103 protein-coding genes, 1 tRNA gene, 2 rRNA genes and 3 pseudogenes (1 of these 109 cut by a window edge) are annotated in these 115,343 nt (G+C 53.5%); 9 read left to right on the top strand and 100 right to left on the bottom strand.

Translation table 11 applies throughout. From position 1 onward, the window contains the following. From BCS37_RS05280 to cobO, 5 genes are all read right to left on the bottom strand, one after another. On the bottom strand, positions 1-627 hold the 5' portion of the coding sequence (locus BCS37_RS05280) for a bifunctional riboflavin kinase/FAD synthetase (protein ID WP_069180487.1). It extends 333 nt beyond the left edge of the window; the window shows 627 of its 960 coding nt (coding positions 1-627); the start codon lies at positions 625-627; its stop codon lies off the left edge, out of view. 40 nt (positions 628-667) lie between these two features. Further along, positions 668-1,579: a UDP-N-acetylmuramate dehydrogenase gene (gene murB / locus BCS37_RS05275; RefSeq protein ID WP_069180486.1), complete on the bottom strand. Its 912-nt coding sequence runs from the start codon at positions 1,577-1,579 to the stop codon at positions 668-670. Continuing rightward, complete coding sequence (locus tag BCS37_RS05270; RefSeq protein WP_069180485.1) at positions 1,576-2,073, bottom strand: tRNA (cytidine(34)-2'-O)-methyltransferase; 498 nt, start codon at positions 2,071-2,073, stop codon at positions 1,576-1,578. The genes murB and BCS37_RS05270 overlap by 4 nt, the downstream gene beginning before the upstream one ends. A gap of 106 nt (positions 2,074-2,179) precedes the next feature. Beyond that, entirely contained in the window at positions 2,180-3,832 is a 1,653-nt protein-coding gene (ilvD, locus tag BCS37_RS05265) for a dihydroxy-acid dehydratase (protein WP_069180484.1), read from the bottom strand. Positions 3,833-4,024: 192 nt separating this feature from the next. Further along, positions 4,025-4,561, bottom strand: a complete 537-nt coding sequence (gene cobO / locus BCS37_RS05260) for a cob(I)yrinic acid a,c-diamide adenosyltransferase (RefSeq protein ID WP_069180483.1) — start codon at positions 4,559-4,561, stop codon at positions 4,025-4,027. 48 nt (positions 4,562-4,609) lie between these two features. Between cobO and BCS37_RS05255 the strand changes: the two genes are divergently transcribed. After that, the gene (locus BCS37_RS05255; RefSeq protein ID WP_069180482.1) at positions 4,610-6,232 is read left to right on the top strand and encodes an SGNH/GDSL hydrolase family protein; all 1,623 of its coding nucleotides are present in this window, start codon (positions 4,610-4,612) and stop codon (positions 6,230-6,232) included. A 33-nt stretch (positions 6,233-6,265) separates the two neighbouring features. On the opposite strand, the gene queA is transcribed toward BCS37_RS05255, so the two are convergent. The 17 genes from queA to smc all read right to left on the bottom strand — a co-directional run bounded on the left by queA (position 6,266) and on the right by smc (position 27,515). Continuing rightward, a complete protein-coding gene (queA, locus tag BCS37_RS05250) occupies positions 6,266-7,297 on the bottom strand; it encodes a tRNA preQ1(34) S-adenosylmethionine ribosyltransferase-isomerase QueA (RefSeq protein ID WP_069180481.1) in 1,032 nt (343 codons plus the stop codon). A gap of 17 nt (positions 7,298-7,314) precedes the next feature. Beyond that, on the bottom strand, positions 7,315-8,463 hold the full coding sequence (locus tag BCS37_RS05245; RefSeq protein ID WP_069180480.1) for a SpoIID/LytB domain-containing protein: 1,149 nt from the start codon (positions 8,461-8,463) through the stop codon (positions 7,315-7,317). A 21-nt stretch (positions 8,464-8,484) separates the two neighbouring features. Next, positions 8,485-9,081 (bottom strand): epoxyqueuosine reductase QueH, encoded by a 597-nt coding sequence (locus tag BCS37_RS05240; RefSeq protein WP_069180479.1) that lies wholly within the window; start codon positions 9,079-9,081, stop codon positions 8,485-8,487. A gap of 1 nt (position 9,082) precedes the next feature. Further along, entirely contained in the window at positions 9,083-10,120 is a 1,038-nt protein-coding gene (gene ruvB, locus BCS37_RS05235; protein WP_069180478.1) for a Holliday junction branch migration DNA helicase RuvB, read from the bottom strand. A gap of 11 nt (positions 10,121-10,131) precedes the next feature. Continuing rightward, a complete protein-coding gene (ruvA, locus tag BCS37_RS05230; protein ID WP_069180477.1) occupies positions 10,132-10,734 on the bottom strand; it encodes a Holliday junction branch migration protein RuvA in 603 nt (200 codons plus the stop codon). A gap of 18 nt (positions 10,735-10,752) precedes the next feature. Next, positions 10,753-11,247 (bottom strand): crossover junction endodeoxyribonuclease RuvC, encoded by a 495-nt coding sequence (gene ruvC, locus BCS37_RS05225; RefSeq protein WP_069181550.1) that lies wholly within the window; start codon positions 11,245-11,247, stop codon positions 10,753-10,755. Between the two features lie 59 nt (positions 11,248-11,306). After that, positions 11,307-12,035 (bottom strand): YebC/PmpR family DNA-binding transcriptional regulator, encoded by a 729-nt coding sequence (locus BCS37_RS05220; protein WP_069180476.1) that lies wholly within the window; start codon positions 12,033-12,035, stop codon positions 11,307-11,309. A gap of 41 nt (positions 12,036-12,076) precedes the next feature. Beyond that, on the bottom strand, positions 12,077-13,279 hold the full coding sequence (gene tyrS / locus BCS37_RS05215) for a tyrosine--tRNA ligase (protein ID WP_069180475.1): 1,203 nt from the start codon (positions 13,277-13,279) through the stop codon (positions 12,077-12,079). A gap of 15 nt (positions 13,280-13,294) precedes the next feature. After that, complete coding sequence (locus BCS37_RS05210; protein ID WP_069180474.1) at positions 13,295-15,385, bottom strand: transglycosylase domain-containing protein; 2,091 nt, start codon at positions 15,383-15,385, stop codon at positions 13,295-13,297. A gap of 130 nt (positions 15,386-15,515) precedes the next feature. Continuing rightward, positions 15,516-17,873, bottom strand: a complete 2,358-nt coding sequence (locus BCS37_RS05205) for an endonuclease MutS2 (protein WP_069180473.1) — start codon at positions 17,871-17,873, stop codon at positions 15,516-15,518. 9 nt (positions 17,874-17,882) lie between these two features. Beyond that, positions 17,883-20,387: a DUF3656 domain-containing U32 family peptidase gene (locus BCS37_RS05200; protein WP_069180472.1), complete on the bottom strand. Its 2,505-nt coding sequence runs from the start codon at positions 20,385-20,387 to the stop codon at positions 17,883-17,885. 5 nt (positions 20,388-20,392) lie between these two features. Then, positions 20,393-21,052, bottom strand: coding sequence for an SMC-Scp complex subunit ScpB (scpB, locus tag BCS37_RS05195; RefSeq protein ID WP_069180471.1), 660 nt, complete (start codon positions 21,050-21,052; stop codon positions 20,393-20,395). Beyond that, positions 21,039-21,767, bottom strand: coding sequence for a segregation and condensation protein A (locus BCS37_RS05190; RefSeq protein WP_069180470.1), 729 nt, complete (start codon positions 21,765-21,767; stop codon positions 21,039-21,041). The genes scpB and BCS37_RS05190 overlap by 14 nt, the downstream gene beginning before the upstream one ends. A gap of 8 nt (positions 21,768-21,775) precedes the next feature. After that, positions 21,776-22,405: a site-2 protease family protein gene (locus tag BCS37_RS05185; protein ID WP_006691987.1), complete on the bottom strand. Its 630-nt coding sequence runs from the start codon at positions 22,403-22,405 to the stop codon at positions 21,776-21,778. Between the two features lie 16 nt (positions 22,406-22,421). Further along, positions 22,422-22,967, bottom strand: coding sequence for an NUDIX domain-containing protein (locus tag BCS37_RS05180; RefSeq protein WP_069180469.1), 546 nt, complete (start codon positions 22,965-22,967; stop codon positions 22,422-22,424). A gap of 28 nt (positions 22,968-22,995) precedes the next feature. After that, a complete protein-coding gene (ftsY, locus tag BCS37_RS05175) occupies positions 22,996-23,931 on the bottom strand; it encodes a signal recognition particle-docking protein FtsY (protein WP_069180468.1) in 936 nt (311 codons plus the stop codon). 17 nt (positions 23,932-23,948) lie between these two features. Next, entirely contained in the window at positions 23,949-27,515 is a 3,567-nt protein-coding gene (gene smc, locus BCS37_RS05170) for a chromosome segregation protein SMC (protein ID WP_069180467.1), read from the bottom strand. Between the two features lie 143 nt (positions 27,516-27,658). Here smc and fba point away from each other — a divergent pair, with 143 nt between their 5' ends. The 7 genes and pseudogenes from fba (at position 27,659) to BCS37_RS05140 (ending at position 33,197) form a co-directional block, all read left to right on the top strand. Then, on the top strand, positions 27,659-28,657 hold the full coding sequence (gene fba, locus BCS37_RS05165; RefSeq protein ID WP_069180466.1) for a class II fructose-1,6-bisphosphate aldolase: 999 nt from the start codon (positions 27,659-27,661) through the stop codon (positions 28,655-28,657). Between the two features lie 118 nt (positions 28,658-28,775). Further along, positions 28,776-28,923 (top strand): annotated as a pseudogene (locus BCS37_RS12230) (secretion protein HlyD); the annotation flags it as partial. A gap of 86 nt (positions 28,924-29,009) precedes the next feature. Beyond that, positions 29,010-30,239 carry an aspartate kinase gene (locus BCS37_RS05160; RefSeq protein WP_069180465.1) on the top strand — a complete coding sequence of 410 codons (1,230 nt, stop codon included), beginning with the start codon at positions 29,010-29,012 and terminating at the stop codon, positions 30,237-30,239. A gap of 160 nt (positions 30,240-30,399) precedes the next feature. Continuing rightward, complete coding sequence (locus BCS37_RS05155) at positions 30,400-31,641, top strand: pyridoxal phosphate-dependent aminotransferase (protein ID WP_069180464.1); 1,242 nt, start codon at positions 30,400-30,402, stop codon at positions 31,639-31,641. Between the two features lie 145 nt (positions 31,642-31,786). Continuing rightward, complete coding sequence (gene rplM / locus BCS37_RS05150) at positions 31,787-32,212, top strand: 50S ribosomal protein L13 (RefSeq protein ID WP_216818873.1); 426 nt, start codon at positions 31,787-31,789, stop codon at positions 32,210-32,212. Between the two features lie 26 nt (positions 32,213-32,238). Beyond that, a complete protein-coding gene (gene rpsI / locus BCS37_RS05145; RefSeq protein ID WP_006691995.1) occupies positions 32,239-32,631 on the top strand; it encodes a 30S ribosomal protein S9 in 393 nt (130 codons plus the stop codon). 122 nt (positions 32,632-32,753) lie between these two features. Then, positions 32,754-33,197, top strand: a complete 444-nt coding sequence (locus tag BCS37_RS05140) for an RrF2 family transcriptional regulator (RefSeq protein ID WP_069180462.1) — start codon at positions 32,754-32,756, stop codon at positions 33,195-33,197. Here the strand turns inward: BCS37_RS05140 and BCS37_RS05135 are convergent, their stop codons facing one another. The 62 genes and pseudogenes from BCS37_RS05135 to ychF all read right to left on the bottom strand — a co-directional run bounded on the left by BCS37_RS05135 (position 33,198) and on the right by ychF (position 95,335). Further along, positions 33,198-34,487, bottom strand: coding sequence for a DUF445 domain-containing protein (locus tag BCS37_RS05135; protein WP_069180461.1), 1,290 nt, complete (start codon positions 34,485-34,487; stop codon positions 33,198-33,200). It lies immediately after the preceding gene. After that, positions 34,484-35,713: a DUF445 domain-containing protein gene (locus BCS37_RS05130; protein ID WP_069180460.1), complete on the bottom strand. Its 1,230-nt coding sequence runs from the start codon at positions 35,711-35,713 to the stop codon at positions 34,484-34,486. Before BCS37_RS05130 ends, BCS37_RS05135 begins: the two co-directional genes overlap by 4 nt. Positions 35,714-35,723: 10 nt before the next feature. Then, positions 35,724-36,608 (bottom strand): UTP--glucose-1-phosphate uridylyltransferase GalU, encoded by an 885-nt coding sequence (gene galU / locus BCS37_RS05125; protein ID WP_069180459.1) that lies wholly within the window; start codon positions 36,606-36,608, stop codon positions 35,724-35,726. 75 nt (positions 36,609-36,683) lie between these two features. After that, complete coding sequence (locus BCS37_RS05120; RefSeq protein WP_069180458.1) at positions 36,684-37,748, bottom strand: tartrate dehydrogenase; 1,065 nt, start codon at positions 37,746-37,748, stop codon at positions 36,684-36,686. A 199-nt stretch (positions 37,749-37,947) separates the two neighbouring features. Further along, the gene (locus BCS37_RS05115; RefSeq protein ID WP_069180457.1) at positions 37,948-39,234 is read right to left on the bottom strand and encodes a hypothetical protein; all 1,287 of its coding nucleotides are present in this window, start codon (positions 39,232-39,234) and stop codon (positions 37,948-37,950) included. A gap of 66 nt (positions 39,235-39,300) precedes the next feature. Next, on the bottom strand, positions 39,301-39,759 hold the full coding sequence (locus BCS37_RS05110) for a CinA family protein (RefSeq protein ID WP_442984027.1): 459 nt from the start codon (positions 39,757-39,759) through the stop codon (positions 39,301-39,303). Positions 39,760-39,791: 32 nt separating this feature from the next. Then, positions 39,792-41,120, bottom strand: coding sequence for a 30S ribosomal protein S12 methylthiotransferase RimO (gene rimO / locus BCS37_RS05105; RefSeq protein WP_069180455.1), 1,329 nt, complete (start codon positions 41,118-41,120; stop codon positions 39,792-39,794). Between the two features lie 24 nt (positions 41,121-41,144). Continuing rightward, a complete protein-coding gene (locus BCS37_RS05100) occupies positions 41,145-42,197 on the bottom strand; it encodes an ABC transporter substrate-binding protein (protein ID WP_069180454.1) in 1,053 nt (350 codons plus the stop codon). Positions 42,198-42,355: 158 nt separating this feature from the next. Beyond that, positions 42,356-43,297, bottom strand: a complete 942-nt coding sequence (locus tag BCS37_RS05095) for a transketolase family protein (protein ID WP_069180453.1) — start codon at positions 43,295-43,297, stop codon at positions 42,356-42,358. A 2-nt stretch (positions 43,298-43,299) separates the two neighbouring features. Further along, positions 43,300-44,151, bottom strand: a complete 852-nt coding sequence (locus tag BCS37_RS05090) for a transketolase (protein ID WP_069180452.1) — start codon at positions 44,149-44,151, stop codon at positions 43,300-43,302. Positions 44,152-44,304: 153 nt separating this feature from the next. Next, a complete protein-coding gene (locus BCS37_RS05085) occupies positions 44,305-46,008 on the bottom strand; it encodes a ribonuclease J (protein ID WP_069180451.1) in 1,704 nt (567 codons plus the stop codon). Positions 46,009-46,327: 319 nt separating this feature from the next. Next, on the bottom strand, positions 46,328-46,831 hold the full coding sequence (locus BCS37_RS05080; protein ID WP_069180450.1) for a hypothetical protein: 504 nt from the start codon (positions 46,829-46,831) through the stop codon (positions 46,328-46,330). 111 nt (positions 46,832-46,942) lie between these two features. Then, a complete protein-coding gene (gene argH / locus BCS37_RS05075) occupies positions 46,943-48,367 on the bottom strand; it encodes an argininosuccinate lyase (RefSeq protein WP_069180449.1) in 1,425 nt (474 codons plus the stop codon). Beyond that, a complete protein-coding gene (locus BCS37_RS05070) occupies positions 48,364-49,578 on the bottom strand; it encodes an argininosuccinate synthase (RefSeq protein ID WP_069180448.1) in 1,215 nt (404 codons plus the stop codon). The genes argH and BCS37_RS05070 overlap by 4 nt, the downstream gene beginning before the upstream one ends. Positions 49,579-49,606: 28 nt before the next feature. After that, a complete protein-coding gene (gene argF / locus BCS37_RS05065) occupies positions 49,607-50,542 on the bottom strand; it encodes an ornithine carbamoyltransferase (protein ID WP_069180447.1) in 936 nt (311 codons plus the stop codon). Continuing rightward, entirely contained in the window at positions 50,542-51,759 is a 1,218-nt protein-coding gene (locus BCS37_RS05060) for an acetylornithine transaminase (protein ID WP_069180446.1), read from the bottom strand. Before BCS37_RS05060 ends, argF begins: the two co-directional genes overlap by 1 nt. Before the next feature lie 12 nt (positions 51,760-51,771). Next, on the bottom strand, positions 51,772-52,656 hold the full coding sequence (argB, locus tag BCS37_RS05055; protein ID WP_069180445.1) for an acetylglutamate kinase: 885 nt from the start codon (positions 52,654-52,656) through the stop codon (positions 51,772-51,774). A gap of 13 nt (positions 52,657-52,669) precedes the next feature. Beyond that, positions 52,670-53,881: a bifunctional glutamate N-acetyltransferase/amino-acid acetyltransferase ArgJ gene (gene argJ / locus BCS37_RS05050; RefSeq protein ID WP_069180444.1), complete on the bottom strand. Its 1,212-nt coding sequence runs from the start codon at positions 53,879-53,881 to the stop codon at positions 52,670-52,672. Between the two features lie 31 nt (positions 53,882-53,912). Then, positions 53,913-54,947 (bottom strand): N-acetyl-gamma-glutamyl-phosphate reductase, encoded by a 1,035-nt coding sequence (gene argC, locus BCS37_RS05045; protein WP_069180443.1) that lies wholly within the window; start codon positions 54,945-54,947, stop codon positions 53,913-53,915. A 132-nt stretch (positions 54,948-55,079) separates the two neighbouring features. Further along, positions 55,080-56,030, bottom strand: a complete 951-nt coding sequence (gene thrB / locus BCS37_RS05040) for a homoserine kinase (protein ID WP_069180442.1) — start codon at positions 56,028-56,030, stop codon at positions 55,080-55,082. Then, positions 56,027-57,327, bottom strand: a pseudogene (locus BCS37_RS05035) (homoserine dehydrogenase). Before BCS37_RS05035 ends, thrB begins: the two are co-directional and overlap by 4 nt. A gap of 17 nt (positions 57,328-57,344) precedes the next feature. Continuing rightward, positions 57,345-57,781: pseudogene (locus BCS37_RS12225) on the bottom strand (ACT domain-containing protein). An 88-nt stretch (positions 57,782-57,869) separates the two neighbouring features. Further along, on the bottom strand, positions 57,870-58,451 hold the full coding sequence (gene plsY / locus BCS37_RS05025; RefSeq protein WP_069180441.1) for a glycerol-3-phosphate 1-O-acyltransferase PlsY: 582 nt from the start codon (positions 58,449-58,451) through the stop codon (positions 57,870-57,872). Then, the gene (gene der, locus BCS37_RS05020) at positions 58,451-59,776 is read right to left on the bottom strand and encodes a ribosome biogenesis GTPase Der (protein ID WP_069180440.1); all 1,326 of its coding nucleotides are present in this window, start codon (positions 59,774-59,776) and stop codon (positions 58,451-58,453) included. Before der ends, plsY begins: the two co-directional genes overlap by 1 nt. Before the next feature lie 25 nt (positions 59,777-59,801). Further along, positions 59,802-61,193 (bottom strand): DUF512 domain-containing protein, encoded by a 1,392-nt coding sequence (locus BCS37_RS05015; RefSeq protein WP_069180439.1) that lies wholly within the window; start codon positions 61,191-61,193, stop codon positions 59,802-59,804. A 76-nt stretch (positions 61,194-61,269) separates the two neighbouring features. Further along, on the bottom strand, positions 61,270-62,424 hold the full coding sequence (gene rpsA, locus BCS37_RS05010) for a 30S ribosomal protein S1 (RefSeq protein ID WP_069180438.1): 1,155 nt from the start codon (positions 62,422-62,424) through the stop codon (positions 61,270-61,272). Then, the gene (gene ispH / locus BCS37_RS05005) at positions 62,421-63,251 is read right to left on the bottom strand and encodes a 4-hydroxy-3-methylbut-2-enyl diphosphate reductase (RefSeq protein ID WP_069180437.1); all 831 of its coding nucleotides are present in this window, start codon (positions 63,249-63,251) and stop codon (positions 62,421-62,423) included. The genes rpsA and ispH overlap by 4 nt, the downstream gene beginning before the upstream one ends. Before the next feature lie 121 nt (positions 63,252-63,372). Next, positions 63,373-63,747 (bottom strand): fluoride efflux transporter CrcB, encoded by a 375-nt coding sequence (gene crcB / locus BCS37_RS05000; RefSeq protein WP_069180436.1) that lies wholly within the window; start codon positions 63,745-63,747, stop codon positions 63,373-63,375. After that, positions 63,744-64,367, bottom strand: a complete 624-nt coding sequence (locus BCS37_RS04995; RefSeq protein ID WP_069180435.1) for a histidine phosphatase family protein — start codon at positions 64,365-64,367, stop codon at positions 63,744-63,746. The genes crcB and BCS37_RS04995 overlap by 4 nt, the downstream gene beginning before the upstream one ends. Before the next feature lie 22 nt (positions 64,368-64,389). After that, entirely contained in the window at positions 64,390-65,268 is an 879-nt protein-coding gene (locus BCS37_RS04990) for a GHMP family kinase ATP-binding protein (protein ID WP_069180434.1), read from the bottom strand. Continuing rightward, on the bottom strand, positions 65,259-66,026 hold the full coding sequence (cobS, locus tag BCS37_RS04985) for an adenosylcobinamide-GDP ribazoletransferase (protein WP_069180433.1): 768 nt from the start codon (positions 66,024-66,026) through the stop codon (positions 65,259-65,261). The genes BCS37_RS04990 and cobS overlap by 10 nt, the downstream gene beginning before the upstream one ends. A 9-nt stretch (positions 66,027-66,035) precedes the next feature. Further along, on the bottom strand, positions 66,036-66,995 hold the full coding sequence (gene cbiB / locus BCS37_RS04980) for an adenosylcobinamide-phosphate synthase CbiB (RefSeq protein WP_069180432.1): 960 nt from the start codon (positions 66,993-66,995) through the stop codon (positions 66,036-66,038). Next, positions 66,992-68,515 (bottom strand): cobyric acid synthase, encoded by a 1,524-nt coding sequence (locus BCS37_RS04975; RefSeq protein WP_069180431.1) that lies wholly within the window; start codon positions 68,513-68,515, stop codon positions 66,992-66,994. The genes cbiB and BCS37_RS04975 overlap by 4 nt, the downstream gene beginning before the upstream one ends. Next, positions 68,515-69,087: a bifunctional adenosylcobinamide kinase/adenosylcobinamide-phosphate guanylyltransferase gene (gene cobU / locus BCS37_RS04970; RefSeq protein ID WP_069180430.1), complete on the bottom strand. Its 573-nt coding sequence runs from the start codon at positions 69,085-69,087 to the stop codon at positions 68,515-68,517. The genes BCS37_RS04975 and cobU overlap by 1 nt, the downstream gene beginning before the upstream one ends. Further along, positions 69,075-70,442 (bottom strand): cobyrinate a,c-diamide synthase, encoded by a 1,368-nt coding sequence (locus BCS37_RS04965; RefSeq protein ID WP_069180429.1) that lies wholly within the window; start codon positions 70,440-70,442, stop codon positions 69,075-69,077. Before BCS37_RS04965 ends, cobU begins: the two co-directional genes overlap by 13 nt. Positions 70,443-70,456: 14 nt before the next feature. Further along, complete coding sequence (locus tag BCS37_RS04960) at positions 70,457-71,092, bottom strand: precorrin-8X methylmutase (RefSeq protein WP_069180428.1); 636 nt, start codon at positions 71,090-71,092, stop codon at positions 70,457-70,459. A 14-nt stretch (positions 71,093-71,106) separates the two neighbouring features. Beyond that, positions 71,107-71,889 carry a precorrin-6A reductase gene (cobK, locus tag BCS37_RS04955; protein ID WP_069180427.1) on the bottom strand — a complete coding sequence of 261 codons (783 nt, stop codon included), beginning with the start codon at positions 71,887-71,889 and terminating at the stop codon, positions 71,107-71,109. Then, a complete protein-coding gene (gene cobJ / locus BCS37_RS04950) occupies positions 71,886-72,641 on the bottom strand; it encodes a precorrin-3B C(17)-methyltransferase (protein ID WP_069180426.1) in 756 nt (251 codons plus the stop codon). The genes cobK and cobJ overlap by 4 nt, the downstream gene beginning before the upstream one ends. Next, positions 72,629-73,717: a cobalt-precorrin 5A hydrolase gene (locus tag BCS37_RS04945; RefSeq protein ID WP_069180425.1), complete on the bottom strand. Its 1,089-nt coding sequence runs from the start codon at positions 73,715-73,717 to the stop codon at positions 72,629-72,631. The genes cobJ and BCS37_RS04945 overlap by 13 nt, the downstream gene beginning before the upstream one ends. Then, positions 73,714-74,469 (bottom strand): precorrin-4 C(11)-methyltransferase, encoded by a 756-nt coding sequence (gene cobM, locus BCS37_RS04940; protein WP_069180424.1) that lies wholly within the window; start codon positions 74,467-74,469, stop codon positions 73,714-73,716. The genes BCS37_RS04945 and cobM overlap by 4 nt, the downstream gene beginning before the upstream one ends. A gap of 9 nt (positions 74,470-74,478) precedes the next feature. Then, entirely contained in the window at positions 74,479-75,054 is a 576-nt protein-coding gene (cbiT, locus tag BCS37_RS04935) for a precorrin-6Y C5,15-methyltransferase (decarboxylating) subunit CbiT (protein ID WP_069180423.1), read from the bottom strand. Then, the gene (gene cbiE / locus BCS37_RS04930) at positions 75,051-75,707 is read right to left on the bottom strand and encodes a precorrin-6y C5,15-methyltransferase (decarboxylating) subunit CbiE (protein WP_069180422.1); all 657 of its coding nucleotides are present in this window, start codon (positions 75,705-75,707) and stop codon (positions 75,051-75,053) included. Before cbiE ends, cbiT begins: the two co-directional genes overlap by 4 nt. After that, positions 75,689-76,798, bottom strand: coding sequence for a cobalt-precorrin-5B (C(1))-methyltransferase CbiD (cbiD, locus tag BCS37_RS04925; protein ID WP_069180421.1), 1,110 nt, complete (start codon positions 76,796-76,798; stop codon positions 75,689-75,691). The genes cbiE and cbiD overlap by 19 nt, the downstream gene beginning before the upstream one ends. Before the next feature lie 8 nt (positions 76,799-76,806). Continuing rightward, entirely contained in the window at positions 76,807-77,169 is a 363-nt protein-coding gene (locus tag BCS37_RS12220) for a hypothetical protein (RefSeq protein ID WP_069180420.1), read from the bottom strand. Between the two features lie 602 nt (positions 77,170-77,771). Next, the gene (lexA, locus tag BCS37_RS04915; RefSeq protein ID WP_069180419.1) at positions 77,772-78,386 is read right to left on the bottom strand and encodes a transcriptional repressor LexA; all 615 of its coding nucleotides are present in this window, start codon (positions 78,384-78,386) and stop codon (positions 77,772-77,774) included. A 96-nt stretch (positions 78,387-78,482) separates the two neighbouring features. Then, positions 78,483-79,373 carry a prephenate dehydrogenase gene (locus BCS37_RS04910; RefSeq protein ID WP_069180418.1) on the bottom strand — a complete coding sequence of 297 codons (891 nt, stop codon included), beginning with the start codon at positions 79,371-79,373 and terminating at the stop codon, positions 78,483-78,485. Further along, entirely contained in the window at positions 79,370-80,383 is a 1,014-nt protein-coding gene (aroF, locus tag BCS37_RS04905) for a 3-deoxy-7-phosphoheptulonate synthase (RefSeq protein WP_069180417.1), read from the bottom strand. Before aroF ends, BCS37_RS04910 begins: the two co-directional genes overlap by 4 nt. Positions 80,384-80,395: 12 nt before the next feature. Next, complete coding sequence (locus tag BCS37_RS04900; protein WP_069180416.1) at positions 80,396-80,845, bottom strand: N-acetyltransferase; 450 nt, start codon at positions 80,843-80,845, stop codon at positions 80,396-80,398. Between the two features lie 20 nt (positions 80,846-80,865). Beyond that, a complete protein-coding gene (nth, locus tag BCS37_RS04895; RefSeq protein WP_069180415.1) occupies positions 80,866-81,495 on the bottom strand; it encodes an endonuclease III in 630 nt (209 codons plus the stop codon). Positions 81,496-81,497: 2 nt separating this feature from the next. Further along, positions 81,498-82,859, bottom strand: a complete 1,362-nt coding sequence (locus BCS37_RS04890; RefSeq protein ID WP_069180414.1) for a PFL family protein — start codon at positions 82,857-82,859, stop codon at positions 81,498-81,500. A 15-nt stretch (positions 82,860-82,874) separates the two neighbouring features. Continuing rightward, a complete protein-coding gene (locus BCS37_RS04885; RefSeq protein WP_069180413.1) occupies positions 82,875-83,147 on the bottom strand; it encodes an ACT domain-containing protein in 273 nt (90 codons plus the stop codon). Positions 83,148-83,345: 198 nt separating this feature from the next. Beyond that, the gene (locus BCS37_RS04880; RefSeq protein ID WP_069180412.1) at positions 83,346-83,969 is read right to left on the bottom strand and encodes a hypothetical protein; all 624 of its coding nucleotides are present in this window, start codon (positions 83,967-83,969) and stop codon (positions 83,346-83,348) included. Beyond that, positions 83,966-84,163 carry a 4Fe-4S binding protein gene (locus tag BCS37_RS11730; protein ID WP_237142745.1) on the bottom strand — a complete coding sequence of 66 codons (198 nt, stop codon included), beginning with the start codon at positions 84,161-84,163 and terminating at the stop codon, positions 83,966-83,968. The genes BCS37_RS04880 and BCS37_RS11730 overlap by 4 nt, the downstream gene beginning before the upstream one ends. Next, entirely contained in the window at positions 84,135-84,473 is a 339-nt protein-coding gene (locus BCS37_RS04875) for an ArsR/SmtB family transcription factor (protein WP_083205769.1), read from the bottom strand. The genes BCS37_RS11730 and BCS37_RS04875 overlap by 29 nt, the downstream gene beginning before the upstream one ends. Continuing rightward, positions 84,463-86,133: an FAD-dependent oxidoreductase gene (locus tag BCS37_RS04870; RefSeq protein WP_069180411.1), complete on the bottom strand. Its 1,671-nt coding sequence runs from the start codon at positions 86,131-86,133 to the stop codon at positions 84,463-84,465. Before BCS37_RS04870 ends, BCS37_RS04875 begins: the two co-directional genes overlap by 11 nt. A gap of 142 nt (positions 86,134-86,275) precedes the next feature. Continuing rightward, positions 86,276-86,905: a hypothetical protein gene (locus BCS37_RS04865; protein WP_083205768.1), complete on the bottom strand. Its 630-nt coding sequence runs from the start codon at positions 86,903-86,905 to the stop codon at positions 86,276-86,278. 88 nt (positions 86,906-86,993) lie between these two features. Then, a complete protein-coding gene (locus tag BCS37_RS04860; RefSeq protein ID WP_069180409.1) occupies positions 86,994-87,473 on the bottom strand; it encodes a hypothetical protein in 480 nt (159 codons plus the stop codon). 132 nt (positions 87,474-87,605) lie between these two features. Continuing rightward, entirely contained in the window at positions 87,606-88,928 is a 1,323-nt protein-coding gene (locus BCS37_RS04855) for a dicarboxylate/amino acid:cation symporter (RefSeq protein WP_069180408.1), read from the bottom strand. Between the two features lie 124 nt (positions 88,929-89,052). After that, the gene (gene nifJ / locus BCS37_RS04850; RefSeq protein WP_069180407.1) at positions 89,053-92,580 is read right to left on the bottom strand and encodes a pyruvate:ferredoxin (flavodoxin) oxidoreductase; all 3,528 of its coding nucleotides are present in this window, start codon (positions 92,578-92,580) and stop codon (positions 89,053-89,055) included. A 275-nt stretch (positions 92,581-92,855) separates the two neighbouring features. Continuing rightward, on the bottom strand, positions 92,856-93,080 hold the full coding sequence (locus tag BCS37_RS04845) for a hypothetical protein (protein ID WP_069180406.1): 225 nt from the start codon (positions 93,078-93,080) through the stop codon (positions 92,856-92,858). Beyond that, positions 93,077-94,030: a magnesium transporter CorA family protein gene (locus BCS37_RS04840; protein ID WP_069180405.1), complete on the bottom strand. Its 954-nt coding sequence runs from the start codon at positions 94,028-94,030 to the stop codon at positions 93,077-93,079. Before BCS37_RS04840 ends, BCS37_RS04845 begins: the two co-directional genes overlap by 4 nt. Positions 94,031-94,228: 198 nt before the next feature. Next, positions 94,229-95,335 (bottom strand): redox-regulated ATPase YchF, encoded by a 1,107-nt coding sequence (gene ychF / locus BCS37_RS04835; protein ID WP_069181548.1) that lies wholly within the window; start codon positions 95,333-95,335, stop codon positions 94,229-94,231. A gap of 252 nt (positions 95,336-95,587) precedes the next feature. On the opposite strand from ychF, the gene BCS37_RS04830 reads away from it, so the two are divergent. Beyond that, positions 95,588-95,803, top strand: coding sequence for a DUF1858 domain-containing protein (locus BCS37_RS04830; protein ID WP_009655728.1), 216 nt, complete (start codon positions 95,588-95,590; stop codon positions 95,801-95,803). A 57-nt stretch (positions 95,804-95,860) separates the two neighbouring features. On the opposite strand, the gene amrA is transcribed toward BCS37_RS04830, so the two are convergent. From amrA to BCS37_RS04750, 16 genes are all read right to left on the bottom strand, one after another. Beyond that, positions 95,861-97,258, bottom strand: coding sequence for an AmmeMemoRadiSam system protein A (gene amrA, locus BCS37_RS04825; RefSeq protein WP_069180404.1), 1,398 nt, complete (start codon positions 97,256-97,258; stop codon positions 95,861-95,863). A gap of 67 nt (positions 97,259-97,325) precedes the next feature. Then, positions 97,326-97,410 (bottom strand) — tRNA-Leu (locus tag BCS37_RS04820). A 27-nt stretch (positions 97,411-97,437) separates the two neighbouring features. Continuing rightward, a complete protein-coding gene (locus tag BCS37_RS04815; protein WP_069180403.1) occupies positions 97,438-99,693 on the bottom strand; it encodes a DEAD/DEAH box helicase in 2,256 nt (751 codons plus the stop codon). Then, complete coding sequence (locus BCS37_RS04810; protein WP_069180402.1) at positions 99,690-101,021, bottom strand: ATP-binding protein; 1,332 nt, start codon at positions 101,019-101,021, stop codon at positions 99,690-99,692. The genes BCS37_RS04815 and BCS37_RS04810 overlap by 4 nt, the downstream gene beginning before the upstream one ends. Beyond that, positions 101,008-102,528 (bottom strand): TerB N-terminal domain-containing protein, encoded by a 1,521-nt coding sequence (locus tag BCS37_RS04805; RefSeq protein ID WP_069180401.1) that lies wholly within the window; start codon positions 102,526-102,528, stop codon positions 101,008-101,010. The genes BCS37_RS04810 and BCS37_RS04805 overlap by 14 nt, the downstream gene beginning before the upstream one ends. Before the next feature lie 292 nt (positions 102,529-102,820). Next, positions 102,821-103,615, bottom strand: a complete 795-nt coding sequence (locus tag BCS37_RS04800) for an ABC transporter ATP-binding protein (RefSeq protein WP_069180400.1) — start codon at positions 103,613-103,615, stop codon at positions 102,821-102,823. Beyond that, entirely contained in the window at positions 103,615-104,496 is an 882-nt protein-coding gene (locus BCS37_RS04795) for an ABC transporter permease (protein WP_069180399.1), read from the bottom strand. The genes BCS37_RS04800 and BCS37_RS04795 overlap by 1 nt, the downstream gene beginning before the upstream one ends. Before the next feature lie 70 nt (positions 104,497-104,566). Continuing rightward, entirely contained in the window at positions 104,567-105,559 is a 993-nt protein-coding gene (locus tag BCS37_RS04790; protein WP_069180398.1) for an ABC transporter substrate-binding protein, read from the bottom strand. Between the two features lie 27 nt (positions 105,560-105,586). After that, on the bottom strand, positions 105,587-106,582 hold the full coding sequence (locus BCS37_RS04785) for an ABC transporter substrate-binding protein (protein WP_069180397.1): 996 nt from the start codon (positions 106,580-106,582) through the stop codon (positions 105,587-105,589). A gap of 144 nt (positions 106,583-106,726) precedes the next feature. Then, the gene (gene sufU, locus BCS37_RS04780) at positions 106,727-107,179 is read right to left on the bottom strand and encodes a Fe-S cluster assembly sulfur transfer protein SufU (protein ID WP_069180396.1); all 453 of its coding nucleotides are present in this window, start codon (positions 107,177-107,179) and stop codon (positions 106,727-106,729) included. Then, positions 107,169-108,353: a cysteine desulfurase gene (locus BCS37_RS04775; protein ID WP_237142744.1), complete on the bottom strand. Its 1,185-nt coding sequence runs from the start codon at positions 108,351-108,353 to the stop codon at positions 107,169-107,171. The genes sufU and BCS37_RS04775 overlap by 11 nt, the downstream gene beginning before the upstream one ends. A gap of 37 nt (positions 108,354-108,390) precedes the next feature. Further along, a complete protein-coding gene (locus tag BCS37_RS04770; RefSeq protein ID WP_069180394.1) occupies positions 108,391-109,236 on the bottom strand; it encodes a SufB/SufD family protein in 846 nt (281 codons plus the stop codon). Continuing rightward, positions 109,236-110,654 (bottom strand): Fe-S cluster assembly protein SufB, encoded by a 1,419-nt coding sequence (sufB, locus tag BCS37_RS04765; RefSeq protein ID WP_006692071.1) that lies wholly within the window; start codon positions 110,652-110,654, stop codon positions 109,236-109,238. Before sufB ends, BCS37_RS04770 begins: the two co-directional genes overlap by 1 nt. A gap of 5 nt (positions 110,655-110,659) precedes the next feature. Next, positions 110,660-111,418: a Fe-S cluster assembly ATPase SufC gene (gene sufC / locus BCS37_RS04760; protein WP_069180393.1), complete on the bottom strand. Its 759-nt coding sequence runs from the start codon at positions 111,416-111,418 to the stop codon at positions 110,660-110,662. Between the two features lie 198 nt (positions 111,419-111,616). After that, positions 111,617-111,733 (bottom strand): 5S ribosomal RNA (gene rrf, locus BCS37_RS04755). A 415-nt stretch (positions 111,734-112,148) separates the two neighbouring features. Further along, a 23S ribosomal RNA gene (locus BCS37_RS04750) occupies positions 112,149-115,079 on the bottom strand. Positions 115,080-115,343: the final 264 nt, after the last annotated feature.

The following is a 115,343-nucleotide window of genomic DNA, read 5'->3' as shown; positions in this document are numbered from 1 at the left end:
GTTTGCAGTTGGGAATCCAAGTTTATGCCCTCGCGCCTGCCCATGTATCACTGTGCCGATTATCGTAAATGGGTACCCCAGATACTCCCTGACACGTTTCAAATCCCCCTTCGCTATCAGCGCGCGGATCCGTGTGCTGCTCACAGGAGCACCCTCACGCATGACTGAGGAACATACCATGAGTTGAAAAGCATAGTGCTCGGCCTGTTCGTTCAGGAGTTTTGGCGACCCCCTGCCTCCTCGTCCAAATGTGTAATTTTCCCCCACAACAATATACTTGGGTGCAAAATATTGACGTAGCAAACGAACGAAATCGTCAGCCGTTGTTTCGGCAAAAGCAACAGTAAACGGAACTTCTACCAAGGCATCTACACCGAGATTTTTTAGGATGCGGAGTCGTATTGCCTCGCTGCCAATACGATGCGGCGTACATTCCGGCGCAATAACAGAGCGAGGATGATTTGAAAATGAAAAAACAAGCGCAGTTCCATTGATTTCCTGCGCTTTCATGACGGCAGTTCGAATGATCTCCTGATGACCAATATGCAGACCATCAAACATACCGAGTGCAATGACAATATTGTGATATTTTGACGAGAAATCAGTAAGCTGCGTATATTTTTCCATGTAGAAGAAAGATACTCCTCAGTAGTCTTTGTGATTTTACTCAGGCTTCACCGATGATGCGCAGTTCCGGAAAAAGTTGTACTGCATGCTTTGCATAGACTCGCTTCTGCACGATCGAGATCAGCTGCTGTACATCATTTGCTGTAGCATTCCCGATGTTGATCACAAATCCTGCATGTTTTTGCGAGACTTGTGCTCCGCCGACGGTAAGCCCTTTTAATCCCGTTTGGTCGATCAGTGTCCCGGCAAAATATCCGGATGGACGCTTGAACGTACTTCCTGCACTTGGATAAGCAAGAGGCTGTTTGCTTTCACGGCGATGATTCAAATCCGCCATACGCTCCAAGATCAACGCACTGTCCTCTTCATGCAGATGCAGCCGTGTCTCACAAATGGCCTCGGCAGAGTTTTGAAAAATGCTGTGACGATAGCTGAAATCAAGTTCCTCCATAGAGTATTCACGGACAGCGCCACTGAGGGAAACGGTTTTTACCGAAACGACAACAGACTTCATCTCATCATCGTAGGCACCGGCATTCATAAAAATTGCCCCACCTATGCTCCCTGGAATACCACAGGCAAATTCGAAACCAGAAAGTCCACTTTTTTGTGCGAAAGCAGCAACATCCCGCAGCAGAGCCCCCGCTCCAACAATGAGATCTGTGTCCTCGCGCGAAATGAACGCCATTTTTTTACTAAATTGTATCACCAGCCCGCGAATACCACCATCGCGAATCAAAATATTGGAGCCATTCCCAAGGAATGTAATCTGTTCGTCATACTCCCTTGCTATACAGATAATCTTCTGCACTTCTTCTATATTCTTAGGATAGAAGAGCAAATCGGCCGCTCCACCAATCCGAAACGTCGTATGAAAACGCATGGGGGCATCTGCAAAAAGGCGTACAGTATCGAATTCTTTGTAACAGGCACGCACAAAATCCTTATTCATCTACAATCCGATCCCCCATGGCATCCCGTTCCGCTAAGACATAAATCGGCAAAATAGTTCTGACGCAGCGCTTCATATGCAACAACAGCAACAGCATTGGACAGATTCAAAGAGCGCGCCCCTTCGTGCATCGGAATACGAATGGTATGTGCCTCATTAGCAGCCAGCAGGGGCTCCGGTAATCCCGCCGTCTCCTTGCCAAAGACAAGAACGTCATCGGGTGTATAAGAAATATCAGAGTAGAGATGCGCTGCCTTGGTCGTACAGAAGTAGAATGGATGCCCCTCATACTGCTTTTGCACATCGGAAAAAGAATCATGATAATGCACATTGACGAGATGCCAGTAGTCCAGCCCCGCCCGCTTCAAATGTCTGTCGTCTGTTGAAAATCCGAGCGGCCGCACGAGATGAAGCGCCATCCCTGTCCCGGCACAAAGGCGTGCAATATTCCCCGTATTTCCGGGAATCTCCGGCTCGACAAGGACAATATGCATCTGATATGAGCCCCCACTCTCCCAAAATAATGTAACGCCATTATAGCGAATAACGTCCATAAAAACAACCCACAGGAATACAAACTCCTGTGGGCTACAAAATGTTTTACTGCAAAACAGCACCTGCATTTGCAGATGTTGTCAGCTTCGCATAGCGGGCAAGATAGCCCGTTTTGATCTTAGGTTCGGGCTGTACCCAGTTTGCACGTCGCTTTGCAAGTTCTTCGTCACTGATTTCGAGTTCAAGTTTACGATTCGGAATATCAATTGTAATCATGTCGCCGTCTTCGATCAGTGCAATCGGCCCGCCCGACATAGCCTCCGGCGATACATGACCAACACAAGCCCCCTGACTTGCCCCGCTGAAACGCCCGTCTGTAATCAGTCCAACCCTGAGCCCCATTCCCGTAATGACCGCCGTCGGATTGAGCATTTCCTGCATACCAGGACCGCCCTTCGGTCCTTCGTAGCGGATGACAACCACATCCCCATCGTGAATCTTTCCCTCCATAATGGCGTTGACACCGTCTTCCTCAGAGTTAAAGCACCGTGCTGTACCGCGATACACGAGCATATCATCTGCAACCGCCGATGCCTTGACAACGGCGCAGTCGGGAGCAAGGTTTCCGCGCAGGATGGCAAGTCCCCCCTCAGGACGATACGGATGATCCACACTGTGAATCACCGTAGAGTCCAGAACCTCTGCGTGTGCAATGCGCTCACGTACCGTTCCCGTAACGGTCAGCGCATCCAGATGCAACAGATTCTTCTTGGACAATTCCTTCATCACCGCAGTAATGCCGCCTGCCTCATTCAAATCCTGCATATGATGCGTACCCGCTGGGCTCAGCTTCGTAATATACGGTGTACGTCTGCTGATCTCATCGAACAGCGGCGGTGGAAGTTCGATTCCCGCCTCGTGTGCAATCGCCGTAAGATGCAGAACCGTATTCGACGAGCCGCCGATCCCCATATCAACCGTGATCGCATTCTCAAATGCCTCACGCGTCATGATGTCACGCGGACAGATATTTTTTTCAACAAGATCAAGGATAACCGCTCCCGCATGCTTTGCCAGCAAGCGACGCTCGCCTGTGTATGGAGCTGGAATCGTGCCATTGCCGGGAAGCCCCATACCGAGCACCTCGGTCAGAGAGTTCATCGTATTTGCTGTAAACAGACCGGAGCAGGAGCCGCAGCTCGGGCAAGCATGTTCCTCAATCGCCGTCATTTCACGCTCGTCCATCTTTCCCGCCGCAAACATACCTGCAGCCTCAAACGCCTGACTGACACTGATATCGCGTCCGCGATGACGGCCAGCGAGCATGGGGCCACCACTGACAAGAATCGCAGGAATATTGAGACGTGCCGCCGCCATGAGCATCCCTGGTACAACCTTATCGCAGTTTGGAATGAGGACAAGTCCGTCAAATCCCGATGCCATAGCAACAGCCTCGATGGAATCTGCAATCAACTCACGGCTTGCGAGGGAGTATTTCATCCCTGTATGCCCCATAGCAATACCATCACAGACACCGATCGATGGAAACTCAATCGGCGTTCCGCCTGCGGCCGCCACGCCAAGTTTCACGGCTTCCGCAATTGTATTCAGATGGAAGTGCCCCGGGATAATCTCGTTAAACGAGTTACAGACACCGATGAGCGGCTTTCTGAGATCCTCAGAGCCGTACCCATTTGCATGAAAAAGTGAGCGATGTGCACAGCGTGTCGCTCCCTTTTTTACAACATCACTTCTCATAAAAACTCTCCCAATCTACAAAATCATTTATGGAAATACACATATCCATAAATCAAAGCAACCTAAAATACATGACAGAGATTTTAACGCATTCCATGTTTTTTTTCAATAGCATATGCCAAAGAGAGCTCATCTTTCATAGCATACAGTGAATGAATATGTTATAATCTGATTGCTTCTCTCATCCCTATATTAAAATTCGATTCCCTTCTGCGCCTTTATTCCCTTCTGAAAAGGGTGCTTGATCAGGCGCATTTCGGTGACAAGATCCGCTCGATCGATAAGTTCTGGTGCAGCATTTCGCCCTGTGAAAATCAGATGTGTTCGCTCAGAGCGCGCAGAGAGCAACTTCTCTAGATCCTCCAGTTGAAAAAAACCAAACGAATAAGCATAGTTGAACTCATCAAGAATGACCATGTCCCATTCATCACGCTGAAGTTCATCGTATGCAAGAGCGAGAAGTTCGACTGCGGCATGTTGATGTTCTGCCTCTTCCCCATCCCCTCTCTGGGAAAAGCCAAGTCCTCCTTGACGAATTTCAATCCGACCGTTTTCAGAGGCAAGAGCTTTGATGCCTTCCAATTCTCCGTAGCTCCAACTCCCCTTGATGAATTGCAGGATGAGAACACGTAGATGATTGCCCCATGCGCGCAGAGCCATTCCAAGAGCTGCCGTCGTCTTCCCCTTTCCGTCACCTGTGTGAACAATGACAAGGCCTTTGTTTTCCATATTGACTCCTCACTTTCTGAAGAACTGACAATAAATTTGGGTGAACGTATGAAGTATTACTTTTTTTTCACGGGTATCATTTTTCTTGCTGTCCTCGGGTGCATTTTCCTCATTGAGAAAATGGACTTTCTAAACTTAAAGCAAATCGACATCATCGCCGAAGTTCACGAAACGGGCGGTATCTCGACACTGACGTGGGAGCGCCTCCCCTATCCCTGCTATTATCGAATCGATACATATATCAAGACAACCGGCACAATCTCCGGTGAGTCCGTCTACGAATACATAAAGACAGAATTCAGCACCACGCCAACCTGCAAGATCTCCTCCGCACCGATTCCATTTTATTATCGCATTACTGCTTATGGAATGTTCGGTGCTGTAACATCACCATCGACGCCCATTTCCACACCATATTTTATGGCAAAATCCCCCATTTCCATCTATCATTATACGGAAGAACATCCCGCCAGCCTCATGCCATTCCTCATATGGCACAGTATCCCAGATGCCGTTCTCTATGAGATTGAACTCCTCTCCGAACCACCGGCACAGGAGGGTGGGACAGCCCCGTCCCCGACGAACCATTTAACAAGTACGCGTAATATTTTTACGAATGGGTGGCAGGCGGATCTTCGTGCCTATGCATCCTATGAAAAGATCTATTGGAGAGTGCGCGCTCTTGGTCTAAAAAACGAACCGATTGGAGAATTTTCGATCGCAGAACCTCTGTATCTGGATAAATCCGCAGAGTACCCAAATCGACCGATCCCCAATACATATGATCAAGTGCTAAATTTCCGTCAACCGCTCTATCCTGTATATCAATGGATTCCGCTCAACGGAGTAACACGTTATGAGGTCGAATTGCTGACAGAACTTCCCGCAGAGGAACATGGAACGCAACCAGATCCAAACCGTGCATGGGCACAAAAAATCACCGCCACCAACTCCATTTACGACGAGTATGCACGCCCCTATGCCGGTACATATTACTGGCGTGTGCGTGGTCTGGACACCGAGGACAACACAATTGGTACATGGTCGGATCTCGCCTCATTCACCGTTGATGCCACGGACAAGAATCGCGTCTATGCGGCGGCACTCGGGGACAGCATTACACACGGAGGCGGAGCCATATCGAGTTCACCTGCATTCCTCGAATACAGCTATACAACCTATCTCCCATTTGAATGTATCAATCTTGGGCGAAGCGGCGATACCTCTCATACAACATTGGAGCGCTTCGACCAAGATGTGCTTCCACTCCATCCGGCAAACCTTCTGATTTTAACCGGTTCGAACAGTCTGCGAGCGAACGGCATAACTGCACAGGATATCATCCAAGATTTGGAAGAATTGCAAAAGAAATGTCTTGCACATGGCATCCGTCCGATTTTCCTGACGCTCCTTCCGCTCAACCCGGAACGCATTACACTGGCCTTCCATTCAGAGACAGATCTCTCATGGAAATGGAAAATGACCGCCGTCAATACATGGATTCGATCACAGGAATTCTATGTGGACATGGAGCCATATTTCTACGATTCACAAAGACTCATCCTTGATCCTCGTCTTTCTACGGACGGACTGCACCCAGACATTAATGGGAAGCGCATGATGGCGGAAATCATCAGTGAACATTGCAATCTGTTCCGTGAACTGCCGTAGCAAAAAATAACGCGATGAAAGATCGCGTTATTTTTATGCTCTTGATTGAATGAACATAGCGTCGCCAAAGGAAAAGAAACGATATTGTTCTTTGACAGCAGTCTGATATGCCGCAAGTGTAAACTCCCGCCCGGCAAAGGCACTGATCAACATGATCAAGGTAGACTTTGGCAAATGAAAGTTCGTAATCACAGCATCTACAATTTTGAATTCATATCCAGGATAGATAAAGATATCCGTCCATCCATCACCTGTTTCAACAGTCCCCATATCCACGGCTGCGGATTCAAGTGTGCGAATCGACGTTGTCCCAACGGCAACAATCCGCCGCCCTTCCTTCTTCGCCGCATGGATGAGTTCTGCTGTCTCCATTGGAACAGAATAGAATTCCCGGTGCATAACATGTTCCTCAATGGTATCGACATGAACCGGTCGAAACGTTCCAAGACCAACATGAAGCGTAACAAAGCCAAATTGAACGCCTTTATCCCGAAGCTCATCCATCAGTGATTCTGTAAAGTGAAGCCCTGCCGTTGGGGCTGCAGCTGAGCCTTTTACGCGGCTGTATATTGTCTGGTAGCGCTCCTGATCCGCGAGCGACTCATGAATATACGGCGGCAGAGGCATATTTCCCATGCGATCCAGAATTTCCTCAAAGACACCATCATACATAAACCGCACAATGCGTCCGCCGAACTCTGTATGCGCGATAATCTCACAGGATAATTCTTCACCAAACTGAATAATAGAACCAACACGAATCTTTTTTCCTGGTTTAACGAGAGTTTCCCATTGATCTTTATCAATCTGGCGAAGAAGAAATATCTCAACCTTCCCCCCTGTCTGACTGCGTGCACCAATGAGGCGTGCAGGGATGACACGCGTATCATTAAAGATCAGGACGTCGCCCTTGTCTAGGAAATCTCCGAGCTGAAAGAAGCGTTTATGCTCGATTATACACTCTTGGGGGTTTAGCACCATAAGACGAGAACTGTCCCTTGGCTCTGCGGGAGTCTGGGCAATACGCTCCTCTGGCAGATTGTAATCGAAATCAGAAATATCCATGCAGATATACACCTTGCCTAGTATAATTTTTCAAGCGTTACACCAGAATAATAGTGGAGAAGGATATCCTTGTAGTTTTTTCCCTTCTCTGCAAGTTCTTTTGCCCCCCATTGGGACAGCCCAAGTCCATGACCAGAACCATAGCCACTGAATATGACTTCCCCACCACGGAAACGTATATCGAACAACGTGCTTGGCAGAGAAAATATGGAGCGCAAATCATTTCCTGAAAGAACAACGCTCCCCGTCGTACCGATAAACAATACTGATCGAACGCGTCCAGATAGGCTGCGATCGCCGCTTCCCTTCCCAATACTCAGTGGCGAAAGGCGAATTTCTTTCAGTGTTCCAAGAGGTTTTCCACTCTTTTCCATTTTTTGCATCAATGCATCCAGGGAAACTGAACGCTCCCAAGGCTGTGTCTGCATTTGAGATTCGATGACAGCGCACAGGTATGGAACGGAACTCCCCCACACATTTTCACTAGACTCGGTCATTCCACCGGAATCTGTGTGAAAGAGCGCGTCGATAACCTCACCTTTGTAGAAGAGCACCTCCCCATGTGTCCTATTGACTGCCTCTGTCGTCGTCCACATTTCAGCAGACATCCCTTCATATACTTGACAATGTGAGGTGCTGCAAAGATCGAAGCCCTCTGAGGCGTGTCTCTTGCGATTTTTCAGGGCAAAGGTACGTGCTGCCACGCTCTGTGCCCGCAGAGCCTCTGCAGACCAACTCGGAGGCATCTCTTTCGGGACTACGCCGCAGAGATAGTCCTCTACAAGAACATGGTTAACGACGGTGAGCCCCTTCCTTTTCAAGAGTGTGATATATCCGCGATATGGCGCATGATTCACACGGATGAATCCGTCAGCACCGGGCTGGATAATCAATTGATCTCCTTTGATTTCCTGCCCATTTGCCATGATCTGATCTCGCAGGATACGAACATTTAGTTCGCTGCCCTGTGGAAGCTCAAGAATCGGTTTGCTTTCAAGATCTTCATATACATAAAGGACACCGCTTGTAGATGACAGGTGAACTCCAGATAGTCCCTGACTCAGTCCAATAGTGATTTCAGGCTGCCATGAAGCAGATGTCTGCGATGGCAGTGCGGTGATTACCGCAAAGAAAAAGAAAATACAAAGGCGAAAATAACGATTCATTGTAAGCCTCGCTTTCGCTGATTACGCCATGAGGCGCAGACGTTTTTTCTCTTTATTTTCCTTGCGCTGCAACTTTCGGAGGGAGCGGCTGTAACGCTCCTCTTCACTGAACACACAGCCACAATAAGACTGTCGATAGAGGTCCATCTCCTTACTGAGATCAATTCCATCCTGCCAGCCAATGCGAAAATCCTCGTAGTAGAATGACACCCCATACGACGCCGCAAAGTCTTCCGCAACTGCACGCATAAGCTCGTGCTGCTGATAGATACTGTAAAACAGCGTCGAGGTAAATGCATCAAAGGCATGCTCCGAGGCATACTTCGCAGTCTGTTCCAATCTCCAAGCGTAGCACATCTGGCAGCGCCCCTTCCGCATCCCCTCTGCCGGAAGTGCTTTTTTGAGGAAGTCACGCAGAGAGTACGCTTCATCTGCAATGAAATCCATCTCGGAAAGTTCCGCAAATTTCCTTGCATTTTGGAGACGTTCCTCCCATTCCTTGTAAGGATGGATGTTGGGGTTGAAGAAATACCCCGTAGGCTCGATTCCATCGGTGCGGAGTTTTTTCAAAGGATAGCAGGAACATGGCCCGCAGCACATATGCATGAGCAATTTCATCTCAGAGCAGTTCTCCTTGTCTGTCATCATATTGTGGATATGGAATCCCCATATGCTCGTACCCAATGCGCGTAACAATCCGCCCACGTGCCGTACGTGCAATGAAGCCTAACTGAATCAGATAGGGTTCATAGACGTCCTCTATTGTTTCCACCATTTCACTAAGTGCTGCCGCCAAGGTCTTTAATCCGACAGGTCCGCCGGAAAATTTTTGAATCATGACCTCAAGCATGTAGCGATCCTTGTTCTCGAGACCATTCTCATCAACCTCGAGCGCTGTCAATGCCTCGACTGTCACAGCCTTTGATATAATGCTCTCACCTGCCACTTGTGCAATGTCACGCACACGCTTTAGGATACGATTTGCAACACGCGGAGTTCCACGTGAGCGCCGCGCAATCTCCAACGCCCCCTCCCGATCAATATGGACAGAGAGAATTTCTGCCGTACGTTCAATGATGAGCAGCAAGGCCTCCGGCGTATAGTACTCCAAACGTAACTGAATACCGAAGCGATCACGCAGTGGAGCCGAAAGAGCCCCTGTCTTGGTCGTTGCTCCAACAAGGGTAAACGGCGCAAGATCGAGGCGCAGGGAGCGAGCACTAGGCCCTTTTCCAATGATGATGTCGATGGCGTGATCCTCCATTGCCGAGTAGAGAATCTCCTCAACATGATGAGAAAGCCGATGAATCTCATCAATAAATAGAACATCATGCTCCTGCAAATTTGTAAGCAGGGAGGCAAGATCTCCCTGCCGTTCAATCGCAGGGGCTGATGTTTGACGAAAGTTAGCCCCCATCTCATTCGCAATAATAGCTGCAAGCGTTGTTTTTCCGAGTCCTGGCGGGCCATAGAGGAGCACATGATCGAGCGCTTCGTTTCGCGAGAGCGCCGCCTGTATGAATTTGGACAAGTTTGACTTCACTTTGTCCTGTCCGATGTATTCACTCAAACGTCGCGGGCGCAGACTGTACTGCCAGCCGTCTGTCGTCTGCTCCTCGAAGGAAACAAGTTCCCCGTCCTCATACATATCCGTCATCAAATCCCCCCTCAAAAGCGCTGCAGCTCTGCCAACGCATAGCGAATAATCTCTTCCGTACTTTCCCAATCGTTCCTTTTCTTCAGCACAGACTGGATTTCACTCTGCCCAAAGCCTAGACTTAGAAGTGCTTCCGCTGCTTCAGAGAGTTTATCTCCCATAACGTCAGAAGAATCAGGCGTTTGTCCTGGAAAAGAAGCATCGTCAAAAGAGGTGGACGCAAGTTTATCCTTCAGTTCCAAGATAATCCGTTCGGCGGTCTTTTTGCCGATCCCAGGAAGTTTCGTAATTGCCTTGACATCCTTCTGATGAATCAAACCGTAAAATTCGTTTGCCGTCGTTGCCGAGAGAATCCCCTGCGCTACCTTCGGACCAATACCAGAAATGCCAATTAAATGTTGAAAGAGATCGTACTCATCCTGCGCAAAGAATCCGTAGAGGAGGATGGCATCCTCCCGCACATGTGTATGAATATAGAGCATGACTTCTTCGCCAACATTGATATGATTACGCGTCTGATGAGAAACAAACACACGATAGCCAACATCACGGACATCTAAAAAACAATAATCTGGAAATGTATAGGCAACTCTTCCGCGTAAAAATCCAATCATTGATTCTATGCCCCCCATCTACAGTCGATTGCGCCAGGCAATGTTGTCCACGCAGTACGCGGCACTGATGGCAACGGCAAGGGCATCAGCCGTGTCATCAGGATGTGGCGGAGACGGGAGATTCAAGAGTTTTGTCACCATGTATATGACTTGTTCCTTCGTCGCCTTCCCATAGCCCGTAACAGACTGCTTGACCTGCAGCGGTGTCCGTTCCACAACCCTAATATTATTCTGCGCGGCTGCAAGAAGTACGACACCGCGTGCCTGCCCGACCGGAATTGCCGTTGTCACGTTCCGATTGAAGAAAAGCTGCTCTACCCCCATCGCATCAGGCGCATACTTCTGAATCAGCATTTCGAGTTCTGTATAGATTTTCAACAGGCGCCCCTCCACCGCCATTTTCGACGGCGTTGTAATCGCACCATAAGCGTGTGGGCGCAGACGCGAGCCTACCAGCTCCACGAGGCCATAACCGCAAATAGCGGTTCCTGGATCGATCCCGAGTACTAACATCTTCTCATTCTTAAAAAAGTGCAGACAGCTCGTCTGCACTTTAATAAGCACCCCTCCGCTTATTCATCCATCTCATAGTTGCTGTAGACATTCTGGACATCATCATTGTCCTCGAGCGCGTCGATGAGCGTCTGCATCTTCTCGGCATCCTTGTCGGCAAGACGAACCGTTGTATCCGGAACCATTGTTACCTCGGCAGATGCCGTCTCGATACCCTTTTCTCCAAGAACTTCCTCTATCGCTTCGAAGGCTTCCGGCTCGGCAACAATCTCAAAGACATCGTCCTCTGCACGCATATCCTCTGCACCTGCCTCTAGAACGATCTCAAGGAGGGCATCCTCATCGTCAAACGCCTCGCGCTCCACGATAAAAACCGCCTTCTTCTTGAACATCCATGCAACACAGCCATCCTGCCCGAGGTTACCGCCGTACTTCGAGAAGAGATGGCGGACATCCGCCGCCGTACGATTGCGGTTGTCGGTCAGGATATCGAGCATGACGGCAGTACCGCCAGGACCATACCCCTCGTAAAAGAGCTCCTCATAATTGCTTCCCTCAGTTGCACCAAGCCCCTTCTGAATAGCACGATTAATATTGTCCTTTGGTATGTTGTTTGCCTTTGCTTTGGAAAGTGCGAGTTTCAGGCGCATATTCCCCGTAGGATCTCCGCCGCCCATGCGCACAGCAATCGTAATCTCGCGTCCGATCTTCGTTGTGATCTTGCCGCGAATAGCGTCATTTGCGCCCTTTTTACGCTTGATATTCGCCCATTTTGAATGTCCCGACATCGTTCAATCTCCTTTCTGTCCTGCTCTCAAAAAGCATTCCCTCAATATACAAGCTGATAGTGTTTTTTCTTTCCTTTTTTGACCAATGCAGTACCCGCAGAGAAATCTGTTTCCTGCAGAATGTAATGTTCGTCTGCAACGCGCACATCATTCAGTGTGAGCCCACCTTGCTGAATCAGACGACGCGCTTCACTCTTTGACACGAAGACCTTGCCTCTTGTGAGGGCATCCACAAGTTTTTCGCCCACGGCAACAGAAATTTGCGGAAGCTCTGCCGCTACACCACCACTAAAAAGGGCTTTTGCCGTCTTCTGTGCCTTCTTTGCCTCCTCATCACCGTGAACAATCTTCGTTACCTCATAGGCAAGAATTTCTTTCGATTTGTTGATCCCCTGCTCCTCAGCGGCTGCAAGATGACGGACTTCATCCATCGGAAGGTATGTTAGGAGAGAGAGGCAGATCTCGACATCTGCATCATCAATATTGCGCCAATACTGGTAGAAATCATAGGGCGATGTTTTTTCGGCATCGAGCCAAAGCGCACCCCCTGCCGTCTTGCCCATTTTCGTACCGTCACTCTTTGTCAGCAGTTTGTTCGTAAGACCAAATACCGTGGTATTTTTTTTGCGGCGGCAAAGTTCTACCCCTGCAATGATATTCGACCACTGATCATCGCCGCCCATCTCCAGCTTGCAGCTGTAGCGTTTGTTGAGCTCCATGAAGTCATACGCCTGCATGATCATGTAGTTGAACTCAAGGAAGGTCAGCCCCTTCTCCCAACGCTGCTTATAGCTCTCGGCAGCAAGCATGCGATTGACAGTAAAATGCGCTCCGATATCCCGAAGCAGATCGATGTAGTTGAGCTTTCGGAGCCAGTCCCCATTGTCCACCATGATTGCCCGATCTTCTGAAAAATCAATGAAGTGGGAAATCTGCCTGCGAAAACAGTCACAATTATGACGAATGGTCTCATCGGTCATCACCTGACGCATATCCGTCCGTCCCGAAGGATCACCGACCGTTCCCGTACCTCCGCCAACAAGACAAATGGGACGGTGTCCTGCTCGCTGCATATGCGACATTGCCATGAGTGCAATCAAATGCCCTGCATGGAGGCTGTCTGCTGTGGGATCAAAACCGGTATAAAATGTGACCTGCTCTTGTCCGAGAAGCTCACGCAGACCTTCTTCATCGGTGCATTGTGCAAGAAATCCACGATCTTTCAGTGTATCAATGACATTCAACGTACAACCTCTTTCTTAGTTCTTCCCTTTTTCTACACCCATGCCCGGCTCAGGGGCTTCTTCTGCAGAGGAAGATGTGGAATGGGACGGGGGGGATGGAGCGGTATCAGCACCACTCTTTCCAGCATCAGAAGTAGTTGTCTTCCCTGTTTCTTTACCCTTATCGTCCGTTTTTTTCTTTGCATCCTTATCCTTTTCAGGATTTTCAAGTGAGAGTCCTGTATCGGACGAGGCGGCAAAGGATGGTGAGTTCTCAAAATGGCGCACAGGGAGTCCTGCATGGGCTTTCAGCATGAACGCCTGCCAGATGACGGCAGGCGTAGTCCCGCCCGCCATGCCATGCAGGTCACTGACGCTGTCATTTCCAACCCAGACACCCGCCACCAGATCCGGCGTATAGCCGACAAACCATGCGTCATGATAATCGCTGGTCGTTCCTGTCTTTCCTGCAGCAGGTCTGCCGATGTTGGCACGTGTGCCCGTACCGCGTCGAATGACATCCTCCATCATCGCCGTCATCGTGGCAGCATTGGCTGCCGAAATTACACTTTTTTCCTTTCGCTGGGTTTCTTCCAGAACCTTTCCCGTGCGGGAAACGACGCGGACAATTGCGACTGGATCCACATGAATGCCCCGATTTGCAAAGGTTCCATATGCGCTCGTGAGTTCGAGTGGTGTAACCCCACGCGTCATGCCGCCAAGTGCGATGGCAAGATTACGGTCATTCGTTGCTCCATCGAGGACGAATGTTGATATCCCCATCTCCTGCGCATAATAAATTGCCTTGTCGATGCCGATATCCTGTGCAATTCGAACCGTAGGAACATTCAGCGACCAACGTACAACATCGCGCAGCCGTACTTTACCGGAAAAGTTACGGCTATAGTTCTGCGGCTCCCACCCGCCGACTTTTAGCGGTTTGTCGTCGATAATGGAGTCCGGCGTATATTTATTCTCGAGTGCCGCGACAAAGACAAAAGGCTTAAATGCAGATCCTGGCTGACGCACAGCCTGCACAGCACGGTTGAACTGATCTGTGCCGCGTCCGCCAACCATTGCGCGGATATATCCTGTATGCGGGTCGATAGCCACCAATGCCCCCTGCGGCTGAACAATTCCATTTGCATCGGTAAAGTATGTCGGAAGGTTCTGCATCGCATTCTCTGCTGCCGCTTGAAGATCCATATCAATGGTGGTATAGATCTTCAAACCATCCTTATAAATTGCATCGTCCCCATATTTCTCAGCAAGGATCTGAAGTACATAATCAATAAAATAGGAGGGCCCTCTGACTCCATCATTGCTTGGTTTTACAATGGACAGCGCTTCCTTCTTCGCGACATTTGCCTCACTCTCACTGATATAGCCGTATTTGACCATCTGATCGAGAACAACACTTTTACGCTGGGTTGCTGCCTCCATATTGTTGAGCGGAGAGTAGTAGTTTGGACTCTTTGGGATACCGGCAAGCATTGCACATTCATTCAGCGTCAGATCTTTGGCATCCTTGCCAAAATAGGTGCGTGCTGCCGCTTGAACGCCATAAGCCCCCTGACCAAAATAGATTTGGTTCATGTAAAGTTCCAGAATTTCATCTTTCGTGTACTGGCGTTCGAGCTGAAGTGCAAGAAATACTTCCTGTACCTTTCGTTTCAGCGTTTGATCCTGCGTCAGATAAGCATTCTTAGCAAGCTGCTGTGTGATGGTAGAACCGCCCTCGGTGACCGTACGTCCGCGAACATTCGCCCAAATGGCACGTATGATTCCGCGCGGATCAATGCCGATATGTTCGTAAAATCGATTGTCTTCGACTGCAATGAAGGCATTTTGAAGATCTTTTGGAATCTCGTTGATCCCAATAGGTCGGCGATTCTCTGCCGCATGAATATTGGCAATCTCATTGCCGTGAATATCATAGATCTGTGACGATGCCGGCGGAACAATATCCTCCGCCAGATTTGGTCTGGTATTCAAACTGGCAGTAAGGAAGCCGCATCCTACGCCAATAATCATGACGAACAGAATCAGTCCTATGACAAGAATTGCTTTTCCAAGAACGGAGCCGTTATTTGACTTCTTTGTTGCTTTTTTTTCGCTTTTCTGCATAGATACCTTCCTGTCTGGATGTTTCTCCAATGTGCATGATCTGTATGTCTAATTCTCCTTATTCTAACACAAACTGGAAAATTTGTAAGGATATTTTGTCAAAAATGAACCCACATACTGACAGAAGTAGTCATCTCAGCTCCACAACCGTCGCTCCTGTGCCCCCCTCAGAAGCATCTGCATACGAGAATTTCAGGACGGAGCGATGGCGTTTCAAATACTCCTGCAAGCCTTGCCGTAGAGCCCCTGTTCCCTTTCCATGAATCAGCAATACTTTAGAAAGGCCGGTAAAAACAGCATCGTCAATAAATTTTCCGAGCACAGATTCTGCTTCGGATACCGTCATGCCGCGCACATCAATCTGCGGTCTGATTTCTGCCGACTTTCTGGAAATGGATGCCGCAATATGCACCTTTTCTGTACTCTTTTTCTGTTTTTTTCGGGCGACAAACCTGCACGCACTCATTTTGACAATTGTACGCAGTCCGCCTACCTGCACGGTTATTTCCTTGCCCTGAACAAAGAGTACTGTTCCCTCCTGTGCAAGGCTTTCTATATAGACGGTATCGCCACTCTGGATTTCATCAGGACGGACTGGTTTTCCGACCGATGCCTTTCCCTCAATACGCGAGGACACATACGCCTCATCCAGTCTATTTCTAGCTTCCTGAATAGCCTTGCGGCGTTCCTTTACACCATGATCGTCAAATTGGTCTTTGAGTGATTTGATGGTTTCCTCGGCACTGCGCCGCGCCTCACGGACAATATTGTTTGCCTCCTCACGCGCTTTGTGTAGGAGTTCCTGCCGCGATGCGGCAAATGTTTCCCGTTCGGTACACAGGCGTTCCTCAATAGCCGTTATTTCGCGCTCTTTATTGCGTAGTATGCGGTTCTTCGCTTCATAATCCTTCTTCTCCCGTTCGAGTTCATTGACGACACGTTCAAAATACGTATGTTCTTCGTTGATATAGCTTTCCGCACGCGCGACAATACCCTGCAGCAGACCAAGCTGTCGGCTGATCGAAAAGGCATTGCTCGCCCCCGGAATCCCAATCAGAAGCCGATAGGTAGGGCGCAGGGTTGTTAAATCAAATTCGACAGACGCATTCTCAACACCTATCTGTGTGTAGGCATACGTCTTGAGTGCTGCGTAATGCGTTGTAGCGAGAACCGCAATGTTCCGCATCAGAAAATGCTCAACAATACTGCGTGCCAAAGCTGCACCTTCATCCGGATCCGTCCCTGCCCCGACTTCATCCAGCAAAACCAGATCCCCCTGTTCCGCCTTGTTGATGATGCGAACGATATTCCGCGTATGCGCCGAAAAGGTCGAAAGACTCTGCTCTATGCTCTGTTCGTCTCCTATGTCCGCATAGATATTGCGGTAGACAGGGAGCTCCGAATCCGGCGCTGTCGGCAGAAAGCAGCCAGATTGAGCGAGAAGCACCAAGAGCCCCAGTGTCTTCATGCTCACAGTCTTGCCGCCAGTATTCGGTCCCGTAATCAGTAAAATTGAGAACGTCTTCCCAAGCTCCATATCGATCGGGACAACTTGATCCATTGGGAGCAGAGGATGTCGTGCCCTCTTCAGATGAACAACACCGCTTTGGTTCAATGTGGGTGGATATGCCTGCATTTCACGCGCAAGCCCCGCACGGGCAAAGATAAGATCCATCTCCGAGAGAATCGTGCAGTTCTCCGAAAGGATGTCTGCATTCTGTGCAATCTCAGTCGAAAGCCTCTGCAGGATCCGTTGGATTTCCTGCTCGCGTGCAAGCTCCATCTGCCGCACGGTATTGTTCAGCTCCACGGTCGCGAGCGGCTCCACAAAGAGTGTCGCCCCACTGGCAGACTGATCGTGAATCACGCCCGGAAAATAATTGCGGTATTCCTGCTTGACCGGAATGACATAGCGCTCATCGCGTACGGTAACAATGGCTTCCTGAAAGTATTTCTGATTTGCTGCATCGTGCAGAATCGCAGAGAGGCGATCCTTGACACGCGCCTGCGCCGTTTGGAGTTCGCGTGTGATCCTGCACAGTTCGGGACTGGCATCGTCACGGAAATTGCCATGTTCATCAATGGTATCTTTGAGATGACGCTCCACCATACCGAGAATTTCAATTAATTTTGCCATCGCCTTCAGATGCGGGACATCCAATGCGAGATCGCGAAAGAAGTATTTCACATTCCGCATCCCGCACATCGTACTCATCACGGAGCGCAGTTCATCGATCTCAAGGACAGCACCCATCGACGCTTTTTTCAGCAGTATACGCAGATCATAGATCCCCCCGAACGGCGGCGACTGCATCTGCTGAACCTGCACCGCCTCCGCCGTCTCATGATGGAGGCGCACGACTTCGTCATAATCTCCGCTTGGTATGACACTGCGGCAAAGTTCCTTGCCGCACATGGTGGAGGCAAACGAAGCAAGCCAATTTGTGATTTTCCCGTATTCCAAAACCTTAAATGACTCAGTGTCCATGTGTACCTCTTATAAAATGCCACGGAAATAATGCCCGCGCGTAATGTCTTTGCCCTCCTGCATACGCAGGTATTCCTCATCTTCCTCGCTGCGCGGGGCTTTGCGCCCGAGTGCATCCCGATACATCCGAACGATGCTCTGCAATTCGCCGTAGGAAAGACCACGCCCCTCGATCCGCAGGGTTGCGGCCCCCATGCGCCGAATCTGATGCACATAGGGCAGCAGGGACAGCTTTTTGCTGTTGAGTATGTGCATACGGCAGAACTGATCCGTCATCACAGGGAAATCCACATTCTTGCGGTCACGGAGAAAAAATTCCTGTCTGCGGCATGGCATGGAGCATTTTCCCGTATCAAGCCCCCCGAGGAAGCTTCCCAAGACACAGTATTCCGAAATCATGAGCGGGAGACGCCCGCTGACAACCACAGTGAGCGGAATGGGACTATCCTTGACAAGACGTTCCATCTGTCTGCCGTTGAGCTCCAGTGACAGCGTTGCCTCGCCGAATCCATGTGCATGCAGAAAGCGAAGTGCAGACGGATTATAGGAGATCATCGAATAATCCGCATGGAGTGTCACGGGCACACGATCCCGCGCAAGATATGCCGTTCCAATGTGATGAACGTGCAGGGCTGCGGGCTGTTTTTCTCCAAAGCTCTCAAACAGGCGGATCAGAGCCGCCTGCTCGTCCCCTCGTACAATGCGCGGCGTATTGTAGTCGATGCGGATTCCGCAGTCCTTCGCATAATCCCAAGCAGCCGCATAATCCCTCGGTTGGAGTGCCACTCCACGAAATGATTCCCCGCCGTAGAGAATGCCGTCCGCACCTGCAGCAACAGCAGTCTTCATCGCCTCCATATCATCAACGGCAACCATGAGTGTCGCCGGCTGCAGCGCTCCAAAACCCAAGGATGGCAGGAGCGAATCCACTGCGATCTGTTCTACAAAACGCACGCTAGAGGTACGTTTTTCCTCAAAGTGCTGTATGCGCAGTTCTTCCAGTGCGGAAATGGCAGAGCGACGCAGATTGTTCAGCTCACTGACCGGCACCATTACCGCATCATCCCTATCACAGGAAAGCTCTGCAAGGGAAAACAATGTCGTACCAAGACGCCCCATCTGCTTTTCAGCGGTCTCGATCGTGAGCGGCCGATTGTTCGCCGAAACAACAATGTAGTCGCTCTCTGCCGTCGCTGTGTTCCCCTCATCGTCCGTAAATGATAGGCGCAGCCGTTCTCCAAGTCGCGCATGAAGAACGGCGCGCAGCGGAATGCGGTCACAGGAGTCGGCATCATAGGAGTGCCTTGCCGCATTCATGAGTTTTGCGTCATAGACCTTGAATACACGGTCATGAACGTGCACTTTTCCCCGTATGGGAAATGAAACAATATCCCCCGCAGCAGCCTCCGCACATTCCTTTCTGCACTTATCATACAGGTGCTCGATCTCAGCACTGACACGCCCGCCGACCTTGACCCAGAAATCCACCTGATCGTGTACGGCGAGTGCTCTGGTAAGCTTCACGGAAACCATCTGCGCAGCGTGGTCATATACCGTGACGCGTCCAATCAGAAGTCCGCGATTGTTCGGACGGCGGTCGCTCATCATATACCGACCCTGTCGCTTTTCCATATATGCCGTTGTAAAATCACGATTGAACACCTGCGCCAGATGATCGCGATCTGTATCATCGACAGCATCCCTTTTAGGGTTGAGGTGGTGATCGATCGCCTTGCGATAGGTATGCACAATCGTCGCAACATACTCCGGACGCTTCATGCGCCCTTCGATTTTGAGGGAATCAATGCCCGCATCAAGCAGCTGAGGAATGAGTTCGACTGCATTCAGATCGCGCGGTGAGAGAAGGAAGTTGCCGGCAGATTCACCGAGCACGTCACTTCCCTTTGCATCAACCAGCGTATAGGGCAGACGGCAGGGCTGTGCACAGCGCCCACGATTTCCGCTGCGGCCGCCAATCATGCTGCTCATCAGGCACTGTCCCGAATAGCAGACGCAAAGTGCACCGTGCACAAAGCTCTCGATCTCAACGCGGCTCTTCCTGCAGATATCCCGAATCTCGGCAATGGAGAGCTCACGCGCCAACACCACACGCGAGAAACCGAGTTCCTCAAGTGCCTGAACACCTGCAATATTATGTACTGTCATCTGCGTGCTCGCGTGAAGCGGCATCTGCGGCACAATCTCCTTTGCCAGCCGCACGGCACCGAGATCCTGCAAGAGAATCGCATCCGCTCCCGCATCGTAGAGAAAGGAGAGGTACTCTTTTAATTGCGAGAGTTCTTCACTGTCGACAATCGTATTGACCGCAACATGAACCTGCACATTTTTCAGATGCGCATGACGAATGACCTCTGCCATCGCATCTTCATCGAAGTTGGAGGCGTAGGCTCGTGCACCGAACATTTTTCCCGCCAGATAGACAGCATTCGCACCGTTTTCAACCGCCGCAAGAAACGCTTCCTTTGTCCCCGCAGGAGCGAGTAGTTCAACCAATCCATTCAATCCTTTGCAGTATGCGAAAGTACAGAGACGTTCTGTTCCCCCATGTCAATATCGTCATGCGTCGCATCGTGTTCCACTATGTCCGCAGCAGCACGCATCTCCTCGAAAAGACGCAGCTGGTCGTCGTCCAGCGTATCCTTTACATCATCCATATCGGGCAATGCAGGAAGATCCGCAATCTGCTCCAATCCAAATGCACGCAGAAACAGATCGGTCGTCCCGTAGAGAATCGGACGTCCGATCACCTGCTTGCGCCCCATTTCGCAGATCAGCTCAAGTTCAAGCAGACGCCCGATCGAACGCTCCGCACGAACACCGCGGATGTGCTCTATTTCCTGCTTCGTAATCGGCTGCTTGTAGGCAATGATGGAAAGCGTCTCCATCGCCGAGGACGACAGCGTCGGCTGCACTGTTTCCGACAGTTTTTTCACCCATGGAAAGGCATTCGGATGCGTCACAAGCTGATAGCCACCTGCTGATCTGCGTAAAAATATGCCGCTCCCCCGATCCGACAGGATGTGTTCTAACTGTGTCAGGGTCTCCTGTACCTCCCATTCGGGAGCTTCGATGATTTCAGCCAGTTTCGGCAGTGAGAGTGGAAGTCCGGCAGCAAACAGCACGGCTTCCAAAATGGCTGCCCGACTAAGAGACTGCACGGCTTCCCTCCTTTTCCGAAATCACGATTTCATAGTAAAGATGCTCCTGCGAGAGATATACCATCTGCATCTTGGCAAGCTCCAAAAGTGCCAAAAATGCAGACAACAGCTCCTCACGCGTCCCCGTGGGAAAGGCATCGCTCAGCTTGATCCTGCCGTTCCTGCGGCGCAGCAGCGTGAGGATGTCCGCCATCTTGTCCTGCACACGGTATTCCTCCGCAGATACGACGATTGCCGGAATCACAGGCTCCTCACGAATGCGCTGCACATCGGCAAAGATCCGCATCAGGGACTCCGCCGACAGCCCCGTAATCGGAAGACGATGTGCGGGAAGCGGCATCGGTGCACGCTCCACATAGGGGCTCTGCGCATCGCTCAGAGAAAAGAGAATGGATGACACCTCTTTGAAGCATCGGTATTCAAGCAAACGCTCCACGAGCTCCATGCGTGGATCTTCTTCCGTCTCCTCCTCTGCATTAGTCTTTGGCAGCAGCATACGCGATTTGATCCGCAGAAGGGTCGCCGCCATCACCAAAAACTCACTCGCATATTCAATATCAAACTGGTACAGCGTATCAATGTAGTCAAGATACTGACGTGTCAGGTCTGCAATAGGAATGTCATAGAGATCGATCTTATTCTTTTCAATCAGATGCATGAGGAGATCCATTGGCCCCTCAAATGTATCCAATTTCACAAGGTAATCTGTCGCCATAGAGGATCCTAGAACAGAAGAATGCTGCCGACGATCTTATAGACACTGTATACCAACTGAAAAAGAGGCATCAGGACAACACTTAGCAGGGGTGTTGCAATGAACACAATCATAATGAGCAGACTGTATCGTTCGATCGACTGATAGCGATAGGCGAGATCCGGCGGAAGCAGGTTGCGCAGAATATGCGAACCATCGAGCGGCGGAATCGGGAGCATGTTAAAAATTGCAAAGTTGACATTGTAGACGAAAATCATCTGAATGATCCCATAGGTAATGGAAGAAACGTCAACATTGTGCGTGCGGATGAACAGGATGATGTAGAATGCAATAAACCCAAGGAGCAGATTCATCGCAGGACCTGCGACGGACACGAGAATATCATCCCGTTTCGGCTGACGAAAATTACTGGGATTGACCATCACGGGTTTCGCCCAACCAAAGCGCACGAGAAACAGCATAATCAGCCCGATTGGGTCAATGTGCGCACGCGGGTCAAGCGTCAGACGGCCCATAAGGCGCGGCGTAAAATCCCCGAGCGATACAGCAGCGCGTGCGTGTGCGTACTCGTGAAACGTCATGGCAATGATGAGCCCGGGGATCCCGAGCAGCATCTCTTCAAAGTTAAATCCGAACATACACTTCTCCCACTCATTAGCCACGCAGGCGTTCTTCTGCCATCATCAGCGAGATGATCGTCTTCGAGTCTATAATCTCCCCCGACTTTACCATTGCCAGCGCATCGGAGAAGGGCATTTGAACGACGTTGACAAATTCATCCTCGTCGGTGTGCTGTGCACCGACCGAAAGCTCCCGCGCGAGGTAGAGATGGATATACTCATTGGAAAAGCCGACCGTTGTCGCGATCACGGTCAGTTTATCATAGCTCTCCGCCGTGTAACCGGTCTCCTCCGACAGCTCACGTCGCGCACAATGCAGAGGGTCTTCGCCCACCATATCGAGCTTCCCCGCCGGAACCTCGAGGGTCACCTTCCCGATGGGATAGCGAAACTGACGCACCAAGATGACGTTGCCGTTGGGTAGGACAGGCAGCACTGCCGCCGCCCCCGGATGGTGGATCCACTCGCGGACAGATTCTTTCCCATTCGGCAGACGCACCACATCGCGGCGCACATGGAGCAGCGTCCCGTCAAAAATATTCTCACTGCTGCATTTTACTTCTACAAGATCCTCATACATGGCGGATCCCCCTTCCCATCAAATGCCCTTATTCCTGTGTTTCGTCGACACGTTTTACAAACAGGGCGCTCACAAAATCCTCTGCATGGAAGGGACGAAGATCATCCATCCCCTCACCAACGCCAATCCATTTAATCGGAATCGAGAGCTGTGACTTGATTCCGATCGTCACACCGCCCTTTGCCGTTCCGTCCAGTTTCGTGAGAACAACCCCCGACACAGGTGCTGCCTGTGTAAAGAGCTCCGCCTGACTGATCGCATTCTGCCCCGTACCTGCATCGAGAACCAGCAGTGTCTCATGAGGTGCCGCAGGAATCTCGCGCCCAATCACGCGATAGATCTTCTCAAGCTCCTGCATCAGGTTCGACTTAGTCTGAAGCCGCCCTGCCGTATCGACAATAACAATGTCGATATTGCGCGCCTTTGCTGCCTGCAGTGCATCAAAGACAACGGCAGCAGGGTCTGAGCCCTCACCGTGCTTGATGACCTGTGCGTCGGCACGCTTGCCCCAGATCTCCAGCTGGTCGATGGCAGCCGCACGGAAGGTGTCCGCCGCCGCGAGCAGCACGGATTTCCCCTGTCTGCGATAATAGGCACTCAGCTTCCCGATCGTCGTCGTCTTGCCGACACCGTTCGTACCGACCACGAGCAGCACTGTTGGTCCTTGTTCCGCCATGTGAAATGTGTTCTCGCCTTCTGCAAGGATGCGAACAATTTCCTTTTCTAAAAACGGAATCAGATCCTCGGGGGTGCGGATCTCCTTCTGCTTGATCCCCTTTCGTACCGCTGCGATAAGCGTCTCCGTGGTCTTTACACCCACATCCGCCATCAACAGGGTCTCCTCGAGATCATCGATGAGGTCATCGTCAATGTCGGCATATCCGATGATAAGCCGTTCAATATTATGCGTGAAGTTCTCGCGTGTTTTCGTCAGGCCTTTTTTGAGCCGATCAAAGAATCCCACAATAACTCCTTTCTGTGCTATGCGGTCTGTTCCGCTTCATAATCCTTCAGCCGTATGGAGAGAACCTTGGAAACACCCGCATCTTCAACCGTAACGCCATACATTGTATCCGCTGCACGCATCGTGCCCTTGCGGTGTGTCACCACGATAAACTGCGTATGCTTTGCAAACTCCTGCAGGAACTCACCAAAACGGGAGACGTTCGCCTCATCCAGCGGCGCATCAATCTCGTCCAAAATGGAAAACGGCGAAGGACGGTACCGCAGGAATGAAAAGAGGAGTGCAATGACGGTGAGTGCTCGCTCACCGCCCGAAAGAGCCGATAAGTTCTGTCGTTTCTTATCGGGCAGGGTCACAAGGATCTCAACCCCGCTGCTCAGTATATCGTCTTTATCGGTCAGACGCAATTCCGCAATGCCGCCGCCAAAGAGACGCACGAAAATCTCGTTAAAATACTCCTGAATCTGGCGGAACGCCTCACGAAACGTACGCGTCATATCCTGATCGATCTTTTGGATGATCTGCTCAATGTCCTGTTTTGCGGCTCTCAAATCCGCGATCTGCTTCTCTTCCTCTTCGTACCGCGCCTTCTTCTCCGCATACTCCTCAACGGCATTGGGATTCACCGCACCGAGCGCACGAATGGCGGTATCAAGAGCGCGCAGACGCTCTTTCAAGACATCCGGATCTGCATCCTGCATAATCTCTGCAGCTGCAGTCTCGGGTGTCCATCCAAAATCCGAAAGGAGCGTTCCACGGCAATCTCCCAGACGTATGCGAATGACCTCCAGACTGTTGTCGCATTTATGCTGCTTGATACGGATATCCTCAATCCGTGCAACAGCACTCTTGATGGCACTGTCCAACATCCGGCTCTCAGCCTCATGCGCCAATCTCTGATCCTTCAGCTCTTCGCCGCGTCTCTCACGTTTTTGGAACACCGCATCATGACGCTCAATCTCGCTTGTCAGTTCAGCAAGGCGATCCTTGTCCCTTTGCAGCTCATCGGCAAGCAGTGCATCCTGTGTGGTAATTTCCTTCAGCGCGCGTTCCGCTTCTGCAAGGTCGAATGTACGGGATTTGCGGTTGCGCGTGCGCGTCTCGATCTCCGCCGAAAGAGCTGCAATTGAAACATCTAGGCCGTGTAAACGCTCCTCATATCCCTGCTGCTCATTCCGCAGCTCCACACACCGATGACCGCTCTGCTCGGCTGCCTGTGCAAAGCGTTCCTCATGCGCCTCACAGCAGGAAATGTGACGTTCCATACGCATCTGTATCTGCATGAGCTTCGCGCCGCTTGCCAGACGCTCCTCTTCCGCACGCTCCATCTCATGAAGGGCATTCTCCTGATCTGCAATGCGGTCCTTTAGAATATCGCATTTTCCACGCAGTTCCATGAGTTCCTGTGCCAAACGCTCCGCCGCAGTCCGTTGGGTCGCAGACTCTCCGCTCTTTTCCTTGAACAGCTGCCTTTGCTGCACCAGCGAGGAATACAGCTTTTGATGCGCGGCCTCCTGCTCCTGCAAACGGCTGTGCAGTGCCTCGATGTCCGTGCGGCGGTTCAGCAGAGTGGATCGCTCCTTCTTGCGTCCGCCGCCCGCGAGCGAACCGCCCGGATTCAGGAGCTCGCCCGTGAGCGTCACAATGCGGAGTCGATAGCCCTCCTGTTTTGCCGCAATCAGAGCATCATCCAAGGTCTCCATCACAAGCGTCTGAGAGAGTAGATGATCCGCGACCCGCTGAAACTTTCCCTCTGCCTGAACCAGCGTATTCGCCCATCCGATGACACCGTGATAGCGTCCGAGGTTGATCCCACGGGGCGAGCGCACGGTAATCGTCGTCAGAGGAAGGAAGGTGACGCGTCCGCCGTTCTTTCGCTTCAAATACGATATGGCAGACTTTGCCGTATCCGTATCCTCCGTGACGACATTCCGCACACTCCCGCCGAGAGCCACGTCAATTGCCGTGAGATAACGCTCCGGGATGCGAATGAGATCGGCGACCGTTCCCGCGATGCCGCGCCGCCACCCCTCCGTCGCCTGCAGGACGGTCTGCACATCCCGCCCGAAGCCCTCATAGCTGTCCTGTATCCGCCGCTGAAAGTCAAGATTCTGTCGGAGGCGAAGGAGCTCCGCATCCGACTTTCGAAGCTGTGCCTCGCCATGCTCAATCACACTGCGCAGTTTCTCAATGTCTTCATAAAGACGACGCTGTTCCTGCGATATGCTCTGCAAATTCTTTTCGGACTGTGCGAGCGTGTAATTTTTGCGCTCACATTCTGTCTGTGCCTCCGCAAGGGCCGTGCGACGACGCTCGATTTCCTCCTGCCGACGCTCCTTGCTCTCATCCCCCTGCTCCGCAGCATTCCGCGCAACTGCAAGCCGCTCCCTCAGGCGTGCCAGTACACGCTGTACGGCTGTGCGCGATGATGCGTGCTGCGCCATCGTCCGTTCCTCATTGGAAAGCACCGCCTGCACACGTGCGATTTCCTGCTGCACGTCCGTCTGCTCCGCTTTTTTTTCCTGTATCGCAGCGTTCTGCTGTGCCAAGATCGCATCGATTTGGGCAATTTCCTGCTCCGTTGCCTGCTTTTTTGCAACGGCAGATTGACGCATCCCCTCAACGTCCGTTTTGCGCTTGGATCCTTGATCCTGCCGACCCTTGATGTGGGACTCCTCCTGCCGGAGTACGTCCAGTTTCTCCTGCTGTCTGCGGAGCTTTCGGGTGTTCTCCTGCATACGCCCGTCAATCAGCGCAATGTCCGCCTCGAGCGCATTCTTTTTCTCCTCAGCCTCCCTGCGCGCACGCATCTCGCGCGCCTCCTCATCACGATGCTCGTTCAGTGTCTGCATGAGAGATTCCTGCTCCTGCAAGAGTCTCTCATGCTGCTGCACAAGCGAGGTAAGCTGATATTTCCGCCGCTCCTCATCGAGCTGGCGAAACCGCATCGTTTTTTCCGACTGCACGGCAAGCGGCTCAAGCTCCGCTGCCTGGGCATACATGATATCGTTCAGGCGAACGAGATCGCCCTCGTTCTCACGCAGTTTACGAAGCGCCTCCTGCTTTCGCGTCCGATATTTTGTGATGCCTGCCGTTTCCTCAAAGAACACGCGGCGATCCTCGGGGCGGCTGTCCAGGATGTCGTTCAATCGGTTCTGTCCGATGATGCTCATGCCATCGTGCCCGATGCCCGTATCCGCAAAGAGCTGGTAGATGTCCTTGATGCGGCAGCGCGAATCATTGAGGTACACCTCGCTGTCGCCGCTCCGATAGAGACGACGCTTGACAACGACCTCATCGTAATCGATCGGCAATTTCTTATCCGTATTGTCGAAAACCAGTACAACCTCTGCCACACTGAGTGCACGGCGTGCAGCAGATCCCGCGAAGATGATATCCTCGGAGCGCAGCCCGCGCAGCATACGAATATTCTGTTCACCGAGAACCCAGCGAACGGCGTCCGTGATATTGCTTTTGCCGCTCCCGTTTGGTCCCACGACGGCAGTAATCCCCTGATCGAATTGGACGACAATCCGTTCGGCGAATGACTTGAATCCGTACGCTTCCAAGCGCTTTAACTGCACGCAACGCACCTGCCTTTGCAAATTAGTTCACTCATTATAACAGAACACATGGGAAATTTCAAAAAACTGTATCTTACGCAAATAAACTATGTTATAATGAAATCGTTCGTGAGATTCTTTTAGCTTTAATAGGGGGTAATCACATGCCACTTGTCGGAACAAAAGAAATGTTTAAGAAAGCCTACGAGGGCGGCTACGCCATCGGTGCTTTCAACGTCAACAACATGGAGATCGTTCAGGGCATTACAGATGCTGCGGGAGAGCTCAAGTCCCCTCTGATTCTGCAGGTTTCTGCAGGTGCGCGCAAATATGCTCGTCATGAGTATCTTGTCCATCTCGTCAAGGCTGCACTCGAAATCAACGACATCCCCATCGCTCTGCACCTCGACCATGGTGCAGACTTCGATATCTGCAAGTCCTGCATCGACGGCGGGTTCACATCCGTCATGATCGATGGCTCCCACCTCCCGTACGCCGAGAACGTTGCGCTTGCAAAGCGCGTTGCCGAGTACGCACACGCACACGGCGTTGTCGTTGAGGCCGAGCTCGGTCAGCTTGCAGGCATTGAGGACGATGTCAACGTCTCCGCCGAGGACGCCTCCTATACGAAACCCGAGGAAGTACAGGACTTCGTTGAGAAGACAGGCGTTGACTCCCTTGCCATCGCGATCGGCACCTCACACGGCGCATTTAAGTTCACGCCGGATCAGTGCACGCGCAATGCAGACGGCGTTCTCGTACCGCCCCCACTTCGCTTCGATATTCTTGAGGAGATTGAGAAGCGCATTCCTGGTTTCCCCATCGTGCTCCACGGCGCTTCCTCCGTCATTCCGAAGTATGTAAAGATCATCAACGAGAATGGCGGACATATGCCGGATGCCGTCGGCATCCCCGAGGATCAGCTGCGCCGTGCGGCAAAGTCCTCCGTCTGCAAGATCAACATCGACTCCGACCTCCGTCTCGCGATGACCGCAGGTATTCGCGAGCACTTCAAGAAGGAGCCGGCACACTTCGACCCGCGTCAGTATCTGACCGATGGCCGCAGCTATATCAAGGAACTTGTTTCCCACAAGATCAAAGAGGTACTCGGCTCCGATGGCAAGGCTGCCGAAGTTCAGGCACTCATTGACCAGAACAAGTAATTTCTCGTTGCCTTAACAAAATCTTTATATGACCTTACTCTGTGCACTGCATGGAGTAAGGTCATATTTTTATCCCTGTCCCTGCACATTTGCATTCTGTTTAGGAATCGCTGATAAAATGAAGTCCATCAGATTGGCGTAGATTTTTTCGTCCGAACAAGGAGACAAACCGGACGCATAGCAAGGGCTATGTGGAGGATTTGTCGACACAGTGCGGGCAAAAAAGATACGTCAAGATGGCGTGGCTGAATTTATCAGTGCTTCCTTTACTAGACAGTCCTCTGTTTTCATTGTATAATGCGTTAAGCATTCACCATTATGGGAATCATATCAATCCATAGGGGGACATTATATGGCACTAATTGTAAAGAAGTTCGGCGGAAGCTCGGTGGCTACGCCTGAAAAAATCAAAAATGTAGCAAAGCGAATTCTGAGTGAGAAAGCCCCCGATGATCGTATTGTCATGGTTGTTTCGGCCATGGGCGACACGACGGATGATCTCATCGCCCTCGCGGGCGAGGTTGTAGAGAGCCCCTATCATTATGCACGCGAGATGGATATGCTCATGACGACGGGCGAACAGGTCTCCATCGCACTCCTTGCGATGGCATTCCGCTCCTTGGGACAACCTGCTATCTCCCTTACGGGCGCAATGGCAGGCATGAGGACCGACAGCGCACATACGAAGGGGCGTATTCTAGGTCTTGAGCCAAAGCGTGTGCACGAGGAGCTGGACAAGGGCAATATCGTTGTCATTGCGGGATTCCAAGGAACGGATGCGGAAGGCAATCCCGTGACACTCGGGCGTGGCGGCTCAGACACGTCCGCTGTCGCGATAGCGGGCGCAATCGGTGCGGATACTTGCGAGATCTTCACAGATGTCGACGGGATCTATTCTGCAGATCCGCGCATTGCAAAGGGTGCACGTCGTATGCGTGAAATTACCTACAACGAAATGCTTGAGATGGCGCGTCTTGGTGCAGGTGTCATGCAGCTACGCTCCGTGGAGATGGGACAACTCTATGGTATCCCCATTCACGTCCGTTCAACCTTCACGTCAGAACCGGGAACTATCATTAGGGAGGAATACACAGTGGAAGAAAAATCCTTTATCATTCGCGGCGTTACCCATGACGAACACGTCTCCAAGATCACCGTTCTCGGTGTCTCCAACGTCCCCGGGGTTGCACACAAGATCTTCTCCGCACTTGCAGATGCCAACATTGACGTGGATATGATCGTGCAGAGCATTCGCAGTGCCGAATCCAATATGACCGATATGGTCTTTACCGTCGCTACCATCGATGCGGAGGAAGCAAAACAGGTCGTCGAGGGCATCTCTGCAGAAATCAAGGCCTCCGCTGTCGCCATCGACAACGATGTCGCAAAGATCTCGATTGTCGGTGCGGGAATGCTCGGCAGCCCCGGAATCGCCTCGCGTATGTTCGGCGCACTCTCAAACGCCGAAATCAATATTGAGATCATCAGTACGTCGGAGATCAGCATCTCCTGTCTCATCAAGGGCGGCAGTGTGAAGGACGCAGTCAACCGCATTCACGATGAGTTCTTCCCGAACTCATAAGAATACTTGTATACACCTATATATCCTGTGGACATAAACAGAACAACGCGCTATCATCATAGTGCATTTTAGGGAAAGCACGGATTATTGAACCCCTGTCGCTCTGTCGGAGGGTTTCACTCGATCCGTGCTTTCAAAACGAAAAGGAGAGCGTATACACATGGCTATTCAGATGGCGGCATCACACGCAGCATCAAGGAGACTGAAGGACGCAATTTTCGGTGCTGCTGCGGCATGCCGCGCCGCAGTCGCCGAACACGGCGAGGAATGCGTTGTGAACGCAACCATTGGCGCGGTGATGGACGATGCCGGAAAACTCGCCCATCTCCCCACGGTCGAGCGCGTCTTCCGCTCCCTGCCCGTGGAGGATTATATTGCCTACGCACCGATCTCGGGGCTTCCGGAATATCTGGAGGCAGCGATCGACATCACATTTGCCGGAAACCGTCCCACAGGATATCTTGGTGCGATTGCAACTGCAGGCGGAACGGGCGCACTGCGTACTGCTGTCGACAACTATGTGGAAAAGGGCGATCAGGTGCTCACCTCAGATTGGTTCTGGGGAACGTACAATGTCATCTGTCAGGAACTTGGCTCCTCTGTGACAAACTTCCAACTCTTTGATGAGGCAAACAACTTCAACCATACGGCATTTGCAGCCTCGGTTGACGCACTCCTCAAGAAGCAGGAAAGTCTGCTCATCATCCTCAATACACCGGCACACAATCCAACAGGGTACAGCCTCTCCTCCGAGGACTGGGATCATGTGCTGGACTGCGTGAAGAAACATGCCGCTGCAGGAAAGAAAATCCATCTGCTCGTCGACATCGCCTACATCGACTTTGCGGGAGAAAAGCACGAAGCACGCGCCTTTATGCAGAAGTTCTCCAATCTGCCGGAAAACATCCTGACGCTCTTTTCCTTCTCCATGTCCAAGGCATACACGTTCTATGGACAGCGCTGCGGTGCACTGATCGCGCTCTCTTCGAGCAAGGCAGTCATCGATGAGTTCGGCGAGATCAGCAAGTATGCGGCACGAGCGACGTGGTCGAACATCAACCGCGGTGCGATGACACTCCTGACGCGTATCCAACAGGACAAGACTGCCTATGCCTCATACGAGGCGGAACGGGATGCACTCTATCACCTCGTGCAGGAACGCGGCGATATCTTTATGCAGGAAGCGGCACAGTGCGGACTTCCCGCACTCCCCTATAAGGGCGGTTTCTTCCTCGCCATTCCGGCAGCAGATCCGCAGGCGGTCTGCAACCTGCTCCACGAGGATCTCATTTTCGCTGTACCTCTGAAAATGGGCGTACGTATTGCGGCTTGCTCCGTGCCAAAGAAAAAAATGTGCGGCATCGCAGAAAAAGTAAAGTACGCAATGGATAAAATGCCTTGACATTCCAGTCAAAATTTTTTAGAATAGCAACGTGTGATATTTTTCATGTATCCATTAGCCCCGGAGGCATGAGCGGATATTGCATCAACTCTACATATTGAATGCTCTTACTCTCATAGGGGGGAATTACGTGAAAACCACGGTTATGGCGAAAGCCGCCGATATTGAACGCAAGTGGTATGTTGTAGATGCCGAGAATCAGACAGTCGGCCGTCTTGCGGCAGAGATTGCAAAGGTTCTGCGCGGCAAGAACAAGCCCATCTACACGCCGCACGTTGATACCGGCGATTATGTCATCGTTATCAATGCTGAGAAAGTCAAGTTCACGGGAAAGAAGCTGACGGACAAGACCTACTTCCGTCACTCCGGCTATCAGGGCGGCACGACCTTTACGACTGCCGGTCAGATGCTCGATCGCTTTCCGACCCGCGTCATCGAACACGCTGTCAAGGGTATGCTGCCGAAGAACAGCCTCGGCGCACAGATCTTCCGTAAGCTGAATGTTTACGTCGGTCCCGAGCATCCCCATGCAGCACAGAAGCCCGAATCGCTGGCGTTTGATATTCGCTGAGTTTCGTAAAAGGAGGAATCTGTTCGATGGCACAAGTCACTTACTACGGCACGGGTCGCCGCAAGACCTCAGTTGCACGCGTTCGCCTCGTTCCGGGCGACGGCAAGGTTACGATCAACGGTCGTGAAATGGCAGAATACTTTGGTCTGAAGACGCTCGAACTGATCGTTCGTCAGCCGCTCAATCTGACCGAAACAGTTGATAAATACGATGTGATTGCCAACGTATCCGGCGGTGGTGCATCTGGTCAGGCCGGTGCAATTCGCCATGGCATTACGCGTGCACTCATCGAAATGGATGCAGAACTGCGCCCTGCTCTCAAAAAAGCAGGCTTCGTCACGCGTGATCCGCGTGAGAAGGAACGTCGCAAGTACGGTCTCAAGAAGGCACGTAAGGCATCCCAATTCTCGAAGCGTTGAGATTATATCTGTAATACAAAATCCCTTCCTCATACGAGAAGGGATTTTTTGTTTGACATTTTTTTATTTTTAACATATTATATCAATAGAAAAACTATGTTTTATGGAAAGAGGATGAGTCAATGAAAATCTCCGCAAAAGGACGCTATGGAATTGCTGCTATGGTATATCTCGCACGCAACTACGAAACCTCCTCCCCCATTACGATCATCAGCATTTCTGATCATCTTGGTATCTCTAAAATATACCTTGAGCAGGTGTTTTCCCTTCTCAAGCGCAGCAAGCTTGTCAACTCGATTAAGGGCTCTCAGGGAGGGTATCAGCTCTCCCGCCAGCCGCGTCAGATTACAGCCTATGACATTCTCTCCTCTATTGAGATCTCCCTGATCGAAAAGACCGGAGCAGCATCCGAAAAAATGGAGCCGCTCAATCATATCCTCTCCCGTACGGTCTTTGATGTGCTGGATAAAAGTATATACGAGACACTGAATGGCATCTCATTGGAAGATCTCCTTACGGCACTGAACCGTGAGGAGAGCAATGAGAATCTCATGTACTTTATCTGATTACGCAAGCAGATTCATAGAGATAAAAAGCAGGAGTCCAATACAGCCGCCGACGAGAGAGCCATTGACCCGAATCCACAAGAGATCCTGCTCTACCTTGTCATAGATGAGATGATTGAGTTCATCGTCTGTGAGACGGGACAGAACATTGCCGACAATAACACCAACGAGCGTCTGTGCGTGGAGCGCAGAGCGTGCCAAGAGGTCATAGAGTACCTTTGCGATGATCTTCTGCAGCTCTGGATGCGTCTCAACCAGATAGAGCATATGCTGATATTCAACGTGTAGGATGCTCCGCAAATGCATATAGAACTCCGGCATATGCTCCTCGATCGGATCGACTTCCCGCTTTAAATCCATCTGGAAGTGTTTCCGCATACCATGAAAGAGACGCGTGAGCGTTTCATCAATTGGAAGCTCACGAGAAAGTCGTTCCTGCAGTTCGCGTACAAGCTGCAGAAGCTCATTGTCCTGCTGCAGCTCCAACAAGCAGTCATGGATGAGTGCAATCGCATTTTCCTGTAATGGAGATCCGTCTCTTCCAAATTCTTCCAAAATGTTGCAGGTATGTCTCTGAATCAGATCTGCGCCCTCGTCGAGATTGACTGTATTCGTCACCTCAAGCAGACGCGATAAAAAACCGACACCAATCTTTTCCCGCTCGAGTTCCGCAAGCACCTCCCGAATGGACTGCCGCGTCTCCTCTGTGGATACCTCTCGCGCGAGGAGCAGGGAAATGCGGGAGAGCATCTGCTGAGCCCATGCATTTGTTCTGGACAGCGCAGCAAAGCGATTCATGAGCTCTGACGGATCCTCACGCAAAAGTAAATTTTTGAACCGTACAGACAGATAGGAAATTACCTTTTTATTGTTTTTTCGAAAAAATGCTGCACGGACAAAGTGAAGGACTGTTCCGGTCAACTGCTCTTCCGTCTTTTTTTTATGCAAAAACTCCTGCAGCATCGGAATCAGATGAATCTTTTCAATATGTCGAAAAATCTTCCGACGGGAAAAAAATTCCTTTTGCACCATAATGGTGATCGCATGGATAAAGTTGTCCCGTCTGCGCGGCAATATGGCTGTATGGTAAGGAAACCCCAGAGGCTTTCGAAAGAGTGCCGTGACGGCAAACCAGTCTGCAACTCCGCCAACCAGAGCCGCCTCACTGACCATGAGCAGACCCTCCGCCCAAAGTACCGCAGAAAACCATAGATGTAATCCAAGGGCGAACAGAAAGAATACGAAGGAAGTCAACAGAGCCGTATCCGCCTTGTTCCACGTTCGTGTCATAACCCCCACATCCTTTCTGCAAATCTCACGATAAGCGACAACCCCATTCCAACAAACGCACCAACGATGGCACCGTTCACACGAATCATCTGCAAGTCGGTGCGCACCTTGCTCTCCACAAAAGCAATGAGTTCATCATCTGTCTTTTGATTCAAATATTCCCTGACAAAGTCTGCAATCATCTCGTGATGCTTCTCTATCTCTCCCGCAGCAAGCTCCTTCATCCACCGATCTGCACGGTTCCGCCAACTTTCCGAATGCACAAAAGCATCTATTTTCTCATTCAGAAGCTCCTTCAGATATGGAATCCAAAAGGCATGATGCCCCTTCATACGGCGCTCTATGAATTCAGCGAGAAGGTTCTCAATCTCGAGGTGTTCAATCACATGCAGCTTATAGCGATGCAGTTCCTCGTACAACTTCGAATTTGTGCGCAGTCCTTCCACAAAGGAGATGAGTAATTGAACCCCCTCCTTGTGGCGCCTGTCATCCGAGCGCATTGCCGACGTTAGGATCTCCTCCAACCGCCCAGTCAGCCACTCCGCGATCATGGCATCGTCAAAAAAGGATAGGACAAAGGCACGAATCATTCCGTCGCCTTCATATTCCATACGTATGGATGCAATATTCTCGCGGAGCATATCCTGAAACACCTGCGTACGTATGAGCTGTGATCCCATACGAACCAGCATATTAAAGATACGATCAGCGTGAGGTTCCTCAGTTAGAACATTCAGCAACTCCGCAAAGCTATCCTCCAATGGAAGTTCATGAAGTGCCTGTATCACATAGGGTGTTAGTTCCTTTGCTATGCTGCGGCTGTCCACATCGGAGGCGACGTGACGGAGAATGTCGATGCTCGCCTCAATGAGACGCTCTCCACCCCCACGATGCTGCAAATACTCCACGAGGAGCGCTCCGATCTGCTCTCGTTCAACAACGTCCATAATGTTCTGCTTGCTGAGTAAATCATCCGCAGAGAACCGCACAAGCGATTCCATAATCCGCGCACGGTTACGACGCAGGATATCTGTACGATGTGCTATACCGAGCGGACGACCGAAGATCGCCTTCACAGCAAACCAATCCGCAAGCCCCCCAATTGTTGCGGCCAAAAATCCGTGATGAAGGGTGGCAACAACAAGAGAGGAGCCCTGCCCTACGGTACCGATTGTGCCAATCACGCTTAGGATAAGCGCAAGATTTGCCTGGTTTTCCTTCTGCAATCAGATCGCCTCACATGCTCTTTACAAGATCTCTCAGATACGCCTGAAAGTCAGCACCGAGATCTGCGCGGCGCAGAGCAAACTCCACCGTCGCCTGCAAAAATCCAAGCTTGTCCCCGAGATCGTACCGCTTCCCCTTGAAGTCATAGGCATATACAGCTTCCCGCTGTGCCAGTACCTTGAGTGCATCTGTAAGCTGAATCTCACCACCCTTTCCCGGCTTCGTCTCACCAAGAATGGAAAAGATCTCCGGACGAATAATATAGCGCCCGAGTACGGCCATGCGGCTCGGCGCCTCTTCCAGCGATGGCTTTTCCACCATATCAGAGACACGCATAAGGCGAGGATTCGCAAGTGTTTCTCCTGCAACGATGCCGTATGAGGATACCTGTTCGTCCGCAACCACCTGACAGCCAAGAACAGATCCGCCCGTTTCTTCATAAATATCAATCAACTGACGCAGTGCTGAACGCTCCGGATGATAGACAACATCATCGCCAAGAAGAACAGCAAATGGCTCCTCCCCGACAAAACTGCGCGCACATAGGATGGCATCCCCCAACCCACGCATATATTTCTGCCGAACATAGTGCACATTCACATCCGTCGTCTCACGTACGAGATCAAGAAGGTCTGACTTCCCCTTCCGCTCGAGTTCATGCTCAAGCGCAGGAGCCGAATCAAAGTGATCCTCTATGGCACGCTTGCCATGACCACTGATGATCAGAATGTCCTCAATGCCGCTTGTAAGAGCCTCCTCTACAATATACTGGATGGTCGGCTTATCCACAATGGGCAGCATCTCCTTCGGCGTTGCCTTCGTAGCAGGAAGAAAGCGTGTCCCATAGCCTGCCGCAGGAATGACCGCCTTGCGTATGCGTTGTAGCTCTTTCATCTCACACACTCCATCTCCAATATCTAAATAGAGCGCGAGGCTAAAAACCTCGCGCTTCTTCATGCAACTGCTCAATCAGCGTTCCAAAATCTCAAGTACGGCGGCACCGATCTCCGAGGTCTTGGCACTTCCGCCAAGATCCGGTGTCAACGTCCTTCGTTCCACAAGCAGAATCTCAATCGCAGCTAAAAGCCGCTCTGCCCATACCTCTTCCCCGAGGAAGGCGAGCATCTGACTGACCGACCAGATAGATGCCAGAGGATTGGCAATCTCCTGTCCCGCAATATCTGGTGCACTCCCATGAATCGGCTCGAACATCGACGGGTACTTACGCTCTGGATTGAGATTTGCACCTGCTGCAAGCCCCATACCACCTGCAATCGCAGCACCGAGATCGGTCAGTATATCACCGAACAGATTGCTCGTCACAACGATTTCGAAGCGCTTAGGATCTTTGACAAAGAACATGCTTGCCGCATCGACGAGCAGAGTATGTGTCTCCACATCGGGATATTCCCTGCCAATCTCCGCGAAGATTTCATCCCAGAAAACCATCGAGTACCGCAGCGCATTTCCCTTGGAAATTGAGGTAAGCGAACGCCTTTCACGGCGGGCGAGTTCATAGGCATATCGGATAACGCGCTCACAGCCATGCCTCGAGAACACTCCGGTCTGAAAGGCTACCTCGCGCTCCGTCCCAGGATAGAGATGTGCCCCGACGTTTGCGTACTCTCCCTCGCTGTTCTCACGTACGACAATCATATTGATCTCTTCTGTTGATACGTCGGCAAGGGGACACGGTGCCCCCTTCAACAGGCGTACGGGACGCAAGTTGATGTACTCATCGAAGCCGCGCCGGATCCGAAGCAAAAGATCGCCCAAAGAAACGTGATCCGGTACGCCCGGATAGCCTACGGCTCCGAGATAGACAGCATCAAAGGACTGAAGGCGAGCCAACCCATCCTCCGGCATCATTACCCCCGTCTTCAGGTAGTATTCGCACCCCCAAGGGAAGTCCTCAAAATCAACCGAAAAATTGCCGTCCATCTTCGCAATTCCCGCAAATACTTTTTTCCCTTCGGCAATGACCTCGGGACCAATGCCGTCTCCTGCAATCACGGCGATATTAAGATGTTTCATAACTCTCCCCCGTATGAACCTCTGCTCAGAACAAATACGTTAAGAAAGCACTGATAAATTCAGTGCTTCCTTCTTGGCCATATCTTTTCCGGCCTCTCTTTGTCGACAAATCCTCCACATGGCCCTTGCTATGTGTCCAGTTTGTCTCCTCGACTGAACAAAAATCTGCACCAGCGAGCTTCATTTTATCAGCGATTTCTTAAAACGCTTCTGCAATCGTCTTGATGAGAAGCGCTTCCTGCTGGCGCGGCAGCCCACTCCGATGGAGTGCACGCCCAAACCCGATGAGGAAGTCAATCTTCTGAAGGCGTGTAAGTGTTGTATTCTCGCGCAGAACCTTCGTGATCGCACGCATTCCTGCAACACTCGGATCCCGCTGCAGCTGAACCTCCATAGCAAGCTGTCCGGCAAGGATATGACGACACACTTCATCCGAAATACCCGCAAGGTCTTCATTCGAATTCTGAAGCACCTGCCTCGGCTGGATTGCCGGAACACCCTCAGGACGTACAGAATGCTCAACTACAGGAGTTTGGTCTTTTACAGCGGCGACAGCAGGATGTTGTGTAGACGAGCTTCCAACAGCCTCAAAGCGGTCCGGTTGTTTCGGCACAGCACCATTCTCTGCGGGAGGTGTCAGTGAAAACTCCTCATGTGGAAGCTGCGGGTAACGCGGCCGCGAAGGTTTCTGCTGAGCTTCGGCAGCAGCAGAAATGGATGTCTGAGGCAAAGCTGAGGAGCTTTCCTCTATGGCACTCGCCCTCGTCCCCGCAGGAGCGTATGGCGTATTTGTCTGTGCGCTGTCTGACGGTGTATATTGTTGAGCATGACTCTGCGGCATTGATGCCGCAGGTGATGTGCGTGAAGGTGCGCCCACAGCAGACGGCGTATACATCTCTGCCTGCGTAAAAGGCTGGCGATTCGCTCCAGAAACAGCAGCCGCAGATGCAGGTATAGATGCATTCGTACCAGCCTGATCGACAGGATGCTGAGGCTCTGCGGATCTCTTAGGACGTGGCGGCGGTACTGGTCGGTTCATATTTACATCCCCGACAAGCTCCTGCACGGGACGGCCTTCTTTTGCCGCGAGTTTTTCTTCACGTTTGATGTCCTCAGCCGTAATGATAACAGGCTTCGCCTTTTGTGCAGAAAGGCTGAACGAAGGATCATTATTGCGTGCGGCAAGACGTGTATCGACACTCTCCCAACGAAGCCGCGCCGGCTGAACCGTTCTGGCAGGGGCCGCTTTGGCTGCCGTCGAAGCAGTCGCGACTTCTTTCTTCTGTGCAGATATGGAGGCTTCATAGCGATCCGGTGCAGACTGCTCTTCTAGCGTAGCGCCCTTTGCTGAATCTGTAACCAGTCGGTTGGCGTGAAAGAGATCCTGTGTGTCCACCGTACCTGGCGTAGCGGCATATGTTGTTCCCGTGGAAAGTGTAACAAGCACCGCAGCGGTAAGCATTGTTTTTCTTGATGACATCTTCATTGACAATTCTCCTTCAATTCTCTCTCGCTATGAAAACAGCGCTCACAAGATTTCGATCCTTCTCCATCATGTAGAGCCCCGGATCACATCACGTATCATATCAAGCGCTTGACCAACAGCCGCCTGCTTATTCTGCATCCGCGTTCCAGAAAAAATATTTTTTTTGACCGTTGTATGTCCCCGATCAGCTACAGCAATATAGACCAGGCCGACCGGTTTGTCCGCGGAGCCGCCATCGGGTCCCGCAATTCCTGTAATCCCCACGCCGATGTCCGTCTGCATAAGCTGCCGTATACTCTCTGCCATCACACGTGCAGTCTCCTCTGAAACGGCACCGCATACAGTGAGAACATGCTCCGGAACATGCAGGATACGCGACTTCACATGATTGGCATAGGATATAACGCTGCCCACGACATAGGCGGAGCTGCCAGGAACGTCCGTCAGCGTGCTCGTGAGAAGTCCACCTGTACAAGATTCTGCACAGGCAATGGTCATCCCTGCTTCACACAGTTCTCTACCCATTTCCTCCGCGGATATTTCATTCGAAATAACCATTATACTACCCTCTCGCCTACGATATCATAGGTAAATCCTTGGAGCAGACGAACGCGCACAATATCACCCACAAGGCTCTCCGTATCCCCTTCTATGTAGATCTGCCCATCCACCTCGGGTGCTTCACGATAGGAACGCCCCACAGCAATGGACTGCTGCTCGGTATCACGTCCTTCAATCAGAACATCGATCTCATGATTTTCGAGCGCGATATTGATTTCCTCAGAGATCTTGCTTTGCAGACTCATCAAATCATGATAACGCTCCTGCATGACTTCCTCAGAAACCTTCTGTGCCATCACTGCCGCAGGCGTATCCTCCTCCTCTGAGTAAGTAAAGATTCCTACTTTATCAAAACGCTGCTCTTCAACAAATGAGCGGAGTGCCTGATAGTGCGTGTCCGTTTCACCGGGGAATCCCACAATGAATGTCGAGCGGATAGCAACGCCTGGGATCCGCTCACGCAGTTTTTGAATCAGCTTCTCCACGCCCTTCCTTGTATCTGGACGATTCATTGAACGAAGAACTGCATCATGTGCATGTTGAAGTGGGAGATCCACATATTTCACGACCTTTGGCTCGCTCGCAATCACGTCGATGAGCTCATCCGTGAAGTATTTCGGATAGCTGTAGAGCACGCGGATCCATGCAATCTTCTCAATCTTCGCTAGCTCCCGCAGAAGTGAGGGCAGCATAGGCTTTTGATAGCGATCTAGACCATAGTTCGCACTGTCCTGTGCAATCAAAACAATTTCGCGCACACCGCTCTCTGCGAGCTCCCTCACCTCGTCCAGAATATCCTCCATCGCTCGACTGCGAAAGCTGCCGCGAATCAGAGGGATCGCACAGAAGGCGCAACGGTGATCGCATCCTTCGGCAATCTTTACATAGGCTGTATACTGGGGTGTCGTACGCAGACGCGGGGTCTTGGCATCGTAGATGGTCTCATCCTTGCCCGCAATCAGGAGGCGCCGCCCTTTCAGCGTCTCCTGAATTACCTCCATGATACGGCTCCACGCCCCTGTGCCGATGATGGCATTTGCCTCGGGAATCTCATCGAGCAGCTGCTGTCCATAGCGCTGACCGAGACAGCCTGCCACAATAAGGCTCCGACAACGCCCCGTCTCCTTATAGTCTGCCATCCCAAGCACCGTTGTGATGGACTCTTCCTTGGCGGACTGAATGAACGCGCAGGTATTTACGATCAGAATATCCGCCTCCGCAGGCTCATTGGTGATCTCAATGCCATGCTCCCGCATGATGCCGAGCATGACCTCCGTATCAACAAGATTCTTCGCACAACCGAGACTGATAAAACCTGCTTTCACTGATAAACTCTCCTCCGGCTTTCGTTATTCCTCGTAAAACCGCACCTCTTTGATCCAACGATCTAGGAGAATCTCCTTTTCCTCCTTGCTGAAATACGGTCTGTTTTTAAAAACATTGATATTCTTTCCAGCAAACATCTGATAGGACAGCGTCATCGGATTTGTGGTCAGGAAGTAGAAGCGATGCTGTGAGAGCGAAAACTGTGCTTCATCTGTCAAGAGCCAGTCTGCAAAGCCTTCGGCTGCATGAGCATCACGCTCCACCGCACGAAAGACAATGCCTGTACCATAGATCACAACCGACGTACCATCCACAGGGTACAGAATGCGGATGGGATATTCGTCGTGTACATAGCGCAGGGTTTCACTGAGCACTGCAACTGAGAGATCCACCTCTCCCATTCCTGCTTGACGTACAGGTGTATGCAGGTATTTGGAGTACTGCATGATCTTCGGCTGAATCCTGCGCCAAATCTCAAAGGCACGCTGATCCCCATACTCGGCAATCATGCTGTAGAGTAAGTTTGACGAAGCATCCGCCGCCATAAAATCTGTCGTCCCAATGCGGATGTCCCGCTGCTGTGCAAGCTGCTGCCACGAGTTCGGCAAATCGAGGTGCGTGCGAAGATAATCCTGATTTACGGCAAAGACCACAGGATCATACCATACACCCGTCCAATAGCGATTCGGATGGCGGAACGAGTCCGCAACCTGATCGCTCTTTTCAGAAATATAGGGCACGAGGTAGCCAGCGACAGCTGCACGATCCAGAGTCTCGCGATCTGCCAGAACAAGGGCTGCTTTCCCGCCATTTTCCTCACGCGACTGCTCATCCAAACGTTTCAGAATCTGTTCGGAAGACAGCTGGACAAAATTGACACGAATATTATACTCTTTTTCATACTCCTCGGACAATACCGCCGCAATTTCTGTCGGCAACGATGTATATGCTGTCAGCTCCTGCATTGGGTGTCTCTGCACCGTGGTGCGCAGCCCGGACGACAAATACGCCGAACCTGCGGCAATGACGATCACGAGAAGGGCGGTTATCATGATAAACAGCGTGTACCGCTTCATGAGAAATCCTCTTCCAACACTGTATAGTCTAAACTCCTTACATTATAAACAATTCCCCTGAAATCCACAAGACATTTTATCCATCTCACACGAATGGACTTCTCTGCAATAAAAAGGACGCCTCTACAAATGTAAAAGCGTCGTCTTGCCAACTTCTCTTATTTTCCAATGAATGACTGTGTTTGTGCGGTAATATGCTCTGCCGTCAGCCCGAACTGCTTGAGCAGTTCTCCTGCAGGCCCCGAATGACCGAACTCATCGCGGACACCGATGCGATGGACAGAAACGGGTATGTGCTCCGCAACAACGGCGGCAACAGCCTCACCAAGCCCGCCGAGAATATTGTGCTCCTCGACAGTCACAATTCTGCCGCATTCCTTCGCTGCACGGATCACCAGCTCCTCATCGAGCGGCTTGATTGTCGCCATATTGATGATACGCGCTTTGATTCCCTCAGCAGTAAGACGTTTTCCCGCCTCGATCGCCTCCGGTACGAGAATCCCTGTAGCGATGATGGCAACATCCGTCCCATCCCGCAGAACTTCCCCCTTGCCAATTGCAAACTCAAACGACTCATCATGGTACACGGGCGTTGCCGCACGTCCGAAGCGAATGTATACAGGGCCTTCCATTTCGTATGCGGCGTGCACCATCTTGCGTGCCTCAACATCATCCGAGGGACACATGACCGTCATGCCTGGGATCGTACGCATGAGAGCGAAGTCCTCGCAGCACTGATGTGATGCCCCGTCCTCACCGACGGAAATACCGCCGTGTGTCGCACAGATCTTGACATTCAGGTGCGGATAGCCGACCGTATTGCGCACCTGCTCGTATGCACGTCCTGCCGCAAACATGGCAAAGGTGGATACAAACGGGACGAGTCCCATTGTCGAGAGTCCCGCGCCAACGCCAACGAGATTGCTCTCGGCAATACCGCAGTTGAAATGGCGATCGGGGAATGCCTTCCTAAATATACTGGTCTTTGTCGCTCCCGCAAGATCCGCATCCAGAACGACAAGATCTATGTGCTCCTTGCCAAGTTCTACGAGTCCGTTTCCGTAGCTGTCGCGCGTTGCAATTTTCTTTACATCTGCCATACTCATGCCTCCTCAATTTTCTTACGAATTGCAGAAAGCTCCAAAATCCCCTGTGCGAGTTCGTCATCATTGGGTGCCTTGCCATGCCAGCCGGCATTGTTCTCCATAAATGAGATATCCTTGCCCTTCACCGTCTTCATCAGAATGACCGTCGGCTTTCCTGTGCCCTTGTTTGCGTGGAACCTCTGGAATGCCTTTTCGAGCGCGTTGAAGTCATGCCCGTCAATCCAGAGAACGTCACAGCCGAATGCCTCAAACTTTCCATCGATTGGTGCTGTGTTCATGACATCTGCTGTCGCGCCATCAATCTGAAGACCATTGACATCCACTGTAATACAGAGATTGTCCAGTTTATAGTGTGCGGCAAACATCGTTGCCTCCCACACCTGTCCCTCGGCGAGTTCACCATCTCCAAGCAGTGTATAGACATTGATATCCTTGCCCAGATACTTCGCCCCCTTTGCCATACCTGCCGCGGTCGAGATTCCCTGTCCGAGCGAACCTGTGGACATATCCACGCCCGGTGTGAGGTTCATATTCGGGTGGCCCTGCAGGCGTGAACCGATGTGGCGAAGCGTCAAAAGTTCATCTACAGGGAAGAAGCCGCGATTGGCAAGCGTCGCATAGAGACCGGGTGCAACATGCCCCTTCGAGAGGACAAAGCGATCTCGGTTCGGGTCGTGCGGGTTCTTTGGATCAACGCGGATCTCCTTGTTGTAGAGATAGGTAAAATACTCCGTCGATGAAAGAGAACCGCCCGGATGTCCACTTTTTGCAGCATGTGTACCGCGCAAAATCCCCTCGCGTACCTTTACCGCAAAAAGTTGGAGCTCTTTCTGTTCAGCTGATGTCATAAAACTCCTCCTCGCCCCAATTCACACATTATACTGAACGTATTGTACGCTTTTTTTTTTGCTCCTGCAAGATACATAACGATACATTTTTTCTGAACTACTTACAAATAGAAAAGTCGTCCATTAGGACGACTTGTACCGTATTAAATAAACTCAAATCTCCATAATGATGGGCAGAATCATCGGACGGCGACGTGTTTTGTCGAAAAGATAGCGACTAAGCGCATCGCGTACATTTGACTTGATCGCCGACCACTCGCGCACATTCTCATCCTCGCAGCGGTCGAGTGCCTGCTGAACGCGTGCACGTGCCTCGTCCATCAGTGCCTCGGACTCGCGCACATAGACAAAGCCGCGCGAGACGATGTCGGGACCCGAGACCACACGGTTGTTCTGGCGATCCATCGTCACCACGATGATGAGGATACCATCCTGTGAAAGTTGACGGCGGTCGCGCAGGACGATGTTGCCCACATCGCCGACACCGAGACCATCAACCATGACCATGCCGGACTGCACGCGACCGACAACCTGCCCCTTCTCTTTCGTAAACTCGAGAATCTGCCCATTCTCGCTGATGAAGATATTCTCCTTCGGCATACCAAGCTCACGGGCAAGACTTGCATGCTGCACGAGATGATGGTACTCGCCGTGCACGGGCATAAAAAACTTCGGACGCACAAGATTGTGCATGAGTTTTAATTCCTCGCGGCTGCCGTGCCCCGAGACATGGATTCCCTTGTCACGCCCATAGATAACGTTCGCGCCGAGCTTCATCAGATTGTCCACCGTCTTGGAGACCAGCTTCTCATTGCCCGGAATTGGTGTTGCAGAGATGACAACTGTATCACCCGGCACAATCGTGATCTTACGGTGATCAGATGCTGCCATGCGCGAAAGCGCAGACATCGGCTCCCCCTGACTGCCCGTCGTCACAACGACGATCTGCTCAGGGCGGAAATTGTTGATCTCATCAATGCCGATGATCGTGCCCTCCGGTGCATTCAGATAACCGAGCTCAAGGGAGATGCCGACGACATTCTCCATGCTGCGTCCGAGGACGGCGACACGGCGTTTGTATTTGACCGCCGTGTCAATGACTTGCTGGATGCGATGCACATTTGAGGAAAACGTTGCAACAATGATACGTCCACGTACATTGTGGAACGACTTGTCAAACGCCGCCCCAACCGTGCGCTCGCTCGCCGTATGCCCCTCGCGTTCCGCGTTCGTGCTGTCTGCGAGGAGGAGCAGAACCCCCTTGTTGCCGAGATCAGAGAAGCGGCGAAAATCTGTCATCTGTCCATCGACCGGCGTATAGTCGAGTTTAAAATCGCCCGTGTGGACGATCATTCCGACGGGAGTCTTGATCGACAGACCGACCGCATCTGGAATCGAGTGGTTGACGCGGATAAAGCCGACACTGAAGCAGCCGATATTGATGATATCCCCTGCCATCACGGAGTGCAGATTGCTCGAGTCGACGCCGTTTTCCTTGAGACGTCCCTCGAGAATTCCGAGCGTCAGGCGTGTCCCATAGACAGGTACGGGAATCTGCTTCATCACGTAGGGCAGAGCTCCGATATGATCCTCATGCCCATGCGTCAAAACAATCGCCTTAACCTTCTCCCTGTTTTCGATCAGATAGGTAATATCCGGAATGACGAGATCGATTCCGAGCATATCCTCCTCTGGGAACATAAGTCCGGAGTCCACAACGAGAATCTCATCATCCACGCGGATGGCAGTCATGTTCTTTCCGATTTCGCCAAGACCGCCGAGCGGTATAACCTGTACCTTCTGCACGTTTTTACCATGATTGCCATTACGATTTAACGACAAAAAACACACCTCCATAGAATATGGGACATTAGCATTGTGTCCCTCTTATCAAATTATGCTCATCCATTCGATCATGAAATCAGAATTCACCCACACGAAAATACAGCGACCGAAGAAGTCTCTTCTCCATCGTCGCCACATGGGAAAACGCGGTTTCCGTTCATCTTGCCGTGAAAAAATACGACCGCACAGCAATGCCGAAAACTGCAAGAAAAATGATCCGATCCATTCACTTAGGGAGTATTTTACCATCCCACCTCAAACAATGCAAATAAAATTTCAAAAGGCACTCCCTGCATCTTGCAGAGAGTGCCCGACTGGATGGTGAATACAATCAAAAACGCATCGTCAGACCGACCCCGACGCCGTTTTCACGGCTGCCGTGATCCGGCTTGAAGTTGTGATAATTCACATTGAGATCCAGATTGGCGATCAAGGACTTATTCAGTCCAACCTGAGTCTCATTGAAATCCTTGCCGGCAATATAGGACGCATACGCATTGAAGCCGAGTACCGTCGGCGTGCTGAGCCCCAGCCCCGCAAAGACGTTATTCCCGGTTTCCTGCTTCATGTTCCAACGGTAGCCGCCGAGCAGACGAATGTTCTGATCAAGAATATTGTACTGCATGTAGACATCCTTCGGATTGCCGTACTCATCGCGATCGTTACGCACCACACCGATCGTGATCTCATCCGTCGCCTTATGCTCGATGTAAGCTTCCTTCGTACCGACACCAACCGCCGTATCGTGCGTATCAAGATGATTGAGCGGAGCTGCCATTGTCGCTGAGGAAACAGACAGAACAATTGCCGCAGCCAGAACTGCATACTTCTTCATCGTAATCCTCCTTTCAATTATATTTGTATTATTTACCGTATATGTTAGAAGTTCATTAATATTTATTTACGATTCAATGAATTTTTAGAACCTAACGCCAAAAGGAAAATCTTAGAGAATTTCTTGCTTCTGCGTAAGTACCGCAATACAACTTTGCTCCTCTGCCATCAGATCACATGCCGCATCCAACTGCATTTCTGCCTGCTCATACGAAGTGCCTCCGTAAGAGTTCCGATATGCGACGCAAGTCTCTGGACGGATGGCTTCATAAATATCCTCCGCAAAGAGCGCGGAGAGTTTCTGATAATCCGCGAGCGGCAGGTCTGCAAGCCAGATGCCGCGCTCAATGCAGAGCGCGACCGCCTGTCCCGAGACGCTGTGTGCCTGACGGAACGGCATCCCCTTACGCACAAGGTAGTCCGCGAGGTCAGTCGCATTCGAGAAGTCCGCTTCGACGGCATGACGCATGACATCCACACGAACCTTCATTCCGCGGATGAGCTGTGCGTAGACGGCAAGGCTGAACTTCACCGTGTCAATGGTATCAAACAGCCCCTCCTTATCCTCCTGCAAGTCCTTGTTGTAGGCGAGTGGGAGCCCCTTCACTGCCGTGAGCATCGCCATGAGATGACCGACGACGCGTCCCGTTTTGCCGCGCACGAGTTCGGAGACATCAGGGTTCTTCTTCTGGGGCATCATGGAGGAGCCTGTGCAGTGTGCATCGTCCAACTCGACAAAGGAGAACTCACGCGAGCACCAGAGGATGATCTCCTCCGAGAGACGTGAGAGATGAACCATGAGGATGGATGCCGCAGAGAGGAATTCGAGAATGTAGTCACGGTCGCTGACCGCATCCAGACTGTTCGTATAGATGCGCTCGAAGTTCAGCCGCTTCGCGACAAAGGATCGATCGATCGGCAGTGTCGTTCCTGCAAGAGCGCCTGCGCCGAGCGGCATGATATCCGTCCGGGCATATACTCCTTGAAATCGTTCAAAGTCACGCACGAGCATACCAAAATATGCCATAAGGTGATGGGCAAAGAGGATGGGCTGAGCACGCTGCAGATGCGTGTAGCCCGGCATGATGACCTCCTTGTTCGCCGTCGCTGATTCGACAAGTGCATGTTGAAGTTCCCTGATACGATCCAGCACATCCACAACAGCGTGCCGTACATACATATGCGTATCGAGTGCCACCTGATCGTTGCGGCTGCGTGCCGTATGAAGACGGCTGCCCGCCTCCCCAATCGCATCTGTAAGGCGCTTTTCAATATTCATGTGGATGTCTTCGAGTTCGACACTGAACGCAAAATCTCCGCGCTCGATCTGCGCGAGGATGTCACGCAGCCCCTTTTCGATGGCCGCACGATCCTCCTCGGAGAGAATGCCAACCTTTGCCAGCATGGCAGCATGTGCAAGCGAACCTGCAATATCCTCGCGGTACATCCGACGATCGAACTGAATGGAGGCTTGGAACTCATTGATCATCTCATCGGTTGTCTTGGAGAATCGACCGCCCCAGAGCTTCTCGCTCATTTATTCAGCCCCTCCTGCATGAGTGCACGCACCTTAAGCGGCAGACCGAAAAGATTGATGAAGCCGCCTGCATCTGCCTGATTGTAGACGTCGTCATGCTCGAACGTAACGAACTCCTGACTGTAGAGCGAATACGGCGACGTGGCTCCTGCGGAGATGATATTGCCCTTATAGAGTTTGAGGCGCACCTCACCCGTCACGGTCTCCTGTGTGCTGTCCACGAACGCGGCAAGTGCCTCACGCAGCTGGCAGAACCACATGCCGTCGTAGACGAGCTCACCGTAGCGGATCGCCATTCCTTCCTTGTAGTGATAGGTTGCACGGTCGAGGCAGAGGTACTCGAGTTCACGGTGCGCATAGTAGAGGATGGAGCCGCCCGGATTCTCGTAGACGCCACGCGACTTCATGCCGACGAGACGGTTCTCGCAGATATCGACGATGCCGACACCGTTTCGCGCACCGATTTCGTTGAGTTTCGTCAAGAGTTCGACTGCACCTAGTTTCTCACCGTTGACAGCAACAGGAATGCCTTTCTCGAACGAGATGGAGACGTATTCCGGCGCATCCGGGGCAGCCTCGGGTGCGCAGGAGATGAGGAACATGGAGTTCTTCGGCTCGTTCGCGGGATCCTCAAGATCAGAGCCCTCATGGGAGAGATGCCAGATGTTGCGATCCATGCTGTACGTCTTGTTCTCCGTCGCAACGGGAATGCCGTGCTTCTTTGCATACGCGATCTCAGCCGTACGGGAATCGAGATCCCACTCACGCCACGGGGCGATGATCTGGAGGTTCGGTGCGAGTGCCTTCACGGTCAGCTCGAAGCGTACCTGATCGTTTCCCTTGCCCGTCGCGCCGTGCGCGATTGCGTCCGCACCCTCACGCTTTGCGATATCGACGAGTGCCTTTGCGATCACGGGACGCGCAAACGATGTACCGAGCAGATACTTTCCCTCGTAGACGGCTCCCGCCTTGAGCGTCGGCCAAACATACTCCTCAAGGAACTCCTTCGTGAGATCGACAATGTGCACCTTCGACGCGCCGGAGGCAAGTGCCTTGTCATGCACGGGATCGAGTTCCTCCCCCTGCCCGACATCGGCACAGACAGCGATGACCTCGCAGTTGTCATAGTGTTCCTTCAGCCACGGGATGATAACCGACGTATCAAGACCGCCGGAATATGCCAGAACTACTTTTTTGATCTGCTTTGCCATGTTTGAAACATCTCCTTAGAAATATAAATCAGTCACCCATAACGAGTGCCATGATCGCCTTTTGGACGTGGAGGCGATTCTCCGCCTCGTCAAAGATCACATCGGCAAACTCCTCAAAGACATCCTCCGTGATCTCCTCTCCCCGATAGGCAGGCAGACAGTGCATCACGATGCAGCGTGCATTGCCTGACTCGGCAACGAGTTCCCAATTCACCTGATAGGGACGGAACACCGCCGTACGCGTGTCGTGCTCCGCCTCCTGCCCCATGCTCGCCCACGTGTCCGTGACGATGACATCTGCGCCCGCAACCGCTTCCATCGGATTGTGCGTGATTGTGATCGTTGCTCCCGTTGCCGCTGCATCTGCCTTTGCATTTGCAACGACCTCGGCATTTGGCTCGTAGCCCTCGGGAGTTGCCGCCGCGAAATTCATGCCGACCTTTGCCGCTGCATACATGAGCGAGTGCGTCATATTGTTGCCGTCGCCGACGTACGCCATCTTGAGACCCGCGAGATTCTTTCCCTTGTACTCACGAATCGTAAGCAGGTCGGTAAGTGCCTGACACGGATGCAGAAGGTCGCTGAGCGCGTTGATAACGGGGATGTCAGCATAGCGAGCCAGCTCCTCAATGCGTTCATGCCCATAAGTGCGGATCATGATGCCGTCAAGATAGCGCGAGAGCACACGCGCCGTGTCCTTGATCGGCTCGCCGCGCCCAAGCTGCAGGTCGCGGCTGCTGAGAAAGAGTGCCTGTCCGCCGAGCTGGTACATCCCGACCTCGAACGACACGCGTGTCCGCGTCGAGGATTTCTCAAAGATCATGCCGAGCGTCTTTCCCGCAAGCAGTTTATGCGGAATGCCCGCCTTCTGCTTTGCCTTAAGATCAGCGGCGAGCGTCAGAATCTCCTCCACATCGTCCGCACTCAGCTCATGAATGGAGAGTAAATCCATTCCCTTGTTCATCATAATCCCCCTCGGTCACATATGTCAAGGATACAGTGATCCAGTACACGGATGAGTTCATCCACTTCATTCTTCGTAAAGATCAGCGGCGGGATAAAGCGCAGGACATTCCCTGCAGTGCAGTTGATAATAACGCCATGCTCCAACATCCGTCGAGCGATTGCCGCCGCATCCTCATTCCTCTGCATCTCCATACCGAGGATCAGCCCCCTGCCGCGCACCTCCGCGATGTGCGCGGGATATTTGCTATGCAAGTCCGTGAGTGCCTGTTTGAAATGTGCGCCCACATCCTGGACACCTGCAAGAAAATTATCATTTGCAACCGCATCAAGCACGACATTTGCCGCCGCGCACGCCAGCGGATTTCCGCCGAACGTCGACCCGTGATCGCCCGCGTGAAATGCCGCCGCGACCTTCTCCGTGACGACAAACGCGCCAATCGGGACACCGCCCGCAAGCCCCTTGGCAAGCGTCACGATATCGGGTGTGACACCGCAGCTCTCATAGGCATAGAAACTGCCCGTACGCCCCATGCCCGTCTGGATCTCGTCGAAGATCAAGAGCGCGTCATACTTGTCACAGAGAGCCCGTACCTGCTGCAAATATCCGTCCGCAGGGGTACGCACGCCGCCCTCCCCCTGAATCGGCTCGAGCATGACCGCCGCCGTATTCTCGCTCATCCGTGCTTCGAGTGCCGCAATATCGTTGAACGGTACATAGTCAAACCCCTGCGGCAGCGGCTCAAAGCCCTTGTGAAACTTCTCCTGTCCCGTTGCGGTCAGGGTCGCGAGCGTACGCCCGTGAAAGCTGCCCAATGCCGTGATGATCTGCGACTTCTCGGGATGAATCGTATGCCCGTATTTGCGCGCTGCCTTGATTGCCCCCTCGTTCGCCTCCGCGCCCGAGTTCCCGAAGAACACCTTGCCGTCCGCCGTGAGTGCCGATAACTTTGCCGCCGCATCTGCCTGCGGCTCGGTATAGTAGAGGTTCGACACATGGATGAGACGCTTTGCCTGTTCGGCAATCGCATCCACGAGCGGCGCATAGTTATGCCCGAGCACGTTGACTGCGATGCCGCCGAGCGCATCGAGATACTTGCGCCCGTTCACATCCCATACATACGAACCTTCCCCGTGGTTGAGGACAATCGGATAACGGGAAAATACCGGCAGATAGCTCGCCGTATCCCGTGCCATAATTTCATGTTCGTTCTTCATGATCGCTCCTGCCTACGGAAGCACCATTGTGCCGATACCGCGTGAAGTAAAGATCTCCAAAATAATCGAATGCGCCAAACGCCCGTCGATAATATGCGCCTTATGTGCCCCCGCCTCAAGCGCACGGAGACACGCTTCCACCTTTGGGATCATGCCGCCCTCGATGACACCGCTGCGGATGTATTCCCTTGCCTCGGCCATGCACAGCTGGGAGATCAGGCTTCCTTTGTCCGCGAAATCCTTGTAGACCCCCTCGACATCCGTAAGGAGCAGCATTTTCTCCGCGTGCAGTGCACCCGCAATCTCCGCCGCAACATAGTCGGCATTGATGTTGTAGCTCTCCCCGTGCTCGCCCATACCGATGGGGGCAATGACGGGAACATAGCCTTGATCGAGAAGATCGGCGATGATGCCCGTGTTGATCTCCGTGACCTCACCGACATAGCCGATATCGACCTGATGTGCCGTATCGTTTTCATACACCGTGGCGAGCTTCTTCTGTGCCTTGATAAGCCCTGCGTCCTTCCCACTGAGTCCGACCGCACGCACACCGCGCAGGTTGAGCAAGCCCACGATCTCCGAGTTCAGCTTGCCGTCGAGCACCATCTCGGCGATTTCCACCGTCTCCTCATCCGTCACGCGAAGCCCCGAGACAAACGTGGATTCCTTTCCAACCTTCTTGAGGAATCCCGTGATCTCGGGCCCCCCTCCATGCACGAGAATCGGACGGATGCCGACAAATTTCATCAACGCCACGTCGCGCATGACATTTTCCTTGAGTGCATCGTTGATCATGGCGTTCCCGCCGTATTTGATGACGACGGTCGTTCCGTAAAATTCCTGGATGTACGGGAGCGCGTCTACGAGAATCTCCGCCTTGTCCTGATCGGAATACATCGAATCCCCCCCCTCAGGTATGATATTCACCGTTGATCTTCACATATTCATAGGAGAAGTCACAGGTCCAGACCTTTGCCTCAGCATCTCCGTCTTTCAAATCGACCTCGACAACGATATCATGCGCCGTCATCACCATACGCAGCGCATCCGCATCGTATGATACGCCCATGCCATCCGCATAGACCGGAATACCGCCAAACTTCACCGTTGTATGATTGGGATTCATCGGCACACCCGCATAGCCGACCGCGCAGATCACGCGCCCCCAGTTTGGATCTTCGCCGAAGAACGCCGTCTTGACGAGGGGACTGTTTGCGACACTCATACCGATGGTCTTTGCATCGGCAAACGATTTTGCCCCCTTCACATGAACGGTGATGAACTTGGTTGCCCCCTCACCATCTGCCGCAATTTTTTCCGAGATGCCCTGGCAGAGTGCGAGCAGTTTCTCCTTGAACGTCTCGTAGTCCGCATTTTTCTCCATGATCTTCGGATTTCCTGCAGCACCGTTGGCGAGGACGATTGCCATATCGTTTGTACTCATATCGCCGTCGATCGAGATCATATTGAGACTGTGCTCAATGACCTCCGACAGAGCTTCCTGCAGGAGCACGCCGTCAATATCCGCATCTGTCGTGATGAAGCAGAGCACCGTCGCCATGTCGGGGCGAATCATGCCCGAGCCTTTTGCAATAATGCCAAAACGGACTTCCTTGCCGCCGATCATGACGGAGGTTGCCCCTGCCTTGGAGTAGGTATCCGTCGTGATGATTGCATTGCCCGCATCCGCGCTGCCATCCACAGAGAGTGCCTTGACAGCCGCATGAATCCCCTGCTCCACCTTGTCCATCGGGAGAAGCTGACCGATGATGCCCGTCGACCCGACAATGACATCCGCTGACGTGCAGCCGAGCGCATCTGCTGCAATCTTCTGCATGGCGGCGGCATCCGTTTCGCCCTGCACGCCGGTGCACGCATTCGCACAGCCCGCGTTTGCGACGATGGCATGCGCCGTATGTGTCGCGACAACCGCCTTCGAGACGTGCACGGGAGCTGCTGCAACGGCATTCTTCGTAAACGTACCCGCAACAGCAGCTTTCTTTTCGGTATAAATTACAGCAACGTCAAGATTGCCGCTCTTCTTGATACCGGCTTTGACACCTGCCGCCTGAAATCCCTTCGGATAGGTAACGCCCATCTTTGCACTTGCTTCGCTAAACATATATATTCCTCCGTTCACTTACGAAACCACTCTACGGATACATAGGCACGAGATCGAGCCCCGCACGTTCATCCAGACCAAATGCAATATTCATATTCTGAATCGCCTGTCCCGCAGCCCCTTTGACCAGATTGTCGATGGCTGAGAAGACGATCACACGATGCGTGCGCGGGTCGATGTGCCACGCAATATCACAGTAGTTTGTACCGCGCACATACTTTGTTGCGGGATATGCACCGTGTCCAAGCAGTCGTATAAAATATTCATCCGCGTACATTTTTTCATAGACAGCATCAACCGCCTCCGCTGTAACACCCTCGCACAGCGTCGCGTAACAGGTTGCCAGAATGCCGCGCGAGATCGGCGCAAGGTGCGGCGTAAAGTTAATGGTAACGGGGCTACCACCCACATCGGCAAGGGCCTGCTCGATTTCCGGTGTATGGCGATGCGATACGGCACCGTACGCCGTAAAGCTGTCATAGAACTCCGGATAATGCGTGCTCTCCTTTGGAGATCGTCCCGCCCCCGATACACCGGACACCGCATCGACAAGGATGGAATCGAGCTGCACCAGATGCGCCTTGACAAGCGGGGCAAGCGCGAGGATGCTTGCTGTCGTATAGCATCCGGCATTCCCGATGATCCGCGCCGTTCGCACATGCTCACGGTAGAGCTCGGCAAGCCCATAGGCACGATCTGCATTCGGATCTGTATGTGCCACATGATACCACTGCTCATAGATGGCAGTATCCGCAAAACGATAGTCCGCTCCGAGATCAATGATGCGTACGGGGCACGCAGAAACCTCCTGCACAATCTTCATTGCGTGTCCATGCGGAAGTGCAATGAAGAGCACGTCACTGTCCTCAGCAATGCGCCTTACATCCTCCATTGATTCGAGTTTATTCTCATAAATATTCTTCAAATGTGGATAAAGTTTCGATATGCGTTCCCCTGTATGCCGCTCTGATGTCAGATGTGCAATCTCGACAAACGGATGACTATGCAGCAGGCGAATCAACTCTTCGCCCGCATATCCGGATGCTCCGACAATACTTGCCTTCATGCTGCTCCCTCCATTTCATTTCCAAAAGGATTTTATAAATATACATCTTTATTGCATATTTTTCAAGCCCTTTTGTCAAAAAAATTACCGGTTTCACAGTCATTCAAAAAATGATCTGTAAAACCGGCAAAATCATCGTTTTGCATTCATATCCCTGCGGCGCAGAACGCGTGCGCCCTTCGTATCAAGTCGCAGGTGCAGCGGACGCGCCTCAATTTCATGGGCGCGGAAGGCATCCTGCATAGCCGCTGCAACCTCCTCTGTGCACTTGCGGTGTTCAGGAACAAAAGCAATCAGGCAGGGACCTGCTCCGCTGAGCGCTGCGCCGTATGCACCTGCCTTTTTCGCCGCAGCAAAGACATCAAACATCCCCGGAATGAGCGGAGCTCGGTAGTTCTGGTGAAGCGCATCGGCAAACGCGTTTTCGAGATGCTGCTCCGAGCCGCGTGCAAGAGCTGCAACCATCATCGCTGCATGGCTGATATTGAACACGGCATCCTTCATCGGAACTTCAGACGGCAGTACCTGCCGCGCGGATTTCGTCGAGAGATAGAAGTTCGGCACCATAACGACAAGGCGCAGGAAGATGCGCGGCAAAAAGGAAAAGCACTCCACATGACCATCCGTCACCGTGTTCACCGTAAATCCGCCATAGATCGCGGGTGCGACATTGTCGGGATGTCCCTCGATATCGGTTGCAAGCTGCAGGAGATCATCGCGGCTGAACGGACTGTCAATCAGTGCATTTGCCGCCGTGAGCCCCGCGACAATCGCCGTCGCACTGCTCCCAAGCCCCCGTGAAAGAGGAATACGGTTACTCATCCGAATCCGTGCGCCCTGAAACGCATCCGCACGACCCGCACGCTCCAGAAGATACTGAATGGATTTCCACACAATATTGCGCTCGTCCCCCGGAATATATGCCGCACCCTCGCCACGCGCTGAAATATGAAGCCCCGGCTCATGCGTGAGTGTCAGCGTCATCTCATTGTAGAGTGTACAGGCTATGCCCAGTGCATCAAACCCCGGACCAAGGTTCGCGCTCGTCGCCGGAACACGAACCCGTACAGAGCGTTCGCTCATAACAAATCCTCCTGCCCATCCGCAACGCGGATCAGGCTTCGCACCTCGCGAACGACGGGAAGTGCCTGCAATTTCTCCACGGCATCGGAGGCAGCTGCATGTGTCACCACATGGGTCACGGCAACGATCTCCGCATCGCCCTCCTCCGTCCAGCGCGCCTGAATTACAGACTTAAGGCTGACGCCCGCACGACCAAAGGTCGTTGCAATCTCGCCGAGAACACCCGGCTCATCCGCAACAACGAGGCGCAAATAGTAAGAGGACTTTGTCTTTTCCACGGGGCAGAGCTTCTTCCGCTCCCCAACCTTATACTTCATCCGCCCTGTCGTACCGGAGACAATATCACGCGCAATCTCGATGATGTCCGCAACAACCGCCGATGCAGTCGGCAGAGAACCTGCGCCGCGCCCATAGAACATCGCATCACCAAGTACATTGCCGCGCACAAAGATCGCGTTGAACACACCGTTCACCGAGGCAAGCGGATGCGTCTTCGGCAGGAATACGGGGTGTACGCGAACATCAATCCCTTCCTCTGTATTGCGTCCGACGGCAAGTAGTTTGATGACATAGCCGAGATTGAGTCCGTATTCAATATCGTCCTCGGTGATATGCGAGATGCCTTCCACGGAGACATCCTCAAAGCCAATGATCGTATCGAAGGCGAGCGAGGCAAGGATTGCCGCCTTGCGCGCCGCATCCAACCCGTCCACGTCTGCCGACGGATTCGCCTCCGCATAGCCCTTTTCCTGTGCGCGGCGCAAAACGGCATCGTAGCTGACGTGTTTTTCTGTCATCTTCGTCAGCATATAGTTCGTCGTCCCGTTGACAACGCCCATGATCTCCGTGATGCTGTTCGCCGTCAGACATTCCTTCAGCGGTTTGATGATCGGAATGCCGCCGCCTACACTCGCCTCGTAGAGGAAATCCACGCCATTTGCGCCCGCTGCAGCATAGAGTTCGGAGAGATGCTCGGCAATAACATCCTTGTTCGCCGTGACGACGTGCTTTCCTGCCTCCATTGCACGCAGCATATAGTCTTTCGCGGGTCTGAGTCCCCCATGACCTCGACGATGACAGAGATCTCTGCATCGTTCAGAATTTCATCGAAATTATCCGTTAATGCGATCCCCTCAGTTTCCGGACGATGTTTTTTCGCATCGCGTACGAGAATCCTCTTGATCTCAATGTGAGTACCACTGCGTCCCGTAATCATATCCGCATTCATCGAGAGCGTACGCACTACGCCAGAGCCAACCGTACCTGCACCAAGCAGTGCAATCTTGACTGTATTCACCGAATTTATCCCCCATTTCAAGCCTGTCCGACCACTTCGAGACGCTGCACACCGTCGACTTCATCTACCTTTTTAAGCAGCACTTACAGTCCGTCACGCAGATGAGCCGTCTCAAGTGAGATATGTACCGTTGCCGCTCCACGCACAGGGAGCCCATGATTGATTGTCATGACGTTGCCGCCCTCCTCGGCAATGGCCTTGAGAACTGCCTGCAGTGTTCCGCTCCGATGGCTGATCAGAAGAGCGAGCGTGACAATCTTATCACATGTCGCCTCAAAGAACGAGTATACGTAATCCTTATATTTGTAGTATGCACTGCAGCTGAGATTACTGCCTCATTGACCGTACGCACTTCTCCACGGTTAATCATTTCCTTTGCGAGAATCGTCTTCTTAATCGCTTTCGGTAGAATTTCCGCACAAACAAGACAAACATCCGTCATATCCATTTTCATAAATGATTCCCCCGATGGATGGAAAGCCTCTTGCAATAGACAGTCAAATTATACCATATCTGAAAACAATCACCAAATAAAGCTGGCCTTAAATTTTATTCTCTGTCCCATTCATCAGTCTCTTGATGTTCTCGCGATGGCGAACAATAACAAGGATTGCCGCAATCACGGTAAATACAATGTACTCCAATGGATAGGCAAACAATACGGCAAGAATGGGTACAAGAAATCCCGCCACCACCGAACCGAGCGAAACATAGCGCGTCGCGCAAACGATCGCCAACCAAAGAAGAAATACGATCAAGGTCACATTTCCCATCAGCATAGTCAGAACGCCAAGTGAGGTTGCAACACCTTTCCCACCGCGAAAGCGCAGGAAGAACGAGAAGCTGTGCCCAACGATCGCCATGAGACCTCCGACGACTGCTGCAAGAGGTGTGCCAACAAGGGACAGCCCAAGCAGTACGCCCGCCTGCCCCTTGATACTGTCTGCAGCAAAGACGATGATACCCGGAATCTTGCCAAGCGTCCGCCATGCATTTGTTGCCCCGATGTTATGACTCCCGTGTTCCCGCAGATCCGTGTGCCAGAAGAGTTTCCCAAGAATCAGGCCACTCGGAATGGAGCCGATCAAATAGGCGAGAACGCCCGCCAGAAGATAGTCTGTCATCACTCTTCCTCCTTACGCGCACGCACGACAAGTCGGAGCGGCGTTCCCTCGAAGCCAAAGCTCTCGCGCAGACGGTTCTCAATAAAGCGCAGATAGGAGAAATGCATCAGCTCCGGATCATTTACAAAAATGATAAACGTGGGTGGTATGATTCCCACCTGTGTGACAAAGAGTATCTTTAGCTGTTTGCCCTTCTTCGTAGGCGGCGGATTAACAGAGACGGCATCCCGAATCAGCTCGTTGAGCACACTCGTCTTGATGCGCATGGACTGTTGTTCCGCAACGTATTTCACGAGCTCCGTCACGCGCTCGACGCGCTGTCCCGTAAGGGCTGACGTATAGAGCACAGGAGCGTATTGGAGGAATCCCAGCTTCTCGCGCAGATCATCTGTGAAACGCAGGGTTGACTTATCATTTTTTTCGGGAAAAATATCCCATTTATTCACAACAATGATAACGCCCTTGCCGGATTCATGGACATAGCCCGCGATCTTCGTATCCTGCTCCAGAATCCCCTCTGCCGCATTGATAACCATTAGGACAACACCCGCGCGGTCGATGGCACGCAGGGAACGCATTACACTGTATCGCTCCACGGGCAGACTGATCTTTCCCTTACGCCGCATTCCTGCCGTATCGATCAGGAGATACTTTGCCCCATCACGCGTAAAGTGCGTGTCTATCGCATCGCGGGTCGTCCCCGGCACATCGCTGACAATAACGCGCTCCTCCCCGAGCAGACGATTCACGAGCGAGGATTTTCCGACATTCGGACGTCCGACCACAGCAATCGCGATCTCGTCGGCCTCGATATTCTCCTCTGCCTCTTTGGGAAATGCTGCGACAACAGCATCCAAAAGATCGCCGAGATTCATCGCGTTTGATGCTGAAATCGGAATCGGATCACCAAGACCGAGTGAATAGAAATCGTAGATCAACGCCTCGCGGTCAAAGCTGTCAATCTTGTTGACCGCAAGAATCACGGGCTTTTGTGTACGCCGCAGGAGTCGGCCGACCTCCTCGTCCGAGGAGGTCAGCCCCGCACGACCATCGACGAGAAAGAGAATGACATCTGCCTCCTCCATCGCGAGTTCCGCCTGACTGCGCATGGATCGAAGAATGTGGTCACTCTCGTCAAACTCGATGCCGCCTGTATCAATAATCGTAAACTCATGGTTCAGCCACTCCGCATCCATATAGATGCGGTCACGCGTCACACCCGGCATATCATCGACAATCGATACACGCTTCTTGCCGATCTGATTGAACAGTGTTGATTTTCCAACATTCGGTCGGCCAACTACTGCCACAATGGGTTTGCTCATCTTTTTCACTCCTCTCCTGAATTCTTCAGCGTGCAGCGGCAGGTTTTGTATACCCTGCATTGCTCTGCCATGTATAACCTCCGCTCACGCGTTCACGATGGTAATGCGCCCAGTCTGTAAGCGCCTCGCGATAGTCACGTCCCGTCGCCACTGGCTCAATACGAACAGAGGGAAAGGATGCCCTCATAGCATCGAGGGTAATATCATCGAGGAATACATCCTCCCCCTCACGCAGAGCAGATGCCGGAATCAACACACCATCCACATCCTTTCGCAGGGCATGAATTGCCTGTATCATATCATGCCCCGTAAGAAGCCCCGATACATTGACCGTTTCTCCAAAATGCTTATTTACAACAGGAAGAACATGAATCCGCTGTCCATCGGGATCAATCTCGCGTGCAAGCCGCTCCATCACAGGAGCAACCGCTGTTCCGCTGATAACGGCAAGCCGTACGCCATCGCATGCGTTCTCTGTGACGAGAGCATTCGTCCAATCCTCGATGAAATTGCGTGTGAGTCCGATCCCGTTGTCAAGCTGTGGAAATCCATCGTACATCTCGGCGGGCGGCATCTCACGTCCCGCGAGAAAGTAGAATTCATCGCCAAGATAGATGAAGGTTTTCCCCTCCTCCGAGCGTATCCGCTGCTGCCATGCCTCTACCTGATCAATCACACGGGCAGCACCATCTCTGTCAAACTGCACCAGAGGAAAAGGATCCGTTCGGTGCTTCGTCAGCCCCACGGGAACGATCGCGAGTGAGAGCGCATGAGGACGGCGCGCTGTAATATCGCAAATCGTACGCTCTAGTTCCTCTCCATCATTCAGCCCATAGCAGAGTACCACCTGCGTATGGTAGTCCGCTCCTGCTTCTTCAAGCTTTGTCAGCTGTCCGAGGATGTCTGCGGCGCCCTTATAGCGCAGGATTTCGGCGCGCAGCACAGGATTTGTACACTGGACAGAAACGTAGAGCGGCGAGAGGTGAAAGTGCTCGATACGCTCAAAATCTGCGGCCCCCATATTCGTCAGAGTAACAAAATTTCCATAAAGGAAGGAAAGTCGATAATCATCATCCTTGATGGAGAGGCTATGTCGCATATCCGGCGCAATCATATCGACAAAACAGAAATAACAGTGATTTGCGCAGGAACGGATGCCATCAAAGACAGCCCGCTCAAATTCCACACCAAAATCCTCATCATAGTCTTTGTCAAATTCGATGAGTTCCTGCTCCCCGTCTGCATGCTCCACAAGGAGTTCGATCTCCTCGTCAGCCATTGCAAAGCTGAAATCAATAATATCACGCAGAGGCATGTCATTGACTGCCAGGATCTTATCGCCCGGCACAAGCTCCAATTCCTCCGCAATGCTTCCCTCTATAACACGCATAATAACACCAGGATACGTTCTTTTCATATTCCCTCCTTCCCATGAAAAAGGAGTGACGTTTCATCACTCCTCTGTTATCGTATGGAATTATTTGTATCTGAACTTACTTCAGCCAGTCGAGATGTGCCTCGACCTGACCTTCTGTATTTTCGCTGGACTCAGCCCGTTCCGACTGATGCTCGTCCACATACTTCTTGATGTCTGCTTGATCCGCGTCGCGCTTTGCCTTGGTGATCGAAAGCGAAATACGCTTGCGCTTCGTGTCAATACGGAGCACCTTAACCGTCACAATATCGCCTGTATGAACAGCCTCATCCGCACGCTCAATGCGTTTCTCGGCGAGCTCACCCATCGGGATAAGACCGTCAAAGCCCGGCTCAATCTCCATGAACGCACCAAAGTCCGTCAACTTGATGATCTTGCCCTCGATGAAGTCGCCCTCAGCATACTGCTCTGCCTTCTCCACCCACGGATCCGGAAGGGTGTCCTTGACCGATAGAGAAATGCGCTTTGCATCGCGGTCAACACTCTTGACAAAGACATCGAGCTCCTGCCCAACCTCGAGCACCTCAGACGGATGCTTCACACGATGCCATGCAAGATCGGAGATGTGAGCAAGGCCATCCACGCCGCCGATATCGATAAACGCACCGTAGTCAACAAGACGCTTGACCGTACCACGTACGACCTGCTCTGGCTCGATCGCTGAGAACACAGCCTCTTCCTTCTCCGCGCGGTCACGCTCTAGGAGCTTACGGCGTGAGAGCACAAGGCGACGCTTCTGGACATCGATCTCAATAATCTCAGCCTCAACCGTCTGATCTACATAGACCGCGAGATCTTTGACAAAGTGCAGTTCCATCTGAGACGCGGGAATAAAACCGCGCAGTCCCATGACGTAGGCAACGAGACCGCCCTTGACCTCTTTAGCGATTTTGGCTTCGACCGTTTCGCCCTTCTCCTGGATCTCCTCGATGTCCTTCCACGCAGCCATCTTGTCCGCCTCGACCTTAGACAGGCTGCCACCGTTATCGCCGCCGAGCGACTTGATATAGACATCGATCACATCGCCGACCTTTACAACATCGCGTGCATCGTCCGGCGCAGGAACGGCAAGATCCCTCTTGGAGACAGGAATCTCCTGCTTATATCCGATATCGACATACGCTTCGTCGCGGGATACCTGGACAACTTCCCCCTTGACAACCGTACGCTCCTGGATATCGGGCATATCTTCCTGTTCCAAAAGTTCCTTCATGCTCTGCTCTGACACTGTTTATAAACCTCCTTGATAATCCAGTCCGGTGTAGAAGCACCGGCTGTAATACCAATTTTATTAACATCTTTCAGCCAATCGTCCTGCAGCTCTGCTGCAGTCTCGATGTGGTATGTTCTGCATTTTGTGGCGCATAGCTGGGCAAGCCGCGTTGTGTTTGCACTGTTCTTGCCGCCGATAACCAGCATTAGATTGACCTTTTCAGCAAGTTCCAAGGCCGCCGCCTGGCGCAGATCCGTCGCTGTGCATATGGTGCGCAGGATCTTAATCTCATGTGACTTTTCCAAAAGGCACGATACAATACTCTGGAACCGATCGCCGGAGAATGTCGTCTGAGAGACGATCCCAAGCTTTCCGATACGCGGCAGAGCTTCTGCCTCCGCCTCTGTCTCGATAATATGAGCACCTTTCGCCGTCCACTCGAAGATACTCTTGACCTCCGGATGGTTCTTCTCTCCGACAATCACAACCGTATAACCTTCCTCGGATAACAGTTTTGCCGAAAGTTGTGCCTTTTTGACGTGCGGACAAGTCGCATCCACGAGTTCTAGACCGCGTGACTCTGCCTCCTCATACACGTCTGGTCCCACCCCATGGGAACGAATGATGACAAGCCCATCCTCCATCTCATCGAGTGAACCGACGGTGCCGACGCCCTCATTTTTCAAGCGTTCCACCATCTGCGGATTATGAATGATCGGACCAAGTGTACTGGATGTACCATCCGGGGAGGCATTATCTCGGGCAATCTCAATAGCGCGTTTGACGCCATAACAGAACCCCAAGTGCTCAGCTAAAATAACCTCCATACCCCTCACCAAAGTGTATATTGATTCTCAATGAATCCACACATACATAATCCTATCCACACAATCTGTGTAACAGTATAACACGCCTGCCCCTCCCACGCAAATAAAATTTATTTTTTTGTTATATCTGCCATCCACTGACAAGATTCCTTGCTGCGAGGAGCGCGGCAAGGCCGAGCAGAATGCTCAGGATAATGTAGAGAACACCAATGGTAAGACGCCCTTCTTCCAACAAAATCAAGGATTCCAGAGAGAACGTTGAAAAGGTTGTAAAGCCGCCGCAAATTCCCGTCTGCAGGAAAAGCACAAGACGCGGGTCAAAGTCATTGTGTTTGCCGACAAAACCAACAATCAGACCGATGGCAAAGCAGCCGATGATGTTAACTGCAAACGTGCCGAGCGGGAATCCACTGCCAAGTTTTGAAATCATCTGTCCGAGCAGATAGCGACAGACGGCTCCGAGTGCGCCACCCACCCCGACAGCAAGCAGATTCATCGTACATCCTCTGAACGCAAATGGGAGATGTCGTTCATCAGCGTCACAACGGCAAAACCGTCATCTTCAAAACGAATCTTATTGACCGCCGTATTGAGCTGGGATACGTGCCAGATGGAGCGAATTGGCATGCCAAGAATGTCGGCGAGCAGAATACGGATAGATGCCCCATGTGAGACGATAACAACACGTTTACCGCGTTGCTGCACGACAATTTCGCGTACACGTCCTGCCACTCGTCTTTGAAAATTGGGGAAAGGTTCGCTGTTTGGAATATCAACACGTTCGGGATCGTTGTAAAAACGTTTCATTGCATCGGGATCTTCCGCATTCACGTCACTGAACGTTCGCCCTTCCCATGCACCAAAATTGAGTTCACGGAGCAGCGGATCGGGTATTATGGACAGTCCGAACCGCGCGGCAAGCGGTGCCGCCGTCTCCATCGCGCGCGTGAGATCACTTGCATAAATCGCATCCACACGGTTCAGCGCCAGATTCCGCCCAAGCACCTCTGCCTGCATACGTCCCTCCCCCGACAACGGCACATCCGAATGCCCCTGAAAGCGCCCCGTCTTGTTCCACTCCGTCTCCCCATGACGAATGATGATGATTTCTGTCATATTCCCCTTTCCTTTCCAAGATTCAAGGTCTGATCTCACAGACGACCCCGCCAGAAATCAGGCGTACCGTCTGCATATAGTGATAGGTTGCCTCAAATTCCGCTGCAAGTTCCGATGTCTGCTGCGCCATATCCACCGCACTGAGATCCGAGGCCCACAGCACACCGACTACCGTTCCGCTGTGTGCCACAAGAGTTCCAAGCGCGCCTTGTCTCTGCGCAGCGGTAATAAATTCCTCCAACTTTGGCTTTTCCAGATGCACTTGGTTGAGCCGTGCACTTGCCGTCGCCGCCTGACCGAGGAGCGCCTCCTGCTGCAGATCTCTCGTTCGAAAAGCCTGATCTACGGTATCAAGCAGCTGCCGGTACACCTCATCATGATTGCCGCTGTTCCCCTTGCTTCGATAGTACGCAATCGTGTCAACCGTCCCGCCCACATCGAAAATGGAGACGGCAAGGAGCGGTACATTGAAATACTGCCCAAAGAGTTTGCCCGTCGTGTGACTGACATGGGATAGCCCCGCAAACGCAATGCCGTCGCTTGGCTCAATGGCAATTGCAATATCCATGATCTCCTGCGCTGTTAGTTCCCGCCCAAGGGCACGCGCAGTAGCGTATGAGACAGCAGCGATGTCGGCACTCGATGATGCCATGCCCTTCCCCTGTGGAATTGCAGAGTCCAGACGTATACCGAACGGCAGTGTCTCTTTCCCGATATGGGAGAGGGTTCGCGCCACAGCCGCCTCCGCCTTTGCCCCCAGCCCGTGCATCCCCGGAAACGCATCGGAGACAGTCGCCACCGCATACATACTGATGGGTGCGGTCACAAGAAACGGTGTCTCATTGAGGACGCCTTCCACGAGTTCACCGCAGGATGCCGGTGCTTTTGCAATTATCTCCATAAAATCCCCCAAACATCTGAATTAATCGACGCAAGTGAAAAAATCGCAAGGACGAGCGTCTCCGTGAGTACAGTCACAGCTCCATAGACATCCCCCGTCACACCGCCGAGTGTCGTCGTCATCGCACGACAGAAAAGCAGTGCAAAGAGAATACCGAGCATGAGCGCAACAAACGCAAGCAGCCCACACGGCAATACAAACACAACTGTCATAACAGAGGCAGTCACAATGGTCTTACGATCCGCCATATCCGCAAACGTCTTCCCCATACCATCAGCACGTGCATATGGAAAACACGCGATGGCAAGCACCATCGCCATCCTGCCGATAATCGGCATAATAAATAACGCGGGCACGAGCAGAAACGGGTGCATATCGAGGAGCAGTGCAAACTGAAGGAACATGAGCAAGACAAAGGAGACAACGCCGAACGAACCGACACGGCTGTCCTTCATGATTTCGAGCTTGCGCTCACGCTCGCGTCCAGAGAATACGCCGTCCGCCGTATCCATAAAGCCATCTGCATGCAGTCCGCCCGTCAAGAGGAGCGGCAGGATGAGCAGCAGCACCGCCGTCAGCGTACGCATGCCGATGAAGTAAACGAGAAGCCACGCGGCAAGCGCATAGCAGATACCGAGCACGAGTCCTACGAGCGGGAAAAAGCGTGTGCTCCGTCCAAAGGCGTCCGCCGTCCACACCGTCTGCCGCGCAATATGAATCCGAGTGAGAAATTGAAGCCCGACCAAAAAAGAGTTCATGAAACGCCTCTATTGATAGTAAAGAGAAAACAGATAGTAAAAAAGCAGAAAGAGTACGGTCACCGTATACATGAGACGAACCGCACCGAGAATATGCTTCGCTGAGATCTCCATGTGTGCATCTCCCATATAGGCACGGAAATGCCGCTCACCGAAATAGTAGTTCACCCCGCCGAGTTGGATGTGCAGTGCTCCCGCAACGGGTGCCTCTGCATAACCGCCGTTCGGACTCGGATGCCCTGCGGCATCGCGTACGAGGATGTTCAGCGCGTTGCGTCCGTCATAGCCGAGGAGATATGCCGCCATTACGAAGAGCATCCCCGTAATGCGTGCAGGCACGAAGTTCAGCACATCATCCACACGCGCGGCCATGCGTCCGAAGTAAAGATATCGCTCATTTTTATAGCCGAGCATGGAGTCCATCGTGTTCGCCGCACGATAGAGCACGGCAAGCGGTGCACCACCAAAGGCGAAGAAGAAGAGCGGTGCAATGATACCGTCCACGGTGTTCTCCGCCACCGTCTCAATCGCCGCGCGCGCTGCATCTGCCTCATTGAGCTGCGCCGTATCACGCCCGACGATATAGCCGACGTGTTCCCGCGCTGCCGCAAGATCGCCCTTTACCAGCAAAACATAGATGTCCTGCCCCGCCTTTGCAAGCATACGCGGCGAAATGCAAAAGTAGAGCAGGATGAGGCTGACAATATCGATCCCCCATGCCACAGGAAGCTCACGTGCCGCGAGCAGCAATCCCTCCGCAAAAGCATAGGACAGAGAGAGTATAAGCAGTGTCAGAAGCGCTCCCATTGCAAATTTCTTCTGATTGCTTCCCTGCAGTGGATAGAGAAGTCGCTCCAAAAAACCGATCAAGCGACCAAGCACAGCAACGGGATGCCATCGCGTCTGCGGATCGCCGAGCGCAGTATCGAGAAAGAACGCTGCCATAGCGATGAGCGAGGCAGGGATCATCTGCATTCCTCCACAATCTGCCGCAGTTTCTCCATATCGAGACTTGTACGCACCATCTCCGCAAGGCGGTCGTAAGCTCGTTCCTTTTCCTCACGATAGCGGTGCTGCATGGGTATCTCCGCCCAGCCGCGCTGCACACGCAGACGGTTGAGCAAGCTCCGACGAAAATCATCATCATCGAAAATACCGTGAATGTATGTGCCTATGGTAAGCCCATCCGCAGAAACAGCACCGTCTGCCGCAAGGCCATCTTCTTGAACAATATGAAACGGACGACACGTCTTCTCTAAGAATACCGTCTGTCCCATATGAATTTCATAGCCAAGAAGATTTTTTCCTGAAATTCGCGCCCCCAAAAAGCTAAAATCGGCAGATGCCGAGACCTGACGCAGGCGCTTCTGCGCGGCAAATGTCGTCTCACACGGCAGATAGCCAAACCCCGCTGTCTCGTCACGCACCGACTCCGTGTGCAGCGGATCGCGCACAACTCTGCCGAGCATCTGATAGCCGCCGCAAATACCAAAGAGCGGTGTCCCCGCCGTCACACGTGCACGAATCGCCCGTTCCAGCCCTATCTCACGAATATAGAGCAGATCCTCCGTCGTATTCTTCGAGCCAGGCAAAAGGATAAGATCGGGCAAACCGAGTTCATCAGGGTTTGTTACATAGTAAAGTGAAACATCCGGCTCGTTCGCAAGTGCGTCAAAATCTGTAAAATTCGAGAGCTTCGGTGTGCGGACAACACCGATTTTCAGCTGATCGCTGCGTGCGGAAGTATCTCCGTAATGCTTTTCATCCAGAGATACAGAATCTTCTTCGTCGATGCCGATCTGCTCGATATGGGGTACAACGCCGAGCACGGGCTTGCCCGTCTTTTCTTCAAGGAAGTCGAGCGCAGGTGTCAGCAGGCTCACATCGCCGCGGAATTTATTGATTACAAGTCCTTTGACAAGCGCACGCTCCTCCTCGTCGAGCAGTTCAAGCGTCCCGACAAGTGAGGCAAGTGCACCGCCCCGATCAATGTCTGCGATAAGTAGGACAGGCGCACGCAGATGTTTCGCCACACGCATATTGACAATATCATTCGCCTTAAGGTTGATCTCGGCTGGACTGCCTGCACCCTCGATCACAAGCAGATCATATTCCGCACAAAGACGGTCAAGGGCTTCCTCGACCGCTCCCCACGCTTTGAGTGAGTATCCCTTGTGATATTCACGCGCACTCATATTGCCGACCGGCTCGCCCATAATGATGACCTGAGATTGGGCATTTCCCGTCGGTTTCAACAACACGGGGTTCATATCTACCATCGGCGCAAGCCCTGCCGCCTCCGCCTGTGCAACCTGTGCGCGTCCCATCTCGCGTCCATCGAGCGTAACGTAGGAATTCAGCGCCATATTCTGTGCCTTGAATGGGACGACATGCCGCCCCTCCTGACAGAAGATACGGCAGAGCGCCGTTGTGAGAATGCTCTTTCCCACATGGGAGCTTGTCCCCATCAGCATAATGCTCTTTGCCATCAGATTTCCTCCGCAAGTTTCTTGATATTCACGGGAATTCCACAAGTGACGAGATAGACCTCTGCGGCACTGCGTGCAATCTGCTGATTTGCAAGTCCCGCCATATCGCGATAGAGTCGTCCAAGCCGGTGCTCCGGCACAATGCCCGCTCCGACCTCGTTCGTGACAAATATCGTTGTCGCATCCACGCCCTCAGCCGCCCCCATCAGCGCACCGATCCGCTCCTCCACATGAAGTGCAAAGCTGTCACGTTCCTGCTCCTCCTCTGGGTATTGGAGCATATCGTTGCTCAGGAACATCGTAATACAGTCAAAGAGAATCACGCCATGTTCCGCACCTGCCGCACGAATAGCGTTCTCAGTATTAAAAGGAGCCTCATACGTCGTCCAGTTCGCAGGACGGCGCGCCTGATGGAGATCGACACGTTGGCGCATCTCCTCGTCGTAGACCTGGGCCGTCGCGATATAGGCAACCCGTGCCCCCGACTGCACAGCACAATGTGCGGCATAGCGCTCGGCAAACGCGGATTTGCCCGAGCGTACACCACCCGTGACAAGAACTATCCGCCCCATCTCAGACACGCCTCCACAAAGTGTTCTGCTGCTGTCTGACAGCCTGCAAAGTGCAGATGAAGATAGCTCCCAAGCACATTTTTATAGCTACATCCTGCCAAATATTGGACGTTATTGCGCAGCTTCGTAAATGTGAACGGCCGTACCATCTCGGACATATCATCTGCCTCCTCCACAGAGAAATGGAACTCATGCCCATGCAGAAGGAGACCCGCAGGGCCGAGGACAGTATCTGCCGTCTGCTCCGCCTCCACATAACCGACCATCTGCAGCTTCTCTGTCATGCGTGCACGCATGGGAAATATGTCTGTCATCTCATGTTCTGCTTTATCGAAGTCAACGAGTGAGCGCATCAGATACATATAGCCGCCGCACTCTGCATAGATGGGCATCCCCTCCTCTGCCGCACGGCGAATAGAGCTGCGCATGGAAGAATTTTCGGCAAGCTGCTCCGCAAACATCTCGGGGAATCCGCCGCCGATGATGATGCCGTCCACATCGGGCAGTCTCTCATCATGCAGCGGACTGAACTCCACGATCTCCGCACCGTACTCCTCGAGCTGTGCAAGACTTGCTGCATAGTAAAAGGAGAACGCCTCGTCGCGTGCCACACCGATACGTACATGAACGGATTTCTCCACGCTCCTGCCCTCCGCGATCATCAAGGGTGCAGCAGAATGAGCAAGGCGCAAAATCTCGTCCAGAGCAAGCCCGGCCTTCACGCGTTCACCCAGCGCAGAAATCACCGCCGCTGCCTCATGTTCCTCGACAGGCGTGAGTCCAAGGTGACGCTCCGGCAAAGTAAGGGCAGAGTCACGGCGGAGTGCACCGTATACAGGTATATGGATGTCCGTCATCGCCTTACGGATCATCTCTTCATGCGTCTTGCTGCCGAGACGGTTGAGGAGCACACCCGCAAGATTCAGCTGTGAATCATAGGAACGAAAGCCCAACGCCGTCGCCGCCGCCGATGCGCCGACAGATTTCGCATCTATGACAAGGAGGACGGGAGCATCCAGCGCCTTTGCAATTGCGGCAGTCGAACTGATGCCGCGCTGCCCGCCGTCATAGAGTCCCATAACGCCCTCAATAACGGCAATATCGGCGCCTGCACATTCGCGCGCAAAGATCTCCGTCAGCCGCACCTCGGGTACGAGCCATGTATCCAGATTATGCCCCGTGCGGCCGCTTGCCATGCGATGGTAACCGAGATCAATATAGTCCGGCCCCACCTTGAACGACTGCGCTGTTAGACCACGTGCCCGCAGTGCCGCCAAGAGCCCCGTGACAAGTGTTGTCTTGCCGCCGCCCGACTGGGTTGCTGCAATTACAATGCGCGGAATATTCCACTGCATGAACTGATCTCTCCTTAGGGGCGCGTATTGTCGATGAGATACATAAGTGCATTGATCGCCGCCGCCGCAATTGGGCTTCCGCCCTTCGTCCCCTCGACGGTGATGTAAGGAACAAGGCCGTTTTCCGCAAGTTCCGCCTTGGACTCAGCAGCTCCCACGAAGCCAACAGGAATACCAACGATGCAGGCGGGACGAATGCCCTCCTCACGTACGAGGTGCAGTACCTCAAAGAGTGCTGTGGGCGCATTGCCAATGGCGACAATGCTGCCGTTGAGATCCTTGCCAAACTGACGCATAGCAATCATTGAACGCGTTATGCCCTCGACCTTTGCACGCGCAGCGATATCTGGATCGGCAATCAGACAGTGCACCTCGCCGCCGAAGGAGGCGAGTTTCTTCTTGTTGATTCCCGTGCGCACCATCTCAACATCGGTGTAGATATGCGCGCCGCTCTTCAGTGCCGCAATGGCGCAGTCGATCGCCTCAGGATGCATGCGCGTGATCGGAGCGTAGCCAACATCCCCCGACGCGTGAATCAGACGCGAATAGACCTTCGTCGCGCGCTCGTCGAGTCCAAGCCCCTCCAGATGAGGCGCAATCAGCTCCATACTGCGGTTTTCAATCGCCATCGGTTCCTTGATGAAATCCATAAAAACTCCTATTTCTACGATTCGTTCATCGAATCGACAAATGCCTTCACTTCTTCATATGTATGTGCCAAATGCGGGTAATTCAGCACGGGGCGATCAATGACGACAACGGGCAGCCCCAAGTCGGCCGCTGCCTGAAATTTCGCATCCGTTCCGCCGATTGTTCCACTATTCTTTGTGACAACGACGTCCGCCTTGTACTTCTCATACATGGTGCGGTTCAGTTCGCGCGAAAACGGCCCCTGCATTGCAATGATCTGCGCCGGTGTCAAACCAAGTTCCTCACAGAGGGCGATCACGTCCGCCGTCGGCAGGACACGCGCAATCAGCGTACAGCCCGCAAGCGGCTTCGCCTTCACAAAGCGTTCCAGATTGCGGCTGCCCGTCGTCAAAAATACATTCTTCCCAAAGCGTGCAGCGATCTCTGCCGCATCCTCGTAAGAATGCACGAGATGCACATTCTCATACGAAATATCCGTAAGATCGCGTTCAAAGCGAATGTATGGAATCCCCGCTGCCGCACATGCCGCCATCGCGTTGCGCGACACATTGACCGCATATGGATGGGTCGCATCCACAAAGACACAAATGCCGTGCTCCTTGAAAAAGGTACACAGGCCCTCCTCATCAAGCGGTGTATCATTGATAATGAGTCGCCCGCTGCCTTTTTCCAGCTGCTCCGCAAGAAGCTGCTGCCCGTAAGAGCTGACCACCGATGCAGTGACATCATAGCCAACTGCACAGAGGCGGCGCACAATTTCACGCCCGTCCTGCGTACCTGCTGCCGTGAATATCAAAGTCCCGGCTCCCGCTTCTGATAGCCGCGCGGAGTAATCATCCAGTCGCCAACCTGACGTGTCTTGGAGTTGCCGATAATAACGAGAGAGAACATATTGATGTCCTCCTTCGTAAAGTCACCGAGCGTCGAGATCTGTGTCGACTCATTCGCACGGCTTGCCCCCGTCACAATACCAACAGGAGTCTCCGGCGAGCGATAGTGCAGGAAGGTCTCCTGCACAGCTTTGATCTGTCCCACACGCTTATTGCTGCGAGGATTGTAGAGTGCCGTCACAAAATCGCCCTTTGCGGCAAGTTCGGCACGCTCATGAATAACCTCCCACGGCGTGAGCAGATCTGAGAGGCTGATAACGACAAAATCGTGCATGATAGGCGCGCCAAGAAGCCCCGCTGCTGCACTCATCGCAGAAACGCCGGGAATGACCCCGCCGAACTCCGGACGCTCTGTCTTGTCCATCTTCACAAGCAGTTCGAGAACAAGTCCTGCCATCCCATAGATACCGGCATCACCGCTTGAGATGACAACCACCGTCTCCCCCACAGATGCCTCTTGGAGCGCCGCGCGGCAACGTTCGATCTCTTGCGTCATGCCCGTATCGAGCACCTTTTTCCCATCGACCAGCTCTGCGATCAGCTCCACATAGCGTTTATAGCCGACAACAGCGGTTGCCTCTTCGATGGCGCGCCGTGCGCGATACGTCATATCATCCAGGCTGCCGGGACCAATGCCCACAACACTTATTTTTCCCATAGGAGTGCCACCGTCACTTTCCCAAATATTGTTTTGCCGAGCGCCATGCGCCCTCCTGCTTTTCCTGCCGCACAAAGGGCCGCCGCCTCGGATACATTTCCGATGCCGATCGTCCGGCGGACAAAATCAGACTCTGTAAGTCCGTATCGTTCAATCATTTCTGCGAGCTCCTCGTTCGGATAGAATCGGATCTCCCGTCCAAGAGTCGCTGCCGCAGTAAGCAGCCCTTCCTCCTCGCTCTTGGCCGTTGTACTCGCAAAGAGGTCAATGGCGGACGGCGCGCGGCCAATCATAGCGCACGCCTCTGTAAGCGCGGACAGAATCTTCGCCTCGGTTACGCCTGCACGGCAGCCAACGCCTGCAATCAAGCGGCGCGGCACAAGATACAACGTACGAGGTTCTTGTTCGTTCGGAACAGCTTCTGTGCGTATAATGATGACACGGTATTCATCCCCACCCACGGGCGGTGTACCCTCGCAAAAAAGCTGCGGTTGTATCTCCTCTGCGCGCAAACGATGTTCATAAAACGATGCCTGCGGAAGAGCTGCGTCAATCAAGTATACAATTTCTTTTCCTTCGAGCAGCGCCGTATTGAGCACCTGTATCGAGGACTTCAGAACGGGGCGCAGCGCCAATTTTGCCGCGAGTGCATCTGGTGCAAGTACACCGGTCACATCCGTCGCCGTCGTGATGACGGGATCGGCTCCCACTGCCGCACAGAGTTTCCGCGTGAGTTCGTTCGCGCCGCCGATATGACCGGAGAGCAGACTGATGCCATGCCGCCCAGCCTCATCAAAGACAAGCACTGCAGGATCGTATAGTTTGCTCTCCACATAGGGTGCAAGCATGCGCACAACGATGCCCGTCGCCATTACGCAGATGAGTGCATCATAGCGAGCAAATGCTGTCTTTATGACATCCGCCAGATGCGAGAAATATACAGTCTCGTACTCATTCGGTATATTGCCGAACAGGCGTTTTGGCAGATAAATCGTTCCACCGCCCTCCAAGGCGTCAGAGAGACGCACAGCAAGTCCCGCTCCACCTAGGGTCAGTGCAAAAAGAGCCGTCCTCACGACTTTGCATCCCGGAACATATGTGAAAATCCGGGCGCGTAGAGCTTGGAGAGATCATATTCCGTATCGAGGCAGTCCCCAACCACAATCATTGCTGTGCGGTCGATTTCCTCTTCCTTCACCTGCTCCGCAATGGACGCAAGTGTACTGCGCAGGATCTTTTGTTCCGGCCATGTGGCACGCTGGACAATAGCGATTGGCGTTGTCTCCTCATAGCCGCCCGCAACGAGTTCTGCCACAACCTCCTCAATCATTGCAATCGAGAGGAAGATACACATGGTCGCATGATGTGCGGCGAGGCTACGCAGCTTCTCACGCTCCGGTACAGGAGTCCGCCCCTCGTTGCGCGTGATGATGACCGTCTGAGAGATGCCAGGCAGCGTATACTCCTGCCTGAGTGCTGCCGCCGTCCCAAGAAATGAGCTGACACCGGGCACGACATCATATTCGAAGCCGCGCTTCTCCCATGTGTCCATCTGTTCCTGAATTGCACCGTAGATCGCAGGATCGCCCGTATGCAGGCGTACGGTCACCTTGCCCGCCGTCTCCGCACGCGCAATCACCTCCACTACCTCATCGAGCGTCATATGTGCCGAGTTGTGAATCTCCGCATCCTCCCTGCAGAAATCGAGCAGAGAAGGATTGACAAGCGAACCCGCATAGATGACAACATCCGCCTCCGCAAGATAGCGCGCCCCCTTCACCGTGATAAGTTCGGGATCACCGGGACCCGCGCCTACAATATGAATCATATATATCCCTCACTTTCTCTGGGCAGTGATAATGTAAATAGGATTGAGCGCTTTTGCCATATCATATGGACCAATGCGCTCAAGCCGACTGATCTGTACCTGTATCGCCTCGTATGTATAGTGTTCCGCGTGTATATGAAAATAATCCAGACAGGCGGCAACCGTCTGCATGGTGATCGCATTTATCACAATGCGCCCGGCGGGACGCAGACGCTCTCCGATGATATCGAGAATATCCGCGAGATTCCGTCCGCTGCCGCCGATCAGGGCCACATCAAGCGCGGGAAGTCCCTCCATTGCCGCAGGAGCAGTCCCCTCTACGACAGTCATATTCTCTACACCGAAATGCTTTGCATTCTCCGTGATCAAACTGATTCCTTCGGGATTCTTCTCAATCGCGTACACATGTCCCGCAGGAGCGAGCCGTGCAGCCTCAATCGAAAGTGATCCAGTTCCTGCCCCAACATCATAGATAACAGCATCGGCCGCAATCTGTGCTTTGACAAGTGTGAGGATACGAACTTCCTCCTTTGTCATCGGCACCTTTCCGCGCACAAACGCCTCGTCTTTTATTCCAAGATTCATACATTCTCCTCATGTGCACAGACAATGATGACACCGTGCCCTATGCCTACATCATCCTTTGCTGCGCCCAATGTCGTCTCAATAATTTCTTCATCTTTATACGAAAGATGCGTACAGACGTACATACGGTCCTTCTCATGCCAGCCACGGGAAAGCAGCCGTGCGGCAATCGTCTGCGAGTTGTTCCGACCATCCGTCAACATACCAAGCATAGCATCGGGCGCACGAAAGAGCTCCGCCTCTAGAGGCTCCCGTCCGTGAAAACTGAGGAGGCGTGCAGAGTGCCACGGCAGAGCAAGTCGTGCGAACGCAAACTGCAGAGAACTGATGCCGGGCACAACGCCGATCTGATCCACTGGAAACGTCCGCCGCAGAGCATCCAATAGGGAGTAGTAGCCTGGATCGCCCGAGACCATCACCACCACATCGTCCTCTGCAAGAGCATCCCTAATAAAGTCAAGCACGCCCGAGATATCTGCACCGATGGCGCACTCCCGCACCCCACTGTGCGAATGATCCGCAAGTGCACGTTTCCCCCCGACAAGAATACGCGCATCTTCTATTATTTTCCGTGCTTTTGGCAACAGATAGGCAGGATCTCCTGGTCCAATACCAACAATAATAATTTTATGACTCACGATTCCAGTCTCCATCCGTACGCGCGGGCAAAGGAACGCGCTCGTTCGTCTGCACCAAGAATATCCCCCGCAAAGTTCACCATCAGTGCGCCGACCTGAACCTTGCCAAAGAGATAACGCTCCGCACGGACGTGCACACGCTCCGCAATCACAACACAGACGCGTTCCATCAGGCCGGCGGCAGCGATAATCTCCATCGCATCCTCAGTGGTATTTGCTGCGAGGACAGCACGAACATCCTTCTGTACAAGCCCCTCGGCAGCTGCATAGGCCGCAAGCGTCTCAAGTCGTGCATCCGCAATGCGGTTGTGTGTATGAAAGACACCCGCCGCCATCTTTACGAGTTTCCCCGTATGCCCTAGGATGAGGATTTTTTCTGCGCCGCGTTCTGCCGCACGATCCAGCATGAAGCCGATGAAATTGCTTGTCTCGATAAGTGCTGTCTGCGGTACGCCAAGCGAGAGCGCGATTTTCTCCCCGATCTTGCCGGGTACGAATACGAGCACTGGCTCGCCCGCCGCAAGTGCAACGTCAATTTGCGGCACAAGAGAATCCTTGAACGCCTCCTCCGACATCGGACGGAGCACGCCCGTCGTCCCAATCACGGAGATCCCGCCCTCGATGCCAAGTACAGGGTTTAATGTTTTCTTCGCAAGTTCCACGCCTGCGGGGATGGAGATCGTCACGCGTGCACCGACATCGGCACGTCCTGTCATCTCCTCGACCACATTGCGAATAAGTGTCCGCGGTCCCTCATTGATCGACGGCTCGCCGACGGGAAGACTCATGCCGCGCTTCGTCACCGTACCGACACCTTCGCCCGCACAGAACTCAATGCCTTTCCCATCACGCAACGCGACCGTTGTGAACACGGAGACGCCGTTGGTAATATCTGGATCGTCTCCCGAGAACTTCACCACCTCGGCGCAGATTCCATCCGTCGTCTCCGTGACAGACTTCACAGGAATCGTCAAAGGCGTTCCATCCAATGCAGTCAGGTCGATCGTATTCCAATCCGCCCCTGCCATAAAGAGAAACGCAGCCTTGACCCCTGCAGCCGCGCACGCCCCCGTCGTATAACCGCTGCGCAATTCTTTCGTTGCCATACAATTCCTCATAATAGAAAAACAGAATTATTATAACATCCTTCCCTGAAAATGAAAAGAGAGCACCATGCTTTTTGCACGCTGCTCTTCCTCAAATAAAACAACCATCTCGGAAACTTTTTGAATATGCTATACCAAACGAAAATGTTTTCTCTTTGGGGACAAATGTTGAAAAGGAATCCATGCAACGGCGTGGACGCCAGCACCTCTCCTTTGATTGTGAGTGATATCGTAATAGCAATCAGGCCGCGCCCCATCACATCTTCCAACAGAAATTCGTATGCGTTTTGCAATTCCGTTGAGAACGTCAGCAAATCACATTGTTCCAAAAATGTGACATAGGCAAAAAGAACGCTTAAATTCTCCACCATCCCATGATCTTCCATATCAACACATAGCGCGTGGAAGTCCTTGACCGGTTTTTGAATAAAAAACGTCTCGCACCGGTTTACTCATTGACAAGAGGCGTCCCCTCAAGCTTCATAAAATCCTCAATCACAGGGAGATAGGATACCACAGTCCGATCTCCATCTAACTGTTCCTGATTCAATTCTGAAAGACCAGTGGTGTGGAAAACGGATTGCCCCAGTCCTGTCCAACCAGCAGATACTTTATGTTCGGTGTGTTCTCAGAGTATCCCCGTCCCTGCCAATAGGTATAGAGATTGATTTCTCCACAAACGCCAAACACCTCATCAAGCGATACCAAAAACGGAGTTTCCCCGATCTGCGCCCTGTAATGCTTCTGTGCGTTTCCACAAGCGTTTTATAGGCTTTTTCCCTCTGTCCATTGATGCCCACACTCCTGCAGCATTTGGCTATAGAGCAAGGTTGCTATCAGGAATTTGAAACTTAAAAATCCATAGCGGATGCCCTATGATTGAATGCCAATGTATCAAAGGAATCACACTATGGATTAGAGAAGCACTGCGGCGCTGCAAAAATTTATATTTTACATATGTAAAATATAAATATCAGATATGACGATAAAGGCCGATGACCTTGCCGAGGATCTGAACATCCGTCTCGTAGAACGGCTCCATCGAATCGTTCTCCGGCTGAAGGCGTATGCAGGTTTTCTCGCGGAAGAATCGCTTCACTGTCGCCGACTCACCGTCAACGAGTGCCACGACAATATCGCCGTCGTTTGCCGTCGGCTGCTGCCGCACAAGCACAAAATCTCGATCAAAGATGCCAACGTTAATCATGCTGTCTCCCTGGATGCGCAGCATAAATACGTCCTCTGACGTGCCGATCAACCCGCGCGGGAAGGAAAACACCTCCTCCACATTCTGCTCCGCTAAAATCGGCTCGCCTGCCGTCACTGTCCCGACAAGCGGCACAGGAATCGTGCGTCCCCACGGATTCTCACCCATGATGTCGATCGCACGCGGTTTTGTCGCATCGCGACGAATCGCACCATTCTCCTCGAGCATGGCGAGATAGCGATGTACCGTTGAGCTCGACTTCAATCCGACCGCCGTTCCAATCTCACGTACAGAGGGCGGGTAGCCCTTCTCCACCAGAAAGTCTTTGATATACTGCAAGATTTCGGATTGACGCCGTGTGGATATTCTGGTCTTCTTCACACTAATACCCCCTGACAGGATTTTTTCGTACACACATAGCCATATTTATCATAGCATATATACGTTCTAAAAAAAAGAGGGCTTTGAAAAAAAACGTCAATTCGTATCAAATTTTTGTTCTGCATCGTGAAGAATACCATCGCGCCGTTCCTTTGAGGCAGCAAAATAATCATGCACTGCCTGCCGATCCCCCGCCTCTACCGCCATGGCGACCTCATCGAGGATAGTCCTCAGCTCACGCAGAGCGTCCGCAATGGGCTTCCTATTTGTCATGCAGATGTCTGCCCACATATCCGCATTCGATGAAGCAATTCGTGTTGTGTCCTTAAAGCCGCCGCCGATGAGCTTAAGACAGGAGTTCAAATCATCCCCACTGCGGTTCAGGAGCGTGACGAGCGCCGCTGCCGCAAGATGCGGAACATGACTGATGACTGCAGCACAGCGATCATGCTGCGCGAGATCGAGTGTGGTGAAGTTCGCACCTGTATGCTTTAGAAGCGCCATCAAGCGCTCCTTGATCTCCTGCGGCACAGACGGATCGTCGATGATAACGTACGCCTTGTGGACAAAGAGATCCTTCGTCGCCGCCGTCACGCCGCTTTTCTCGCGTCCCGTCATCGGATGCCCTGGCACATAGTACACATGCGGGGGCAGAATCTCATGCAGAGCCTCGTAAACATCCCCCTTCGTGCTGCCCGCATCCGTCAGGACCGCGCCGTGTTTCAAATATGGCAAAATCCGCTTCACCATCGGCACAATCTGAAGGACGGGCGGACTGAGATATACAATGTCTGCCTCTCCAACCACAGCTGCAAGGTCAGCCGAAGCCTCATCCACCGCGCCACATTCCACTGCAGCGCGCATGGACTCTTCCGTTCGGCAGAGTCCCGTGATATGGATCTTTTCGCCGAGTGCCGCCTTCAGACAGAGGCCAAGTGAGCCACCGATGAGACCAACGCCGATAATGGCGAGCTTCGTCCTGCTCATGCGCGTCGACCAACCGTAGGCGCAATTTGGCGCACCTCAGCCATCAGCTGTTCAAAATTGCGCGGCACCAAGCTCTGGTCGCCGTCCGAGAGTGCACACTCCGGATGGCAGTGCACCTCGATAATGAGACCGTCCGCCCCGACGGCAACGGAAGCACGCGCCAGCGGGCGCACCATCTGCCAGCGTCCCGTCCCGTGGCTCGGATCGGCAATAACGGGGAAATGCGTTAGTTCCTTGAGTGCCGCAACTGCATTGAGATCCATTGTATTGCGCGTAAAAGTCTCATACGTGCGGATACCTCGCTCACAGAATATAATGTTCTCGTTTCCGCCCGAGGCAATGTACTCTGCGGCATTCAGCCATTCGCTGATCGTTGCGGACAGTCCGCGTTTGAAGAGCACCGGTGTCTGCACTTTGCCAAGTGCTTTGAGCATTTGGAAATTCTGCATATTGCGCGCACCAACCTGAAGCAGATCAGCATACTCTGACACGACCTCAATATCGTCCTTATCCACGATTTCGGTCACAACACGCAGCCCCGTCTTATCTCCGACATCACGAAGAATTTTCAGCCCCTCAATCCCGAGCCCCTGAAAGTCATACGGGCTTGTGCGCGGCTTGAACGCTCCGCCGCGCAAGAACTGTGCACCGGCTTCCTTGACCTTGACGGCAACCTCATAGAGCTGGTCATAACTCTCGACAGAGCAGGGTCCTGCCATAATGGCAAGCTGCTCACCGCCGACAGGAAAGCCCGCCACGTCAACAATACTGTTCGCCGGATGGAAATCGCGGCTGACCAGCTTATACTTCTCTGTAATACGAACTGTTTTCTCAACACCATCCATCATATTCATCTCAAGCCCTGCAATGAGGTTCTTATCGCCGATCACACCGATGATGAAGCGATCCTCCCCCTCCGACAGATGCGTCCGAAGTCCTGCCTGCTCGATCTTCGCGACCACCTGATCGATATTTTCCTGTGTGGCTCTGGAATTCATAACAACAATCATAATGCTCCTCCATCATACCTTGATCATAGCAATTTCGTCACAGTTTGGATACTTCGGGCAGTCGATGCACTCTTTCCAAACCTTCTGCGGCAGTTCTTCACGGCTGATGCGGATAAAGCCGAGCTTACGGAAAAAATCCGGCTTATAGGTCAGCGTAAACACCTTCTCGATGCCGAGTGCATCTCCCTCCGTGAGCAGATACCCGACAATCTCCGCTCCAATCCCCTGTCGTGTACGCGCAGGATCAATCGCCATCATGCGTACCTCAGCAAGCCGATCCCACATGATGTGCAGGGCACCGACCCCGACGACCGCTCCCGCGTCCTCTGCAACAATCATGTCGCGCAGATTCTCATAGAGGGTATTGCGCGAACGCGGGAGCATCTCCCCCTGTGCCGCATAGATATGCACGAGTTCGTAGATGGACTCGATGTCATCAAAACGCGCCTTTCGATAGACCATACGCCCACCCCCATTTATAATCATGCCGCACTCGGACAGATCGGAGCGAGCGGACACTCCCCACAGAGCGGCTTGCGCGCCTTGCAGAGCTGCCGTCCGTGCAGGATCAACCAGTGATGGGCATCGCTCCAGTCCGCGCGCGGAATCGCCTTCTGCAGCCCCTTCTCTACCTCAAGCGGAGTCTTGCCGACCGCGAGGTGCAGACGGTTCGCCACGCGAAACACATGCGTATCGACCGCAATCGCAGGTGCGTGAAAAGCAACGCTCATCACGACATTTGCCGTCTTGCGTCCGACCCCGGGAAGCTTTTGCAGAGCCTCGAAATCGGCGGGAACCTCCCCGCCGTATTCCTGCAAAAGGATATGGCAGGTTTCGAGGATATGCTTTGCCTTCATGCGGAAGAACCCACAATCATGAATCGCTGTTTCGAGCTTCGTCTGCCCGAGTGCCGCAATCGCCTCGGGCGTATTCGCATATTGAAACAGCCGTCCCGTTACCACATTCACACGCACATCCGTACACTGCGCCGACAGAATCACCGCGATGAGGAGCTCGAACGGTGTCTTGAACGTGAGGGCGGGCTTTGCATTCGGATAGAGTTCCCTCAGAATGCGCAGCTGCTCTGCCTTGATGGCTTTCGTTACTCTCATACTCAGTTTGTCAGCGACCGTGTCGGCGCGGGAATTCGACCACCGCGTGCAATGAATGCCGCCGAGCTGAATCCGCTGCGTACGGGCACAATCGGCGAGTAGCCAAGGAGACCGCCGAAGGATACGCCCTCACCGACCTTCTTGCCCGGTACAGGGATCACGCGCACCGCCGTTGTCTTATTGTTCACCATGCCGATGGCTGCCTCGTCCGCAATGATCGCGGAGATGGTCGCAGCAGACGTATCCCCCTCAATCGCAATCATATCCAGACCAACCGAGCAGACACAGGTCATCGCCTCGAGTTTTTCAATGGAGAGACTGCCGCGCTCCACCGCGTCAATCATTCCCTCATCCTCGCTCACGGGAATGAACGCCCCCGAGAGCCCGCCGACATGAGAGCTCGCCATGAGCCCGCCCTTCTTCACCGCATCGTTGAGGAGTGCAAGTGCCGCCGTCGTTCCCGGTGCACCGCACGCCTCCAGCCCCATCTCCTCGAGGATGCGCGCAACGCTGTCCCCGACTTCCGAGGTCGGTGCAAGCGAGAGATCGATGATGCCGAACGGTACGCCCAGACGGCGCGATGCCTCACGTGCGACGAGTTGTCCCACGCGCGTAATCTTGAACGCCGTACGCTTGATCGTCTCGGCAATCTCGGTAAAGTCCGCGCCCTTGAGATCCTCAAGTGCGTGCTTCACGACACCCGGGCCACTGACCCCCACATTGATGACACGGTCGCCCTCGGCAACGCCGTGGAAGGCACCCGCCATAAAGGGGTTGTCCCCCGGCGCATTGCAGAACACAACGATCTTCGCGCAGCCGATTGCCTCCTGCTCACGCGTCAGCTCTGCCGTGCGCTTGATCACCTCGCCCATCTCGCGCACCGCATCCATATTAATGCCCGCCTTCGTCGAGCCGATGTTCACCGAGGAGCAGACAATGTCTGTCGCCGCCATCGCCTGTGGGATCGAATCGATGAGTACGCGGTCGCCGTGCGTCATCCCCTTTTCGACGAGCGCAGAAAAGCCACCGATAAAGTTGACCCCAACCGTCTTTGCCGCACGATCAAGCGCCTCCGCCACGGGCACAAACGAGTCCGTCTGACATGCGTCCGCCGCAATCGCAATCGGCGTGACGGAGATGCGCTTGTTGATGATGGGGATGCCGTACTCCATCTCAATGTCCTCGCCCGTACGAACAAGATACTCTGCCGAGCGCGTGATCTTCTCATACACATTCTGGCAGAACTTGTCAATGTTCGGGTGCGCACAGTCGCGCAGGGAAATGCCCATCGTGATCGTACGCACATCGAGGCGGTTCTCCGTAATCATCCGATTGGTTTCACGGATGTCGTCAAATGTAATCACTCTGCCGCTCCTCGCTCAAATGCTGTGCATGACCTGAAAAATCTCCTGGTGCTGGAGCTTGATCTCAAGACCGCGCTCCTCCCCCTTTTTCCGCAGAAGTTCCTGCAGCTCCTTCAGGCGGATCTCCGCATCGTCTGGCATCTCGGCAATCATGACCATGTTGAAGAACCCGTCCATGATATTCTGATTCACATTCATGATATTCACGCGCTGCTCCGCGAGAATCCCGCTCACCATCGCCACAATACCGACTTGATCTCGTCCGACAATCGTCACAACCAGCTTCATCGTCGTCACTCCTCAGAAAAATATACACTCACCCAATGCAAATTGTGATAGAGATATACACTAAGTTATAGCAGAAAATACCGAAAGCGTCAATCAATATGCCGCTTTCACCTTATATTACAAACATATATACGCGAAAAAATCCCCATGCGTCGATGAAAGATTCGTCGCATGGGGATTGATTGTATGGAGATGGTATCAGTCATTCGGACAAATGCCACGCTCATTGAAATCTGCCGCTCTCATTTCCTTCGGTACTTTTGCACGGCATATTTCCTGTGTCATCGTCCCCATCAGACAGATGACGCACCATGCACGCGGACGATAGCGCAGCATCATCAAAATGCCGATGATTGCCGAGGTCAGCATGAGGCTGTAGAAGCCGAAGGCGAACTGTGCAGCCCACGGTGCGCCATCTCCGCTGTACGCCCAGCCCCACGGCACATCAAACAGCCAGAACAGTGTCACCGTCTCCCGCAGAGGAGCACCTGCCGCCGCATGATAGCTTACGACCATCACATTGACAAACATGGTCAGAAAGAACGCCAAGAATCCATAGCGGAACCGCCGGCTGCGCAGCCACGCAGGCAGTTCATTTCGTGCGGAAAGATGCAGACGACTGCCGAGCAGCTGAAAGAGCTGTCCACGATCACAGTAGTGATTGCAGTAATCCTTGTTTCCCGCCACCATAGCAAAGGCGAGCGGCGTGAGAAAGCAGATCATGCCGAGCCATGCGAACAGGATATTGACACCCCCCAGTGAGAAATACACGATGGAGAAGATCCAAAAATATTGATACCATCGCTTGCCCCTCGTCCTCATGTGCACACCTCCATTCGTATGATCTCCGCCGGACACTCACGACTGCACATACCGCAGCCGATGCAGCGTTCAGGATCAACCACCGCATAGATCCCGTACCTAACGGAAATTGCTCCACGCGGGCACACACTCTGACACGTTCCACAGGCAACACAGCTTCTGCGTTCAACAACCGGGAGCGGCTGCTTCCTCATCCCCATGAGCCGCCCCCTCCTCGTCTGCCCCACAGAGCAGGGCACGCAAGATCTTTGCAACACGCGCATCCTTCAACTGATAAACAACCTCAAGCCCGCTGCGTTCTCCACGGATCAGCCCCGCCTGGCGCAGCTTGCTCAGATGCTGCGACACCGTGGACTGCGGTGCATCCAGACAATCCTGCATATAGGAGACATTACAGCTCCCATCGCGCAGGAGGCGGCGTACAATACAGAGCCGTACGGGATGCGCCAATGCCCGCAAGAAATCTGCGGCCTCCTCGAGACGTTCCTGATCCTCAAGCACCATATGATTTCTCTCCTTCACACTGCATCTTCATGTAGGTATAGCCGCCGACCAGATTCTTTACAGTGAGACCATGCGCCCGCAAAATCTGCTCCGCAAGATAGCCGCGCAGCCCCATCTTGCAGCAGACGACGATCGGTACCTGCGGATCGAATTCATGCAGACGCTCGCGCAGCTGAGGCAAAGGAATGCGCTGCGCCCCTGCGATCTCGCCCGCATGATATTCCTCCGGCGGGCGAACGTCGATGAGCCTTGCCCCTTCCGCAAGTTCCGCCGAAAGCTCGTGCGGGAGAAGCGGAATACTCCTGCCCTGCAGAATATTTTCTGCTGCATAGCCGGCCATATTCACGGGATCTTTCGCTGCGGAATACGGCGGTGCATAGGACAGCTCAAACTCTTCCAAATCCGCAACCGTGAGCGACCGCCCGATGGCAGAGGCAAGAACATCGATGCGCTTGTCCACGCCCTCCGCACCGATTGCCTGCGCCCCCAGTACAACACCGTCCGAAAGACGGAAAATCAGCTTGAGTGCAACCTCCTTTGCCCCCGGATAATAGGCCACATGATGGCGCGGGAAAATCACCGTAAAGCGATAATCCTTTCCGTACACCATCCCCGCTGACTGGAGGGCTCGCTCGTTCTGCCCCGTTGCCGCTGCCGTAAGACCAAATACCTTGAGCGCGGCAGTTCCAACTACGCCGCGATAGGCACGCGCCTCCCCTGCCATACGATCCGCGGCCAGACGTGCCTGACGATTGGCGGGTCCCGCAAGCGGAAGCGCCACAGCTTTTCCTGTCTGTGCGGAGCATGTCAGCACAGCATCTCCAACGGCATAGACATGGGGAACATTGGTCGCCATATATTCATCGACCAGAATATGCCCCCGCTCCCCGAGCGCAATGCCGCTCCCGTCGAGGAACGCGGTATCGGGATGCACGCCGATCGCAAGCGCGACGAAATCCCCATGTACCGTACGCCCACTGGAAAGACGTACGCAGATCCCACCGTCCTCCTGCTCCTCAAATCCGGCAACTCCATCCCCAAGCGCAAGCTCTACGCCGTGCCTACGCAGCTCATCCTCAAGCAGGGAAATCATATCTGTGTCGAAGATCGGAAGGATATGCGGCATCGCCTCGACCAGAGTAACCGACAGCTCTCGCTCACACAGATTTTCCGCAAGCTCCACGCCGATGAAGCCGCCGCCGACCACAACAACACTGCCGCCCGTACCGATAAAGGAACGAATGCGATCCGCATCCTGCACACTGCGCAGCGTCGCGATACGCGGATGATCGATGCCGGGGATCGGCGGACGCAGCGGCTTTGCCCCCGGAGAGAGCAGCAGCGCATCATAACTTTCCGTGTATACGCCGTCCGCAGAGCGCACCTCTACGGTACGATTTTCCGTATCCACACGTGTGACCTCACTGCACACACGCACGTCGACGTTATACATCCCACGGAACTTCTCAGGAGTTTGGAGGAGCAAGTCCCCCCGCTCGGCGATGACATCGCCGACATAGTACGGCAGCCCACAGTTTGCAAAGGATATATCCTCCCCACGCTCAAAGAGAACGATCTCCGCATGCTCATCCAATCGGCGCAGACGTGCCGCAGCCGTCGCTCCGCCTGCCACTCCACCGACAATAATATACTTGCTCACATGAATTCCTCCTCTTATCTAATCACTATATCCATATATTACGATATAAAGATATTCATGTCAATAAAAAACTGAGAGTACATAAGCACCCTCAGATCAAATCATTTTCTCCTTGTAAAACATATGGGGTTTCGTTCGGATACTAAAGCCCCAAATCCCCCATCTTTATTTCCTCTACACGACCGTGTTCGACCTCAAAGGCAAAACCAACGGTTGGATCTTCCTCGGAAAAGTAGATGTAATCCTCCCCATAGACCATACTCGGCTCACCATAGACGCGCCGCAGCTCCTCGACGGGCGTTCCGATCTGAACCCCCTTGCCCGATGTGAGTGCACTGTGTTTTGACACCTTGACCAAACGCACCACGCCATCGACGAAATCGAGGGACAGACCGTCTGTATAGTCGTATTCAACCACTTCTTTGCCCGCATAACGCATGGAGCGCTCTGACTCCACTTCGAACGGCGCACCATAGCGTGCACGTACGTCCATCTCCGATGCACCATAAGTAATCTCACCAAGCACCAATGCATCGCGTGCAATACGCGCAGCCGCACGCTGCTCCTCTGCACGCTTCTGACGCATTACCTCTGCCTCACGCTTCGCCGCGTCATCCGCCAAGAGCGTTTGATCGACCGAATCCCGTGCAATGGTGATCCGCTTTCCGCCATCTGCACTGGACGGCACGGTCACTGCAGCACGAAATACATCCAAGGCAATACTTCCTGCAATTCCGGCAACGACGGCAATTCCGACGAATGCCGCTCCCATCCGTATATTCAAGAATGCTCTCTCCCCTAAGTCACATATCTGTCAGCCGAACGCTGTTGCTGCGGTTCTCCACCCCTACTGAATACACTCAGCGGATCAGCCCCATCTCAATCTCGTCAACACGCCCGTTCTCGATCTCGAAGGTGAGTCCGATGGACGTATTCCCCTCTGCAAAATAGATATATTTGTCCCCACGGATGGCATCCGGCTGCCCATATGCCGCAATCAATGTATTCACATCCGTACCGACAGCAATGCCTGTCGAAGTCTGCACACCGTTACGTGCACTGATCTCAACCTGGCGAACTGCACCATCCACGAAGACAATATCGAAACCATTGCCGTATTCCCATTCAATTGCCGCCTGTCCGCCCGCATAGGCAGGATTGAACTTCGTCTCAACCTCGCGCGGTGCTCCATAAACGCTGCGAACGTAGGACTCGGATGCACCGTATTCGATACCGCCAACAACAAGTGTGTCCTGTGGAACAGAGGCACTGGCTGTTCCCGCACCAATCAGACTGACACCAAGAGCAAGACCCGTAATTCTTTTCCCTATACGAAACACAAAAACAACTCCTTTGTCGTACACAATCCATTTAGAATCTCATGCGATGTACAAAGTATACCCTAATAGGCTGAAAAGCCTCTGAAGGATTTCCTTCAGAGGCTTTTCATAACGTACAATTGCATTACCCTTTTAAACAGCGGGAGCAAGTTCCTCGTCATCTTCAAGTGTACCCGCAAGATCGTGATCCGTGATCGCACAGACCGCCGAGTCCGACCAGACGTTCTCTGCCGTCTCGATCATGTCAATGATGGAGTAGATCGGCAGGATGATGCCCATGAGTCCGACCGGTGCACCAATCGATGCCATGAGTGAGAGCGTCAGGAAATAGCACCCCATCGGTACACCTGCGTTGCCGACTGCGGCAAGCACGGAGATGAAGAGCCAGCTCAGCATTGTTCCGAACGTCAGCTCCATGCCCGCATTCTGCATAACGTAGAGCGAGGTCACAAGGATAAACGCAGCGCAGCCGTTCATGTTGATCGTCGTGCAGATCGGCAGGACGAAGCGTGCGACGGATGGATGTGCACCAAGACGCTGCTCTGCCGAAGCAAGCGTCACGGGCAGCGTCCCTGCCGAGCTCTTTGTAAAGAGTGCAACCGCGACGGCAGGTGCCATCTGACGGAAAACGCGCACGGGATTCAAGCCACGCACGGCGAGGAAAAATGGAATCACGACAAAGAACTGAATCAGATTTCCTCCAATGACAACAGCGGTATAGACACCCAGAGATCCGACGATAACGCCCGCCTCAATCTGCGCCGCAAGCTGTGCGGCAAAGGCGAGAATCCCAATGGGCAGCACCGTCAGCAGCCCGCGAATCAGGGTAAAGAGCAGTTCCTGCAAGCCGTGAATTCCTTTCAGGAGCATCTCACGATTCTCCGTTTTGGGTGCAAAGGCGAGTCCAAGCCCCACAGCCGCCGCAACAAGCATAACGGAGAGCACATTGCCCGAGACAAATGGCGCAAGCACATTGTTCGGTACAATGGAAAGGAAGTGATCGTAGTAGGACAGCCCTTCAAGTTTCCCAGGTACATCCGACGCGCCTGCGCCGACAACCTCGGTCGGCAGATTCGCAGGTGCGAGCCAGAGGAAGAGTGCAAGCCCCACCGCCGCTGCGCACACAGTTGTAAGCAGCGTATAGGTAACAGCGTGTGCAAAGATTCGTCCCATATCCCGCTTTGTTCCAAGTGCCGCAAGCGTCGTGATAACAGCGAGTGCAATGGTTGGCACGGCAACGAACTGGAACAGACGCGTGAATACTGTCGCAATAAAGTTAAACAGCTCATTCAGTACGGGTACATTCACCCAACCTAGTATGCCGCCAACGATGAGCGCACCAATCCAAAGCACAACCTGCCTCTTCTGATTATTCAATTTCGCCGCAGAAAGCGCCGCCTGCGCTTTCTGCTCCACCTCATCACGCACAGGCGCAGCATTTTTTTGCTCTGCCATATATAACTCCTCCCAAATTCAAATCCCATATAAAACATTGTTTGCATATTATATTGCTATGTTAATAAAATGTCAAGAAAAACTGCCGTGAAAATCTTCACGGCAGCCCAGACCTCAGGGAAGCTTATGCCTTGCCTGCGAGTTTCTTGTAGTTGTTGTAGCGCGTCTCAGCGTCCTTCTGCGTCTTCTCGAAGAGTGCTTCCGCCGCCTCGGGGAAGTTGCTCTTGAGGCTGATGTAGCGGTTCTCACCGAGCAGGAATTCCTGGAACTTCGAGAAGTCCGGCTCCTTTGAGTCGAGCGTGAACGGATTCTTGCCCGCCTCGATGAGCTGCGGGTTGTAGCGATAGTTCGCCCAGTAGCCGCACTCGACGGCAAGTTTGCCTTCGAGCTGGGCACAGCCCATGCCCTTGCGGATCCCGTGGTTGATACACGGCGAGTAAGCAATGATGAGGGACGGTCCCGGATATGCCTCCGCCTCGCTGATCGCTTTGAGCACCTGATTCTGGTCGGAACCCATGTCGATCTGCGCCACATAGACGTAGCCGTAGGACATCGCCATCATGCCGAGATCCTTCTTCTTCGTCTTCTTGCCCGTTGCTGCGAACTCTGCAATCGCCGCCGCTGGGGTCGACTTCGATGCCTGTCCGCCCGTGTTCGAGTAGACCTCGGTATCAAAGACCATGACGTTGACATCCTCGCCCGACGCAAGCACGTGATCCACGCCGCCGAAGCCGATGTCGTATGCCCAGCCGTCGCCGCCGAAGACCCACTGCGAACGCTTGACGAAGTAGTCGTTGTCCTTGTAGATGCGGCAGAGAAGTTCGTCCGTGCCCTTCTCCTTTTCGAGAAGCTCACGCAGGAGGTCGGCACGGTCACGCGTGCCCTCACCGCTGTCGCGCTTTTCGAGCCAGAGCTGCATTGCTGCCTGAAGTTCGGCAGAGCCCTTCTTCTCCTCAAGTGCCTGTTTTACTGCAGCCGCGATGGATTCGCGCACTGCCTTCGTGCCGAGCAGCATTCCAAGACCATACTCTGCATTGTCCTCGAACAGCGAGTTTGCCCATGCAGGGCCGTAGCCCTTCGGGTTCTTCGTATACGGGATTGCAGGTGCACTCGCGCCCCAGATGGAGGAGCAGCCCGTTGCATTGGCGATCATCATGCGGTCGCCAAAGAGCTGGGTGACGAGCTTCGCATACGGCGTTTCACCGCAGCCTGCGCACGCACCCGAGAACTCGAAGAGCGGCTGCTCGAACTGCGAGCCGATGACCGTCGTCTTCTTCATCGGAACGTTCTTGACTGAGACCTTCTCCGTGTCCACACCGTAGTCAAAGTACTTCTGCGCTTCGCGAAGGTTGTCGTCGAGCAGTGTCATGTCGAGCGCTTTGCCCGGGCAGACCTGCGCACAGTTGCCGCAGCCGAGGCAGTCGAGCGTCGAGACGGCGATCGTGAGGTTCATCCCCTTCGCCGGACGCGACTTTACGGACTGCATGCCCTCGGGCGCTGCAGCAAGCTCCTCGTCCGTCGTCAGCACAGGACGAATCGTTGCGTGCGGGCAGACGAATGCGCACTGGTTACACTGGATACACTTCTCCGGACGCCATACAGGTACGGAGATCGCCGTGCCGCGCTTCTCAAACGCCGTACCGCCGACAGGGAACGTGCCGTCCTCCATGCTGAGCAGCTCGGAGATCTTGAGCTTGTCGCCCTCCTGCCGATTCATGACGTTCTGAACCTTCGTGATGAATTCCGGCGTCTTTGCGTTGACCGGAACCTCCTCATCCACGGCATCCTTCCATTCGGCAGGAACATTCACACGGTGGAGCGACTCGATGCCGTGATCGATCGCACCGTTGTTCATGTTGACAACCTTTTCGCCCTTGCTGCCGTAGGATGTGACAACCGCGTCCTTGAGATACTTGACCGCGTCGTCGATGGGAATGATGTTCGCAAGCTTGAAGAACGCCGACTGCATGACCATGTTGAAGCGTCCGCCAAGACCGAGTTCGCGCGCGATGTGAACCGCATCCACCGTGTAGAACTGAATGTCGTTGGAGGCGATGTAGCGGCGCATCGATGCGGGCAGGTGCGTGTTCAGCTCCTCATCCGACCAGAACGTATTGAGGAGGAACGTGCCGCCCTTCTTGAGACCTGCAAGGAGGTCGTACTGACGGACATAGGACTGCTGCGAGCAGGAGATGAAGTCCGCCTTGTTGATGAGATACGGACTGATGATGGGCGACTTGCCAAAGCGCAGATGGCTCATCGTAATGCCGCCCGACTTCTTCGAGTCATATGCAAAGTATGCCTGCGCATACATATCCGTCTTGTCACCGATGATCTTGATCGCGCTCTTGTTCGCGCCGACCGTGCCGTCCGAGCCGAGACCCCAGAACTTACACGCCGTCGTCCCCGGCTTCGTGAGGTTGACATCGCCGTGGATCGGAGTGAGGCTGCGGTGCGTAACATCATCGACAATGCCGAGCGTAAAGCCGTGCATCGGCTCGTCCTTCTTCAGCTCCTCATAGACCGCGAAGACCTGATCCGGTGTCGTATCCTTGCCGCCGAGACCATAGCGACCGCCGACGATGACGGGGTTCATCCCCGAACTGTAGTACGCCGCCTTGACATCGAGGTAAAGCGGCTCGCCGAGCGATCCCGGCTCCTTCGTGCGGTCGAGAACGGCGACCTTCTGCACCGTCTTCGGGAGATACTTGAAGAAGTGCTCGACCGAGAACGGACGATAGAGGTGAACGGAGAGCAGACCGACCTTCTCACCCTGTGCGTTGAGATATTCGGCAACCTCCTCCGCCGTCTGGCAGACCGAGCCCATTGCAATGATGACGCGCTCGGCATCGGGTGCGCCGTAGTAGTCAAAGAGATGGTGCTCACGGCCTGTGATCTTTGCCATCTGCGCCATTGCCTCTTCAACGAGTTCGGGAATGGCATCGTAGTAACGGTTGACCGCCTCGCGTCCCTGGAAGTAGATATCGGGGTTCTGTGCCGTACCGCGTACCGCCGGATGATCCGGATTGAGTGCGCGGCGGCGGAATTCATTGACCGCATCCCAGTCAAGAATCTTCGCTAGATCGTCATAGTCCACGACCTCGATCTTCTGAATCTCATGCGAGGTACGGAATCCGTCAAAGAAGTTGATGAACGGAATGCGTCCCTTGATGGCAACGAGATGCGCGACCGCAGCGAGATCCATGACCTCCTGCACGCTCGACTCTGCGAGCATGGCAACGCCCGTCTGGCGTGCCGCCATGACATCCTGATGGTCGCCGAAGATATTCAGCGAGGACGCCGCAATGGCGCGTGCGCTGACATGGAACACGCCCGGCAGGAGTTCGCCCGCAATCTTATACATATTCGGAATCATGAGCAGAAGCCCCTGCGATGCCGTATAGGTCGTCGTCAGTGCACCTGCCTGGAGTGAGCCGTGCACTGCACCGGCAGCGCCTGCCTCCGACTGCATTTCGATCAGACGTACCTTCTGTCCGAAGATATTCTTCATTCCCTTTGCAGCAAGGCTGTCGACGTGCTCCGCCATCGGCGAGGACGGCGTGATCGGATAGATCGCCGCCACATCCGTAAAGGCATAGGAGATGTATCCGGCAGCTGTGTTGCCGTCCATCGTCTTCATTTTCTTGGCCATGTTACTGCTCTCCTCTCAATGGAAATGCGCATGCATTCCAAAAATATTAAAATATAACCACATGAGCAAAGAATTTGTCCCCTCTCATTTTTTGATAAAAAGAATCAAAAAGAATATCTATGGAGGAATACTGATTCAATACTTTCTGTTTATTATACAACGGAACATAGGGCTTGTAAACAGGATAGGCTTTCTCAGTGCTGGAAAAGACAGTTTTTTCTCATTGTTTTTTGTGATAAAAATATCTAACCAATCTATCAAAAAACGAGCTGCTCTTAACAGCTCGTTTTTCCAAAAAGCGGATGTATGGTTGGTCTTAAATCGCGCACACGTATGAGGTGAAGTGCCTCTGCGAGGTCAATGTCACGGCGGCTGCCGCCTTTCTCATATACATATACGGGCATGTCAGTGCCAATCTCACTCGCGGGCATATAGACGTACTCATCGGTATTCCGATCACCGAAGATAATGCCGCGCAGCAGCTGTGCCTCGCGTATCAAAACATATCCCTCCGCCAGAGCATATAGACAACGGTCGTAGACACACAGACCGCGATGACGACCACACGCATAAACCCGAGCGGGTCACCTTCGTACGGCACAGGTACATTCATGCCGAAGAAACTCGAAATCACCGTCGGAATCGCGAGGATGATCGTAATCGCTGTCAGGAATTTCATCACGAGGTTCAGATTGTTCGAAACGATCGAGGAGAACGTATCCGCGAGCCGTGCAAGGATCGTACTGTACATCTCCACCATCTCGCGCGCCTGCTTATTCTCGATGATGACATCCTCGAGGAGATCCTCATCCTCCTCATACATCTTGAAGATGTGATGTACGGACGTATTCGTGCGCAGACGCATCAAGCGATCCAACACTGCACCATTCGAGCGCAGTGCGGCGTTGAAATACGTCAGGCCCTTTTGCAGCTGAAGGAGACGCAGGACCTCACTGTTCTTCATGTCGTGCCGCAGACGATCCTCGATCTCCTCGGAGAGTTTGCTGATCTGACGCAGGTAGCGCAGGTAGAACACATCGGACTTGTAGAGGATCTGAAAGAGGAAGCGCGTCCGCTTGTACGTGCGGAAGAGCTTCGCCGTGCGTTCGTTGAACTCCGCCATCACAGGCGTTTCCTCGAGGCAAACCGTAATGATGTGCTCGTCCGTAAGGATGATCGCAAGCGGCAGCGTGTCGTAGCTGTCCTCGCCACGATAGACGGGGACGTTCGTCAGGATCATGACCGAGTCGTCCTCGACATCCGTATGCGACCGCTCCTCATCATCGAGTGCGGAGCGCAGGAAATCGGGGTCAACCTCCGTGAGGGTACTGACCACCTTCAGCTCGTACGGGGTCGGATTGACAATGTTGATCCATGCCCCCTTCGTGAGTGTCTTGAGGGACAGCTCCTGAAGAGGACCGGACTCCATGGATTTATATATTTGCAGCAAGAGAGGACGCTCCTTTCCGACCGTCCTCCCCTGTCAGCACAGAATGGCGAAACGAAGAGAGGACGGCATACATATGTGAGGTTCTGACTGCAAAGGTGTATCGTCCATGCTCTTCACTTCCTTTCAACGTTCGTTTTCAAAATTGCCGAATGAATTGTACCGCATAATGCACTGCTTGTCTATAGTGACAGAGAAAAGTCACACATTAAAACGGAAGTTCACCACATCGCCGTCGCGCATAATATACTCCTTGCCCTCAAGACGGACAAGTCCCTTATCCCGTGCCGCCGCCACACTGCCGAGCGCAACCAGATCATCGTAGTTCACGATCTCGGCGCGGATGAAGCCGCGTTCAAAATCCGTGTGAATTTTCCCCGCCGCCTTCGGTGCCGTCGTGCCGCGTGTGATCGTCCACGCGCGGCACTCATCCTCACCCGCTGTGAGAAACGTCTGCAGCCCGAGCAGTGAAAACGCCCCATGGATGAGACGATCCAGGCCGCTCTCCGTGAGCCCCAGATCTTCAAGGAATACCTTTGCTTCCTCCGCGTCGAGCTCCGCGATCTCCTCCTCAAGCCGTGCCGAGACCGTCACTACCTGTGCGCCCGTACGTGCGGCGTATTCCTTGACCGCCTGCACATGCGGATTCTCCACATTCGCCGTCGCTGCCTCATCCTCGCCGACATTCGCAATATAGAGGATTGGCTTGCGCGTGAGGAGGTTCAGGTCGCGCAGGATTGCCAGTTCCTCATCCGAGAGCTCTACCTCACGTGCGGATTTCCCCTCATCGAGCGCAGCTTTCAGACGCTCTAGTGCCGCGTGCTCCGCCTTTGCCTCCTTGCTGCCCGACTTGAGCAACTTCGTCACCTTCGCCATGCGTTTTTCGACCGCCTCGAGATCGGCAAGGCAAAGCTCCGTCTCAATGATGTCAATGTCGCGCAAAGGGTCGACCGCACCCTCGACGTGCGTAATGTCCGTGCTCTCAAAGCAGCGGACAACGTGCGCCACAGCATCCACCTGACGGATGTGTTCAAGGAATTTATTGCCGAGCCCCTCGCCCTTCGATGCGCCCTTGACCAGACCTGCAATATCCACAAAGCGGACGCTTGCGGGCGTTGTTTTCTTCGAATGATAGAGATCCGTCAACACTTTGAGGCGCTCATCCGGCACTGCCACCACACCCACATTGGGCTCAATCGTGCAGAACGGATAGTTTGCAGCCTCTGCACCCGCCTTTGTAATCGCATTGAACAGCGTACTCTTCCCCACATTCGGCAGACCAACGATTCCAACCTCAAGATTGCTCACGATGATTCCCTCTTTCACGGATCGATATATTCCTTCAATTTATAGATACACTCGTTATGTTATAGCAAAAAAAACGGTGAAGGTCAATCATTGTGCACCGTTTGCGTCAGGAGCATATCACATCTTTTCTTATGGATGCACCTGCAAATGTCACAATTGCTACTTTCCTTTTTGAAATCTTGTGTTATAATTTGAAGCAATCAGGGGATTTCCCTTCACTGTCAATTAGCTTCATTATATAGGAGGTCTATCATGGCAATTACAAAAGATATGAGCATCGTCGAGATCGTTCAGACGTACCCCGACACCGTCGAGGTTCTGATGAACGCAGGTATGGGCTGCCTCGGCTGCGCGGCATCGCATTTCGAGAACATTGAGCAGGGTGCGATGGCGCACGGCATCGACATCGATGCTCTGATCGAGGCACTCAATGCGACAATCGGCGAGAAATCTGCTGCAGCGCAGTAAGCATGCCGGAAGAAGGACCCCACTCGTGGATATTTCCACGAGTGGGGTCCTTTTGCGTCATCTATGCCGCTCCACCGTAAATCGCGCGAGTGCAATCGGCTCCTTCGGCTGGATGCGTGCCTTCTCACGCGCGATGGCAATCTGGTCCTCTGCCGTATCGATTCCCGCAAGATCGGGCAGCAGCAATCCACGTCGATTGTCTGTCAGGCTTCTCACGATCACCCCGTAGATTTTCGGATTGAGCTGTGCCGCCGATTCAATCGACTCGGGCGTGCTCAGCACATCCACGGAGTAGACGAGGCGGCTCAGTTCTCCCTCCTCGATTGGCTCAAAGCGTCCATCATGCGCCGCCGCTGAGACGGCATTGTAGAAAATCTCCTCGGCGAGCGTTTTCTGCGCGGGCAAGAACGTCCCGATGCATCCGCGCAGCTTTCCGTATTTCTTGATCGAGACAAACGCTCCCGCACGTTTTTCGATGAGTTCCTGCGGCAGATCAGAGGGCAGCGATGCGAATAAATGCGTTCGTACAAAGTGCTCTATACTCATACGCGCAAGCCGCACGTAGTCATCCTCCGCCGTGCGCAGTTCGGCAATCGCAGCATCCTCTGCACGAACGAGCTGTGCCGCGTAGTCGGTCCCCGCATCCCGCCCCGTCACGGTAAAGGACGCGACGGCGTAGCCCACACCGAACGGAGCTTCATAGCTGTGCAGCTTCGCACCCGTCGCCACGCGGTCAAGCGCACCCGCAAGCACCCACAGCCCGTTCAGCCCGCAGTGTCCCGCCGCCTCGGCAAAACTGCCGGGAATCTGCAAGAGCGACAAGAAGTCACCCGTCTTCATGAATGCTGTGCAGAGTTCATCGAACTCCGCGCCCTCAGGTGCAAAGCCGTTTGTGCCGCCCTCCATGAGCCGATGCGAAAGATCTCCGCTTGCGATGCAGATCGTCCGACGCCCGAGCCGCTCCGCCGTCGCCGCAATCGCCTGACCGAGCAGGGCATGTGTATACGCGGGCAGTCCTGCAATGCCGATGCGGACAAATTTGGTCGGCGCATCGCCGAGGTATTCACTCAGGAAGAAGAGCGGGATCATTGTGCCGTGATCGAGTGCCGGATTTTTCTCCCCGAGCGTCCCTGCAGGAATGTTCTGCTCTGACACAGTAGAGGAGAGCGCGCGTACAAATTCCTCGTCGTATTCAATCCCGATGGATATCTCGGGATGCCCGAACGCGGCGAAGGTCCCCTCGGCGCCCGCACCCGGCGAGATATGAAAGAAATCATCGTACGCCGTCGCGTGCGGGCTGATGATGACGACTGTATCGGGGCGCAGCTCCGCCGCCGCGCGCATCGTCTCGTAATACGCCCGAACGGTCGCGGCAATCTCCCCCTCCCGTCCCTGCCCGATGGTTGGAATGATGAGCGGCGGATGCGGAACGGCATAGGCGGCAAGGATGGACATAATGCTCACTCCCTCATAGAAAAAAAGCCGACTGCAAAACAGTCGGATCTATAAAAATATACCAAGATGGTGCGGATGAAGGGGGTCGAACCCATACGCCTTGCGGCACTGGATCCTAAGTCCAGCGCGTCTGCCAGTTCCGCCACATCCGCATGTGATTACTCAGCAAGCGTATTCTATCACGACCGCGCGGGGCTGTCAATCCGTGCATTCGCCCACGCGCACACCGCCGCCCGCATCTCCTTCACATCCAGAACACCATACGCGAATCCACGCCGCACAAGCTCCGTCGGGAGAAATTCATCGTATTTGTCAAAGATCGGCACCTCATCGGGATAGAGCAGTTCCATCGCATCGAGCTCCTCAGCCGCTTCCTCCGCGAGAATGTAAAAGAACTCTGCAGGCGATACCTTCATCGTAAACTGCATAAAGTACGGGCGCATGGACTCAAATCCGCGCAGACCGAGCCGCGCACCGCAGCGGATGCGCAGGAATCGCTCAAGTGCAAGGAAGGCATAGCTGCCGAGCCACGGCAGAAGCGCGTACATCTCGCCACCGAGCGGGATGAGCACATCTTCCGCCGCACGCGAGTGCCGTGCCGTCTCACGTGCCTGCGTGATACGTGCGACCGCATTTTTTAGCAGATAGGGCGGGATCAGCTCCTCGCGCAGCACCTGACGCATCCGCTCAAGAATGCGCGTGTGGATATCGCCGGGACACTCACCGAAATAGGCGGGCACATTCCCCTTCACCATCTCGCAATATACGAGGTGACGCTTGCGGTCAACCTCGAGCACGCGCCAGACGTGTCCTGCGATCGCAATCTTCTCCCCGACGGGCGGCGGCGTGACAATCGTGCCGATCTCCTGCGACTCGCAGCGGACGGTGTACTCCTCGTTCTCTTGAAAGACACCGTAGAAGCGAAAGGACTGCACAACGCGCTCCCCCGAAAGTCCCACGATCAGACCACCGCGCTCTGTCTGCTGCAGATGTTCCTGCGCGATCAGATGGCGCAGGAGCGTACGGTAGTCCTCCTGCGTGATGCGGTGAAAGACGTGCAGGGAGAGCACACGATCTGCGAGCGCACGCGGCGAGAGCTCCCCACAGGATGCCGCGACGCTCATGGTCTGATGATAGAGCAGGCTGAACGGCAGACGATCCAGGCGCGGCGGCTCAACCCAACGCTCCTCAAGGTAAAGCTGGATGAGGGCAATTCCCTGCAGCAGCTTCCACGGAATCGTCGCAGGCAGCAGGGCACGTGCCTCGGGTGCGTCCTCGCGCACGACGAAGTGCATCTCCTGCGGCTGACTGCGCCGCCCCGTCCGCCCCATGCGCTGGAGGAAGGACGAAACCGTCCACGGTGCGTCGATCTGAAAGGCACGCTCAAGCCGTCCGATATCGATGCCGAGTTCGAGCGTCGCCGTCGTGCACGTTGTAAAGAGACTGTCCTCATCCTTCATCCGCGCCTCCGCCGTCTCACGGAATGCGGCAGAGAGATTCCCGTGATGAATGAGAAAACGATCCGGCTCATGCTGTTTCTCACAGTAGGCGCGCAGCGTCGTTGTCACCGCCTCGCACTCCTCACGCGAGTTGACAAAGATGAGACATTTCTTCCCGCGTGTATGTGCAAAGATATAGCCAAGCCCGGGATCGGCAGCCTCGGGCGGGGTGTCGGTCGGTGCGCCGAGAAGATCCGACACGACAATGTCGTCGCGTCCCTCCCCCGCCTGCGTGTCGCGCACATAGAAATGCTCAAGGGAGAGCCGCCACTTGCTCCCCTTTGCCTCGATCTGCGGCACAAGGGTCTCCCGTCCCGTCCCTGCCGCGAGAAAATCCCCCGCACGCTTGGCATCGCCAATGGTCGCCGACAGCCCGATGCGGCGCGGCTGCACGCCCGCGATGCGGGAAAGCCGCTCGATGAGACAGAGCGTCTGCCCGCCGCGATCGCCGCGCAGAAGGGAGTGCAGCTCGTCGATCACGACAAAGCGCAGATCGCCGAACAGTTTCGGAATCGCCATGTGCCGATGCAGGAGCAATGCCTCAAGCGACTCCGGCGTAATTTGCAGGATGCCCGACGGACGTTTCATCAGGCGTGCCTTATGCGTCTGCCCCACATCTCCGTGCCAGTGCCAGACGGGGATGTCCGCCCTGTGGCACAGCTCCGTCAGACGCTCGAACTGGTCGTTAATCAGCGCCTTGAGCGGTCCGATGTAGATACATCCAACCGATGTGGGAGGACTCTCGTGAAAGAGCGTAATGATCGGGAAAAACGCCGCCTCCGTCTTGCCCGCCGCTGTGGATGCTGTCAGGAGCACATGATCGTCCGTCCCAAAGACTGCCTCCGCTGCCGCGATCTGGATGCCGCGCAGACTCTGCCATTCCTGTGCGTAGATATAGTCACGCACGAAGGGCGCATAGCGGTCAAATACGCTCATAGCTCGAACTCCGCGAACTGTGCGCTGATCTCTGCGCCCTCCACCTCATTCTGTGCGTACGAAAACTCCTCCGAACCGAGCAAATCCGCAAGTTTCAATGTCGGATTTTGGTAGATGATGTCGAGCACCTGAATGAAGTCACGGATGACCTCACGCGGTGTGATATGTGTGTCCGCACCGATTCGTCCGAACTCGATGCGGATGAAGTCCGCGAGATCGTCCTGCGTGACAATCTGTGCATATCCATAGAGCTCCGCATGGATGGCGGCAAGCTTTTCGATGAGCACGAGCATCTCCTCATGCGTAAGCGGCGCGAGCCGTATCACGGGCGAGAGCAGGTCACGATGCTCCCCTGCAAAGCGTCCCTCGGCGAGTCGTGAGCGCAGAGCCTCATAGCTGTAGACCCCGCGCCGCGTGTCCTCCATGCACGCGGGCGTGCCGCAGAGAATCATTCCGAGGTACTGTGCACGCCCCTGCATCGCATCGTTATACATTGTTAGGATCTTCTCGTAGTTGTACTGGCGCGTGACCGCGTGCGGGATCTTGTAGATGTTCACGAGTTCGTCGATGAGGATGAGCATCCCTGCATAACCTGCCTGCCGCAGGAATGCGGCAAAGAGTTTCAGATACTCGTACCAGTCGTCGTCCGTGATGATGATGTTCACGCCGAGATCATGCCGTGCTTCGGTCTTCGTCGTATACTCCCCGCGAAACCAGCGTGCAACCTGCGCCCGCTTCTCATCATCGCCGTCCCGATAGGCATGATAGTAGAGCGTCAGAATCCGCGTAAAGTCAAACCCATGCACGAGATCGTTCAGCCCGTAGATGATGGAGGCAATCCGCCGGTCAACAGCAGCAGGAAAATCGGGATGCTCGGGGGCGATACTGTCCTCCGTCACGATTTCCTGCTGTACCCGGCTGATCCAACGGTCAAGGATGAGCGTGAGTGCCCCGCCCTCGGGCGTTGTCTTCGTCGCCATATTGCGAATGAGCTCACGATACGTCGCGAGCCCCTGCCCCCGCGTCCCCTGCAAGCGTCGCTCGGGCGAGAGGTCGGCATCCACCACGACGAAATTCTTTGCCATCACATAGCTGCGGATCGTCTGCAAAAGGAAGCTCTTTCCGCTGCCATAGCGTCCAACGATAAAGCGGAACGAAGCCCCACCGCCCTCGATCATCTCCACATCAGAGAGCAGTGCCTCAATCTCGCTGCGACGTCCGACGGTGATGTACGGAAGACCGATGCGCGGCACGACGCCGCCCTTGAGGGCATTCACAAGTGTCTGGGCAATACGGCGCGGGATTTTCTTCGGTTCATTCGCAGCCATGCAGATACCTTTCTATCAGTTCGTCCTGATAATCGGGAACAACGGCGGGCGGATCGCCCTCGATCACCGTGTCCGCAAAATCATCGTACAGTTTTTCGTTGATGCCGTCGACGAGGACGGAGAGCATCCTCCCCTCCGTGCGCACCCACGCGAGATCACCGTCACCGAGGAGTGTGCGGAGCAGGCGAAGCTCCGACGCATCCAGACCATTGATATCCCCTGCCCCCTCTGCCGTCACGGGAGCGGCGGGCAGCGTATCCTCAGAGGATGACGGAGAAACGACAGGAGAAGGCTCAAAAATGGGCATCATCGGAGGTTCCTCTTCCTCCTCCACGATCAGCCGCTCCTGCGTCACATCGGCATCCGCACGAATGCGCGCAAGCTGCGAAAAGTCAAGTCGGACGCGCCGCGCCTCTGCTGCCCTCTGCTCCGCAAGAAAGGCGGTGATCTCCTCATCAATTATTTTTGCCTGCCATTTTTTCAGCTTTGGCGGCTGGATCGCTGTGATTCCAAAATGTGCACGCAGTCCGGCATCCACTCCGCGCAAAAACACGCCCAAACGCTGTGCCGCACGTTCTGGACGCTCATACGAGTGCAGCGTCCAGTACCCGCTCACGCACTCATAGCGGCGCAGAGGATGTACCTCATAGACGCGATCCGGCTCCTCCTTGGGCGGCTGAAATACCGCAGAGGAAAAGAGGCGGACGGGCGCAGTCTGCTCCACGGCAATCAAATCGTCAAAGAAACTGATCTGACGATGCTTCTCATAGTACTCCGCAGCGTGATCCAGCACGCGGAGCACGACGGCATTCACCTCTGCCGTATGAGCACGGTAGAGCTTCGAGCGTTCCAGACGATAGGAGGAGAGAACGCAGACCGCCGACATTGTTTCCTCTGTCGTATGCTCCGTGTGATGAAGCACCGTACAGATGGCATCATCCTGTTCCCAATATGAGAGAGCATTGCCACGCCATGTAATCAGTTTGGAATCAAGCCCATAGTAGATAACGAACTCATCTTCCCAATGCACAATATAGTGACCGATCTGCGGGTCAAGCGCACGATATGCCTCACAGAAGGAATGCAGCTTCTCATAGCCATCCTGTGCGTCCCTGCAACCGATGAGATGCAGAAGTTCATAGACGTAGAGAGACGCATAGGACATCCCCCGCTTCTCGACCCGTCCCTGCCGCACCGCCGTCCGCCATGTGAAGTAGCCGCGCAGCTGTGCATTCGAGAGCGAATCATACGTCGGAAAATATTGATTGACCACGCCTTTATAAACATAGTCATCCTCATAGTTCACCATCAGACGCGCTTGCTTCAGAAACAGCTCCGCCCGCGACTGCCAATAGTCGTGCGTGGTGGTGACGAGTGCGCGCATGGCAAGCAGCAGCTTCGGCGTCGGTGTTTTTGGGGTGGGCACGGGCGCATTTGGGATCGCCTCGTCGCGATAAATACGCCCGACAAGACGCTGCGAAATGTCGGAAGACCATCCGTTCCCCATCACACACCTCCGTTCATCCGTTCGATTTACTCCCCCTTATTTTACTACGAATCCCCAAAATAGCAAGTTCGCGCAAGAAAATACGCCTCCTGCCGGGCAGCAGGAGGCGTATTTTCGATAGAGAGAAAGAAATGTAGGGAATGTATGTGAATTCCGCGGAAGGGAAGGCCGCAGAATACGCACCGAAAGTCAGAGAGTATGAAAGCATATCTGCATTCTTAGTATCTCTTGCTTTCATAGATAATATAACGGAATCGACTTAGAACGCCTTGTGAAGGGCGTTAATGTTCGATTAGCTTAGGAGTAGACTATCATTAGCGAGCTCGCTGCCCGCCGCCTGCTCGAACATAGAGAGAAGGTCGCGCGTCGTGAGCCCCTGCTTCTTTTCCTGCGGCACATCGAAGAGGATTCGCCCCTCATGCAGCATGATGAGGCGATTTCCGTAGCGCAGAGCATCCTTCATGTTATGTGTAATCATGAGTGTTGTGAGCTGATCCTCTGCGACAATCTGCTGCGTGAGTTCAAGCACCTTCGCCGCAGTCTTCGGATCGAGCGCCGCCGTATGTTCGTCGAGGAGCAGCAGGTTCGGCTTCACAAGCGTCGCCATAAGAAGGGTCAGTGCCTGTCGCTGACCGCCCGAGAGCAGTCCGACGCGCGAAGATAGGCGATCCTCGAGGCCGAGCTTCAGGCGTGCAAGCTTCTCGCGGAACACATCGCGCATTTCGCTCGTCGAGCCCCAGCGCAGCGTCGGTGTCTGCCCACGCCGCGCAGCGATCGCAAGATTCTCCTCGATCATCATGCGTGCCGCCGTCCCCATCATCGGGTCTTGGAATACACGTCCGATGAACTTCGCTCGACGGTGCTCCGGCCACTTCGTAATGTCCTCGCCTGCGATGCAGATCTTTCCTGTATCTACGGAGATCGCCCCCGCAATCGCGTTCATCAGCGTGGACTTACCCGCGCCGTTGCCGCCGATCACGGTGACGAAATCGCCGGGTGCAAGGTGGAGGGTAATGCCCGAGAGCGCCTTCTTCTCCGTGATTGTCCCTGGATTGAATGTCTTTTTGATATCCTCGATATGCAGCATCACTCCGCCCCCTTCTTCATCGCGTGATATTTCGACTGGATGAGGGGCAGCGAAAGTGCAATTGCAACGAGAATTGCCGTGAAGAGTTTGAGATCATTCGGAGGCATGCCAAGCTGCAGCACAACAGCAATGACGGCACGGTAGACAATCGAGCCGAGCACAACGGAGATCAGCCAGTTCTTGAAGCTGCGCGTGCCGAAGAGCACCTCGCCGATAATAACGGACGCAAGGCCAATGACGATCGTGCCCGTCCCCATGCCGACATCCGCAAAGCCGTTGCTCTGTGCCACGAGTGCGCCGCAAATCGCGACCATGCCATTCGAGAGGAGCAGCCCAAGTACGATCATGATATCCGTGTTGACACCGTTCGCACGGATCATATGAGGGTTTGCCCCCGTCGCGCGGATCGCCATGCCTAACTCCGTGCCGAAGAACCAATACGTAAGCAGGATGGCGATTACAACTACAACCGTTCCAATGAGAAGGATGTTCGTCGCTGTATCGAGCCCCCAGATATTCCACTCAGTGAAGAGCGTCTCCTGCTGCAGGAGCGGCAGGTTCGCCTTACCCATGACGCGCAGATTGATGGAATAGAGTCCGATCATCGTCAAGATTCCAGCAAGCAGTGCGGGAATCTTTAGTTTCGTACAGAAAAATCCTGTGATAACGCCCGAGACACATCCAGCCGCGCAGGCAACAAGGATTGCCGTCAGCGGCGTATAGCCCGCTATGAGCATAGCGGCAGAAACGGCGGCACCAAGAGGAAAACTGCCCTCGACCGTCAGATCGGCAATGTCCAAAACGCGATAGGTCAGATAGACGCCAAGCGCATAGAGTCCCCAAAGGACTCCCTGTGCCGCCGTCGCAACGACGAGATCCATAACGTCACTCCCTCGAGATTCAGAAAAAAAGCGGACACGCTGCGTGCCCGCTCCGTTGTGTTCGGCTTACTTACGGCACAATCGTTGCACCGTTTAGTACATCGGCAGGAATCGTCAGACCGATTTTCTCCGCATTCTTCTTGTTGATGACAACCACGAGATCGCGTGCCGTCTCGATCTTCATATCGGCCGGCTTAGCCTTTCCTTCGAGGATATCCGCAGCCATATCGCCCGTCTGGACACCAAGCTTATAGTAGTCAATTCCCTTCGTTGCAAGAGCCCCAGCTGTGACACCGCCGGCAAAGCCGCAGATCACGCCTTTGCCCGCCGGATCGGTAATACTCGTGAGCGTCGGCATCGCCGATGCAATCACATTGTCCGTCGGCTCATAGAACACATCCACATCGTCGACCATGCTCTGTGCCGCCTGCTGAATATCGTTGACCGTCGAAATCGTTGCAACACGCACGGTCAGCCCCTTTGACTCAGCATATTCCTTCATCGCCTTTACCTGAATCTCTGAGTTGACCTCACTCGAGGAGTAGATCGTTCCAATTGTTTTTGCGTTCGGATAGAGCTTCATGAGGAGATCAATCTGCTCGGCGATCGGCGTGAGGTCGCTTGTGCCCGTGACATTTCCGCCCGGCGCATCGTTCGACTTTACCACCTTTGCGCTCACGTAGTCCGTTACCGCCGTTCCAACAATGGGGATATCCTTCGTGGCATTGGCTGCCGACTGCACCGCAGGGGTTGCTATTGCACAAATGAGGTCTACTTTGTCGCTGATAAAACGCTGAACAATATTTTGGAGGTTCGACTGATCCGCTTGTGCATTCTGGCGATCAATCGTGAGGTTCTTGCCCTCCTCGTAACCGCGTGCCTTAAGCCCGTCCACGAACCCACGATTCGCATCATCGAGTGAGCTGTGCTCCACGAGCTGAACAATTCCAACTTTGTAGGTCTTGTCCCCCTTCGTTGACTGCTCCCCGCATCCTGCCGACACCAGAATCCCGAGGGCAGCGATGCTGAGCGCAGCACATTTTGCGAGTTTTGTTATCTGCATCGAATCCCCACCTTTTCTATTTCTGTATTAGTCCACCAGAGTCGCATCCTTGAGTACATCCTCCGGAATCGTCAGTCCGAGTTTTGCCGCACTCCCCTTGCTGATGATGAGAGAGAGCTCGCGTGCCGTCTCAATCGGCATATCCGACGGCCTCTTCTTGCCCTCGAGGATGTCTGCCGCCATGTCGCCCGTCTGAACACCGAGCTTGTAGTAGTCGATACCGTAGGTCGCAAGACAGCCGCCTGTCACCATGAACGGCTCAGCGCAGATCACAGCCTTGCCCGCCGCATCCGTCACGCCGACGAGCGTTGGGATGGAGGAGGAAATGACATTGTCCGTCGGCTCATAGAACACATCCACATCATTGACAAGGCTCTGTGCCGCCTGTGGGATATCATTGACTGTCGAGACCGTCGCCGCACGCACCTTGAGTCCCTTTGACTCAGCATATTCCGTCATTGCCTTGATCTGGATCTCAGAGTTGATCTCGCTCGAAGAGTAGATCGTACCAATGGTCTTTGCATTCGGATAGAGCTTGATAAGAAGATCGATCTGCTCCCTGATTGGATTGAGATCACTCGTCCCCGTGATGTTCGCGCCCGGCTTCTCGTTTGTCTGCGCAAGCTTTGCACTCACATAGTCCGTGATCGCCGTTCCAACAATGGGAATATCCTTCGTCGCATTCGCCACAGACTGCGCTGCCGGAGTTGCAATGGCACAGATAAGATCCACCTTGTCGCTGACGAAACGCTGCGCAATATTCTGGAGGTTCGACTGATCCGCCTGTGCATTCTGGCGATCAATCGTGAGGTTCTTGCCCTCCTCGTAGCCGCGCGCCTTGAGTCCATCCACGAACCCACGATTCGCTGCATCGAGAGCATTGTGCTCGACCAGCTGGACAATGCCGATCTTATACGACTTCTCACCGCTTGCCTTCTGATCGCCGCCGCAGCCCGCCGTAACGCCAAGTCCGAGCACCGCGATGCCAAGAGCGATGGCTTTCATTGCCGTTGTCATCCGCATCGAATTCCCACCTTTTCTATTGTCTCATTTTTACAATACTTGTTTATTATACATGGGCATGCACAAAAAAGCTAGTATTCATACAATGAAAAATACGAAAGGACTGCTCTGAGAAGCGAAAAACTTCCCAAAGCAGCCCTTGTCTTATGACGTTTGTCCTTCTTTTAAGAGATCCTCAAGCGTATGCCATGCAAGCACCGCGCATTTCACACGCGCGGGCATATTCGAAATATTTTTGAGCGCGACTGCCTCATCCAGTTCCTCAAGCACCTCGTCGTCTGTCACCTCGCGCTTGATCATTGAGGTAAAAAGCTGTGCAAGCCGATGCGCCTCCTCGACCGTCTTGCCGCGCATGAGGTCGATCATGATGTCCGTGCTCGCCTGTGAGATCGCGCATCCAACACCCGTAAAGGCGCCGTCTTTGATGACGCCGTCCGCAATCTCGAGCTCGAGCGTGATCTCATCGCCGCAGCTTGGATTGTGCCCGCGCTCGCGCACGGTCGCTGTCTCGAGTGCGCCCTTGTTCTCGGGCGAGCGGCTGTGCTCGCCGATGACCTCCGTATAGAGATCGCTGAGTGCCGATCCCTCAGTCGCCATAGCCGAGCACCCCCCGTACCTTTTTCAGGGCCTCAACGAACCGGTCGATGTCCTCGTGTGTGTTGTAGAGGTAAAAACTCGCACGGCAGGTCGCATTCTGCCCGAGATAACGCATCAGCGGCTGTGCACAGTGATGCCCCGCGCGAATGGCAACACCGTAGCTGTCGAGAATCGACGCAACGTCATGCGGGTGTACGTCCTTCACGTTGAACGTGATGATGCCCGTCTTGTTGTCGCGCGTACTGTCACAGCCATAGAGCTCCACAAATGGCAGCTCGCGCAGCTTCGGCAGCGCGTAGGAAATGAGATCGCGCTCGATCGTTTCGATGCGGTCAAAGCTGACCTTTTCGAGATAGTCGATCGCCGCGATCAGCCCCGATGCACCGCTGACGTTCTGCGTGCCCGCCTCGAACTTCGCGGGCAGCTCCGCAAAGGTTGTCTCCTGCTCGCCAACATAGTCGATCATATCGCCGCCAAAGAGGAACGGCGGCATCGCGTCGAGGATGTCATACTTCCCATAGAGCACGCCAATCCCCATCGGGGAGAGCATCTTATGTCCCGAGAATGCGAAGAAATCCGCATCCATCGCCTGCACATCCACCGCAATATGCGGCACGCTCTGTGAGCCGTCCACGACGATCACTGCCCCGACCGCATGAACGCGGTCGGCAATCGTACGCACATCGTTGACAAGACCAAGCACATTCGACACATGTGTCACAGCGACGATTTTCGTCTTTTCCGTGATCTGTGCCGTAATATCCTCTGCCGATAGGTTGCCGTCCTCCGCGAGATAGATGTACTTGAGCGTCGCCCCGCGCGCCTTGGCGACGAACTGCCACGGAACAATATTGCTGTGATGCTCCGAGATGGTGATAACAATCTCATCGCCCTCGCGGATATTTGCGCGTCCGTAGCTGTATGCGACGAGATTCAGCGCCTCCGTCGCATTCTTCGTAAAGACAATCTCCTCAGGGCGTGCCGCACCAATGAACTGCTGCGTCCGCACACGCGCCGTCTCATAGATATCCGTCGCCTTTACCGACAGCTCGTATGCCCCCCGATGCGGATTCGCATTGCAGTAGGTGCAGTAGTCGGCGACCGCCTTGATGACCGCCTCCGGCTTCTGCGTCGTCGCTCCGTTGTCGAGGTAGACAATGGGGCGACCGTTCATCTTCGTCTGCAGGATCGGGAAATCCTGCAAATACTCGTTATTCCTGCGTTCCACCCAAAAGTCTCCTCTCAAGGTAGCTGCCGATCTCCGCACGCAGCTCTTCGCTCTCAATACGCGCCAGTACCGGCTCAAAGGATGCCTCGACAATCAGCTGCTGCGCCGCACGCTCGTCGAGCCCTCGGCTCATCAGATAAAAGAGCTTGTCCTCGTCCATCCGCCCGATGCTGACCGCATGATGCCCGTCCACATCGCCCTCGTGTGAGAGCATGAGCGGAACACTGCGGTTGCGTGCATGGGGCGAGAGAATCGTGACCTCTTCGTCCTCCTTGCCAACCGAGCCACGCGCTCCCTGAACGAAGTCCAGCGTCCCGCGGAATGTCTTGACACTATGGTCCAACAGAGCACCGCGCACCTGCATGTTTGCGTCCGTACGGCGGCCTTCCTGACGGATGATATAGTTGAGGTCGATCTTGCGCTCCTCATCACCAAAGTACAGCCCCCAGACATCCGCGCGCGCCTCATCGCCCGCGAGCGTCACGCGCAACTCCGATGCCGTATGCGCAGCGCCCGCCTCGACGAGCGTGCAGGAGAACAGTCCTCCGCGCGCCACATTTGCATGAATGCGGCTCGCCGCAGGCACGTCCGTCGGTGCAAACTGGATGTAGGTCAGCGCAAGCTCTGCACCCTCCGCGACATCCACATAGATCTCCTGCGCCCCGTTTTCGCGCAGCTCCACAATATGTTTTGAACGCTCCCCCGCAGCGACGGAGAGCCTGATCTCATCGTTGGTATCCGCAAGCCCCGCAGGCACGGGGAGATCATTGACCCCGAGCCAGCGCCATGTCGGCATGGGGATACGGCTAAACACGTCCTGCATTGCCATCACCCCATCGTTCCTTCCAATTCAATGTTGACCAAGTTGTTCATCTCAACCGCATACTCAAGCGGCAGTTCCTTCGCAATCGGCTCGACAAAGCCGCGCACAATCATCGCACGCGCCTCCTCCTCGTCGATCCCGCGGCTCATCAGATAGAAAATCGCCTCGTCGCTGATCCGCCCGATCTTCGCCTCGTGTCCGATGTCCACCGCATCGCACGCGACATCCATCACGGGGAGTGTATCGCTGCGCGACTCCGCATCCAACATCAGCGACTCGCAGTTGACCGAGCACTTTGCCCCGACCGCACGCGGCGTCACCTTGACCCCACTGCGGTAGATCGCGACACCGCCCGACTTCGAGATCGAACGTGTGCTGATATTCGCCGACGTATTCGGCGCGTCAAAGATCACCGTCGCGCCCGTGTCCAGCTCCTGACCCTTCGAGGCGAACGTGACGCCCGTGAACTCACAGGTCGCATTCTCCCCGTGCAGAATGCTCGTCGGATAGAGCATCGAGACGTGTGAGCCAAACGAGCCGGAGACCCACTCGACCGCGCCATCCTTCTCCACCTTCACACGCTTCGTATTGAGGTTCATCATATTGCGCGACCAGTTCTCGATCGTCGAGTAGCGCAGCCGTGCCCCCTCCTTGACGAACAGCTCGACACAGCCCGCATGGAGATTCGTCACATTGTATTTCGGCGCAGAGCACCCCTCTATGAAATGCAGGCTCGCCCCCTTCTCCACAATGATAAGCGTGTGCTCGAACTGCCCCGCCCCCGCCGCATTCAGTCGGAAATAGGACTGCAGCGGGATATCTACCTTGATCCCCTCGGGTACATAGACGAACGAACCGCCCGACCAGACCGCACCATGCAGCGCGGCGAACTTATGCGCCTTCGGCGGCACAAGCGTCATGAAATACTGCTGAACGATGTCACCGTACTCCTGCAGCGCCGTCTCCATGTCCGTATACACAACGCCCTGCTCCACAAGCGACTCTTGAATCGAGTGGTAGACCACCTCAGAGTCGTACTGTGCGCCAACCCCCGCGAGCGACGTTTTCTCTGCCTCGGGAATGCCCAAACGGTCAAACGTATCCTTGATGTCCTCGGGCACCTCGTTCCAGTCCCCGACCATCTTCGCATCGGGGCGCACATAGGTCACGATCTCATCCATATTCAGCTCGGAGAGATCAGGCCCCCATGCGGGCATTGGCATCGCGTGGTAAACATCCAATGATTTCAGACGAAAATCGAGCATCCACTGCGGATCATTCTTCTTCTCCGAAATGTCGCGGATAATCTCCTCCGTCAGACCCGACTGCGACTTATACGCCGAGCGATCTTCATTGGTAATATCGTAAATCGTCCGCTCAATGTCGGCGACCTGCGTCTTTTTCTTTGGTACAAAATCCCCCATTCGGCTCACCCCACTTGATCCTGCGCCGCAAGGATATTGGCAAAACCTTCCTTGTTGATCTGCTGAATAAGCTCTGCACCGCCCTCGCGCATAATCTTCCCCTGCGCAACCACGTGCACACGATCCACCTTCAGCTTATCAAGAATGCGCGCGTTATGTGTAATGATGAGACAGGAATTCTCCGCTGTATGGAATTTTGACACACCCTCGGACACAATCTGTACGGCATCCACATCCAGTCCCGAATCGGTCTCATCGAGCAGTGCCAACTTCGGCTGCAGCATGAGCAGCTGCAGCACCTCACTGCGCTTCTTCTCGCCGCCCGAGAATCCTACGTTGAGATAACGCTGTGCATAGCTCGGGTCGATCTTCAGCTCTGCCATCATCGCATTCAGCTCCTTGCGGAACGGCATGAGCTTGACCTTTTCGCCCGTCATCATCTGACGTGCCGTGCGGATCATATTCTCCACCGTGATGCCGGGGATCTCCTCCGGCGTCTGGAACGCGAGGAACAGTCCGCGCCGCGCACGCTCGAACGCACGCAGCGCACCGATGTCCTCGCCCTCGAGCACAAGGCTGCCGCCCGTCATCTCATACTTCGGGTGCCCCATGATGACATTCATCAGCGTCGACTTGCCCGAGCCGTTCGGGCCAAGGATGACGTGCACCTCGCCCTTGCGAACGGTAAGATCAAGCCCCTTTAGAATCTCCTTGCCCTCCACGCCCGCGTGAAGATCCTTTATCTGCAGCAATACATCTGCCATAGCAAACTCTCCTTAAAATAGTCTATCGTTTAATCCTTACAAAATTACTCGGGATTCATATTTTCATCATTGTATTTGCTTTCATATAAAAAGTCAATAACCTAAGACACGATCTATAAACAAAACAAATAATTGAGATTCCTTTTCATAGTTTAGTACATAGAAAAAAGACCCGTGAAAGCTCACGAGTCTTTGATTGTGCGGCAACTACCTACTCTCCCACGTCGTCTCCAACGAAGTACCCTCGGCCTTTGAACGCTTAACTACTGTGTTCGGAATGGGAACAGGTGGAACCGTTCAGGCATCATCACCGCATTACTGACTTGTTCCAAGAGCAAAGCCCATCAGGGCGTATGCGATTGGCTCAACAAGTCGTACGCATAAGTGTCCCAAGAGTCAAGTCCATAAGGACACAGACGATTGGCTGACACTACCTGCGCTCTATAGAGTAAACTGTCGTTCACTCAAAACTTCACAGAAGAAACTTCAAGCAAATTGTATTTGTAGGCTTGTACCTTTGAGTTACTGTCGACATTGACTGCGTCAACGTCGACTAAGTGACTCACACAAAACTGCTCGTTCGCTTTCGCTCACGCAGTTTTGGTTCGCTACTTAGCGGTCAACGTCATCCAATCACACTTCGCTGTCGCTCGTGTTCTTGGGACGTTTTCGCATACGACCTGTTTCCCGTTCAGCTTCATCCTACGGATTCGCTTCTCGGACAGGTCAGTAAGTCAAGCCCTCGACCGATTAGTGCTGGTCAGCTGCACACATTGCTGTGCTTCCACACCCAGCCTATCTACCTTGTCTTCTTCAAGGGGTCTTACTTCCTTATAGGAATGAGATACTTCATCTCGGGACGGGCTTCACGCTTAGATGCTTTCAGCGTTTATCCCTTCCGGACGCAGCTACCCGGCCGTGCCCTTGGCAGGACAACCGGTACACCGTTGGTCCGTCCACTCCGGTCCTCTCGTACTAGGAGCAGCCTCCCTCATGTATCTTACGCCCGCGATGGATATGGACCGAACTGTCTCACGACGTTCTGAACCCAGCTCACGTACCACTTTAATGGGCGAACAGCCCAACCCTTGGGACCTGCTTCAGCCCCAGGATGTGATGAGCCGACATCGAGGTGCCAAACCTCCCCGTCGATATGGACTCTTGGGAGAGATTAGCCTGTTATCCCCAGGGTAGCTTTTATCCGTTGAGCGATGGCAATTCCACTCTCTTTCCACCGGATCACTAAGCCCTACTTTCGTACCTGCTCGACCCGTCAGTCTCGCAGTCAAGCTCCCTTGTGCCTTTATGCTCTTCGCGCGATTTCTGTCCGCGCTGAGGGAACCTTTGGACGCCTCCGTTGCTCTTTCGGAGGCGACCGCCCCAGTCAAACTGCCCGCCTGGTACTGTCCCGAATGCTGTTAACATTCCGGTTAGATCCTTAGCATATGAAGGCCGGTATCCCAACGGTGACTCCTCCTACTCTAGCGAGTAGGTCTCCCAGTCTCCCGGCTATCCTGTACGTCATATGCCAAAGACCAATGCCAAGCTGCAGTAAAGCTCCATGGGGTCTTTCTGTCCAGTCGCGGGTAACCTGCATCTTCACAGGTATTTCAATTTCACCGGGTCCCTCGTTGAGACAGTGCCCAAATCGTTACGCCTTTCGTGCGGGTCGGAACTTACCCGACAAGGAATTTCGCTACCTTAGGACCGTTATAGTTACGGCCGCCGTTTACAGGGGCTTCAGTTCGCTGCTTCATCTCTAGGACTAACAACTCTCCTTAACCTTCCTGCACCGGGCAGGCGTCAGCACCTATACTTCAGCTTGCGCTTTCGCAGGCACCTGTGTTTGTGGTAAACAGTCGCTTGGGCCTCTTTTCTGCCGCCGTCAACAGCTCCGGTGGTAAACACCTTCACCATCAACGGCCATCCTTTTCCCGAAGTTACGGATGCATTTTGCCGAGTTCCTTAACGAGGGTTTTCCCGCGCACCTTAGGATTCTCTCCCCGCCTACCTGTGTCGGTTTTGGTACGGGCAGACGTCTTCTCGTTAGAAGCTTTTCTTGGCAGTGTAGTGCAGCTGAATTCAGATTGACCGTAGTCTTTCCTATCTATCGGTTCTCGGCCTTATAGTATGGGGATTTGCCTCCATACAAGCCTACCGCCTTCGACGTGCTCTTCCAATCGCACGCTCAGCTTCCTTCCTGCGTCACTCCATCCTCAAACGAAGACGCCCGGTACTGGAATTTTCGCCAGTTGTCCATCGCCTATGCTTTTCGCCTCGGCTTAGGTCCCGACTTACCCTGGGGCGACGAGCGTTGCCCAGGATCCCTTAGGCTTTCGGTGGACAGGATTCTCACCTGTCGTTTCGCTACTCATACCGGCATTCTCACTTCTTACCCGTCCAGCAGTCCTTCCGGTCTGCCTTCGTCCAGATAAGAACGCTCCCCTACCCATCGTACCTAGTACGATGCCGCGGCTTCGGTTCTGTGCTTTAGCCCCGGATATTTTCGGCGCAGGGCCTCTCGACCAGTGAGCTATTACGCACTCTTTTAATGGTGGCTGCTTCTGAGCCAACATCCTGGTTGTTTTCGAAGTCCTACATCCTTCTCCACTTAGCACAGCATTTGGGACCTTAGCCGGCGGTCTGGGCTGTTTCCCTCTTGAATACGGGTCTTATCACTCGCATTCTGACTCCCAGGCTGCCCATATGAGCCATTCGTAGTTTGACTGGGGTCGGTAGGCTTTACGCCCCCTTGCCCGATCAGTGCTCTACCGTCTCTATGGTTATTCGCCTGAGGCTAGCCCTAAAGCTATTTCGGGGAGAACCAGCTATCTCCACGTTCGATTGGCATTTCACCCCTATACACATCTCATCCCAACATTTTTCAACATGCACGGGTTCGGTCCTCCACTCATTTTTACCTGAGCTTCAACCTGGACATGTATAGATCACTGTGGTTTCGGGTCTAATCCATGCTACTAACAGCCCTCTTAAGACTCGCTTTCGCTTCGGCTCCGCGTCTCCCGCTTAACCTCGCAGCATAAATTAACTCGCCGGTTCATTCTTCAATAGGCACGCCGTCGCACATGTAAAGTGCTCCGACTGTTTGTAGACATACGGTTTCAGGTTCTATTGCACTCCCCTCCCGGGGTTCTTTTCACCTTTCCCTCACGGTACTTTCCACTATCGGTCGTTTCGATGTATTTAGCCTTGGATGGTGGTCCACCCTGCTTCCCACTGGGTTCCTCGTGCCCTGTGGTACTCTGGATCCCTGCCCGCCTTTCACTCTTTCGTGTACGAGGGTCTCACTCTCTTTGCCGCACCTTCCCAGATGCTTCCACTAAAGTGTCCAGTTTGTTGCAGGTCCGCAACCCCTGAGAACCGAAGTCCTCAGGTTTGGGCTCCTCCCGTTTCGCTCGCCGCTACTCAGGGAATCTCTTTGATTTCTTTTCCTCCGACTACTTAGATGTTTCAGTTCATCGGGTGTTTTCTCTCTGCATCAAGTGCAGAGTGACGGGACGTTGCTCCCGCCGGGTTGCCCCATTCGGAAATCTGCGGGTCATAGCTTACTTGCAGCTCGCCGCAGCTTATCGCAGCTTATCGCGTCCTTCTTCGTTTCGAAACGCCTAGGCATCCGCCGTATGCCCTTCTTCACTTGACTTAACCTTCCGCTTCGCACATCAGCGGCACTGCATATCCCGTCATCTGCTTTGTCAGCCTCATCGACATAGCGTACTATGTCTCTGTCGGCTTCCGCGCATCTAACGAAATCTTCAGCGCCGATCCAACATAGAAGCGGAACTTGTCACGTTCAGTAAGGTATTTTCGCTTTATCCTAATTTGCTTGGGAAAATCTTTTAGTGAGGACTGTTCCGCTTCCTACGCTCATGATTTCGCCCCTTCCACCACGCTTTGCGTGATCCCC

It is taken from the genome of Selenomonas sp. oral taxon 920 (genome assembly GCF_001717585.1).
GTDB lineage: Bacteria > Bacillota > Negativicutes > Selenomonadales > Selenomonadaceae > Centipeda.
The sequence above is the reverse complement of the archived record's forward strand: the minus strand, read 5'-3'. Positions and strand labels throughout refer to the sequence as shown.

What these genes read in the sequence shown, in the direction of transcription:
- nth (WP_069180415.1), bottom strand. Translation starts at nt 81,495, where the DNA reads ATGAGAGTAACGAAAGCCATCAAGGCAGAGCAGCTGCGCATTCTGAGG.
- BCS37_RS05140 (WP_069180462.1), top strand. Translation starts at nt 32,754, where the DNA reads ATGAAAATCTCCGCAAAAGGACGCTATGGAATTGCTGCTATGGTATAT.
- fba (WP_069180466.1), top strand. Translation starts at nt 27,659, where the DNA reads ATGCCACTTGTCGGAACAAAAGAAATGTTTAAGAAAGCCTACGAGGGC.
- BCS37_RS04805 (WP_069180401.1), bottom strand. Translation starts at nt 102,528, where the DNA reads ATGGGGAACGGATGGTCTTCCGACATTTCGCAGCGTCTTGTCGGGCGT.
- BCS37_RS04795 (WP_069180399.1), bottom strand. Translation starts at nt 104,496, where the DNA reads ATGGATCTCGTCGTTGCGACGGCGGCACAGGGAGTCCTTTGGGGACTC.
- nifJ (WP_069180407.1), bottom strand. Translation starts at nt 92,580, where the DNA reads ATGGCCAAGAAAATGAAGACGATGGACGGCAACACAGCTGCCGGATAC.
- argB (WP_069180445.1), bottom strand. Translation starts at nt 52,656, where the DNA reads ATGTATTCCGATCAGGACAAGGCGGAGATTCTCGTAGACGCGCTCCCG.
- BCS37_RS04900 (WP_069180416.1), bottom strand. Translation starts at nt 80,845, where the DNA reads ATGGTCTATCGAAAGGCGCGTTTTGATGACATCGAGTCCATCTACGAA.
- BCS37_RS05070 (WP_069180448.1), bottom strand. Translation starts at nt 49,578, where the DNA reads ATGGCAAAGCAGATCAAAAAAGTAGTTCTGGCATATTCCGGCGGTCTT.
- BCS37_RS05185 (WP_006691987.1), bottom strand. Translation starts at nt 22,405, where the DNA reads ATGTTCGGATTTAACTTTGAAGAGATGCTGCTCGGGATCCCCGGGCTC.
- ruvC (WP_069181550.1), bottom strand. Translation starts at nt 11,247, where the DNA reads ATGTTAGTACTCGGGATCGATCCAGGAACCGCTATTTGCGGTTATGGC.
- BCS37_RS04800 (WP_069180400.1), bottom strand. Translation starts at nt 103,615, where the DNA reads ATGCTGCATATCGAGGATATCAAAAAGACATTCAATCCAGGGACAATC.
- ispH (WP_069180437.1), bottom strand. Translation starts at nt 63,251, where the DNA reads ATGGAGGTTATTTTAGCTGAGCACTTGGGGTTCTGTTATGGCGTCAAA.
- BCS37_RS04770 (WP_069180394.1), bottom strand. Translation starts at nt 109,236, where the DNA reads ATGGCAATGCAGGACGTGTTTAGCCGTATCCCCATGCCGACATGGCGC.
- BCS37_RS05220 (WP_069180476.1), bottom strand. Translation starts at nt 12,035, where the DNA reads ATGTCGGGACATTCAAAATGGGCGAATATCAAGCGTAAAAAGGGCGCA.
- cobJ (WP_069180426.1), bottom strand. Translation starts at nt 72,641, where the DNA reads ATGGGAAAAATAAGTGTTGTGGGCATTGGTCCCGGCAGCCTGGATGAT.
- BCS37_RS04865 (WP_083205768.1), bottom strand. Translation starts at nt 86,905, where the DNA reads ATGGGAGCGGCATTCGTCGGAATTGCCGTCGTTGCCGGAATTGCAGGA.
- aroF (WP_069180417.1), bottom strand. Translation starts at nt 80,383, where the DNA reads ATGATTGTTGTTATGAATTCCAGAGCCACACAGGAAAATATCGATCAG.
- sufC (WP_069180393.1), bottom strand. Translation starts at nt 111,418, where the DNA reads ATGGCAGATGTATTGCTGCAGATAAAGGATCTTCACGCGGGCGTGGAG.
- BCS37_RS04965 (WP_069180429.1), bottom strand. Translation starts at nt 70,442, where the DNA reads ATGCAGTGGAATATTCCGCGCATTGTAATTGCAGCAACCCAGTCGGGC.
- BCS37_RS04810 (WP_069180402.1), bottom strand. Translation starts at nt 101,021, where the DNA reads ATGGCTGCGAATGAACCGAAGAAAATCCCGCGCCGTATTGCCCAGACA.
- BCS37_RS05190 (WP_069180470.1), bottom strand. Translation starts at nt 21,767, where the DNA reads ATGGCGACAGATTACCTTGTGAAATTGGATACATTTGAGGGGCCAATG.
- queA (WP_069180481.1), bottom strand. Translation starts at nt 7,297, where the DNA reads ATGGATATTTCTGATTTCGATTACAATCTGCCAGAGGAGCGTATTGCC.
- BCS37_RS05245 (WP_069180480.1), bottom strand. Translation starts at nt 8,463, where the DNA reads ATGAATCGTTATTTTCGCCTTTGTATTTTCTTTTTCTTTGCGGTAATC.
- rpsI (WP_006691995.1), top strand. Translation starts at nt 32,239, where the DNA reads ATGGCACAAGTCACTTACTACGGCACGGGTCGCCGCAAGACCTCAGTT.
- BCS37_RS05240 (WP_069180479.1), bottom strand. Translation starts at nt 9,081, where the DNA reads ATGAAATTGCTCATGCATATGTGCTGCGGGCCATGTTCCTGCTATCCT.
- BCS37_RS05180 (WP_069180469.1), bottom strand. Translation starts at nt 22,967, where the DNA reads ATGTATGAGGATCTTGTAGAAGTAAAATGCAGCAGTGAGAATATTTTT.
- cobO (WP_069180483.1), bottom strand. Translation starts at nt 4,561, where the DNA reads ATGGAAAACAAAGGCCTTGTCATTGTTCACACAGGTGACGGAAAGGGG.
- argH (WP_069180449.1), bottom strand. Translation starts at nt 48,367, where the DNA reads ATGAGCGAGAAGCTCTGGGGCGGTCGATTCTCCAAGACAACCGATGAG.
- thrB (WP_069180442.1), bottom strand. Translation starts at nt 56,030, where the DNA reads ATGAGCGAACGCTCTGTACGGGTTCGTGTTCCGGCGACGAGCGCGAAC.
- BCS37_RS04830 (WP_009655728.1), top strand. Translation starts at nt 95,588, where the DNA reads ATGGCAATTACAAAAGATATGAGCATCGTCGAGATCGTTCAGACGTAC.
- BCS37_RS05255 (WP_069180482.1), top strand. Translation starts at nt 4,610, where the DNA reads ATGAAGTATTACTTTTTTTTCACGGGTATCATTTTTCTTGCTGTCCTC.
- cbiT (WP_069180423.1), bottom strand. Translation starts at nt 75,054, where the DNA reads ATGAATCTTGGAATAAAAGACGAGGCGTTTGTGCGCGGAAAGGTGCCG.
- murB (WP_069180486.1), bottom strand. Translation starts at nt 1,579, where the DNA reads ATGAATAAGGATTTTGTGCGTGCCTGTTACAAAGAATTCGATACTGTA.
- crcB (WP_069180436.1), bottom strand. Translation starts at nt 63,747, where the DNA reads ATGAATCTGCTTGCTGTCGGGGTGGGTGGCGCACTCGGAGCCGTCTGT.
- ruvB (WP_069180478.1), bottom strand. Translation starts at nt 10,120, where the DNA reads ATGACGGATATGTATGAGGACGGGGAACTTGTTTCCTTCGAGGAGCAG.
- plsY (WP_069180441.1), bottom strand. Translation starts at nt 58,451, where the DNA reads ATGACAGACTATCTTCTGGCGGGCGTTCTCGCCTATTTGATCGGCTCC.
- BCS37_RS05085 (WP_069180451.1), bottom strand. Translation starts at nt 46,008, where the DNA reads ATGGAGGTGTGTTTTTTGTCGTTAAATCGTAATGGCAATCATGGTAAA.
- BCS37_RS04960 (WP_069180428.1), bottom strand. Translation starts at nt 71,092, where the DNA reads ATGGATTTCATCAAGGAACCGATGGCGATTGAAAACCGCAGTATGGAG.
- BCS37_RS05080 (WP_069180450.1), bottom strand. Translation starts at nt 46,831, where the DNA reads ATGAAGAAGTATGCAGTTCTGGCTGCGGCAATTGTTCTGTCTGTTTCC.
- cbiD (WP_069180421.1), bottom strand. Translation starts at nt 76,798, where the DNA reads ATGGCAACGAAAGAATTGCGCAGCGGTTATACGACGGGGGCGTGCGCG.
- ruvA (WP_069180477.1), bottom strand. Translation starts at nt 10,734, where the DNA reads ATGATTGGATTTTTACGCGGAAGAGTTGCCTATACATTTCCAGATTAT.
- BCS37_RS05090 (WP_069180452.1), bottom strand. Translation starts at nt 44,151, where the DNA reads ATGACATCAGCTGAACAGAAAGAGCTCCAACTTTTTGCGGTAAAGGTA.
- BCS37_RS04885 (WP_069180413.1), bottom strand. Translation starts at nt 83,147, where the DNA reads ATGAAGCTGGTTGTGACGATTGTCGGACGAGATCAAGTCGGTATTGTG.
- cbiB (WP_069180432.1), bottom strand. Translation starts at nt 66,995, where the DNA reads ATGATCCCTGCCTCGCTCATCGCTATGGCAGCGTTCTTTCTCGATACT.
- BCS37_RS05060 (WP_069180446.1), bottom strand. Translation starts at nt 51,759, where the DNA reads ATGAAGAACGAACATGAAATTATGGCACGGGATACGGCGAGCTATCTG.
- BCS37_RS05100 (WP_069180454.1), bottom strand. Translation starts at nt 42,197, where the DNA reads ATGAAGCGGTACACGCTGTTTATCATGATAACCGCCCTTCTCGTGATC.
- cbiE (WP_069180422.1), bottom strand. Translation starts at nt 75,707, where the DNA reads ATGGAGACTGGAATCGTGAGTCATAAAATTATTATTGTTGGTATTGGA.
- BCS37_RS05115 (WP_069180457.1), bottom strand. Translation starts at nt 39,234, where the DNA reads ATGAAGATGTCATCAAGAAAAACAATGCTTACCGCTGCGGTGCTTGTT.
- galU (WP_069180459.1), bottom strand. Translation starts at nt 36,608, where the DNA reads ATGAAAGAGCTACAACGCATACGCAAGGCGGTCATTCCTGCGGCAGGC.
- argC (WP_069180443.1), bottom strand. Translation starts at nt 54,947, where the DNA reads ATGAAGGCAAGTATTGTCGGAGCATCCGGATATGCGGGCGAAGAGTTG.
- BCS37_RS04975 (WP_069180431.1), bottom strand. Translation starts at nt 68,515, where the DNA reads ATGGCAAAGAGCATTATGCTGATGGGGACAAGCTCCCATGTGGGAAAG.
- BCS37_RS05270 (WP_069180485.1), bottom strand. Translation starts at nt 2,073, where the DNA reads ATGCATATTGTCCTTGTCGAGCCGGAGATTCCCGGAAATACGGGGAAT.
- sufB (WP_006692071.1), bottom strand. Translation starts at nt 110,654, where the DNA reads ATGGGGGATTTTGTACCAAAGAAAAAGACGCAGGTCGCCGACATTGAG.
- argF (WP_069180447.1), bottom strand. Translation starts at nt 50,542, where the DNA reads ATGAACAAGGGAATGGATTTACTCTCCATTCATGAGCTGAGTGCGGAC.
- ilvD (WP_069180484.1), bottom strand. Translation starts at nt 3,832, where the DNA reads ATGAGAAGTGATGTTGTAAAAAAGGGAGCGACACGCTGTGCACATCGC.
- cobS (WP_069180433.1), bottom strand. Translation starts at nt 66,026, where the DNA reads ATGAACTCTTTTTTGGTCGGGCTTCAATTTCTCACTCGGATTCATATT.
- rpsA (WP_069180438.1), bottom strand. Translation starts at nt 62,424, where the DNA reads ATGAAGGAACTTTTGGAACAGGAAGATATGCCCGATATCCAGGAGCGT.
- BCS37_RS04880 (WP_069180412.1), bottom strand. Translation starts at nt 83,969, where the DNA reads ATGAGGACGAGGGGCAAGCGATGGTATCAATATTTTTGGATCTTCTCC.
- cobM (WP_069180424.1), bottom strand. Translation starts at nt 74,469, where the DNA reads ATGATTCATATTGTAGGCGCGGGTCCCGGTGATCCCGAACTTATCACG.
- BCS37_RS04910 (WP_069180418.1), bottom strand. Translation starts at nt 79,373, where the DNA reads ATGAGCAGGACGAAGCTCGCCATTATCGGCGTTGGTCTCATCGGTGGC.
- BCS37_RS11730 (WP_237142745.1), bottom strand. Translation starts at nt 84,163, where the DNA reads ATGAGGAAGCAGCCGCTCCCGGTTGTTGAACGCAGAAGCTGTGTTGCC.
- BCS37_RS05160 (WP_069180465.1), top strand. Translation starts at nt 29,010, where the DNA reads ATGGCACTAATTGTAAAGAAGTTCGGCGGAAGCTCGGTGGCTACGCCT.
- argJ (WP_069180444.1), bottom strand. Translation starts at nt 53,881, where the DNA reads ATGTTTAGCGAAGCAAGTGCAAAGATGGGCGTTACCTATCCGAAGGGA.
- BCS37_RS04855 (WP_069180408.1), bottom strand. Translation starts at nt 88,928, where the DNA reads ATGGCAGAGCAAAAAAATGCTGCGCCTGTGCGTGATGAGGTGGAGCAG.
- BCS37_RS04815 (WP_069180403.1), bottom strand. Translation starts at nt 99,693, where the DNA reads ATGAGCGTATTTGACCGCTATGCGCCCTTCGTGCGTGACTATATCTAC.
- BCS37_RS05155 (WP_069180464.1), top strand. Translation starts at nt 30,400, where the DNA reads ATGGCTATTCAGATGGCGGCATCACACGCAGCATCAAGGAGACTGAAG.
- BCS37_RS05205 (WP_069180473.1), bottom strand. Translation starts at nt 17,873, where the DNA reads ATGGACACTGAGTCATTTAAGGTTTTGGAATACGGGAAAATCACAAAT.
- BCS37_RS05110 (WP_442984027.1), bottom strand. Translation starts at nt 39,759, where the DNA reads ATGGGTAGAGAACTGTGTGAAGCAGGGATGACCATTGCCTGTGCAGAA.
- BCS37_RS05120 (WP_069180458.1), bottom strand. Translation starts at nt 37,748, where the DNA reads ATGAAACATCTTAATATCGCCGTGATTGCAGGAGACGGCATTGGTCCC.
- BCS37_RS04775 (WP_237142744.1), bottom strand. Translation starts at nt 108,353, where the DNA reads ATGAACGGTCGCCCCATTGTCTACCTCGACAACGGAGCGACGACGCAG.
- BCS37_RS05015 (WP_069180439.1), bottom strand. Translation starts at nt 61,193, where the DNA reads ATGAAAAGAACGTATCCTGGTGTTATTATGCGTGTTATAGAGGGAAGC.
- cobU (WP_069180430.1), bottom strand. Translation starts at nt 69,087, where the DNA reads ATGGGGCGGATAGTTCTTGTCACGGGTGGTGTACGCTCGGGCAAATCC.
- BCS37_RS04875 (WP_083205769.1), bottom strand. Translation starts at nt 84,473, where the DNA reads ATGGTGCTTGAGGATCAGGAACGTCTCGAGGAGGCCGCAGATTTCTTG.
- BCS37_RS05210 (WP_069180474.1), bottom strand. Translation starts at nt 15,385, where the DNA reads ATGCAGAAAAGCGAAAAAAAAGCAACAAAGAAGTCAAATAACGGCTCC.
- BCS37_RS05095 (WP_069180453.1), bottom strand. Translation starts at nt 43,297, where the DNA reads ATGGCAGATGTAAAGAAAATTGCAACGCGCGACAGCTACGGAAACGGA.
- BCS37_RS04790 (WP_069180398.1), bottom strand. Translation starts at nt 105,559, where the DNA reads ATGCAGATAACAAAACTCGCAAAATGTGCTGCGCTCAGCATCGCTGCC.
- BCS37_RS12220 (WP_069180420.1), bottom strand. Translation starts at nt 77,169, where the DNA reads ATGGTGGAGAATTTAAGCGTTCTTTTTGCCTATGTCACATTTTTGGAA.
- BCS37_RS04995 (WP_069180435.1), bottom strand. Translation starts at nt 64,367, where the DNA reads ATGACAGAAATCATCATCATTCGTCATGGGGAGACGGAGTGGAACAAG.
- amrA (WP_069180404.1), bottom strand. Translation starts at nt 97,258, where the DNA reads ATGTCCATCCTTGCCGCCTATGCCGTTCCGCATCCGCCGCTCATCATT.
- rplM (WP_216818873.1), top strand. Translation starts at nt 31,787, where the DNA reads ATGGCGAAAGCCGCCGATATTGAACGCAAGTGGTATGTTGTAGATGCC.
- der (WP_069180440.1), bottom strand. Translation starts at nt 59,776, where the DNA reads ATGAGCAAACCCATTGTGGCAGTAGTTGGCCGACCGAATGTTGGAAAA.
- sufU (WP_069180396.1), bottom strand. Translation starts at nt 107,179, where the DNA reads ATGGCGACTGAGGGATCGGCACTCAGCGATCTCTATACGGAGGTCATC.
- BCS37_RS04785 (WP_069180397.1), bottom strand. Translation starts at nt 106,582, where the DNA reads ATGCGGATGACAACGGCAATGAAAGCCATCGCTCTTGGCATCGCGGTG.
- BCS37_RS05135 (WP_069180461.1), bottom strand. Translation starts at nt 34,487, where the DNA reads ATGACACGAACGTGGAACAAGGCGGATACGGCTCTGTTGACTTCCTTC.
- BCS37_RS04990 (WP_069180434.1), bottom strand. Translation starts at nt 65,268, where the DNA reads ATGGAGATAATTGCAAAAGCACCGGCATCCTGCGGTGAACTCGTGGAA.